Raw genomic sequence first — 115,343 nt, 5'->3', positions numbered from 1 at the left:
CATGCAATGAAGCACCTTCCGCTTCTCGGCTTTGGATAAAAGCATCGATAGTTTCATCTAAACCCGCCATTAACTGTTCACTGATGGCATCTAAATCTTGCTCGCCAGCCGACATCACACCTGGCCAACGTAAAATCTCTAGCGGGTTGATTTCACCTTCGTGGCTGTAATTTTTGACCCAATTTGCTGCGCTAATTAATTGGCGGGCTAATTGTTCATTGAGAATTAATTCGCCCCGGTTTGCACCGTCTAATTCAAAACGCAGGTTACACTCCACTTTTCCGCGCGTTAAGCGTGAACGAAGGCGTTCACGAATAACGGGTTCAAGGCTTCTGAATTGCTCAGGTAAACGGATATACGTTTCTAAATAACGTTGGTTTACGGAACGCAGCTCCCAGGCCGCATTCCCCCATTCACCCTTGATATCACGGCGGGCAAAAGCGGTCATACTACGGATCATAATTCGTTCCTATTATCGATAAGATAATGGGATTATAACGCTATGAGAGATGACAGGATAGGCATTATCGTTTTAAGGACGTATAATGCGTCCCAATTTGAGTTGATAACGGAGATAACACCATGCGCCCAGCAGATAGACAAGCGGACGAAATGCGCCCGATTACCATCACGCGCAATTATACAAAACACGCAGAAGGCTCTGTTCTTATTGAGTTTGGCGACACGAAGGTGTTATGCAATGCAACGGTTGAAGAGGGTGTACCTCGCTTTTTAAAAGGTCAAGGTCAAGGTTGGGTAACTGCTGAGTACGGCATGTTACCTCGTGCAACAAATTCACGTAACCAACGTGAAGCGGCTCGCGGTAAACAAACTGGCCGTACAATGGAAATTCAACGTTTGATTGCCCGTTCATTACGTGCAGCTGTTGATCTGAAAAAATTGGGTGAATTCACCATCACTTTAGATTGTGATGTTATCCAGGCTGACGGCGGTACTCGTACAGCGGCGATTTCAGGTGCATGTGTGGCACTGGTGGATGCACTGAATAATATGGTTGCTCAGGGGAAAATTGCAAAAAGTCCTCTGAAGTCGATGGTTGCTGCAGTTTCGGTCGGAATTGTGAACCAAGAAGCGCTTTGCGACCTTGAGTACGTTGAAGACTCTGCAGCAGAAACGGACATGAATGTTGTGATGATGGATGATGGCCGTATGATTGAAGTGCAAGGCACCGCAGAAGGCGAACCGTTTAGCCATGAAGAATTACTAGCTTTATTAGCACTAGCAAAAACGGGGCTCGACACCATTTTTGAAGCTCAGCGAGAAGCGCTGAAATAAATTAATGTTTAAATAGGCGGCTGAAAAGTCGCCTTTTTTATGTCTGCTAAATGGCCTATAACGCAATTAGCAAAATAACAAATTGAATATACATAATCGTCATCAATGAGGAGAATGACCAATGAAAGCCTATCAGCGCGATTTTATTGAACTTGCCATGAAAAAACAGGTACTGAAATTTGGTGAGTTTACGCTGAAATCAGGTCGAAAAAGCCCTTATTTTTTTAATGCAGGGTTATTTAATACTGGGCGTGATCTGGCACTTGTCGGTCGTTTTTATGCACAAGCGCTACAAGAGAGTGCAATTGAGTGTGATGTGATTTTTGGGCCAGCCTATAAAGGTATTCCCATTGCAACTACAATGGCAGTTGCATTGGCTGAGCATCATGATATCGATATGCCATATTGCTTTAATCGTAAGGAAGCAAAAGATCACGGTGAAGGTGGTGTATTAGTGGGTAGCCCCCTGCAAGGACGTGTTGTTGTGGTTGATGATGTGATCACCGCAGGTACTGCAATTCGTGAATCAATGGAAATTATTAAGCAGCAAAAAGCGACTCTCAATGGTGTTTTGTTGTGTTTAGACCGTCAAGAGAAAGGAAAAGGGGAAATCTCAGCTGTACAAGAAGTTGAGCGTGACTATAACTGCAAGGTTTATTCAATCATTACGATGAGTGATTTGATTACGTATCTTTCTGAACAAGAAGGTATGGAAGCACACTTAGTGGCGATGAAAGCTTATAGAGAACAGTACGGTATTTAAAAAAATCCCCTCGCCCAAAAAACGGGCGGGGTGAGTAGTACTAATAACTGTTATTGTAACTGAGCTAAAATTAAAGGCCAGCGCGCTTCGAACTCGACAGTCGGTCGGTAACGAAATTCTGAACGTACGAAGCGCGATAACATGCCTTCGCAATAAGCAAGTAATTGAGAAGCAAGTAGCGACTCATCATGGATAAAACCATGACCATCACGTATTTTTTTCTCTTTTAACACTTGGCGCAATTGGGACTCTATTCGCTCAAACAATTGGTTAATACGGTCTTGTAGCCTGTCTTGCTCAAACATGAGCGCATGGCCTGTCATTATACGTGTTAAGCCTGGGTTTTTCTCTGAAAACCCTAAAATTAACGCTAACATTAATTTAATTCTAATGATGGTATCTTTTTCATCATTTAAAATCAGATTGATACGCGAGACCAGTGAATCTTCAATAAACCCAATAAGACTATCAAACATTTTCATTTTACTGGGAAAATGACGATATAACGCTGCTTCTGAAACACCAACGGTGGCTGCAAGTTTTGCAGTCGTAATGCGTTGGCTACCATCACTACTTTCTAACATTAACGCAAGAGCCTGTAAGATCTCGTCACGTCTGTTACGTTTTTGTGTTGTCGCTTTTTCTGCCATGTCTAATAAGACCCCTGCTAAAACAGCAAAACAAACTATCCAAAATTTTGCTCTTAGTAAAGAGACTTACAGAGCAAAATAGGTTTAAAAATGTAGAGAGTATAAGTAAATTTTGAACAATTTCCTGTTTAGTAATATGCGACTGATTGTTTTGATTCATAAATATAGAACCTAAAGTAGGCTCTATATAGCATATTAAATATCAGAATATTTTATTTATTGGCGACCTGAGTGACCGAAACCACCTGCACCACGTTCCGTTGCATCAAAGTCATCAACAATATTAAATTCAGCTTGAACCACAGGGACAAAAACCATTTGTGCCATGCGCTCGCCTGGCTCAACAGTAAAGGTTTTATCACCACGATTCCAAACAGAAACCATGAGTTGCCCTTGATAATCGGAGTCAATAAGCCCGACCAGGTTCCCGAGTACAACACCGTGTTTATGGCCCAGCCCTGAACGAGGCAGAATAACTGCAGCGAGACTTTCATCAGCGATATGAATCGCTAAACCTGTTGGAATTAATTCTGTTTGACCTGGCGCCAAATCAATAGGTGCATCAAGACAAGCGCGCAAGTCTAAACCTGCTGAACCTGTTGTTGCATAGGTTGGTAAAGGAAATTCATTACCGATACGGCTATCAAGGATTTTTAGGTCAATTTTTTTCATAACGTTGAAGTATCTCGTCAAGTAAATAGTGGCTTAATTCAAGTTTACTGCTATGTGGCAACCGAGTCTCACCGTTGGCATCAAATAGGTGTAATGCGTTGTTATCGCTATTAAAACCGTTGTCTGCAAGGGAAACATCATTGGCACAAATTAAATCTAATTGTTTTTGTTGTCGTTTTTGGCGAGCATATTCTTCCACATTTTGGGTTTCAGCTGCAAATCCCACAACATAAGGGCGATTTTTTGTAAGAGCCCCAACACTTGCGACAATGTCTGGGTTTTTCACCAGTGTAATCGTGAACTCATCGCCTTGTTTTTTTATTTTATTTTCAGCAACTGTTTTGGCTCGGTAATCCGCAACAGCAGCGCAACCAATAAAAATATCTTGCTCAGCGATAGATTGATGAACCTGCTCATACATATCTAGCCCACTAATAACATTAATTCGATTCACACCCATTGGTGTAGGAAGGTTAACTGGCCCTGAAATTAATGTCACATCAGCCCCTCGTTGGCTTGCCGCTTGCGCGATAGCAAACCCCATTTTTCCTGAGCTGTGATTGCTGATAAAACGCACTGGGTCTAGATCTTCACGGGTTGGGCCCGCAGTGATCATCAGCTTGATGCCTTGTAAATCTAGCTCAGGATTGAAATATTCACCAGCCAAACGAACAATTTCGGATGGGTCAATCATGCGGCCTGGGCCAATATCACCACAAGCTTGACTGCCATCATCCGGCCCCCAAATCATACATTGGCGTTGTTTCAATCTGATTAAATTATCTTGTGTTGCACGGGCTCGATACATTTGTTGATTCATTGCTGGTACAACAGCGATAGGTGCGGCGGAAGCAAGGCAAACTGTGGTGAGTAAATCGTTCGCCATACCTGCATTAAGCCTAGCAATTAAATCAGCAGTTGCTGGGGCTAAAATAATCAAGTCAGCCCATTTTGCTAATTCAATATGACCCATTGCTGCTTCAGCCGCTGGGTCTAATAAATCGTCTGCGACTGGATGGCCAGAGACTGCCTGTAAAGTCAGAGGGGTAATAAAGGCTTTCGCACCTTGAGTCATGACGACACGTACAACCGCGCCTTGGTCACGTAAGCGACGTGTTAGTTCTGGAATTTTATAGGCGGCGATGCCCCCACTGATACCAATAACTATCTGTTTACCCAATAGTGATAGTTGATTCATTATTTTTATCCACTTTGCTCAACATGAACGGCATATTACCACATTGCACGTTTAGGTGGCGCGCTCGATTTTGCATCAACTTATTATTTTTGCGAAGCGCTACGCAAAGCCTTATGAGCGCAATTGAGATTCACTGAAAACTCGATAAAGGTGGTAAGAGAGAATTCAAGGACGAATAATATCATGAATGAACACCAAAATTTACCGCCCAGAGAGAAGCTACTTGCTTATGGCGCAGCGGCGCTCTCGGATGCCGAATTATTAGCGATTTTTTTGCGAACGGGGAGTCAAGGAGAGCCAGTTTTGAAACTTGCTGAGCGGCTAATTAAGGAGTTTGGTTCTTTGTATTTATTAATTCAAGCTGATTATACGAAGCTGACTCAATGTAAAGGCATGGGCAGCTGTAAGTTCACACAGTTACAGGCTGTTAGTGAATTGGCTCGTCGTTTTTTTTCGGAGCAATTTCTTTATGAAGACGTAATGAGTGGGCCTGATCTCTTAAAGTCTAGGTTGCTTGATTTGTTTGCAGGACAAGAACGCGAAGTCTTTATTGTGTTATTTTTAAATACTCAAAATCAAATTATTTGTTATGAAGAAATGTTTAAGGGCACATTAAACCGAGTTGAAGTCCATCCAAGGGAAATTATTCGTTTTGCAATAAAAATGAATGCAAGTTCAATCATTTTAGCGCATAACCACCCATCAGGTAATCCTGAACCCAGCGCCGCAGATAGAGAAGTCACTGAACGGATCCAGAGCGCTTGTTCCATTATGGGGGTGAAATTACTTGACCATTTTGTTGTTGGGCACAAACGATGCGTCTCCTTTGCAGAACGAGGGTGGCTATAAAATCATTTTTTGCCTAAAAAATGACAACTTTTACGTTGTTGGGCTTGAGTGAAAACGATTGAAAGCGTATACTACGCCACCTTTAAGGATCTTGGGTTTGGCGAGAAGGGCCTATCTCAGTAAATTTTTTACTTAGGTATAAACGGTTTTTTCAGTCAATGAAAGTTTGCTGAGATGGGCTCCTAAGCCTGACGAGGCGGCCATACCCAGAACAAAAAAGCTCGAGCTGATTAGATTTTTGGAGAATAGACATGTCACGAGTCTGCCAAGTTACTGGCAAGCGTCCAATGAGCGGTAACAACCGTTCACACGCATTAAACGCGACCAAACGTCGTTTTTTGCCAAACCTGCACTCTCACCGTTTCTGGGTTGAGTCTGAGAAACGTTTCGTAACACTGCGTGTATCTGCTAAAGGTATGCGTGTTATCGATAAAAAGGGTATTGATGCTGTTCTTGCTGAACTGCGTACCCGTGGTGAGAAGTACTAAGGAGCTAAAAAATGGCTAAAGGTATTCGCGAGAAAATCAAGCTGGTTTCTTCTGAAGGTACAGGTCACTTCTATACCACTACGAAGAACAAGCGCACAATGCCAGAAAAACTGGAACTGAAAAAATTTGATCCAGTCGTTCGTAAGCATGTGATCTACAAAGAAGCAAAAATCAAATAATTTTGCTTTCTGCGTTAAAAACTCAGCCTCGGCTGAGTTTTTTTTTGCCTAAATTTTGATTGAGTAGAGATATGCGCACAGGAGGCTATGACCATTATTCTGAAAGTAGTAACATAGCGAATATTGATTGAATTAATAATGATATTTATTGTCGAATATCTATCGTCTTTTACTTTTTATACATAGACCTGACTAAGAGTGCCTGGTGAAAAAACAGTTTAAAAAAATTCTTGTTATCAAGATGCGGTTTCATGGGGACATGTTGCTGACAACGCCAGTTATCAGTTCATTAAAACACCAATATCCTGATGCTGAAATTGATGTTTTGCTTTATCAGGATACGCTCCCTATCCTATCTGAAAACAGCGAAATTAATGCGCTATATGGAATGGCAAATAAAAAAAGTAGCGGGATAAGTAAAGCGTGCAATTTTATTAAATTGCTTTTAGTGCTGCGTAAAAATAAATACGATTTGGTTGTTAATTTAGCAGATCAGTGGATGGTAAGTTTATTAGTGCGTGCAATTCCTGCGGGAACAAAAATTTCGCACCAATTTAGCCATCGTGATTCTAAATATTGGCGTAACAGCTTCACGCATTTAACTATCCCCGAAGGGGAGCATGTTGTTTTAAATAATTTATCTGTGCTTAAACCGTTAGAATTAAAAGAACTTAAAACACATCTAACGATGTCTTACACAGCGGATGATTGGAAAAATATTGACCAAAGGCTATTAGACTTAGGCGTGCATAGCAGCTATGTGGTCATTCAGCCAACAGCACGGCAGATTTTTAAGTGCTGGGATGATGAGAAATTCTCTGCGGTAATTGATGCACTACAACTCCGTGGTTACCAAGTTGTGTTAACGTCGGGGCCGAGTAAGGAAGACCTTGAATGTGTGAATAATATTGCGAATGGTTGCCAAACAAAGCCTGTTGTTGAATTAGCAGGGAAAACGACATTTCCTGAACTTGGCGCATTGATTGCCCATGCTGCATTATTTATTGGCGTTGATTCTGCACCAATGCATATAGCCGCAGCTGTAAATACACCCATTGTGTGTCTTTTTGGCGCAACTAATCACATATTTTGGCGCCCATGGACGGATAATGCAGTACAATTTTGGGCGGGTGATTACGAAACAATGCCACCGAGGGATGAATTGGATAGAAATAAAAAATATCTTTCAATTATTCCTGCCTCAGATGTGATTAAAGCAACGGAAAAATTGTTGCCAATGAATATCCGCTCCATGATGACAAGGTATTAATATGAAATTGGCATTTTGCTTGTATAAATACTTCCCTTTTGGTGGTTTACAGCGTGATTTTTTGCGCATTGCGACAGAATGCCAATCTCGGGGTCATCATATTCGAGTGTATACCCAATCATGGGAAGGCGAAAAACCTGATGGGTTTGAGGTTGTCATTGTCCCTGTGTCTTCAAGCACCAACCATGGTCGAAATGCACAATATTGTGACTGGGTACTCGCAAATATTAAGCAGCACCCTGTTGACCGTATTGTTGGCTTTAATAAGATGCCTGGTTTGGATGTTTATTATGCTGCAGACGTGTGTTATGCACAGAAAGTTGCTGAAGAAAAAGGCTTTTTCTATAAACTGACACCACGTTATAAGCATTATGCGGCATTCGAAAAAGCCGTTTTTGATGTGGACAAACCCACACAACTATTAATGTTAACACCACATCAAATCAAACATTTCAAAAAGCACTACCAAACTGAAGATAGGCGTTTCCATATGTTGCCACCTGGGATTGCTTTGGATCGTAAATACGATAAGCAAATTACCGATGCAAAACGGATTTATCGGCAAAAGAACCAAATCCCAGAATCTGCGTTTTTGCTATTGCAAGTAGGCTCTGACTTTAAGCGTAAAGGTGTTGACCGGACGTTAAGAGCCCTTGCTGCACTACCAGAGAACATCAAGAAAAACACATTGCTGATGGTGGTAGGCCAAGATAAACCGTCAAAATACCAGCAGTTAGCACAATCATTAGGTATTAGCCAACAGGTATCTTTCTTTAGTGGGCGTAATGATATTGCAGAATTAATGGCTACGGCCGATATCTTAATGCACCCTGCGTACCAAGAAGCTGCGGGTATTGTCTTATTAGAAGCGATTACTGCGGGCTTACCTATTATTGTCACTGAAGTGTGTGGTTATGCCTCGTTTATTCAAAAAGCACAATGTGGAGTCGTTATTAACGAACCTTTTGAGCAATCAGAACTCAATTATGCGTTACAAAATGGTTTAGAAGAGACAGAAAAGCGCATGACGTGGGTTAAAAACGCTCAAAATTTTGCAGATACGGAAGACTTATATAGTCTACCGCAAAAGGCAGCTGATATTATTTTAGGATGCCAAAATGATTGAATTAAAATCACCTTTTAATGAGCTTTGGAAAAATAAAGATCCATTTATTGAAGCGGATAAACTGCAAGGTGAGGTTTTTCGTGCATTAGAGACCCGAAAAACGCTACGTTTTGAGGTTGACAGTCGCAGTTATTTTATCAAAATTCATTACGGTACAACCTTAAAAGAAGTCCTGAAAAATCTGCTCTCTTTTCGGCTGCCCGTTTTAGGTGCAGATAGAGAATGGAATGCGATTCATCGGCTTACACAAGTGGGTGTCGATACGATGAATGGACGTGCCTTTGGGCAAAAAGGGATAAATCCGCTGCGTCGCCATTCATTTATTATTACAGAAGATTTAACGCCAACCATTAGCTTGGAAGATTATTGTGCAAATTGGTTAAATGAGCCCCCGTTATTTCGTACGAAACAAATGATTATTCGCCGAGTGGCTGAAATGGTTCGCGGCATGCATAAAGCGGGTATTAATCATCGTGACTGCTATATTTGCCATTTTCTACTCCATTTTCCTTTCACCGAAAATGAAGGTGATTTAAAAATATCCGTGATTGATTTGCACCGCGCACAACTGAGAAAATCAGTCCCAATGCGTTGGCGCGACAAAGATTTAATTGGTCTCTATTATTCTTCGCTAAATATTGGGCTTACCCAACGTGATATTTTTCGTTTCATGAAGATTTATTTTTCCTTACCATTAAAAGAAATTTTGAAGCAAGAGCAAAAATTAGTTCGAGTAGTGGAACAGAGATCAGAAAAAATTCGACAAAGAAGTTTAAAGTATCGCTTATAATTTAGTGTAAGCGGTTATTATTGCATATAAAAGTGTAAACATTGAGCTTTTGAACGGGTAAAAGGTAACGACATGATAAACAATGATATGATTAAGTCATTGATAAAAATTAACGATAATGAAAGTAGCGAAAGTACCTACTTTCATATTGGCTATGGCGTTGATGAAAAGTTTCTATATGGCGTCGGTACCTCAATTGCGTCAGTGATACTCAATAATAAAGATACAAACTTTCACTTTCATATTTTTGTTGATAATTTAGCCGGAGAAGACTTATTCCGTGGGCTAGCTGAAGATACTCAACATAAAATTACGATTTACTTTATTGATAATGAAAAATTTAAACAGCTTCCGCTACCATCAAAAGCTTGGAGCCATGCTATTTATTTTAGACTTTTGATTATTTCTTATTTATCAAATACAGTCGATAATTTGTTATATCTTGATGCCGATATTATTTGTAAGGGTGATTTAAGTGAATTAAAAACCTTAACATTTGATGAAAATACGTTTGTTTATGCAGTTAAGGATAAGTTTTGTAGTGAAAAACAACGTTTATCTATTGATATGAATAAATATTTTAATTCTGGTTTTTTGTATATGTCTCTGAAATATTTGGCAGAGAACAATATCCCGAATAAAGTTATTGAGCTAGTTGAAAAAAATAACTTTACTCATCCAGATCAAGACGCTTTAAATGTATTACTCAACGATAAACTAACGAATATTAGTGAAAACTACAATTATATGTTTTCGTTAGACTGGTATATTACAAGTAAAGGTCATTTGAGTAAAATACCAAAAGAGGTTGTTTTTATTCACTTTGTTGGGTTAACTAAGCCATTTCATGAGTGGGCAAATTTCTATGAAGAGTATCGTTATTTAGAGGTAGCACGTCAAAGCTCACCATGGAAAGATGTTCCTTTATTAAAGCCTGAAGGTTACAAGCAGTTATCACGTAAAAAATCACATTTGAGAAAAAATGGTGATTACCTTGGTTTTGCGCTAACAACAATACAATATTTGATAAAGAAATTGGCTAAATAGTTTAGTTCCAATAGAGATATAAAGCCCTGTATTTATGTTAGTTATACAGGGCTTTTTTTATTTCGAGAGCGCTTTTTTTATGAAAATTGCAGTTAATATATTGTAGAGTATAAATATATCGATAAATATGAACTCAAATAAGCAATATATTAAAAAGTACCCTATGGATGAAACAAAAATCCCTACATTTAGGATGTTTTTCCTTTTCCGGATATCTTTAAATAGATCCTTCATATTAATAAAAAAGGCAGATAAAAATAGGATTAAACCAATAAGGCCAATGTTATAGGTAATGTTCAGGAAAAAAGGCTCATCATTATTATAGTGGTAGGATTTTCTTTTGGCTGAATATCCCATCCCCCCTTGATTTTTTGGGGCATTATGGTCTAGTAAAAACTGATTATAGGCAACGGAACCATACCCTATACCTGTTAATTGAGTTGAAATGTGTTCCATAAAAATAGGAAATCGTGTTTCAATAATTTTATCGCGTTTAGAAGTAATATCCTGTGAGTAAATAGACTGGTTAATTTTAGACTTTACTTGGGGAATGTATAAATAGGATAAGCCAATAATAGTACTCACTATGACGGCTGATATAGCCATGGAAATAATACATTTTTTATAATTTGATGAGAGTATTAGTAAAATAACAGCTATTTCAATAACGACCGCAAGAACGCCACCCCGACTACCCGTATATAGGAGGAATAAAAATGCTAAAATCGAAAGAATAAATATGGCTATTTTAAGTTCTTTATTTTTGGAGAGAAAAATTGTAGCAAATGTGAAAGGGAAGAGTAATGTCATATAGTGGGCAAACCCAAATCTTAATTGTAGATATAAGGGCAAATCACTATTATCCTTTAACTGTTTTAAAATTGGGATTGCAAAAATAATAAATGCTAATGTAAAAATTAGTGCGTAACTGATCGTTTTTTGTGATTTAGTAGAATCGGTTTTAAAAACAATTAAGAATAACGTTATTATTATAATATAACGCCAGTCATTGAAAAATGCTTTTAAGGCTGAAAGAGCGAAACCATTATAGGTGAAAAATGCAACACAAAATAAGCTCCAAATACCAAACAAGAAAAGTATTTTTCTTGCTTTAACTAAAGCAAGAATATCACTCGTGATGCTAATCTTGTTTTTAAAAATACTATATAAGGTATATAACAATAGCAATACTGCAGAAACATTCAGAACACCCTGAGTATCATTGGTAAACATACCTAAAGTGACTAGAAAAAGTAAAGCAAAAGGAATTTTTTTAACAATATTGTTATTAGTTTTCAAAGTATTACCTGTTTTTTCTTGGGAAACGGCTATACAGCTTTAAAAAAAATAGTTGTAGCCTTTCTTTTCGCTTTAAATGTTTTTTAAATATTCTTGCCGCATATTGTATTTGAGAGATCTCATGATGATTGAGAAGTGCACCCGTATTTTTTGAGATGGATTTTTTTAATAAATGGAATGCTTCAGACATCGTTTTACTTAGCATTTTAGTCACATCTTCACCATAAATCAAAGAAATGAATGAAAGCTCAGCCATGACATAAATTAAACTATTAATATCACTTCGTCTGAAGGTTTGGGTGATACTCGTTTCATTTACACGATAATGTATTAACACTTTATTTATACTGTAAATATTTTTACTTTTTAAGTATAACTTAGGCGTTGTTGGCATATCTTCATACAAAACTCTATCAGGGTAATGGATGCCGACAAATTTAAATAAGCTATTTCGATATACCCGTGACCATGCAAACCATTTTTTATTATTGAAAACAGGCTGTAAGTCTTGATAGTTGTTGATTTTTTTTTCACCAATATAGTGGCTAGTCTTTATATTTTTAACTTTATTTCTATCTGAGTCTTCAAATTTTTGAGTGTCAAACTCAATGATATCATATCTTGAAGTGGATAATATCGGCGTTAATTCTGCATAGAAGTTTTCACTTAAAAAATCATCAGCATCTAAAAAAGCGATATACTCACCTGATGAAACAGAAATACCGTGGTTTCTTGCTATAGATAAGCCTCCATTTTCTCGTTCAATACACTGAATATTTTTTTCGGAGTGCTGACTGAGTATATTATTAATTATTTTTTGGCTGTTATCTGTTGAACCATCATTAATAATGATTAATTCAACGTTTTCATCCATAAAAAACAATACAGAGGAAATACATTCTTCAATAAATTTTTCTGAATTATAACAAGGTACTACAATAGATAATCTGATATTTTTCATGGGTGTTATGTTAGCCTAACATGGTAATCCATCACTAATAATCACTAGTTATAATGAGGGAAATATACTTAAATGTAAACACTCCATCTATCACTCTTATTGATGAATAGAGAGGTAATTTCTCTCATTATTCGGGGTATACTAAGCGTAATTTATGGTGTTTTAAGAAAATACAAAGTCGGACAAGAGAATTCTAAGGACATTGAGCCTTTTAGAATACATAGGTACCAAACATGCCAGAACTACCAGAAGTCGAGACCAGCCGTCGTGGCATTGAACCACATTTAGTCGGTAATACAATATCTTATGCAGTTGTAAGAAACAGCCGTTTGCGTTGGCCTGTCAGCGAACAAATAAAAAGTTTATCTGATGAAATTGTTTTAAGTGTACAACGCCGTGCAAAGTATTTGTTGATTGAATTGAAAAAGGGCTGGATTATCGTTCACTTAGGGATGTCAGGCAGTGTGCGTATTTTAACGCAAGAGTTACCTGAAGAAAAACATGACCATGTAGATTTAGTCATGCGTGACGGTAAAGTTTTACGCTATACCGACCCACGGCGTTTTGGCGCTTGGTTGTGGTGTGACGACTTAGAAAATAGTTCGGTACTTGCGCACTTGGGCCCTGAACCTCTATCTGATGCATTTAACCCGCAATATCTTTATGAACTCTCACAAAAAAAGAAAGTGGCGGTCAAGCCTTGGCTGATGGATAACAAAGTCGTGGTTGGCGTTGGCAATATTTATGCAAATGAAGCTTTATTTGCGACAAAAATTTCCCCTGAAAAAATAACCAATACATTAACATTGGCTGAAATCACGGAGTTGGTTAAGCAAATCAAACTCGTGTTAACACGATCGATTGAGCAAGGTGGTACAACGCTGAAGGATTTTTTGCAGTCAGATGGTAAACCTGGTTATTTTGCACAAGAACTGTTTGTGTATGGTAAAAAGGGAGAGCCTTGTTCAATGTGCGGAACACCAATTGAAAGTATTAAACAAGGCCAGCGTAGTACTTTTTTCTGTCCGCAATGCCAAAAGTAATCTGTAATAGCTATTTTTTATTGAGCTTTCTTAGCATCGCATCTGCAACGATAGGGGGCAGAAAAGAGGAAATATCACCATCATGAAGGGCAACATCTTTGATTAAGGATGAAGAAACAAAGGACAAACTTTGTGATGGGAGTAAAAATACGGTTTCTAATTCAGGGACGAAATGGCGGTTCATATTCGCTAATTGCCACTCATATTCAAAATCAGCCACGGAACGGACACCACGAATTAGAATATTCGCTCCTTTTTTTTGTGCAAAGCTCGCCATTAATTCAGAAAAACCCACCACCTCAACATTATCAAGATGAGACGTTACTTCCCTTGCAAGAGAAACGCGCTCATCAAGAGTGAACATGGGGTTCTTGCGTTGGCTATTGGCGATTGCAAGTAGCACATGGTCAAACATTGCCGCTGCACGGGTGACAATATCAACGTGCCCGGATGTGATCGGGTCAAAGGTACCTGGGTAGATGGCTTTATGTTCCATGGCGATAGTATCTCATTGTTTGTTATTGCTTATTCAAAATATTAGCGTAAATAAGCGATGTGAGCGTTTAACCTTATCGGCTATCTCGCATGGTTGCAACAAGAGTTAGCGAGGCTTTGTGAATTTTTAGGTGCATATTCTGCACACTTTTGCAGAAGGTTTATGGTAAGATAGCGCCAATTTTGGTAAGTGAATCAGATCGAATGTTATTGCTGCGGTTATATCAGGTACTTCTTTATCTTATCCAGCCATTTATATGGGTTCGCCTTTTACTGCGTAGCCGAAAAGCGCCTGCGTACCGTAAACGTTGGGGCGAGCGCTATGGTTTTTGTGCGGGTAAAGTTAAACCTCAAGGTATTTTACTGCATTCGGTTTCAGTTGGCGAAACACTCGCTGCTGTCCCTTTAGTCAGGGCACTCCGTCATCATTATCCTTCTTTGCCCATCACTGTTACCACAATGACGCCAACAGGGTCGGAACGTGTACAGTCCGCATTTGGTGATGATGTTAGCCATGTTTACCTACCCTATGATTTACCTGGCTCGATGCGTCGTTTTCTTAAGCAGGTTGATCCTAAGCTTGTGATTATCATGGAAACTGAGCTTTGGCCAAACATGATAAATCAATTGCATAAGCAAAAAATTCCTTTAGTTATCGCCAATGCGCGATTGTCAGAGCGTTCCGCTGCGGGTTATCAAAAATTAGGCAGCTTTGTGAAGCGTATGCTGCGTAATGTCACGATGATTGCAGCACAGCACCAAGAAGATGGTGAGCGTTTTGTACAATTAGGGTTAAGGCGTATGCAGTTAACAGTGACGGGAAGCTTAAAATTTGATATTTCTGTTACCCCTGAATTAGCCGTTCGAGCCATTACACTTCGCAGGCAATGGGCTGCTCATCGCCCTGTCTGGATTGCGACTAGTACTCATGATGGTGAAGAAGCGATTGTCTTAGAAACACACCAAAAGTTATTAAAACGTTTTCCTAATTTATTGCTTATTTTAGTCCCTCGCCATCCTGAACGTTTTACGAAAGCTGAAGAGCTAACTCAAAAAGCGGGCTTAACGTTTATTCGTCGTAGTGCCAATACTATTCCTAGCGTAGATACTCAAGTGGTTATTGGCGATACCATGGGTGAATTGATGCTTCTGTATGGAATTGCAGATATTGCCTTTGTTGGTGGAAGCTTAGTTGAAACGGGAGGGCATAACCCTCTAGAAGCGGCAGCGCATGCATTACCTGTTTTAATGGGACCGCATACCTTTAATTTTAAAGATATTTGTGGAAAGTTAACGCAGGCAGATGGGCTGATTACTGTCACGGATAGTGAATCGATGGCTCAAGCTGTAACGAGCTTGCTTTCTGATGAAGACTATCGTTTATATTATGGTCGCCATGCTGCAGAAGTTTTACATGAAAACCAAGGGGCTCTGCAACGGCTACTCAAATTATTGCAGCCATATTTACCCCCAAAAGAACAATAATAATCAAGTGTGTCTTTTTTAGATAGGCTAACTTGAACATTTCAACAATGAACAGTGAATATTTTCTCCCACACCTTAGTATTATATTTAAACTATAGTAGACTGCACCGTTTGTTATAGGGGTATTCTATTTTGCTTTTTAAATAATGGATAGAATACTTGGTTTTTTCCTTATATTTTAAGACAGTATGCCAGCAATCAATCAACCAAATTCAAATAAATATGTTTATTTATGGATCATAGGCTATGCCGTAGCGTGGATCTTAGCGAGCTTTTATTTTGACCCAACAGTGCCTTATGACACGGTAGAAGCTGTGAATTGGGGAATGAATGGGGAATGGGGCTCACCGAAAAATCCCTGGTTTGTTGGCGTATTGATGTGGCCAGCTATCTATTTAGGAATTTCGTATAGTTTTTATTGGTATTTGATCCATTTTATTGGTATTGCGTTTGGTCTGTTGGGTGTCTGGAAGCTGGCTTATCGTTTAACTGGGCGTCGTGATCTCGCTTGGTTTGCAATGTTGATGCTGAATTTATCAGGTGTCATTAATTTCGATATCATTCCTTATAATGATAACTATATTTTAGTCACTTTGTGGCCTTGGGTGTTGTATTTCTTTTTGCGTGCGGTGGATGATAATCCAGCGTGGTGGTTGCCTTTTGCCTTGGTTGCTGGGCTGGCAACTATGGGTAAATACTCAACATTGGCTTTAGTCGGCTCGGTTTTTTTACTGACTGTTTTTGTTAAGCAAGCTCGTCAAAGCTATCGTTATCCTGTCTTTTATTTGGCTATCGCACTGTGGTTTGCGTTAGTTCTGCCTAATTTCTTTTGGTTGATGGCAACGGATTTCTCTGCTTTCAAATGGGTGGATTCGCAAATTGACCCTGGTTTTAATTTCCATACAACTCAAGCGGCACTTAGTGTTTTTTACCCGTTAGTAATTGCGGCCATTATTGTTTATTGCAGTGGCGGGAAACTTGGGTGGCCTAAAGCCTTGCCTAATCGCATGGCAAATTTCATTATTTTATTCCCTCTAGTTGTTATTTATGGCTGGTTCTCGTTCCATGATGGCGGGCGGATTACAGAATGGTTACAGCCTTTTATGGCGATTATTGCACCTTTGTTTGTTGGCTCAATAACTGTGATGCCAAGAAAACCGTTTAACAAATCACTCATTGGTTTTGCGATTTTTGGGATTTTAGTGGTTATCGGCTATATCACAGTGCAAGCGGCGAATATCCGCGGAGCAGGGCAAAAATTTATTGGTGTCAAAACCTTGATAGCTGAAGGGGAAGAGCGCTGGTATCAACGTTATGGCACACCTGTCAAATATGTTGGCGGAGAAGATAACCAGTATCAGTGGTTTATTATTTATGCAAAAGACCGCCCACATGTGATCCAACCGTGGTCGATGGAAAAACATATGCCACCGAATGTGTACAATCGTGATATTACGGAAGCAGAAATTCGGCAGCATGGCGCTTTGTTGTTAGGTAAAAAATACGATGATTGTGCCCATGAGAATTTTGCCAAAGTACGTAAGTTCTGGCCGCAATTTACCATCGAAAAAGAAGATGTGATATACCGCTCGGAGCCTGATGCCGCGCCTGAAACGATGTGCTTTGGGTTTATTGCACCACAGAAATAGCGAGAGCTTTAAAAATAAATAGAATGAATAAGCTAAGTAAAAAGCTGCTTTTATCTAAGTGGCTTTTTGCTTTTTATGCTAATCTGGGCGAAAAATTAAGAGTAAATACAGAATAAAGATGAATCTATTTATTTGTACCACAATATTGCACATCAAGATTGTGAGTCGATTACTAGATAAAATTGAGACAGATGACCAAGCATTAGTCTTATTTATCGGGGATATAAACAGCGATAAAGTCAGCTACTATCTATCGAATTTAATTGCCCCTAGATGGCAATATATTATGTATGATGATAGGAAAGTGATTATTGAAAAGCCTTTCAAAACAGTCAGGCGCAGTGGGTATGCAAAGAGTATTATAAAGCAGCTACCGACAACGAATTTCCAAAATGTTTATCTTGCTTGTGTTGAGCTGCCTTTGGTTCATCATGTTCTGTCTTGCCTTAAATTTAAGCAGTTAATGACATTTGATGATGGGCTTTATAACCTGTTACCAGAAAAACGACTTAACCAAGCGAATAAAATCAATATGTTTAAGTCTTTTATCCGTGCGCTTTCAGGGCGAAAATATCATACACATAAAGTATTAAGCGAGTCAGTAAAGCATTATACAATATTTCAAAATGTACAAAATATTATCGATAATACTGAATATATTGATGTAGTTTCAGTTCCTGAGCAGAATGGTGGCACTCAAAAGCATATTTCAATCCTTTTAGGATCTGTGTATTCAGAGATATGCGAGGGGCAAGCAGAAAAAGAAAACCTTACATTTTTGTTATCTAGATTAGCGAAAGAAAGGGCTATTGAAGGTTATATTCCGCATCCAAGAGATATCGATACTGAGATTGTAGGCATCAGGACTATTAAGACTGCTTTATCTGCAGAAGATGAAATATCTGCGTTGATAGCTCAAGGCTATTTTGTTGAGATATATGGTTTTTACAGCACTACTCAATTTATTTTAAGTGGTAGTCGTTCAGTTAAGAATTATACACTTCGCTTTTCAGGAATGAATGAAGAATACTCGTCTCAAACCCAAGAATTGGACACAATCCAAAATTCATTGGGTTTTATGACTATAAACCTATCAAATTAATCTCGCTATCTGTTGATATACATCACCTGCTTTGATATCAGCCATAACCTTGTTGGTTGATATCAATTCGTGCTGTTCTTGCCCATACCCCCCAATCAACCCTGGATCCGTAGGGCCAAAGAGGGTGAAATTCGGTTTATCGAGAGCGGCAGTTAGATGGCTTAGCCCAGTATCAACAGAGACAACAGCTTTGGCATTGGCAATTTGCTGTGCCACTTCGGCAAGGGTGAGCTTTGGTAATACTTCCACAAAATCAAAACCTTCTGCTAACCGCTGTGCGCGTTGCTGTTCATGTGGCGCTCCCCACGGTAGCTTTATTTTTATGCCACTTCCTGCCATTAATTCAATTAAACTTCGCCAACTTTCTTCAGGCCAGTGTTTATCATCACGGGTGGTTGAGTGTAGGAAAACCACGTAAGGGCATTCCTGACGAGTTGAAGATTGTCGGAAATGCTGCGCAATAGCGTAATCGCCTTGCTGTACTGGGCAAATATAACCAAGACTTTTTGCAAACAATTGACGGATGCGTTCAACGGCGTGTTGTTGCTTGCTAATAGCATAACGGTGGTCGTAGAAAAAACTGGCAAGGGGTTCACGAATGCTATGGCGGTCATAGCCATGTTTATCGCCATGTGCCAAGCGCGTAACAAGAAATGCGCTTTTTAGTAGGCCTTGAGCATCAATAATTGCATCATACTGTGTTGCTTGCAGTTGCTGACGAAAAGCTGCACGTTCAGCCCTGATCGGCGCAGAAAACCAGTTTTTTCGCCAACGGCGGATAGCGACAGGGATCACTTGGTTGACCGCACTGTGCCATGTTGGAATTTGAGCGAAACCTTCCTCAACGACCCAATCAAATTGAATATTGGGAATAGCTTGCTGAGCATCGGTTAATGCAGGTAAGGAATGTAAAACATCGCCCATTGAGGATGTTTTGACTAATAATACTCGCATTATTCAATACCTATATTTAAACGGGCTAATGCGTCTAAAACCATTTCTGGCTGGATATCGATCAGGCTTTGGTGATAACCGCTTTCGCCATCCCCTTTACGAACTTTATGATACCCCTCGATTAAGCGGATCACTTCTGCTTTATCAGATAAAGGCGGTGTGAAATCTGGGCTGCTTGGGCCATAAAGTGCAACTAAAGGTTTATCTAATGCCGCAGCGACATGCATAAGCCCCGAATCGTTACTGACAACGGCATGGCAGGCATCGATTAAGTTAACAGCTTGTTCTAGCGAGGTTTTCCCTGCAAAATTATAGCAGTACGATTTGGCGTCATCCGTTAGGCTTTGGCGAATATCTTCCCCTGCGGGATGGTCTTTTTGGGAACCGAATAATAAGACTCGGTAGCCTTTTAAACTGATCAGCTCTTGAGCGAGTGTGGCGTAATGATAGTGTGGCCAGCGTTTTGCAGGGCCGAACTCTGCGCCTGGGCAAAAACCAATAATTGGGCGAGAATCATCAATGCCAAAGGTTTGTAGTGTTTCGTTGACTTCTTGTGGAACTGTGACGAGTTTGGGTTTTAATATTGGTGATGGGATATCAGCAGCAGATTGAATAGTTTGCTTATCATAAGCAAGCGCAACGTAGCGTTGTACCATGAGTGGAAACGCTTCTTTATTCAATGGGCGAATATCATTGAGTAACCCATAACGCATCTCTCCGCGCCACCCCGTTCTTTTTGCAATACGAGCAAAGAACGGAACAAGTGCAGATTTTAATGAGTTAGGCAAAACAATTGCTTGGTCGTACCCATTTTCCCGCAAACTGATGCCTAATCGACGACGTTCACCGATTTCAAGCACACCATGGCCTAAAGGCATCGGAATGGCTTGACTAACTTCAGGCATTTTGGCTAATAAAGGACGGCACCATTGTGGTGCCATCACATCAATTTGCGCATGAGGATGAAGCGCCTTTATCGTGCGATAAAGGCTCTGTGACATCATCATATCCCCTACCCACGAAGGGCCGATCACCAATATTTTCATAAATACTAATTACGCGTCTTTATTGAGTAACTGCATGTATTCAGTGACACCTTCGGCAACCGTTTTAAATGGCGCAGTGTAACCAGCAGCACGTAACTTGGTGAGGTCAGCTTGTGTGAAGCTTTGGTAGCGGCCTTTTAATTTTTCTGGGAATTCAATATATTCGACAGCTACATTTTTGTCTTTGTGGAATTCAGTCACGGCATCGGCAACAGCTTGGAAAGACTCTGCGCGCCCTGTTCCGCAGTTAAAAATACCTGAAACGTTATTTTCCCAGAACCATAAATTCACTGCGGCAACATCGCCAACATAGATAAAGTCACGGCGGAATGTTTCGCTACCTTCAAACAATTTCGGGTTTTGCCCTTCATTGATTTGTTTATTTAAATGATAAGCAACGCTCGCCATGCCACCTTTGTGTTCTTCATTTGGGCCATAAACATTGAAATAACGGAAGCCACAAATTTGTGATTCCGCTTCTGGCAGGATTTCACGGACATATTGGTCAAATTGGAATTTAGAGTAACCATAGACATTCAATGGCTTTTCGAACTCACGTTCTTCAATAAAGTTGTCGCTACGGCCACCGTAAGTGGCGGCAGAAGAGGCGTATAAGAAGGGAATTTCGCGTTCTAAGCAGTAATGTAATAACTCTTTAGAATACTGATAGTTATTATCCATCATATACTTGCCATCCCACTCCGTAGTGGATGAGCACGCACCTTCATGGAATACGGCATCAACATCGCCAAAGTCATCACCTGAAAGGATGCTAACAAGAAAATCTTCTTTGTCTGCATAATCCGCAATATCAAGGTCAACAAGGTTGGCAAATTTAGTGCCATCTTTCAGATTATCCACAACTAGGATATCTGTGCGGCCCATTGCGTTTAGGGCTTTAACGATGTTGCTGCCGATAAAACCAGCTCCGCCAGTGACTATGATCATGGGATATACCTCAAATGGGTTAATAAAATAGAGAAATCATTGGTGACTATAATAACATCTCTTTGGCGAGACGGTAGTCTTGATAGCAGAGAATTGAACTAGAGAGTGGAACAAGCCCAAGTCAATTATCGTGATCTTGCCTGCAAACTTAACTTTTTTGTACTGAGAATATCGTCATTTCTAGAGGCTATTATTAAACTCTATGAATGGCCACTTGATAGGAACACAGTATGTCAGAGAGATTTTATCAGCAAATTCGTGAACAGCTCGTACAGATTGAATCTGATGGGTTATTTAAGCACGAACGTATTATCACCACGTCCCAAGATGCAGATATTAAGATAGCAGGTGGCAAGCGAGTAATAAACTTTTGCGCCAATAACTACCTTGGATTGGCAAACCATCCTGCGTTAATTGAAGCGGCAAAACAGGGAATGGACAGCCATGGTTTTGGGATGTCCTCCGTGCGGTTTATTTGTGGAACACAAGATAGCCATAAAGTGTTGGAAAATAAGCTAGCTGAATTTTTAGGAATGGAAGATGCAATCCTGTATTCATCTTGCTTTGATGCTAATGGCGGCCTATTCGAAACCTTGTTAGGACCAGAAGATGCCATTATTTCTGATGCATTAAATCATGCTTCAATTATTGATGGTGTGCGGCTAAGTAAAGCTAAACGCTACCGTTACAGCAATAACAATATGGTTGAGCTAAAAGAACGCCTAGAAGAAGCAAAATCGGCGGGTGCTCGCCATATTTTAATTGCTACTGATGGCGTTTTTTCAATGGATGGTGTGATTGCTGATTTACAATCTATTTGCGACCTTGCTGATGAATACCAAGCATTGGTGATGGTGGATGACTCCCACGCAGTGGGGTTTGTCGGCGAAAATGGTCGGGGTAGCCACGAATACTGTCAGGTAATGGGACGTGTCGATATTATCACTGGCACATTAGGTAAAGCGCTTGGTGGGGCTTCTGGGGGGTATACTGCAGCCAGAAAAGAGGTTGTTGAGTGGTTACGCCAGCGTTCTCGTCCGTATTTATTCTCTAATTCTCTTGCGCCTGCCATTGTCGCGGCTTCCATCAAAGTGATTGATATGATGAGTGAAGGCCAAGCGTTACGTGAAAAGCTATGGCGTAATGCAGTGTTATTTAGAGAGAAAATGACCGCCGCAGGTTTTACGCTGGCAGGTGCTGACCACGCTATCATCCCTGTAATGTTAGGGGATGCAAAGCTTGCTCAAGTTTTTGCGAAAGAGCTGCTTGATGAAGGTATTTATGTCACGGGCTTTTTCTACCCAGTCGTTCCCCAAGATCAGGCGCGTATTCGTACGCAGATGTCTGCCGCACATAGTGAGGAGGATATTTTACACGCTGTTGACGCATTCACCCGCATTGGTAAAAAACTAGGGGTTGTTGATTTTTGATGGTCAATTTTCATTCGAATTGAGCGTCTTTTTAGCAAGGCGAGAGACCCGCTGCCTAGTAATCTAGGCAAGGGGCTTTCAACGCAGAAAAAGACGTTTAATCGAACCCGAAGGGCCATTGTCATTCTTTGAATTAATCTAAGCAGTAAAAATCATCAGTAAAGGTCAACGCCCCTTAAATATAATCAAATAAAAGGTCTTTTATGAAAGCACTGTCCAAACTGAAAGCTGAACCAGGTATATGGATGACAGACGTTCCGAAACCGGAACTCGGGCACAATGATGTGATGATCAAAATTCGCAAAACCGCTATCTGCGGTACAGATGTACATATCTATAACTGGGATGAATGGTCACAAAAAACCATTCCTGTCCCGATGGTGGTCGGTCATGAATATATAGGGGAAATTGTTGCGATTGGGCAGGAAGTCAAAGGCTTTAAAATTGGTGACCGAGTGTCAGGGGAAGGGCATATTACATGTGGTCACTGTCGTAACTGCCGTGGTGGCCGTACCCACCTTTGTCGTAACACAATTGGTGTAGGCGTGAATCGAGAAGGTTGTTTTGCCGAGTATTTGGTGATCCCAGCTTTCAACGCATTTAAAATACCCGACAATATTCCCGATGAAATAGCCGCTATTTTTGACCCATTTGGTAACGCTGTGCACACAGCGCTTTCATTCGATTTAGTGGGTGAGGATGTGCTGGTTTCAGGGGCTGGGCCGATTGGTATCATGGCTGCTGCGGTCTGTCGTCATGTTGGCGCTCGTCATGTAGTTATTACGGATGTGAATGACTATCGCCTTGAATTAGCGAAAAAAATGGGTGTTTCCCGTGCAGTCAATGTGAGTCGCGAAAATCTAAAAGATGTGATGAACGAACTCGGCATGAAAGAAGGGTTTGATGTGGCATTAGAAGTTTCGGGGGCGCCTGCGGCTTTTCAAACTATGTTAGACACCATGAACCATGGTGGACGTATTGCATTATTAGGGATACCTCCAGCCTCAATGGCAACAGATTGGAGCCAAGTAATATTCAAAGGACTGTTTATTAAGGGTATTTATGGCCGAGAGATGTTCGAAACTTGGTATAAAATGGCGACACTGATCCAATCAGGATTAGATTTATCACCCATCATCACTCATCAATTCTCCATTGATGATTTCCAAAAAGGCTTTGACGTTATGCGCTCAGGTCAAGCTGGTAAAGTGATTTTAAACTGGGATTAATTAGCGAGTTATTCCCTTCTGAGGTAATTACCTTCAGAAGGGAATGATGTCTGTGGAAGCTAACCTCTAAGATTCGGTTTTAAAAAGCATGCGTTTTTTCGTTGGCGCATCTTGTGTGAGTAATGGTTGTAATGTTTTGTCTTGATAAATATTTTCGACAATCGACATAATTAAATCGATACCTTGTAATTTCGTTTCAGGTATTGTGACCTCACAAATGCCTAACTCTTCGACAACAAGTCCATCTTCTGGTTTGGTTTCAATCGATTCAGTTGACTCTGGTGCTTTTGGCTGCTCACTGTCAGGCTGTTTCTCTTTAGGTTGCTCAGGTTTTTTCTGTGCTTCTTCAGAGAGCATTCTGAGTGATGTCGCAGGTTGCTTAGCAGTACCTTGAGGGTTAACCAATGCACTTACTGCAACCAGTTCGATATCTGCGGGCAGCTGTGGCAAATATTTTTGCAGTGCACGTACAGTCGAGGGATGCGGGTGACCTATCGCTACAGCACTGCCGTGTTTTCGCGCATAAGCAACGGCTTTATTTAGCTGGGTATGTGTTTCTTCTTCTGATTGGTGGTTATCAATAAAGATGTTACGGCGCAGTGTTGGGACGCCGAATTCTTTTGCGGCATTTCCTGCCTGAGTATTGCCGATAGTTACGCTATCGAGAAAAAATAAATTCGATTGCGAGAGGCTCTGCATCACATTGCGCATACCTGACAGGCTTGATGTCATTTCGCTACCCATATGATTATTCATGCCTTTAGCATGAGGTACACGGGAAATGGCATTTTTAATAATACGGTCAATTTCCGCCGCACTCATTGAGGGGGCAAGAGTGTCTTTTTCTAAGGGTTGTTTACTCAATGGTTTCATGGGCATGTGGATCAGGATGTCCCGCCCTTGCTGATAGGCTTTTTCAGCGACTTCACGGCCATGGGGTGAACTGGGTAAAATTGCAATCGTGACCGCGGGGGAAAGTGCTAAAATTTGGTTATCTTCTTTAGCGCGATAGCCAAAATCATCAATGACTATCGCCAGTTTTGCGGCGCTCACCTGCAGGCTCATCAGTAACAGCGGTAAACTAATGAATAATTTAAAGGGTAAGCGCTTCAACATAATTTCATCCTAATCGTTTGATTTTAAGTTTACTGGTTTATCTTCCTAACCATGGGCGAGGGTTAACAGTTTTACCTTGCCTGCGAATTTCAAAGTACAGGGATGGTCGTTCTTGGCCACCACTGCTACCGACTAGAGCAATTGGCTGGCCAGCACGAACTTCTTGGCCTACATTGACTAAGGCACTCTGGTTATAACCATACAGGCTCATGTCACCTTTACCATGCTCAACGACCACAACAAGGCCATAACCTTGAAGCCAGTCTGCCAGTAAAACTCGGCCATCTGCAATGGCTTTGACTTGTGTGCCTTCATTGGCGGCAATAACCATGCCTTTCCAACGTAGTTCACTGGAAATGACATCACCATAATTGTGAAGCAGGGAGCCACGAACTGGCCATATGGCTTGGCCTGCGGGACGCCCTAAACCTCCTGTACGGGACATAAGTGACCGCTCACTTTCAGAAGGTTTATAAGTCGCTCCTTTCTGTTTTGCTTGGCGTTCCTTTTCTGCCACTTGGGCGCGAATACGTGCCGCTTCTTTGGCTTCTCGTTCAGCTCTGGCTTTGGCTTCGCGTTCTGCACGAGCAATTTTGTCACGCAATCTTGCTTCGTTTTGTTTTAAAACTGCGAGATTTTTTTGATCTTCTTTTAAGGTACTTTCAAGAGCTGTCAGGGTTTTTTGCCGAGAGGCTCGGGCGTTATCTAATTTACGCTTCTCTTGTTGTTGGCGGGTAAGTGTACTTTTTTGTTCCGCTTGTTTTTTCTGTTCTAATTGCTTTTGTTGTTGCAGCTCTTTGGTTGTTTCTTCAAGCGCAACAATGTTGTTTTCACGCGCTTGATTTAAATAACTATAGTACGCCAAAATACGCTCTTCCCGTTGACCCTCTTCCCCTTTAAACATCAGGGTTAGGCCTTGGTGTTTGCCTAAACGAAAAGCGGCATCGAGCTGATCTGCAAGCATTTTTTCTTGTTGTTGTTTCTTGGTTTGTAGCTGTTTGATATTGCTATTTAAGGAGGTGATTTCTTTATCTAGCTGTTTTAATTGGTTTTGTGTTTCATGCAAGCTGCGTCCAGCAGCGGAAATGCTTTGCTCCTGCTGTTTGAGCTGTTCCAGTAAGTTAGAACGCTTAGTTTGCTGTTCTTTAACACTTTTTTCTTTTTCAGCAATACTTTTGAGTAGATCGTGCAATTGCCCTTTATTTTCAGTGATCTGGTTTGCGAAAGCGGTGTGTGTAGGGGCAAGCGCAAAGAGCCCTAAACCAAGTAGGGCGGATGTAATAGCCTGACGAAGAAATGTTGTTTTCATTCGATATTGTGTATTGGCCATTGTGATAGAACACCTCAATTAAATGCAATAACTGATTATTTCATCTGCAAGTGATGGTTTCCAGCACTCTCTAATAAATAGTATTGAAAACACTTATAAATTCGGACTTTTGCCCTGAAATAAAGGATAACTAAGTCAAATAATATAGTTTTATTATCACTGATTTATTTTGTATAGCTAGTTTTGAACGGTTTTTTATTATTGAACGCCTATTTAATCTACAGGTTAGCCCCGTTTAGGCATGTTTATGGTAAAATATTTGCGTACCGCTTCGAGAAAGAAATTCTATTTTTCAGTAAAATGGTATTAATTTTGCGTACATTACCGCAAAAAAAACACAGTAGTTTGCGTGAATTGGCTGTAATTAGCTCAACACACAGGTATACTCTGAACCCTTTGATATTCGATTTTAACTAACGGGAGTGATTGCCCCCCATGATCCAAGAAATCATGCAATTTGTAAGCCGGAACATGTTATTGAGTCTGGTTTGGATAGCGCTATTAGTTGCTGTGGTCGTCATGACCTTTAAAAGCCTCTTTTCTAAAACGAAAGTGATTGCTCGCTCACAAGCGATTACACTGATTAATAAAGAAGAAGCGGTTATTGTGGATTTGCGTTCTCGTGACGATTTCCGTAAAGGCCACATCATTGATTCTATTAATTTAACGCCGTCTGAAATTAAAGATAATAATTTAGGTGAGTTAGACAAACACAAACAGAAACCTGTGATTATTGTTTCTGCAAGTGGCATGGAATCAAACAAACCCGCAGAGCAACTTGTGCAACACGGTTTTGAAAAAGTCTTTGTCCTGAAAGAAGGGATTGCTGGCTGGGCAGGTGAAAACCTTCCACTGGCTCGTGGTAAGAAGTAGTTACCGTTACCTCAAGTTGCTTATATCAATAGGTAACTTGAGTAGCGCAATGCAGCGAACACCCCTGTAGCTCAAAGAATAACAGGGAAAATTCATATGGAAGTTAAAAGGTACTAACTTATGTCAGAACAAAACAACTCAGAAATGGTTTTTCAAATTCAACGTATTTACGCAAAAGACGTTTCTTTTGAAGCACCTAACGCACCACACATCTTCCAACAAGAGTGGCAACCAGAGATCAAATTAGACTTAGACACATCTTCAAGCCAACTATCAGAAGGTGTTTATGAGGTTGTTTTACGTGTGACTACCACGGCAACTTTAGGTGAAGAAACCGCATTCCTGTGTGAAGTTCAACAAGCAGGTGTTTTCTCTATCGAAGGTATCGATGGTACGCAAATGGCGCATTGCTTAGGTGCATACTGCCCGAACATTCTGTTCCCATATGCGCGTGAAGCAATTACTAGCTTAGTGGGCCGTGGTACATTCCCACAATTGAATTTAGCGCCAGTTAACTTTGATGCTCTGTTCATGAATTACTTACAGCAGCAACAAGGAGAACAAGCGCAGAACTCAGAAGCGGAGCAGAACGCTTAATGAATACTGCTTCAATGTCAGTGATCGGTGCCGGTTCATACGGCACCGCTTTAGCTATTACGCTTGCCCGTAATACGCATCAGGTTGTGTTATGGGGCCATGATCCAAAACACATTCATCAATTAGAACAAGACCGAAGCAATCAGGCGTTTTTGCCCGGCGTTTCTTTCCCTGATAGTTTATCTCTCGAAACGGACTTAAAACGTGCCGTTGAGGCGAGTCCCAATATCTTGATAGTTGTACCGAGCCATGTTTTTGGTGATGTACTCAAACAAATCCAACCTTACTTACGTGCTGATTCACGTATTATTTGGGCGACCAAAGGCTTAGAAAGGGATACGGGGCGTTTGTTACAAGAAGTGGCACGTGAGGTATTAGGTAATGAAATTCCTCTGGCGGTGCTATCAGGGCCGACTTTTGCTAAAGAATTAGCCGCGGGCTTACCAACTGCGATTTCAGTTGCGGCAAGTAATAGCCAGTTTGGTGATGATCTGCAAAAGCTGTTTCATTGCGGCAAAAGTTTCCGAGTCTACAAAAACCCTGATATGGTTGGTGTACAACTTGGCGGCGCCGTAAAAAACGTGATTGCGATTGGTGCTGGGATCTCCGATGGGATGGGGTTTGGGGCAAACGCACGTACTGCATTGATTACCCGTGGTTTAGCCGAAATGAGCCGCCTTGGTGCTGCGCTGGGTGCAGATCCTTCAACCTTTATGGGGATGGCAGGGTTGGGTGACTTAGTGTTAACCTGTACCGATAACCAATCCCGTAACCGCCGCTTCGGCATGATGCTAGGTGATGGCGTGACGGTTGAAGAGGCAGAAAAAGAGATTGGTCAAGTGGTTGAAGGGTATAGAAATACCAAAGAAGTCCGTGCACTCGCTGAACGCGCGGGTGTCGAAATGCCAATCACTGAGCAAATTTATCAAATCCTCTATTGTCATAAAAATGTGTTAGAGGCGGCGCAAGCGCTATTAGGCCGTGCGACGAAAGATGAAATTGCAGATATGCCAAAACTGCATGATTAATAAAAATTAGCCTAGTTAAGTTACATAATAAGGTAAATATAAAATAGATAGGTGAGTGATTATGTCGCGTGAAGAATTGGATAGAATTTGGGGTTTCATTAAAGAAGAAGCGAAGTCGCTTGCTGACTGCGAACCACTCCTAGCCAGTTTTTTTAACGCGACATTATTAAAGCATGACAACTTGGGTAGTGCGCTCAGCTATATGCTGGCGAACAAACTTAGCTCACCTATCATGCCTGCGCTTGAAGTTCGTGAAATCGTTGAAGAAGCCTATCGCAACGACGAACAAATGATTTTCTCCGCTGCGATGGATTTATCCGCTGTTCGCCTGCGCGACCCTGCCGTTGATAAATATTCCACGCCGTTACTGTACTTGAAAGGCTTTCATGCGCTGCAAGCTTACCGAATTGGCAATTGGCTGTGGAAAGAAGGCCGCCAAGCACTCGCGGTTTACCTACAAAACCAAATCTCAGTATCTTTCGGTGTGGATATTCACCCTGCTGCACGTATTGGCTGTGGCATCATGCTCGACCATGCGACGGGTATTGTGATTGGTGAAACCGCTATCGTGGAAAATGATGTTTCGATTTTACAGTCGGTTACCCTTGGCGGGACAGGTAAAACCTGTGGCGATCGCCATCCCAAAGTTAGGGAAGGGGTAATGATTGGGGCAGGGGCAAAAATTTTAGGCAATATTGAAATCGGTCGCGGTGCCAAAATTGGCGCAGGCTCGGTTGTTCTTCATCCCGTTCCACCTCACACAACGGTAGCTGGGGTGCCTGCACGTATTGTTGGTAAACCAACCAGCGATAAGCCATCCTTAGAAATGGATCAAAACTTTAATGGCAGTATTTGGGGTTTTGAAAATGGGGATGGGATTTGAGTTGTAGGTAGGCGTAAAAGGTAGTGAGTTGCTCACTATCCTTGCTATTCTTCAATAGTATGTTTTTTAAACACATTTCCCATTTTAAACTGAGTAATCGATTTATTTAAATGTTCGGCATTAGCGGGTGAACGTAACAAATAAGTGGTTTCATCGATATTATCCAGTGGTGTATTAGTGGGTTGCTCAGATTGTTTAATCACTGTCTCTTTCATGAATGTATCTCGCTTATGTTTAGATCTATCCTCTAAATAATTCTAGCGGTATGTAGCTTGGGTATTGGCGTGAAGCCACACTCATACCGCTTGAGGTATATCGAGTAATTCTAGTCTTTTAGTAGAGCCCCTGCATAACCCAATTGCCTCCATGCCTCAAACACGACAACAGCAACCGAGTTCGATAAATTCATACTGCGGCTATCGGCCAACATTGGAATGCGAATTTTTTGCTCTATTGGCATATTGTCGAGTACATAAGGTGGCAGCCCGCGCGTTTCAGGGCCAAACATCAAATAGTCATTTTCTTGGTAGTTAACATTACTGTGGCTTGGCTTACCTTTGGTGGTTAACGCAAAAACGCGAGCACCACTTTCAGACTGATTATTATCAGGATTTAGCCCTTCACTTTTTAAAAAGGCATAATAATCATGGTGATGTTTAATATCGGCAAACTCGCTGTAATCCAGCCCAGCACGGCGCAAGCGTTTATCATCCCACGTAAACCCGAGCGGGTGGATAAGGTGCAAACTAAAGCCCGTGTTGGCACAGAGACGAATAATATTACCGGTGTTTGGTGGTATTTCAGGTTCGAATAAAACAATGTGTGGCATAGCGTTTAACTGATATTGTGATGATAAAAATGATGGGAAGAGTGTACGCGTAAATCGCATTATTTTCATGCGGAACTTTGAGTTGCGCGACAAAAACAAAAAACGCGCCACAGAGGCGCGCCTTTTAAAGTTGCTAATTGAGGTTAGCTTTTATAACCGTTTGGGTTCATGGACTGCCAACGCCAAACGTCATCAGCCATATCTTGAATGGAGTATTTTGCAGTCCAACCTAAATCACGTTGTGCTTTAGCTGGCGTTGACCAATATTCTGCGATGTCACCAGGACGACGTGCTGAAATAGTATAAGGGATGGGTTTACCAACTGCTTTTTCAAAAGCAGCAACGACTTCCAAGACACTTGTCCCAGTCCCTGTTCCTAGATTATAAATATGTAGGCCAGCTTGCTGACTAACTTTATTTAAAGCAGCAATATGGCCATCAGCTAAATCCATCACATGGATATAATCACGCACACCGGTACCATCTTTAGTTGGGTAGTCTCCACCAAACACCGCGAGCTCTTTACGGCGGCCTACCGCTACTTGGGCAATAAACGGGGTAAGGTTATTTGGAATACCATTCGGGTCTTCCCCCATTAGGCCTGAATTGTGAGCGCCAACAGGGTTAAAATAGCGTAATAATGAAATGGACCATGTATTATCGGCAATATTCAAATCAGTCAGAATGCGCTCAACCATATACTTGCTGGTACCGTATGGGCTATTGGTATTCCCCACCGAAGCATCTTCTGTTAATGGAATATGCTCAGGCTCACCATATACAGTAGCAGAAGAGCTAAAAATCAGGCTTTTTACGCCCGCTTTTTTCATGCTTTCTACTAATACCAATGTGCCATTGACGTTAACATCATAGTATTCAATCGGTTTTTCAACTGACTCACCCACGGCTTTAAGGCCTGCAAAGTGGATCACTGAATGAATTTGATGATTGGCAAAAATTGTGTCTAAAATTTGGCTATCACGCACATCCCCTTGGTAAAATACGGGTTTTTTGCCTGTAATCGCTTCAATACGGTTAAGTACTTCAAGGCTAGCATTATGCAGGTTATCTAAAATAATCGGCTGCATACCTTGCTGGATCATCTGCACACAGGTGTGGCTACCAATGTAGCCAAGACCGCCAGTGACGAGAACTTGATTGTTCATCAATATATCCCTGATTCTTAGTATTCGTAGTGATAGTTATAATCGTCAGATCTGGCATCAATACCGTTGAGTATCACACCCGTGATTTCGATATCATTTTGCTTAAAGCGTTTGAGTGATAAATCCACGTCTTTCACGGTATTCACGCCATAGAACGCGATCAGTAACGACGTACCGACATATTTACCGATAATAGCTGAGTCAGTAATCGCTAAGATTGGTGCGGTATCAATCACCACGATATCGTATTGGTTTTTCACTTTATCCAGCAACTGTTTAAAGCGTTCACCCATCAGCAATTCAGAAGAGTGAGTGACGTTTTTACCACGGCAAATCACATCCAGGTTTTCAATTACATTGGTATGAACGGTTGGTGATTCTAGAGTTGATTGTGATAAATATTCAGATAACCCAGTTTTATTGCTCAACCCAAAGGCTTTATGTAAGCGGCCTTTACGTAAGTCGGTATCGATTAATAATACTTTTTTACCTGCGTTAGCCAGTACCACAGCCATATTGGAGGTGACAAAGCTTTTCCCTACCCCAGGGGAGGCACTGGTGACCATCACTAGGTTATTTCCTTGGTTCATAACCGAGAAATAAACGCTGGTGCGCAGTGAACGAATGGCCTCCACGGCAGTATCCGCCGGGTTTTCAATGGCTAATGGGCTCTTATTACCTGCCTCAATCAGTTTTTTCTCATAGGTAGAGAATGGGATAGTGGCATAGACATTGACACCCAATGCATCGATATCTTCCGTGCTTTTAATTTTATTATTAAAGAACTCACGGGCAATTACATAAGCACAACCGACAATAAAGCCAAGGATTGTAGCAAGCACAACAATCAGGGATTTTTTCGGTGCGACGGCGATTGGCTGGGACTCGGCTGAATCGATAATACGCACATCTGCGGTAATACCTGAATTGAGTACACTTAGCTCCTGTTGCTTAGCCACTAATTGAGTGTAAATAGCTTGCTCCGCTTCTACATCACGAGTTAAGCGCACAATTTCTTGCTGGGTATTCGGCAGCTTTTGAATGTTTTTACTGATTTTTTCTTTTTCACGTAACAGCTGTTGGCGTTTATCTAACAAGGACTGATAAGCAGGGTGGTTACGGGTGTATAACTGCTGGATCTCGACTTCTTTAAAGGTCAACTCATTGAGTTTTTCTTCCACTTGCAACGCAGTATCTAATGCGGCTTTAGCTTCTAAAGAAAGGTCTATAGATTCATTCTTCTTACGGAACGCATTAAGTTGGTTTTCGTAGTTATCCAGCTTTGCTTTAATGGTTGGTAAATAATCATTTAAGAAAACCAAGGTATTGTTGGTAACTTCTTTTTTGCGCTCGGTATTTTGGTCAACGTAGTTTTGGATAATACTGTTAAGGATTTTGACATTCTCAACTTTATCAGCGCCTTTGATGGCTAAACTGATAATGCCTGTCCCTTTACCCACTTCCGCAATGGTTAAGGTATTACGTAAATCTTCAATGGAAGAGTAACGGGCATTTTTTACCAGAGTAAATTCGTCGCCCGCTTTAGCGGATGAACTTGCAACCAGTAAACTAACTTCGCCTTGCTTAAGGACTTGGCCAACATTACCGTCAAAAATTTGACCATCAAGATTCAGCGAGTAGGTCTTTTCACTGGTAAACGTCAGGGTTGCGGGCTCCCCTACTAAGTGCTCAGGCAGTTGATACACAGTGATTTCTAAAGGTGCTGTTTCTCCAAAAAATTTACTGGCAAAACCCGTCGGTGCAACCAGTGCATCAAGGTTTAAATCCGTCACGGTTTTACCTAATACCATGCGGGACTTAATCACTTCAATTTCAGAGTCCACTTGGTTATTGCTGTTACCAAATGGCATCACATCACTCATTTGGTCAAGTAATGACACCTGGCCTAACTTATCGTATTGCAGTGTGGCATTGGCTTGGTAAATTGGCGTTGCGAGTAGGCTATAAGCCACTGCAATGGCTGCAAAGATAACGGTAAAAAACCCAATTTTTATCGAGTTGGATTTCAAAACTTTAAACAGGGCGAGCAGATCGATTTCATCTGAGGCTGGGGAGCTATTTTTTGTTGTGTTCATAATAGGTTAAATGTTAAGTCATCCAATAAATAAAATTAAATTTTTCCTTGCCAAGCGATGGCGGCTTTTTCCATTAACTGATAAACATGTTCAAACATTTCATCACTGCGTTTATGGGGGTCAGGGATTTCGGTTTTATTAATCCATTGCCCAAATAACATTACTTTGCCACGGGTTTCAGGAAACTGCTGGTGGATTTTAGCAATATGATCGCTTTCCATCACTAGGATTAAGTCTGCTTTATGGCATATTTCGCTGGTTAATCGGCGTGATTGATGGTTTTCCAAGGAAAGCTGATGCTGCTCGGCAATACGGATGGCGCTGTCATAGGCTGGGAGATCATTTTTGGCGATAATCCCAGCTGAATCGACTTTTTTGGTGGGGAAATATTGTTGTAATAAACGCTCCCCCGTAGGAGAGCGGCAAATATTACCCATACAAACAACAAGTATATGATTAAACATGTCGATTACCAATCGTGAATACGTTTGGTGCCTTCTGTTAACTGGTTATAAGAAGCAATGGTTGGCAGTAACTGAGTAATCAGGCGATTCCAACGCACCACAGGGGCTGCGGTAACATACACTAAGTCATACGGTTGCAGTTTAAATTCAGTCCCCATTACGAGTGATGTTGCATCTGATAAATCTAACTGATAGACCGCTGCCATTTTTTTCGGCAGTAACGCTTCAAGTTCTTTATCTGCGGCAGGCTGGTTTTTAATTGGGCGAATAACAAAGACACCCGTTGCATTAGCCGTATTTTGGTTAAGTCCACTGGCTTTACTCAGTGCTTCAGTGATGCTCATCCCCGCACGGTCAATGGTCAGTGTGGTTGGCTGACCGACTTCACCCATCACAAACACTTTTTGCGAGTCATTACGTGGCACATACAGCACATCACCTGGCAGCATTAAGTAGTTTTGGGTTAAATCCCCATACTGGACTAAATCCTGTAATGACACTTTAATTTCTTTGCCATTGCGGGTGAGAACCACATTATCCCAATCGGCTTTTTCCGTTAAACCACCTGCATTATTAAAGGCTTCTAAAATAGTCAAAGGCACGTTAGTGATTGGCAATGTACCCGGTTTTGCCACTTCACCCGACACATACATTTTCTGTGAACGGAATGCGGCAATACTGACATCCACTTGTGGGGATTCAATATAGGTCGCTAAGCGGTTACTAATCAGTGTACGGATTTCCGTGACCGTTTTACCGATGACTTTGACTTTACCGATATACGGGTAGTAGATTGTGCCATCTGAATGCACCCAGTTACCTGAGTCTTGCGCACTACGATATGAACCCGCAGGGATAGTCAATTCAGGGTGATCCCATACGGTAATGGTTAATACATCACCAGCACCTACACGGTACTCATAGTTAGTCAGTTGCTTTTCTAACTGAGAGTTTGGTTTGGCAATGGTTGGTGCAGTATACATATCATCCAGTAACTTGGGCGATATTGGGTAGATATCAACCAGTTTGGTAATATCACGGTCACCCGTATCAACCACATTTTTGCCAGAGGTTGACATATAGGCACCAGGGGTGACTGTACAGCCTGTTAATGCAGTTAGCATAAGTATGGTAACAGAAAAACGCTTCATAAACGTTCTATTCCTTGAGTTAGTATTTGTTTTATTCTATTAGAAAATTATTTTTGGATTAGTTTTTAACACGATGTTGAAGACAGTTTGTGTTTCAACAAGCCATTTAAACTATAGAAAGAAAAATACCAAAAAGTTTGTAATTTATTAAGTTTTACTACTTCTCTATAAAACTGCCATTGATGTTTAGCAGCGTTAAGTTTGTTTTGGGTCATTCCAGAATCAGTTCTATAATATGCAAGTACTTTTGGGTAACAGTATGCTTTACTTTCAATAGAAAGCAATGTTAACCACAATCCAAAATCTTGCCTTTTTCTAATTAATGGCATGTATTGCTTTCCAAAGCGCTCAGTATCATAAATTACTGTTAGGCAGCCAATAACATTTCCATAAAGTGATTTTTTATAAGTAGTAAACTTAGGTGCTGTAATGATATTACTTAATCCTTTACGATTTATATGCTGGTAATAACTAAAGGTAAAAGAGTAGTTATTTTCTAGCATAAATGTAATTTGTTCGGATAGTTTAGTATCTATCCATATATCATCACTATCTAAAAAGGCAATAAAACGCCCCTTAGCTCTTTCGATCCCTATATTTCTAGAATAACCAGCCCCTCTATTTTTTGGGGATAAAATTAGACTAATTCGCGGGTCATTAATCTCATTTACTATATCAACAGTATCATCTGTTGAGTTATCATCAATTATAATCAACTCTAATGTTTTATAATCTTGATTCAAAACAGAATGAATTGATTCTAGAATGTTTTTCTCTGCATTATAGCAGGGCATAATGACAGAAACTAACGGTCTACCCATATCTATATCCATTTAGTCATTACCAAATAAATCCCGAGTATACACTTTATCGGCCACATCTTCGATTTCAGGCACCATACGGTTGGCTAAAATGATGTCACACTGGGCTTTAAATTCCGCTAAGTCATTGACCACTTTTGAGCGGAAAAACTCGGTTTCTTTCATGACAGGCTCATACACCACCACTTCAATACCTTTGGCTTTGATGCGCTTCATGATGCCCTGTACCGCAGAGGCGCGGAAGTTATCTGAACCCGCTTTCATCACTAAGCGATAAACCCCCACTTTACGTGGCGCTTTAGCAATAATTGCGTCCGAAATGAAATCCTTACGGGTACGGTTGGATTCAACAATCGCATTAATCAGGTTATTCGGGACGTCATCGTAGTTGGCGAGCAATTGTTTGGTATCTTTCGGTAAACAATAACCGCCGTAACCGAATGATGGGTTGTTATAATGGCTGCCAATACGGGGGTCTAAGGAGACTCCCTCAATAATTTGGCGTGCATTTAAACCACGGCTTTCTGCGTAAGTATCCAGCTCATTAAAATACGCGACGCGCATTGCTAAGTAAGTGTTCGCAAACAACTTAATGGCTTCGGCTTCAGTTCCATCCGTGAATAACACGGGAACGTCTTTTTTGATGGCACCTTCCAGCAACAAATCGGCAAAAATTTGCGCGCGTTCAGAGCGCTCACCGACCACAATGCGGGACGGGTGGAGATTATCCCACAATGCACGGCCTTCACGTAGAAATTCGGGGGAGAAAATCACGTTAGTGTAGCCAAATTCTTCTCGTAAACGTGCGGTAAACCCAACAGGAATGGTCGATTTTACGATAATCGTCGCAGTTGGGTTGATTTCATTCACATCGTGAATAACCGATTCCACCGATTTGGTATTGAAATAGTTGGTTTTTGGGTCGTAGTCTGTTGGCGTCGCAACAATCACGTACTGCGCCCCCGTATAAGCGTCCACTTTATCTTCTGTGGCGCGGAAATTCAGTGTTTTTTCCGTTAAAAACTGTTCAATCTCCGTGTCGACAATCGGTGATTGGTGGTTGTTCAACATCGCCACTTTTTCGGGAATGATGTCCACCGCAACCACTTCGTGGTGTTGTGACAGTAACATGGCGTTAGATAGACCGACGTAGCCAGTCCCTGCGATTGCTATTTTCAAAGTTTAGTCCTTATACTTTTTATTATGTTTAATTTTAAACATAATAAAAAGTGCATCATTGAAGTTATTAATAGTTTTAAATTTATTTAGATTTTTTACTAAATAAAGGTAATAAAGGCCGAATCCAAAAAATAACCCAAAAATTCGAGTGAAACATAAATATCTTGAGGCGAAAGCCTCTTTTCTACTAAATGTTTGGCCGCTAGATTCCGCAGGGTGGTAACCAATAATTAAAGGTTTATATATCCCATTTATACTGTTTTTTAATAACTTAGATAAAAAAACAGGTTCGTCACATAAAAAATATGTTGTACCTGCCCCCATATCTTCAGGGAAACATACGTTATTTTTTATAATTGGTTCTCTGCGGACAGTTACTTCTATTGTTCCAACTCTTAAAATTGTTTTTAGGTTATGCTTGAAACTGGAAGAATGAAATTTTTTTGCGGCATTTTGCATGTCGAGTTGATTGCTATAAGCGAAAGTAATGAATCCTATGTCGGGGGTTTTTCTATATTGCTCAATTATTATTTCTTGAATATCTTTTTTATAAGTTACATCGTCATCACAAAATAAAACAATGTCTCCTGTGGCGTTCTTTAGTGCTATATTTCTACTTTTGGTAACACCTTTTGTGAGTGACTTATAATATTTTATATCGTTTCTCGTTTCTAATAACTGTTTTATTATATAGTCATAGTTACTATTTATATTCATTTGATGAACAATTATTATGTTAACAGAGCTATTTGGTAATGGTAGCTTTTCAATCAAGGAGTAAATTCTATCCTCATAAGTGGAATATAACATGTCTAGTTTCATTTTAAACTTCCCGCTTCTCTTCAAAATAATTCATTTTATTAATTAATATATAGGTAAGAGAAAGTAAGAAAATAATTTTCATATAATTAACATTGAAGAATACTATTTCACCTTTATAATGATATATAAAAGATAGAATTATTATCCCCACAAAAAAAGATTTATTTTTACCCTTTATTCTACTGACCGTGTAATATAAAAAGAATATAAAAGCTGTATAAGGTATTAAGCTCCCTAGTACTCCGAAGTAAAGCATAAATCGCATGTAACCAGAGTCAGTATGCATATAGTATGTCCCATCGCTATTTGTATATTTCCCATCGCCAAAAAATATAGTGGTAGCATTATCTGGAAGAAAATACATACTTTGTAGTCTTTCAGTAGAGGATACAGAGAAGCTTCCATACTCGATATAATTAATAATTGGTTGAAATGCGTAGGCAGAGTAACTTTGTATAGTTGAACCAATGGATGGTAGGTTAATTAGAATAAAATATGTAATAATACAAACTAAGGTGCTTAGAATTGAGTATTTAAGATAAATAAGTATTGTTTTTGGTGTGATGGATTGAAAAATTAGTATGCTAATACCTAGAACAAAACCTAAGAAAGAAGTTCTACCAGCAGAAAGGGCAGCGATAAAGCACATGAGAAATATTATTATTTTATAAATGCTCAAAGCTTTAAGAGATTTTAAGTAGAAAACGAATATGTAGCCAAGTAAGCCCATCGTAGCAGCTAAGCCAAAGGCAACTGAGTCAGATAAACCCAATCCTCTGACTCCACCATATATAGCCATTTTTTCGATATCTTCATCAGATCGTATTGCACTTTGAATCATATTTCTAATTTCTGGGGAAACTAACATCAATATTATTATGAAAGATTGAATTAATAAAACAAAGTAGAAACTTCTTTCTATTGTTTTATTTTTAAAGTAAGAATAAAATAAAGCGGAAAAGATAACTGATGATATGAAAGATAACACCCCATTAATTATGGTTTTTTGAATTGTAAAATCATAAATATTATGGAATGTAGTGCTGGATATTGTAGATAGCAAAAATATCAAATATATGATTAATATCATGAATACTACTTTATCTTTCATTAGCTTAATCAAGTTTTTAAAATAGCCAGGGACGATTACTAAAATTAATAATGAAATAGCTGCTGATACATACCCTGATCCGATAAAGGAATAGATAGGAATATTAAATATAAATAAAAATAATAATATGTTATATGTTACGGATTTTATCATTTTGTTTTTTTTCTTATAAGTAATTTTAGTTTGAACATTAGTTGTAATGGAATGTATTTTTTATTTCTTTGTAAAAATAGTATGCTATATAAACTATTGGTATCTTTTATTTCGGTGTTTTTATGTTTATGACCCATTAGGTTTTGTATTTGAGCTTTAACCCTTGTGGTATTTTGAGCTAAACTATTTTGTCTGCTAATAGATGTTTCCAATATTCTATACGATAATAGATATTCGGGTATTGTAGAGAATTTTATATTGTTAATAGCAGCTAGTCGAGTCCATAGCTCATAGTCTTCAGCATGTTTATATTCATTAGAGTAATACAAATTTTCACCAACTACAATTCTATCGAACATGACAGCAGGATGTATAAATGGAGCTCCCAAAAAGCATGTGGCTTTTAGTATGAAATTAAATCTAGCAGGCTTCCTTAATGCGATCCTTGTACCTTCTTTGTTTATTATTTTTACATAAGATCCAACTACACCAGTCTTTTTATGTTTTTTTAAAAAAGATAATTGTTTCTCAATCCGGTTTTTTGCAGATATATCATCCGCATCCATTCGAGCAATATAATTTCCATTAGCTATCTTAAGACCTTCATTTAAAGTATATATTAATCCTTTGTTTTCACGACTAATTACAGTTATTCTATCATCAACAAAACTATTTATGATATTTAATGAGTTATCACTCGAACCATCGTTAATTATTATTATTTGTAAGTTTTTATGAGTCTGATTGACGATGGAGTCAATAGCTTCATAAAGAAATTCTTCAGCATTATATACAGGTAATATAACTGAAACTAGTTCACTTTCATTCATAATTTTACAGCCATTCTAAATTGATTATTTAAATAAATAGTTCTCTATTTTTAAAACATGAAATTGCTCTATATAAGCAGGTAACCACTGAATTTAACACTAGAGCCCAGCAAAGTGTTATAATGTTAAAGTTTTCCATAAGTAATAAAGACAGTATTGCTAATAAATAGAATAAGGCTGAGAAATAAATACTATTATTAAATGCTCTCTTTTTATTAATTAAAATTAAAGCACAGTTTCCAGAAAAATAGGTAACTATATTGGCAATGGGAATGATATAAAGAATCAGTAAATATGGGAATGTCTCACGCATATCACTACCAGCGAATAAAATTATAATGTCTTCACCTAACAAAAAAACCATTGGATATATAGCTATATATATAGCGAGGAGGATAAAAATAACTTTAAATGTTAAATGAAAATTTTTAGTCCTTGCTATATGCGGGTATAGAATTTGATTTAAAATATTCAAAGGCATCAATGCTAAGTTAATAAGTTTTTCTGCTAAATCATAATAGGCAACTTGTGCTAATCCTATATAATTACCAATGAGATAAGTGTTTAATTTTAATATAATAACACCCACGGATCTCGAAAGTAAAAAAGAATATGAATCTACAAGATCTCGTTTCATTCTATTGAATGATACTTTGACAAATTTAACTTTAAGTTTAGTTCTTACAAAATAAATAGAAATAAAACCATTAAATAGAGATGATAGAACTAAAGCTAAAGGAAATGAAAAAAATCCGAGATTTGTATTTGTTCCAATTAAAATTATGATAAGAAGCATAATCCTAGAAAATAAATTTATAATTGCAGCAAATTTTATTTTTTCTAACCCTAAATATAACCACTGGGAAAATAGTGCTTCTCCTAAAACAATTAAAAATAAGAAATTGGATAATAAATAATGTTCACTTAGTTTATCATTAAGTAAGATAAATATCTGATAGATAATTAAGCAAATAAAGAATAAAATGATTTTTATATACGTAATACTACTATATATGATATTTAATCTTGTTTTTTTATCTCGATTCTCTGATGCGCTACGAGTCCCTGAAATATTAAATCCAAAATCAACTATAATAGCTAAAAGCATAATAATACTTTGAATAAAGATGACTAATCCATAATCAGTAATATTGTATTTTCTAATTAAATATGGATAGTATATGAATGGAACTAATAAGGTAATTATTTGGATTAAAGATAAATAAGAAAAACTACTAACGATTTTTTTATTGAACATTATAATTTTCAATATCTATTATTATAATTAATAATTAACTTTACCAACGAAGCCCATTGCAATAGCAGCATTCTCACCCTTCCAGTTTTTTTCTGGAATCATATAATTATTACCGTAATAACTTATAAGGTGTAGGTTAGCATTTTTAGGTATATACCACTGTTTGTTTTCAAATAGTATTTCGTGTACACCATTATATGGGTTTTTAAATAAATAAAGTTCAAATCCCCCTTTTTGTACTAAAGACTCATCCCAAGTCATATTTTTAAAAGGTCGAAATACAGGTGTGTTTACTATGTTATCCTCTATAGAGCAATAAAATAAATCAATTGTTATTCCATTATAATTATATGACTCTTCGTAAATAACTTTATTGACAGCTATTTCTCTAATAAATTGGAAGCCTAATTTTCTTAATTCATTTCGTATTTCAATATCCCACTCAGATTGAAGGAGGCTTAAGTCGACATCATAATCGTATGGAATAATCTTATTATTTCTTACAGCCCCTAATAATGTTCCATATTCTAGCCAGTAAGTTAGTTTTTTTTCATTGAAAAAAAAATGAATTTTATCTAACATCTGTTTTTTTTGTTTATTTAATACTCTTGCTCTTTTGTAAAAATACAAGCTTCTTTTTATTTTTTTTAAATATTGGATAATCACTTGTCTACCTTTAAGGATCGAGTTTTAGTATAGAAATGATATAGGAATTGATATTTCATCAGGATAAGGTTCAATGATGTGTTTGGTGGTTTTATGAGGAAAGACTTTTTTCTGTTTTATATAATCTTGTACTATTTTCTTGTTAATTTCAAAATCATCACGCCAAGATACAACCTTAACTAAGGGAGAATCATAGCTTAGGATAACAGAAGGTATTCGTTTTAAGCCCAAAAGTTTTGCAACTTCAAATCGATGGTGTCCATCCATAATAGCGTATGAATTTTCTTCTAGAAGTAAAGGCACTCTCCAGAGTGCCTCAGTTTTTATTTTTTCTACAAGCCATTCAACACGATCTGGTATATGCTCTTCAGTAATCTGAATTTTTTCAATGTTAACTAATTCTAGACGGTACACTTATGCAACCTTAGACTCTATTTCAAGTAAACTATCGATCAAATATTGATTATCAATGCTATCTCTAACCGCAAGCCTTACATATGACTGGCCATCGAACCCTTTTTTCTCTGAACAATCTTTTGCTAAGATATTGTATTCATTACAAAGTATTTCAATAAGTTCTTTAGATTGAATCAGATTAACGTTACATAGAATATAGTTGGCTTGAGATTTAATAGGAGATAGTAATTTATTTTTTGATAATGCATTAAACAGTGAGTTTCTTTCAGTAATTATCTGACTACAAGCGCTGGCATATGTCTTTTCATATTTCCCAATAATTTGAAAGAAAAACTCACCTAAAGAATTTATATTCCATACTGGAATTGCTTTTTTAATTAATGAAATTAATTCAATGTTTGAGCTTGCTATAACACCTAAACGAATTCCAGGAACTCCATAACTTTTACTGATACTTTTTATGACAATTAATCCCGAGTATAGATTAAGAATTTCTTCTTTCATCAGTGTCGAGTCTAAGCCATTCTCAGCGAAATCCACAAAGCTTTCATCTACAATAAATGTTTTTTTATTTACTTTAAACCAATCAATTAGCTCTAACAAATCTTGATATGGAATAAAATTTCCAGATGGGTTATCAGGATTAATAAGGATAACCCCATCATTTTCTTGAGCTAAATTAATAATGTCGTTTTTATCATAGGAGAAATTTTGTTTATTAAGCTTTTTAAGTGTTACAGATTTAAATCTTGATGAATATTCCTCAAACGTTGGAATAAACAAACCTAGTTTCTCATTTTTATATTGGGCTAATATATCAATTAGTTCTGCTGCTCCATTACCTACAGCGATCTGCTCAGGGTGGCATTTAAACATTTTAGCAGCGAGAAGTGATTGTACGTTAGCTCCTGATGGGTACTCTCTTACTAACGTATCAAATGAATTTTTCATCTCCCCCATAAATGTTTTGTTAGGGAAATAAGGATTTACTAGATAGCAAAAATCAATAATATCACTATAACGCCAATAACCACCATAACGGCGAGTTAGAAGGTTTAATTTTTCGTCTTTTGAGGCAAAAATAACATTTGCATTATCAAGGTCTTGAGCATCATCTATTTCATACCATTTTTCACCTTGTAATGGTAACGCTTTAAGCTCTTGGGTTTCTAGTAGAGTAATAACACGTAATACCTGTTCATAGTACTCGTTTTGACCTAATGCTTTTGAATATGCCTCTAAAAAAGGAACGTATGTATTCTTCAGAAAATTTTTAGAGAATTTATAAATATTGACTGTTTTATAATATGAATCACTTTTACTAAATTCAAAGTCTTTTTTCGGAACAAAGTTGACAATATCAAAATGATTATTAATTTCAACTACTGTACCATCCATCCATGGTTGGTATTTATCAACTACTGCTATATTTGGAAATTGATTTGACACTAGGTTTTCTATGATTTTTTCTTCAAAAATTAGGTCGCTTTCTAATAGAATGGTATCATCTTTTATTAATTCATCTTTAGCTAGATATATTGAGTATATATTATTTGTCTTATCATATATATCATTATCGATGTATACTATCTCTATGCCGTTATAATTATCACCTAAAAGTTTTTTTAATTTGTCCTTGTGATATCCAACTATTAGTATAATTCTTGAAACATCATATTTAGAAAGAGTTGATAAACAACGTTCAATTAGTGTAATACCATGGACCTCGACCATACATTTTGTTTTATCACTGGTGTATTTTCCGAGTCTATTTCCCATTCCTGCAGCAGGTATGACAACTTGCATAATTATGCCTCTTTTTTCATAATTGAATTATACCAACCTAAAACAGTAGGTATAAATTTTAATTTTAGACCAGATTCAATAGCAATATTATCTATGCACTTTAGTCCAATTCCAAAATCTTCAGTAAAATATCTTGATTGTAGGTCAGCAATATAGAGATTTTTATTTTTTTCAATCATTGGTGTTTCTATTTTCTTAAATGCATTAATACTTTTGATTTTATTTGTTAACTCTATTGCTGTGCTTACACCATAATGGCTTAAAATATCTGTATGTAAATTATCTATATTATTAGCTTTATAAATTTCCTTGAGTTCTTTATCCATGTTGATTAATAGGTGTGACGATTGGTCATCCCATTCTTCATAAAATAATATCTTTTCTTTCTTTTCTAATCCATGTTCAAAGATTGAGTATAGTCTTGATGTGTGAAGAAGAGGGTTAGAGTTTGATAGAGTATTTTGTAAATGGGACTCTAAATAGTATGTAGGTGTACCAAAAAGATAAGATAATTTTTCTAATAGTCCATTATTTTTATCTTTAATATACAAATATAAACTCTCTTTATAACCAGTTATTTCAATTTCTTTTCCATATCTTTTGATTCTACAAATATATGGGACTCTCTGAAGTGAGCCGTAGTTAAATTTCTCATAACCACTAATACTGGAGATTAACCCTTCAAAATCACCATAGCCAGGAATAGCTATTATAGTACTACTTTGAATTCGTAATTTTAGTAACTTATTTAATGCATCTTCTCTATATAATAATGGTAATGTTAAGAAGATTATACTTGGATTTATTTCTATTTTTTCATCCCAAGTCAAGATATTAAATGAATGAGATTCGTTTAAATTGAATTTTAACGTTGTATGCCATTCCTTTTTATCGCGAACAAGCAGGCTTATATTAGCTTTATCAGATAAACAATATGCTAGTGAATGACCAACATTACCGCCACCAATAATGAGTATATTTTCTTTTTTCATTTTAGGTTCAATTATTGTTAACAACCCATAGCTACCGCACTGGGTTGTCGGGTCCCAGAGCACCATTGAAATTGTAAATGCATACTTATTAATTGAAAACGTTACATTTTTTGCTATCGCGTTCAATTGATAAGCATGGCTTATTGTTTTTTGCCGCCCAAAGGGTATGCCTCATGGCGAATCGGGTCAAGCAAAAGCGCTTAATAATACCACCAAACCTAGGTAGTGACTATCACTGCAATTGTCTTAGAGAATAGTCCTAATAGGAGTATTAAATGAATAAGTTATTTTAAATTATCAGGTTATAATTCTTATTATACGCGTGTGCCGTGATTAAATATTTTGCTTAAGTTAAGTCTTTTATATCATTAGATTTAATGTGGGTATGTATGACTCAAAAATAAAATACACCTTTTTTTACGCGAATTTAGCGTTGAAATCGATTAATAATATACGTGATTGATAATATTAATTTACGCAATTTTTACGTTTATTTTTTAGCCAGATATGTTTTGCAGCAAAATAGAAACAAATTGGCAAAAAAAGAGATTATGCTTACACATAATCTCTTTTTTATTCCATTGAGTATCGTCTGCGATGGCAGCTACCCTAAAGATGCTTGTTCTCTTTGATGAGTAACTCTGCAAAGCTGAAGTCAAGAGATTGGTCGATATCGACCGAATGTATTTGCTCCATAACAAAAGCATATGATTCATTGGTATAGCGAATTTCGCCATACTCAATTAGCTTTTTTGCATCAAAAATATAGATTGCGCCATTGATGCGGTAGTATGTGCTTAGGTCTTGTGAGCGCTTGAGTGCGTCAGGGCGAATAAAATCACCCATTGAATTGTTCATTGGCAGTGTGTTGGCCCACAATGGGGAGTGGTCACAAGGCGTTACGGAAACGACAGAAAAAGCATTTTTCTCGATGAACATTTCTAACGCTTTATCAATATGTTGTGCATTTCTTAATGGTGATGTTGGTTGTAATAATACAATGATATCAACATCTTTACCGAATTTATCTAAGGTATAAGTCAACACACTATCTGTTGAGGCTTCATCGGTAGCTAAATATGTGGGTCTTAATTCGGGGATGTCTACATTGTAGTCAGCGCTGACTTTTGCAATTTCAGGGTCATCTGTGCTGACAAAGATGTCATCAACATATTGGCTCTTTTGAGCCGCTTCAATTGACCATGAAATTAAAGGTTGCCCTGCTAAAGGTAAAATATTTTTATGGGGTAGGCGCTTGCTTCCCCCTCTGGCAGGAATGAAAGCCATTACTCTTTTATTATTTATCATGATCCTATACCCAAATTATAGATATCAATTTGCGCTTTATTGAAATCATCTAAACGACCAATATCTAGCCAGTATTCATAAATTGGATACATAAGAATTTTTTTCTTATTTTCAATATGTTGGCTCAATAATGTTGGCATGTCGATATAATTGTTTTTTACTACCGATTTAATCACTTGTGGGGATACCACATAAATGCCAGCATTTACATGGTATTGATAGTTTGGTTTTTCTACCATTGATGTAATTTTGTGCCCTTCACTATTCACCACACCATAGGGTATCTGGTATGAATACTCCCGCACACACATAGTGGCATCAGCTTGGTTATCGTTATGAAATTTCAAGAGTTTATGATAATCAATTGTCGTCAATATATCACCATTAATCATAATTAACGGGAGATCTTGTGGGAGATTTTCAGGTAATAGGCCAAGTGCTCCACCAGTACCTAATGGTTTATCTTCATAAACATATTGAATTTTTATACCTAACTTTTCACCATCACCAAAATAATTTTGAATCACTTCAGGCATATAATGTGTTGAAATATAAAAATTAGAAAAGCCCGCTTTGATAAAATGACGAATGATTGTTTCTAACATTGGCTTATTACCAATTTTTAACATTGGTTTAGGGCACGAATTGGTGAGTGGTTTTAATCGAGTCCCAAATCCACCCGCCATGATAAAAACGGGGTTTTGATATTTAGGTTTACTTAATGCATTTTGCAATATTTCTAAACCAACGATTTTTCCGTTTTGAAGTAAAGGAATTGAAAGAATTTCCTTCGTTCTCATTAATTCTGCCAATTCCTCTTTCGATGCGTCGATTTCAGCTGTTATCGGGTTAGTGTTCATGACCTTTGTAACGCAATCGGTGAGGGCAAGGTTACTTAGTAGACCCCTTCGAATATCACCATCAGCGACTACTCCGATTAAGCCATGATTTTCATCGGCTACCAAAGCGATACGTAGACCTTCTCTATTAATAACCTCGAGTGCATCTAAAATTGTTGCAGAAGAGGGGAGTAAAATATTTTTCCATTTAGAACTCATTCTTTTCACCATAAACATATCGTTAGCTGTGATAGTGCAGTCATCTTAGATAGTATAAATACCAAATAACTTATTGATTAACTTTGCTTTAATTTCTATATATTCTATTTTTATGTTTAACTACTTTTATTCATCAGATATTTATTATCGGTTATTGATCAAATTTCTGTATTAACTTACAAAAGTGTTGAATATCTTCAGGGGTATAACGGGCATCTAAAGGTAAAGAAAGTATTTTTGGCGAAACCTCATTTGACGTTTCTTTTATTTCAGGCCAGTGAACAGCTAAGTAAATAGCGTGCTCCATCAAGGCTAATCGGACTTTGTCCCGATTTTTTAATCTTAGAGGTAAAAAGGTTGGGTATTCAGGTGTGATATCAACAAATTGATGCTGACTTAAGCTGCCTTTAGCAGCCGCTAGGTTCTTTTTATGAATGGTTTTTGTATGAGCTAAATTTCGATAGAACTGATTGGCCAAATAAATACTTTTATCATCAGCACTAAATATACCTACTGAATTATCTAATAAGTTCTCTGCGTCTGAAAAGGTTGTCAGGTATTGGCGTTCATTACCTTCCCATGAATGAATAAATTTGGCTTTGGCTTCTTTTGCTTGATATTTTAAATCTGAAAATGCAGGCAACGTGCCTTTTGGTATATCAAGTAAAGGGTTATTTGATACCGTTTGACTAAACGCTGAAACCGCAGATATTTTTCGTAAGCTATTAAAATAGCACCATTTAGTAGCAGATTTGATTTGTGGAACTTCTGTGCCAAATACATCGTCAATAATGATGGGCAATGTTGAATTCGTGAGAATGGACTGGAATGAGGCGGAGTCATGCCCAAAATATCTAATAATATAAATGGCATCGATAGGCCTTGATATAGGAGGCTCAGTGAACTCAAAATTATCGTTTATTTTATAGAAGACGGCTTCTATGTTGTACTCTCTCAGAATATCAATCACTACTTGGCAAATAAAATCAGGAACAAGCACCCTTTTTCCTTGCAATTGCATAGATTCTATTATCCAACGCAATGATGAACGGCCACTATTGGTTACGCCATAAAAGTAGCCATCATTAAGGAATTCTTGTTCACCACCAATAGGTTTATTTTTCACAAAAGGGGATGTCATAAAATGGTTTCGTCTTTAGTGATTTTAAGTCAATTTGTTTTAGTATTTCTACGACTTGTTTAGCACTATTACCTTGTCCGTAAGGATTACAAATATTGTTCAACATAGCGTGAAACTCGGGGGAATAGGCTTTATTTATAGCGAAGAGGAGCTGTTCGGTATCTGGCCTTACATCAATGACGCTTTGTGCCCTGACTCTACCTCTTTGGCGGTTACCTATATTAATTGTTGCTAATTTAAATGAAGGAGCTTCAACGATGCCACTTGATGAATTACCAACAACAGCATCGACATATTGTAGTGCTGATAAGTATCTCAACTGCCCTAATGAGGTGAATGCAATGGCATTATTGGGGTGTTCAGCCACAAACTCATCAATCATTTTATTGATTAGCCTTCCCCCTACATCAGCATTGGCTTTTGTAAAAATAATGAGCGTTTTATCTAACTGACTTAACCCGTTTAAGATTTCAGTAAAATCTCTTTTTGTTTCGGCGATATCTTGCGTTGTTTCTGGGTGGTAAGTAAAAAGAATATTTTTCTCTAGTAATTTGCAGTTAATAGATGACTCAAACTCTACTTGCGACATTAATTTCATGCGTAATAAGTTATCTAAACCTATTTCACCAACCGTAAAGACGCGTTCGGGTTGTTCCCCCATCTGTATGACTCGATGTGTGTATTCTTCCATCGCAGTGAAATGTAACTGAGATAGCTTTGTAATCGAGTGGCGAACTAATTCATCTATCGCACCTTCGGTTATTTCGCCACCACTTAGATGAGCGACAGGAATTTTAGCTATATTTGCTGCGGAGACAATTGGAATTAATTCATATCTATCACCTAGCACGACAACAATATCAGGCTTTAGCTCGTCAAAGGCTTCTGCAAAACTAATGAGTGCAAGCCCCATACTTTTGCTAACACCAACTGCTGAGTCTGATGATAATAAGATCTCAATTTTTTTATTAACGCTAAAGCCATCATCGAGAATCTGTTTGTGAGTGAAATCAAATTCAGGGGATAAGTGTGTGCCGGTCGATATCAGTTGCAATTCTAACTGAGGATCATTTTGTATATCTTCTAATAGACATCGTAATAACCCATATTCGGCTCGTGTTGCAGTCACTACACAGATTTTACGCACTAGATAAGCTCCCCGATTTGGTAATCTTTTTTAGCAATCGAGCCAATAACTTCATCCCATCTTGTCGGCGGAATCCCATTTCCTGGGCGTTTTATTTCAAGCATATCTTCTGTGATGTGAGCACCGAGAGGGATTACTTTTTTAGCGATAATGCTTTTTCTAACAATATCTCTGTTTAGCTTTTCAGTTTCTGTGGGGACTTTCCAACCCGTACCAAGGGCGTGTTCAATATTACGAATAGCTTTAACCATATTTGATAGTTCAATGGGTTCTAAGCTGGCCTTATGATCTGGGCCATCCATATTTTTATCTAAAGTGAAATGTTTCTCGATGACTTTAGCGCCAAGTGCAACAGCAGCAATAGGAATTTCGATACCTAAAGTATGGTCGGAATAGCCGATTGTGATACCTGGAAATGCGTTTTTAATCGTCGTCATGGCGAGTAAATTAACATCTTCCGGAGATGTTGGGTAATCGGTTGTCGCGTGAAGAACGGTGATTTGTTGTAGTGATAACCCAGCATTGAGTAAAGTAAAAATAGCATGCTCGATTTCAGATAAATACCCCATTCCTGTAGATAAAATGACGGGCTTACCAAAATTAGCGATATGGCGCAAAAAAGGTGTATTTGTTAATTCACCTGACCCAATTTTAAAAACATCTTGTAAGCTATTTAGAAAGTTTGCACTTTGTTCTTCATCGGGTGTTGACATAAATATGATGTGTTTTTCGACACAATATTCTTTTAGTTCGATGAAATCGTCGTAACTCAGCTCTAAACGCTTTAGCATTTCAAATTGTGTTTCTTCGACTTTTGTATTTTCTATTTGGTACTCAGCCATTTGAGCATCTTTTGTGACTAAAAGTTCGGTTTTCCACGTTTGAAACTTTACAGCATCAACACCTGCATCAACAGCAGCATCAATCAATTGTTTAGCAAGTTCAAAATTACCATTATGGTTGACACCTGCTTCAGCAATAATAAATACATTGTTTGTCATTTTATTTTAAGCTCGCTCGATATAACTGAAATAATGAGGGGACCTGCGGGTTGTCTTGTTGTTTGTGCCATAAACTATTTAGCCATTTTCTTTTTTCGGGTAAAAAATCAATACCTGCGATATAAAAAGGCTGTGTTAATGGCGAAAATTTTTGCTTAAATTTAAATAAGCTATCATCGGGAGAGGCACTTCTTCCTCCACCTAACATCATATAGCGGCAGCCTTTTGATTTAGCTAGTTCAAAAGCAGCATCTAATAACAGGTAATTACCATTTTCTTTGTGTAAATCCTGATTATTTGCAGATAAATGGTAGTGCGCGAGTTTGTTTCCGAACATAAAAAAGCCAATTGATGCATATTGATCTTCTAATTTAACGCCGATCAAACTGATATTGGTGATTTTGTTTAACTCATTGAAATATTTTTCAGTAAAATAAAAAAAATCACTGGCCTCATTTTTTTTCATTGTTTCATAATATAGCGATATGAAAGCGTGTAATTGAATATTTTCGTATTCAATTGTCAGTTTGTTTGAGGCTTTTTTTATAATATTTCGAGTCGTTTTTGAATACAGACTTCTTCGTTCATCACTGGTTTTTTCAAGATCGACAATCACCACCTGCCTTTCTTGGAAATGCATATCAAATAAGGTCTTACATGAGCTTAGTGAATTGAATGGGTGAAAACGGATGAATTCACAAACAATTTTGTGTTTAACGCAATATTCTCGATAGGCAGAAACGGCGCGTTTTAGAAATTCAGTATCATTTGAATTGGTGATTGGCCCACCATAACCATAAGCTGTTTCTAAATCATACAGTTCTTCAGTAATTTCAATTTGGCCGACAGTTTCAATCTTTTTCTTCAAGGCACTAAACAGCACAAAATATTGTTGTTCAGTATATCGAAATTCAAAATACTCACCACCAGTTTCATACAATGCACTGTATTCTCGTTGATAGTAACTATCTGAAAGCAAGTCTTCTATACTAAAACTCATCATAATGGAGTACTAGGCAAGTTAATCAAGTGCGCTTCGATAAACTCGGATTGTTGCAGGTCACCGCGTAAAGCATCTTTAAACATAGGTAAACGGTGCATCAGTTTCCAAATAGGGCGAGTCATCACTCCTGCTGCATTGGTTTTTTCTAGTAGTTCATCGCGTAATTTGGCATCTGCACAAATTACCGCATTTAACCAATAGTTGGATTGCGCATAAGACGGTTCAACAACAAATTGATAATCACTACCTGCAAAGAAGTTTTGGTATTGGTTCGCTAACTTGCGCTTTTGTTCTAAAAATAAAGGTAAATGCTCCATTTGAGCACAACCTAAAGCTGCGTTTAAATTTGGCAGGCGATAATTAAAGCCTGGTTCATCGTGGAAAAATTCATATGGGTGAGGAATTTTGGCTGTCGTGGTGACGTGTTTTGTATGTTTTCCCGCGTCCTCTGTGGAACAGAGAACCATTCCGCCGCCGCCTGTGGTAATAATTTTATTACCATTAAAGCTCAGTGCGGCAAATTCACCAAGTGTGCCAGTATGTTTGCCTTTATAGAAAGAACCTAAGCTCTCAGCTGCATCTTCTACTAGAGGTAAGCCCCATTTTTTACACACGATAAGTAGTTCATCGAGTTCAGCGGGATGACCAAAAGTATGCATTGGGACGACGGCTTTAATTGCTTGCTTTGTTTGTTTATGAAAGCAGCCATCTTCAGTGAGTTCAGCATGTTTCTCTAGGTATTGTTCTACCGCTTTAGGACATAGGCTTAAACTGATAGGGGATACGTCGACAAAAATAGGTTGGGCACCCATATGATAGAGTGCATTACAAGTGGCAACAAAGGTTAATGCTTGAGTAATCACTAAATCGTTCGCACGAACACCGGCCATATAAAGTGCGGTATGTAATGCTGCGGTTCCATTAACGGTAGCAACTGCACGAGGGGTGCCAGTAAAGGCTTCCATTTTTCTTTCGAATTCGTCGACGAATTTCCCAACGCTAGAGACAAATGTACTGTCGATGGTCTCTACAACATAATTTTTTTCATTACCCGTAAATGTCGGGGCATGAAGGGGGATAAAATCATTAGTTTTGTATGTGTCTCGAATAAATTCTATCAGTGATTGTGGCTTCATTATGTTGTGACCTTACATTTTACTATCGAGGTACTTACCCGTTTCTTGGTGGGCAAAGTCAGGGAGCATTTTGTAAAATAGCTCAACAATCTGTTCTTTTTTCCATGCTTTATTTACTTTCATTTGCCCAATTGTTGTTTCAAACAGATTAAGTAATTCTGTCTGGTAGTCCGCTTCGTTTTTAATAATACCGAGGTTCTCAAAGCGAGCCATGTCGAGTGTTTCTTTATCCGTGAAGAACTCTTCAAAATCTTTTTCGCCAGTGGTGTCACTTGATGTGAAGAGGCATGGCCATTTGCCTTGGGCTGGTAGTGTTTTAGCGAGTTCTCTAGCTTCGTCCTCATCTTTACATAAATGCGGTTCATAGCCACGTTGTTTTAGGTATTTAACTGCAATATCGGCAAAGGTAATAAGGTGAAGGGCTTCGCTCAGTTTGGGGAAAAAGATGTCTCTATTTTCTCCGAAAATACAGGACATTAAGCATAACTCACCCGACTCTTGAGGCGTCACAAAATAACGTTTGATATCATTTGGTGCGACAATGGGTTGTTGCTTACTTAATCGTTGATCAAACCCGTGGAGAAGAGAGCCATCAGAAAATGCGACATTGGCAAAGCGGGCTGTTGAAATATCTATTTCTTCGCTCCGACGCATTAAGAACATTTCCATAATGCGTTTTGATGCACCCATCATATTTACGGGGTTAGCAGCTTTATCTGTGGATACACAAAAGTATTTTTTAACACCTGAATTAATTGATTGTTGGATTGTTTTATCGGTATTAAAAATATTGACGTCAATCATGCGCATTAGGGTAAATGGGTCTTTTTCACTGCGGACATGCTTTAGTGCGGATAAATTAAGCACATAGTCATACTGACCATCAGCCTTAATAAAAGCATCATATTCGATGGAACCAATATCTAAAGCAAATGTTTGGAAATCGCCATTGATATAACCAAATGAGCTGCGAATATCTCTCACTAATTCAACCATGTTGTTTTCGCTAATATCAACAACATGAAGTTTTTTAGGGTTACGTTTAAATATCTCTTTCGTTACTGCCTGACCAATTGAACCAGCCCCACCTAAGACAAGAAACCGAGATTGAGACACAATGTGAGAAAGTTCGGCGTGATTATTATTTATATCTTCGATTAATAACGCTTTATTTCTTCCAATTAATGGAAGTATTTGATTCATAAATTGACTCTCATCTATTTGTTAAAATAATTACGGCTATTTTCATTCTTTTTAAGCAATGCTATGGGTGTTAAGCAGTGCGCAAAGCCAAATAATCACAATGTTATTCTAATATTAGGCGTTGAATAAAGCTACCGCATGACGCTTATTTAAGCACCGCATGTAACGTTTTAGAGCGAGAATGAGTCAGACTCTACATTATTAGTTCTTAATAAATAATATTAGCACTAATAGGTATTGTTGACTATGAGGAGTTATGATGGGGTGTATATTCAATTGTTTGATTTATATCGAAATATTAGATTTGATCTAATGAAATAGAGTTGTAAAAGGTTGTTTTTTGTACTTTTATATGGACGGAAGTTAGAGATAGTCACTATCTCTAACTTCTTATAGAGGTATATAGATACTCTGATTTACTGCTTTTACCACTTAAATGGCACGTTTACCGTCACGGCGGCACCTAAGTCATTGCGTGTTTCATAATCGGTTTTTGAAACCCACACTTTTGCATCGGTGCTGACGTCGTTATCAAAGTTATGCCACCAACCCATATCGACACCTTTAATGGTTTCAGATTTAGGGAATAACTTGTTGCCGTCAAAGTTGGACTTGTTCACTTTTGCATACATTAAGCGTGTGCTAACACGGTTATCGTCATCAAGGGTATATTCCACCTTGGTGGTCAACATACGACCATCACCGCCCATACCGTGACCTAATGATGCACCTTGTTGGTAATAACCATTTTTGTAAATAAAGTGGCGATACATCACGCCGTCTTTATCCCACTCAGTATGAGTATTAGCGCCTTCAATATACCAATTTAGTGGCTGGCCCCATAGGGTGTGATAGCCCTCGATACCACCCATAAAGGCATTTTTCGATGGGAAAAGGTTGGCTTCATCTTCACCGACCATTTGCCCGTATACGCTGACAGGTAAGTCAATTAATGGGTAAAGTTTTAGTTTAAAGTCTAAACCCGCCAGTTGGTTACCCGGATCGTCATTTACATCACCAGTATTATCCCTTCCGCCCATGGCATTCCAGAAAGAATTCCAGTTATTAGGGCGACCATCGCCTCCCCACATGACGACGCGAGAACCGCCCAGTTCGAAGAAGTCGGTTGGGTTCATGGTCATACGTAAGCCGATAAGCTTAGTATTTGGCTGTGAGGAATATTGCTTAATCTGTCCCGCGGTTAGCTGGTATTGCCAAGAGCCAATCCAAGACAGCCATGGGGTTTCAAATGGGCTTTGGTCAGCACGTTGCAGCAAAAAGCCAGTGACAGGGCGGGCGGCATCGGTACGAATTAAGCTGCCGTCGTGGCCAGGGCCCCACCATTGTGGGATCTCACCGAAAGTGACCCATTGGTTCCAAATTTTAACGCCACCGTATGAACCGTTCAGGTTGTAGTCTGAACCGTTTTCAACACGCAGAGCGCGCTCACCATTAGCGGTGAGGTTTAAATCCACATTGTCTGTGCTGTAGTTACCTGAAACAGTGTAACGAATGTCACTTTTTTCGCTTTGGGCAAAGCCTTGTGGCATCGAATTGTGACTAGAGGCAAAGTGTGTTTCCAGTTGAACACTATTCTTTTTACGGTCTAGGTTTTTCTTAATGCGCTGAATAATCGCTTCTTGTTCGCTATTGGTAATATTTGCATTATTCAACGAGCGGGTAATTTCTTCTTGGGAGAGTGGCCAAGTGGATAAGCTAATTTGAATGACGTTACGCTCTGAAAGCCATGCTAAATCACTGCGTAAGTTATCATTGGGTAGAACTAATCCCCCTGCCACACTGTGTGCGCTTATTGCGCCTAATACCGCAAGCATTGCCAGCTTGGTAAGCTTGAATTTTTTCATTGATAAATCCGTTTGAAGTTGAGTTCGCCTAATATTGACAGGTCAATAAGAATCAATAAGTTTCTAAAAATTAAACCAATATAAAGTGTGGTGATATTTGCTTTATTATAAGTATGCTAATTTTAATGGGTAAGCCACCCGTGCTATCTCGGGAAGCGATCATCACAATTAAAATAAGTGAAATAGAATATCAGATTAAACTATTCAGGATAGGAAATAGTAACTTATTAAAATATATAGCAATGTGATATGCATTAGATTTATATATTTATTATTTTAATTTTGTTGATGTTTAATTCTGTTTTATTATTTAAATTTAAAATAAACAGATTAATATTTGCAGGAATGGTTTGGGGTTTATTGCCGTGGGAACTCAATATAAGAATATTCTATATTAGTTACTTATAAATCCATTTGGGGAATAGAAATAAAAAAGCCCTCTATTTTAAATAGAAGGCTTTTGGGTGTCATATTTGAAATGGCTTAACGGCCGTGCTCAGGTAGCCAGATTTGTAACCTTAGCCCGCCCAGAGGGCTGTCATCGGCTTTCACCCAGCCTTTATGCTGTGTAATCGCAGTTTCAACAATGGCTAAGCCTAACCCTGTACCACCCGTTTCGCGGTCTCGCGCTTCATCAGTACGGTAGAATGGGCGGAAGATATGCTCACGGTCTGCAGGGCTAACACCTGGGCCATCATCATCCACAGTAATCAAAATACCGTTGTTTTCTTCTTTAAAATCAACAGCAATATGGGTATGTGAATAACGCAGCGCATTACGGACAATATTTTCAAACGCACTACCCACCGCTGAAGGGTTGCAATACAACGGCCAAGGGCCTGGGTTTGAGGTGATATCGAGCGTTTTGTTCATCTGTTCCGCTTCGAAGCTGGCATCATCTAAAATATCCCCCCAAAGTTCATCGGCTTTGATATTTTCGCGCAGGATTTCATTTTTATGTTGGCTACGTGAGAGCACCAACAAGTCATTGATCATGCTATCTAAACGATGCGTTTCGGTTTCGATGCGCTCCAGCTCTTTACTTTCACCATGGCGACGGCGTAATAGGGCGGTTGCCAGTTGTAAGCGAGTGAGAGGGGTGCGCAGTTCATGTGAAATATCAGAAATTAAGCGCTGTTGCGCACTCACCATGCCATCAAGCGCGCTGATCATCTGGTTGAAACTGTTCCCTGCGGAGAGGAACTCTTGAGGACCAGCTTCCAGTTCAGGATGTGGCCGCAAATTCCCTTTGGCCACATCATCAGCTGCCATTTTGAGTTTTCGAGCGGGTCGAGCTAAGCTCCAAGATAGCCATAATAACAGTGGGGCACTGATTAACATGGTGGCAATTAAGAGCAAGAATGGCCTATCGAACAATAAGTTAATAAAGTCAGATTGTGGGCTGCTGGCTGGGCGCACTAAATAGAGTTGATAGTGGTCTTCGCCATCACGAATAGAGAACGGCCCGAGAATTTCAGCTCGGCCATATTTTTTCTTTTTGGGGTGATCGGCGTTATCGGATTGACCAATAAAGTTACGGATCACCTGCATTTCACTGGGCATCGCACCAATAACGCGGCCTTCACTGGTGACAATAATTAGCCGCTGACCTGGCGGCGCCCATTTTTTGATGGCGTTGGAAATCCGACGCCACCAAAGTAGGTCATTCATAGGAGCTTGTGCGAGTTCGGCTTCAATATGTTGCTCAAGCATCTCCCCTTGGCGCTGTTCACTTTCCATCAGGACGGTGATTTGCCGAGAGTCGAGTTTGGGCACCATCAGCACTAGCATTAACACTAGTGCGAGGGTAAACCAGAAAATCGCAAAAATCCTTGCGGTTAAGCTGTTGATCATGTGGCAGAAACCATCAAGTAACCACGGCCACGTAAGGTTTTAAACCAAGGTTGGCCATCAGTACGTTCGGGTAATTTACGGCGCAAATTCGAAATATGCATATCAATAGCGCGGTCAAACGGGGTTAGGCGTTTACCCAAAACTTCTTGGCTAAGGTGTTCCCGTGAAACTACTTGACCTAAATGTTGCGCTAACAGATATAGCAAGGTGAATTCGGTGCCCGTTAAATCCAGAATTTCATTATCGAAACTGGCTTCTTGGCGACCTGGGTTGAGTTGCAGTTTATCAACTTGCAATACGGGGGTATTGCTGTTGCTGTCCTGTGTTTGTTCACTCCAGTTTGAGCGGCGCAATAACGCACGAATACGTGCCACGAGCTCACGGTCATTAAACGGTTTTGGTAGATAGTCATCCGCACCTAATTCTAAGCCCAGTACTTTATCTAACTCACTACCACGAGCGGTTAACATAATGACAGGGGTCTGATGAATTTGGCGCAATTCTTTGAGTGTCTCAATACCATTTTTTTTCGGCATCATGACATCCAATAAAAGCAGATCAATGGATGAGTCAATCTGTTGCAATGCCTGTTCACCATCATAAGCGATGACGACATTGAAACCTTCCATTTCCAGCAGTTCTTTTAAGAGCGACGTGAGTTCACGGTCGTCATCAACTAATAGGATTTTATGCATTTTTTAAGTCCTCCAACTGCCAAAATACGATAACAATCTGTACGATTCCATGACTTTACGTTCTTTTACATGCTCTGACGCTAGTTTGCAGCCACAGGTGTATATTTATTCACATTGAATCACGAGCACAGTTCGGAGACAAGGTGTCAAATGCGAAGAACAACACATAGCAAAGTACATAATACAGTACATAAAACCGCAATGTTAGTTTTAGCTTCTGCATTTGTGTTCGGGCCAACAATTGCTTTCGCAGAAGTTTCACAGAACGTTGCGAATGATGAAAGCTCAGTGCCATTAATGTTGCAGATGCAGCCTGAGGAAGTACCTTCGACAGCTCACCAAGTTGTTGTGCCATTTCAGTCACATGACATGTTTAGCAGTGAAGAACGCGCCAGCACATTTATGTTTAATGGCATCACATTAAATGAAAAGCAACGCCAGCAGCTACGTGATTTGATGGCAACACAGCGCCATTATCACATTGATAGCACAGCACTAGTGCAAGAACGTGAAGCGTTACATAAATTAATTATAGCGGATAGCTTTGATGATAAAGCGGTTCGCCAGCAACTTGAAAAAAGAATGCAAAAAGAATTGGAACAACGCGTTGAAATGGCAAGAATTCATCATGAATTATACCAATTATTGACGCCAGAGCAGAAAAGTGAGCTTGAACAGATTCACCAACACAAAATGGCTGAATACCAAGCGATGCAGTTCCAATAAATCAGATTTAGAGTACCCGTAGTTGTAGTTGAGTAAGCAAGTTAAGTTCAGATCCTTAATTTTGAAGTAAGTAGTGAAGTAGCAATAAATGAAGTTTTTCCTTGCCATAGACACCATCCCTGTCTTTTATAGCCCCTATTAGGGGCTTTTTTTTTGTTTAAATGGGTTGGGTGTTGACTATAGTTGACAATTTGTTGAGGGCGATTAAGATACAGGTATCAAGACAAGGAGACGTCTTATGATAACAGTATTAACGACAGATCTATTCGACAACTGGATACGTGACCTCAAGGATTTAAGGGCGAAAACCAAGATTCAAGTGAGAATTCGGCGCCTAAAAAATGGAAATTTTGGCGATATTGAGCCGATTGGCGATGGCTTTTCAGAGCTGAGGATACATGAGGGGCAAGGGTATCGTGTTTATTTAAAACAGAAAAATAACGTTATGGTCATTTTGCTCTCAGGTGGGAGTAAAGGAACCCAGCAAAAAGATATCATCAAAGCCAAGCAGGTCTTTAGTCAAATTGAAGGTGAGTTATGACCATTAAATTAAAAGAATATGATATTGCTGAGCATTTAAATAGCGAAGAAGAAATCCAATTGTACCTTAATGAGATCTTAGAGCTGGGTGATCCTGCTTTAGTATTATCAGCACTTGGGGATATAGCAAAAGCTCGAAATATGAGTCAATTAGCTAAAGAGGTAGGGATGAGCCGTGAAGGTTTATATAAAGCATTGTCAGGTCAAGGTAATCCTACATTCACCACAATCATAAAAATAGTTAACTCTCTTGGTTTGAAGCTACAATTTAAAAGTATTTAATACTCTGTTTTTATTAAAATAAAAACTTCTTATCTCATTATCTTGCTATTACCTCTCTACGAAAAAATAGGATAACGTTATGGTTCAGGTGTTAACAGCTCAGGATTATCGCAGTATGCCTTGGAAAAATGGGCAAGGCGTCACGTTGGAAGTGGCGAGAAGCCATGGTGAAGGGCTTGATGATTTTGACTGGCGGGTATCAATTGCGGATGTGAAAGCTGCGGGGCCTTTTTCTCATTTTTTAAATCGCCAACGTATTATTGGTGTGCTGGAAGGGAATGGGGTGACTTTGCTTGTGGATGACCAGAGCCCAGTAACGTTACAGCAAAAAGAATTCTTTGCTTTCAAGGGGGAGAGCAATGTGCATGCTGAATTAGTTAAAGGCGCTATTCGTGATTTTAATCTCATTTATAATCCTGCAAAATATTCAGCACGCCTACAGTGGGTAAATTCAGCATCGGGTAGTTCTTGGATTAGCGATGCAGCCCAAATTCTTATTTTCAGTACTGCGCCAAGTATGAGCTTGGACGTGAACTCGCAATCGTTTGTGTTAAAACATTTTGAAACGTTGTTAGTGAGAAACAATATCCAGCCACTGCAATTTTCAACCCAGCAATCTGCGGGACAGGATTTCTGCATAATAGAGTTGTTTATTAAATAGTTAGGGACTTAATGCTATTTATTTGGATGTTTTTCTAATATTTTTAGCAATAATTATTTTTTAGGGTGGGATATTACTCTGTCGATTAAATTATTTTAGTAAAAATGTTATCAAATTCATAGAACCTGTAATTATGGCTTTATTCCTATTGTTATTTTCCGCAAAATTTATAGTCTTTAGCGTCACTAAAAAAATAAGAATGGTATTTCTTAAAGGAAAAATGATCTATGAAAATGAAAGCGCTTGTCGCCGTTGCTGTCTCTGCAGTGATTTTAACTGGCTGTAAAAATATGGACCAAGGGATGTTGACTAACTCTGGAATGCAATTATTCCAAGCAGCAACACTGAGTGATTCAGATGTTAAGCAATTAAGCGATCAATCTTGTAAAGAGATGGACGCACAGAACAAAATTGCTCCGTCATCAAGCAAATATTCCAAACGTTTAGACAAAATCGCTAAAGCTCTGGGTAACGAAGTTGATGGTACACCAGTTAACTATAAAGTTTACATGACTAACGATGTAAACGCATGGGCGATGGCGAATGGTTGTGTGCGTGTATACAGCGGCCTGATGGATGTCATGAACGACAACGAAGTTGAAGGCGTTCTGGGTCATGAAATGGGTCACGTAGCATTAGGCCATACTCGTAAAGCAATGCAAGTTGCTTATGCAGCAGTTGCAGCGCGTACAGCGGCAGCATCAGCTGGCGGCGTAGTTGAACAACTGAGCGCATCACAAGTTGCTGCATTGGGTGAAAAACTGATCAACTCTCAGTTCTCTCAACACCAAGAAAGCGAAGCGGATAACTTCTCTTATGACTTACTGAAAAAACGTGGTGTGAAAACTGACGGTTTAGTAACTGGCTTTGAGAAATTAGCAAAAATGGGTAGCCAAGAGACCAGTATGTTTGACTCTCACCCACCTTCAAGTGAGCGCGCACAAAATATCCGTGACCGTATCGCTGCTGACAAAAAATAATTTTTAATTATTTTTGATAATAAGGTGCAACAATGTAAACAAGCATTGTTGCATCTATCATTTTTTCTTGCAGATATTCTTATTTCAGAGTTAGAAATCAGAACTTCCCCCGTTGTACTTCCTTAAATCACTTACTATCTTATCCATTAAATAATATTCAGGTTTTTTCATGGTGTTGCAGTTTTACGTTTGCTAAAACGCTAACAAGGAAAAAAGATGGAAAAAGTGCAGAAAATTTCCCTTCTTGCAAAAGGAATGGGAATGCTGTTATCGGGAACTTGCCGTTTATTGACAGGGGTTCGTACTCGCTGGGTTGGCTGCCAGCCTGCCATAACTCCGCGTATTTATTATGCAAATCATTCAAGCCACCTGGATGGGTTAGTTATTTGGTCTGGTTTACCGCCGCTGATGCGCCATTTTGTTCACCCTGTCGCCGCGAAAGATTATTGGGATAAAACACCATTTCGCCGTTATCTAGTGAATAACGTTTTTCGCGCTGTCCTTGTCGATAGAAAAGGGGACAAACCTGCACAAGATAATATCTTGGAGCCTCTAGAGTCCGTTTTGGCAGCAAAACACTCATTGATATTTTTCCCCGAGGGAACTCGTGGTAATGGTGAAGCGCTAGGCCAATTCAAAAGTGGTTTGTACCATTTAGCGAAAAAATATCCCGATGTTCAGGTCGTCCCCATCTACCTTGAAAACCTTAACCGCGTATTACCGAAAGGGTCTAAATTAGTTGTGCCTGTTATTTGCTCTGCGGTAGTCGGTAAGCCTATCTCTCCTTTAACCGAAACTGAAAATAAAACTGAATTTTTGCAACGCGCCAAAGAAGCGCTTGAGGAGTTGATGCCATGAGCGATTGGGACAGCGAATTAGCCTTACTGTTATCGGGTGTGTTTGGAATATTAGTCTTTGCGAGTGTCGTTGGTGGGATCTTGGCTTACCGTTATTCTGGTGATAAAAGTAATCCAACCATTGATAACCTGAATGCTCGTATCCGGGCATGGTGGGTGATGTGTATTATCTGCGTATTGGCGGTAGTACTTGGTAATATTGCGGTCGTTATTTTATTTGCATTGATATCATTCTTTGCGTTGCGCGAGTTTATTACTTTAACGCCAACACGGCGAAGTGATCATGAAGCGTTATTCTGGTGTTTCTTTATTTTCATTCCGTTGCAATACCTTCTGGTCGGTATTGAGTGGTATGGGATGTTTTCAATTTTTGTGCCTGTGTTTGTTTTCCTCTTTTTACCTACACGTATTGCACTCGCAGGGGATACCTTTCATTTTCTTGAGCGCACGGCAAAAATTCAATGGGGGATGTTGGTGACGGTTTTCTGTTTAAGCCACGTTCCCGCGTTGTTGATGCTCAATATTGAGGGTTATGAAGGGGAGGGTGTGAAATTATTGCTCTTCTTAATTATTGTGACGCAAATTTCCGATGTCTTGCAGTATGTATTCGGTAAACTGATGGGTAAACGTCCGATTGTACCTAAATTGAGCCCAAATAAGACGATCGAAGGCTTTGTTGGTGGGATCTTATCCTCTGTACTGATTGGAATTTGCTTATATTGGGTTACGCCATTTAGTTGGTGGGTTGCTGGTTTAATGTCATTGGCGATCACGATTATGGGGTTTGTGGGGGGTTTATGTATGTCAGCCATTAAACGAGACAGCGGAATTAAAGACTTCGGGGCAATTATTGAAGGCCATGGTGGGATGCTAGACCGAATAGATTCACTGTGTTTCGCTGCTCCAATATTTTTCCATTTAACGCGTTATTATTACACATAACGGTGTTTAATTTTCGTTTTTGTTCGTTCACTGAGATAAAGCACCAAATGGTGCTTTTCTTTTGCTTTACGGCTACAGCACGCGATAAATTAAAGTGGTATTATCTGCACTTAATTTGTGTTTCAAACTAAGGCGCCCGTAGTGTATTGTTGCTTTAATTTATTTAGAACCTCTTTTAAGAGGGAAAAGTTTACCTATTGAGGTCATTGACTAGAATTATGTAAACTGGATCACAATAAAACACAAAAGCTTGATGGAAAGCAGATGCATAATCTTAACTTTGCCGTATTATGCCAGCTGTTGAATCAATTCAGCTGTCGGTTTTAAGCGGGTTATTGGGCGATTTAACGGTTTTTCATAGATTTGCAATTTTATATTCATTAATCAGAGGTCATCATGGTCAAGCAGATTAAAAGAATTGGGGTTTTAACGAGTGGTGGCGATGCACCAGGTATGAATGCCGCGATCCGTGGTGTGGTACGTGCTGCTTTAGGTGAAGGCCTAGAAGTGATGGGTATTTTTGATGGGTACCTTGGCCTGTATGAAAACCGCATGAAACAATTAGATAGATACAGCGTATCGGATATGATCAACCGCGGTGGCACCTTTTTAGGCTCAGCTCGTTTCCCACAATTCCGTGATGAAAAAGTACGTGCAATAGCCTTTGAAAATCTGAAGAAAAACCATATTGATGCGCTAGTCGTTATTGGTGGTGACGGTTCCTATTTGGGGGCGAAAGCACTGACCGAAGCTGGTTTCCCGTGCATTGGTCTACCAGGCACAATCGATAATGACGTTGCAGGAACCGATTACACCATTGGTTATTTTACTGCGCTTGAAACCGTTGTTGAAGCCATTGACCGCCTGCGTGATACCTCTACATCTCATAAACGTATCTCTATTGTTGAAGTGATGGGGCGTTACTGTGGTGATTTAACATTATCTGCGGCGATCGCGGGCGGGTGCGAATTCCTCGTATTGCCTGAGCAAGAAATGGCGTTCGATCGCGAAGAATTGTTATCTGAAATCAAACGCGGTATTGAAAAAGGCAAACGCCATGCAATTGTTGCTATCACTGAACACGTTTGTGACGTAGGCGAGTTAGCCAAATATATTGAGCAAGAAACACACCACGAAACTCGCGCAACGGTTCTTGGCCATATTCAACGCGGTGGTTCGCCAGTGGCTTATGACCGTATTTTAGCATCACGCATGGGCGCATACTCCATTCAATTATTACTTGAAGGCTACGGCGGCCGCTGCGTGGGTATCCAAAATGAGAAATTGGTTCACCATGATATCATTGATGCGGTAATGAATATGAAACGCGTCTTTAAGAAGGATTGGTTTGATACAGCTAAGAAGCTCTACTAAAATCTTCGTCATATTTCAAGCTGTAGGGGTGTTGGCTACGCACACTAACCCTAGTCACATACTTATGTATGCTCCTAGGGATTAGCTTTGCTTGCCGCCTACCTACAACTTGAACTATTTAGAAGAGGATCTTCGTCATACTTTGAGCTGTGACGTTGTTGGCTGTTCTCGGCTACTCGGGTCACATACTTATGTATGCTCCCCGAGCTATCCTCGTTTGCCGCCTAGTCACAACTCAAATTATTTAGAAGATGGATCTTCTTTATATTTCAAGCTGTAGGGGTGTTGGCTACGCACACTAACCCTAGTCACATACTTATGTATGCTCCTAGGGATTAACTTTGCTTGCCGCCTACTTACAACTTGAACTATTTAGAAGAGGATCTTCGTCATACTTTGAGCTGTGACGTTGTTGGCTGTTCTCGGCTACTCGGGTCACATACTTATGTATGCTCCCCGAGCTATCCTCGTTTACCGCCTAGTCACAACTCAAATTATTTAGAAGATGGATCTTCTCTATATTTTAAGCTGTAGGAGGTTGGCTACGCTCACTAACCCTAGTCACATATTTATGTATGCTCCCTGAGCTATCCTCGTTTGCCGCCTAGTCACAACTTAAATCTCCCCCTTGCCTGTTCACATATTCCCCACAAGCATAAGTTTTTCTTTTTAATTATTTCCAGTTATTGATTCTATCTGTCAGCCTCGCCTTATCAACAATCTGATGAGGGCTCAAAATGGCACGTTCATGGCAGGTAACAAAATCACAATTAACGACCGCATTGTTATTAATATTGACGACGGGGGCTTGGGCGAAAAATATTCAACTGTTGAATGTGTCTTATGATCCTACGCGTGAGTTCTATCAGCAATATAATCAGGAGTTTAGTGATTATTGGCAAAAGAAAACGGGGGATACTGTTACTGTGCGTCAGTCTCATGGTGGATCTGGTAAACAAGCTATCTCAGTTATTAATGGGTTAGAGGCGGATGTTGTTACGTTAGCCTTAGCCTATGACGTGGATGCTATTGCGCAAAGTGGGCGAATAGATAAAAACTGGATAGAAAAACTCCCCGATAACTCAGCTCCTTATACCTCAACGATTGTCTTTTTGGTCCGTAAAGATAATCCGAAAAACATTCGTGATTGGGATGATTTAGTCCGCAAAGATGTCTCTGTGGTGACGCCAAATCCGAAAACTTCAGGCGGTGCACGATGGAATTATTTAGCGGCTTGGGGTTATGCACTAAATAAAAATCAACAAGATCCTGAAAAAGCGAAGCAATTTGTGAAGCAGCTTTACCAAAACGTGGAAGTATTAGATTCCGGGGCTAGAGGGGCGACAAATAGCTTTGTTGAACGCGGCATTGGTGATGTATTAATTGCCTGGGAAAATGAAGCGTTACTTGCTATTAATGAATTAGGTGAAAATGGCCAGTTTGAAGTGGTTACACCCAGTATTTCCATCTTAGCAGAGCCAACGGTCACAGTTGTTGATAAAACAGTTGATAAGCGTGATCGCAGAGAGGTCGCAGAGGCCTATCTTACACATCTTTATTCACCAGAAGGGCAAGAAATTGCAGCTAAGAATTATTACCGACCACGAGATAGTGAAGTTGCAAAAAAATATCAACAGCAGTTTCCAGAATTGAAGTTGCTAACGGTAGATAAGGATTTCGGCGGCTGGCAGGCAGCGCAAAAAACGCATTTTGCGAATGGGGGGGTGTTTGACGAGATAATCCAACGCTAATACTCGTCATATTTCAATTTGTAGGGGTGTTGGCTTCACTCACTCACCCTAGTCACATACTGGTGTATGCTCCTAGGGATTCGCTTAGCTCGCCGCCTACCTACAATTTGAACTATTTAGAGTATTAATATTCGTCATATTTTGAGCCGCAGCGTTGTTAGCTGCGTGCGCTCACCCTAGTCACATACTGGTGTATGCTTCTAGGGATTCGCTTACTTGCCGCCTAGCTGCAACTCAAACTATTTTGAAAATTGGTATTTTAATATTTTAAACCGAGAGTCACATACTTATGTGTACTAACTAGTACGGTTACCAAAGGTATTTTACGCCAATTTTCCCAAGATAAAGCGTCTGTTTATTATTATTACCTGATGTTGTGCCATCATCTTTTGGATGTTTCCATGTTGAGGGCTCATAGGCGACACCACCCCATAATGTTAAGGATGGAGTGGCTTGATATTCGATATTTGTTCCTAGACGAAAACCGTTGTTAATTTTTTGAACAAGATAGAAATGTTTATCATAAGTATCTTCTTGTATCGCGTAGCGAATATAAGGTGTGATATGCCAATTGGATTTTAAGGTAAAAGGCAAATAAGCACGAATTTGTGATTGCAGGAACCGAGTGCTGAAATTTTTATCCCATGTTTTGTCGTAATAAAACGTAAGCTTTGCTTTTAAATTATCTGAGTGTTGGTAAGTTGCTCCAAATTCTGTTTCTGCTTCATGGCTATTAGAACTGAAATAATTACTGTAATAATAAGAAAGCCAGAAATTAAAAGACCATTTATCATTAAAATGATAGTTACCTGCTGGTGTTAGTGCGTATAAGCTATTTGAAGAGCGTACTTTGGTTCCTGGTGGGGAGTCATTAGATTCTTTTCGATATCGGGCGCCAATTTCAATGTCCGATTGTGGTGTTTTAACAAATTGTTTTGTAATGTCAAGTTGAGTGCGGCTACGAAGATAAGAATCACGGGAAGTACTGAAATTACGCCCATGGTTTCTCAGTGATTCGCGGTGTTCTAAGTCAAAGCGCCATTGAGATGCTGGGTTTGTCAGGGATAATTGGCCTACAGTACTGATTTTATCGTACACTTTATTTTTGAATGCATCGACTTGCCCTTGATATTCTTCTATTTCCATATAAACATTGGTTTTAATTCGCCAAAAATCATTATTTGTTTCTGAAAAGCAAATGGCTGGAAATATAATTATAATATTAAATGCTAAGCTAATTATATATTTCATTTTTATCCTTTAAAGTAAACTTTATAAATTTTTATTTACTAATTTGTTAAGCAGGATAAATTTGAATTAAACTTTCAGTAGTGTCTATTGTTATTATTTGATAGTGGATAAACTAAAGAGATAAATATTATGTTTATGTCTTTGAATTTAATGAGTTTATTCTTTTTTATTTTTTTGTTGGGTAATGAATTTTCTCAAGCGTTTGATTTTGGATTTAATTGTGATTTAAATTATTCTTAACTTTAATAATTAAAAATTGCTACTCGTTAAATAAAAAAACCGCCAATAATGGCGGCTAATCATTAGAAAATAAAATAAATCTATTTTGTTTTTTTCGCTTCAGCGGCTGCTTTGACAATGACAGCAAATGCATCTGCTTTCAGGGATGCGCCACCCACTAATGCGCCATCGATATCTGGCTGAGTAAATAATTCAGCCGCATTGCTTGCATTGACTGAGCCGCCGTATTGGATGATGACTTGTTCAGCAATCGCCGCATCTTTTTTCGCAATATGGGTACGAATGAATTTATGAATAGCTTGTGCTTGTGCTGGCGTTGCGGATTTGCCTGTACCGATAGCCCAAATTGGTTCATATGCGATGACAGCACCTTGGAATGCTTGTGCGCCTAAAGTGTTCAGCACTGCGTCAATTTGACGAGCACAAACTTCTTCAGTTTTACCTGCTTCATTTTCCGCTTCGGTTTCACCAATACACAGAACAGGAATTAAGCCTTGTTCTTTAAGTACTGCGAATTTTTGTGCAACAAACTCATCACTCTCTTTGTGGTAAGTACGGCGCTCAGAGTGGCCAATAATAATATATTTTGCACCTACATCTTTAAGCATTTCAGCCGATGTTTCGCCAGTGAATGCGCCAGACAAGTTGACGTCAACGTTTTGTGCACCTAATGCAATACGGCTGCCCGCTAGAGCATGTTTTGCTTGAGTCAGGTAGATTGCGGGTGGCGCGATAGCTACATCACAGCCATCGACGCTGCTCAGTTCGTTACGCAGACCAGCGATCAGGTCATTGACCATATGGGTGCTGCCGTTTAATTTCCAGTTACCCATTACCAATGGATGTCGCATGTTATTTCCTCCAACCAGAGAGTTTGAATGATTAATCAATAAGTTATTCATTGCGCATTAATGTTGCCAACGCAACGGGACAGTTTTGTCGCCATTCACCTTAAGTATTATAAGAACATTAGGGCATAATAGCTTTGCTTTTCATCATGCTTGTTCTTAGAGCGTGATCACAGTCTGTTTAGGGTGTTTGTTGCTCTAGCTTAATCGGTTCAACAGCAAAAGTAAGCACATTATTGTCACTTTTTACTAAAATATATCGCAGTTCGCCTAACCGAGCTTCTTCTGCACGGATTGGGTTTTGATCAGCCATAAATTTATTTAAGGCAGTGGTTAGCTCTGGGGCTTTATCTAAAGAAACATCTGGGGCAAATTGATGGATGATTGCAAGCGTATAGCGTTCCATTAATTGGCGATTTTCTTGGGCTTCTTGTACGTTATCTGTTGGGAGTAAGGTGATTTGTAAGCTTTTAATTTTTTCACTACCGCGTTCTAACACCGCAGAAGAATAAATTTGTTGATTGATACGGGAAGCGGCACGAATATAAGGAGCAGCGATGTCTTGGCTTGCAATAACTTTATATTCATGAAGATATAAATCTTTATAGGTGCGATTAAATTGATTGCGTAATTCAGGAATGGTGAGGTCAAAAGAAGCCGCATCAGGGGCTAAGTAAGCGACCTCAAAATCAGTATCAGGTAAGGTTGGCACTTTTTGGGCGAATGCCAACGGTGGCGCACTGAGTGTAAAAATGGTTATGATGGCGGATATCGAACGAATTAAGGTTTGAGTCATTTTTTTGCCACTCATTCTTTGGGTTTTCACATTGTATCAGGATTATAAGTAATGACATTACAACAATGGGCTTTTTCCTTCAAAGGTCGAATAGGGCGGCGACCATTTTGGGTCGGTATCGCTGCCAGCTTTATTTTGGTGGCCGTGATTGTCCTGTTACAGAATACGTTTTTATTACCTGAAATGGTTACTCTTTTTCTTTTTGTCCTCTTGCTTTATCCTTTAGCCGCAATTTTTTCAAAGCGCCTACACGATAGAGGAAAATCAGGTGGGTGGTTCGCATTAATTGTATTGGCTTTTGCGCTTTATTCAATGGATGTCAGCCTGTTTGAGCCTATTTGGCAGTGGGGAATTGGGCGATTCTTACCCCTATTTATTGCGATGATTATGCTATTGGATTGTGGTGTGTTTGTCGGAATGGATAGTGCAAATAAATATGGTGAAAAAACTGAGGCTGTGAATTATTTATAACGCATTGACTACCCTGAAATTATTCAGGGTAGTGTTTATCTCTTTTTACCAGTATTGCTCGCTGGAAATATGACCCGGCTTACGGCGTAAGTGCTTAATCATTCCATGGCTATTTTTTAGCGTATCTCGTGTGTCACGTACCATTTCAGGGTTACCACATAACATTACATGGCAAGTTTCAGGCGAAAGGGATAAACCAACCGCATTTTCGAGAGCATGACTTTCAATTAAGGCTGGGACTCGACCATGCAAAGATGTTTGGGTTTGCTCTCGACTGACAACAGTAACAATTTTTAATTTTCCTTGGTACTGTTGCTCAAGTTCCTGCATTAATGGCAGATAGCTCAAGTCTTTTTCATATCGAACAGCGTGCAATAAAACGATTTTTTCAAATCGTTCAAGATCCTTTCCTTCTTGTAAGATTGATAAAAATGGGCCAATAGCTGTCCCAGTTGAAAGCATCCATAAATTTTTACACGCTGGAATTTCATCTAAGACAAAAAAACCCGCCGCTTCATCTGTTATTTGTAGTGTATCGTTAGGTTTTAGCTGTGCTAATTTGGGGCTCAGTTTGCCCTCGGGAACAATCACAAAATAAAACTCAAGTCGGTTATCGCTGGGGGCATTCACATAAGAATAGGCACGTTGAATTCGTTCTCCCTCGATTTCAAGGCCAAGTTTAGCGTATTGTCCTGCAGTAAAAGGTTTAATGGGGGCGTCGATGACAAGGCTAAACAATGTATCCGTCCAAAACTTGGCTTCAATCACTTTCCCAGTTACCCAATTTGCCATAAATCCACCTCTTATTATTTCAAAATCAATCCCGCTAAGTGAGTGATGTTTTACTTTAAGTTAGTCGGGGTATTGCTCATTAGGATTTAATACTAAAACAGTTCACTATTTATGCTTATCGATAACGTGTTCTAGTGATTTATTCTTAATAATAGTTATTTATTAATTTTAATGTACAGTTATGTTGACAGACATGGCGAATATAGCTGCCATTGGTGTATAAACTAAAATGTCGAGCTACTTAGAAAAAATCGTAAATTTTGTTATCTTAATCACATTAGAGCAAAACGTGCTATCTCTTGTTTATCTGGGGTAGTTCTAATGTGTAAAAACAATATTTAAATATTCGTCATTAAATTCCAATATTTGGTTTGTATTATTAACTTTTAATAATACTGGGTTGCTGTGTGTCTGGAATTTTTGCCTGTGTCTGAGAGAAAAATGAGAAAGCTGGAACATTTCAATCTGTTATTAATGCTTATTGCATTGGCGGCTGTTGGCCAAATGACGCAAACTATTTATGTCCCTGTGATTGCTGAAATTGCAGTGTACTTTGACGAACCTTCTGGTGCCGTCCAGAAGGTGATGGCGGCATATTTATTTTCATATGGTTTTTCGCAACTATTATATGGGCCATTATCCGACCAAATTGGTCGTCGTCCTGTTATTTTAGCGGGGCTGACTATTTTCTTATTTTCGACCATTGTGGCGATTTTTGCGCCGACTCTAAATACGCTCACTATCGCAAGCGGCATGCAAGGCCTTGGTACAGGGGTGGCGGGTGTTATGGCGAGAACCATGCCCCGAGATTTATATAAAGGCACGGCATTGCGCTATGCAAATAGTTTATTAAATATGGGTGTCTTGGTAAGTCCATTATTAGCGCCGATGTTTGGTGGAATATTGGCTCACTTTTTTGGTTGGCATGCCTGTTATATTTTCCTATTTATCCTAGGTGCGGGTGTATTATTTAGCATGTATCGGTGGTTACCTGAAACGCGGCCTGTATCCCCAGAAAAACGTAAAATGTTGGCGTCATATTGTGAGTTACTCTCTAATGGGGCATTTTTGTCTTATTTATCGATGTTAATTGGTGCGCTGGCGGGAATTGCCGTTTTTGAAGCGAGTAGCGGTGTTTTAATGGGTGGTGTGTTGGGCCTCAGTAGCATTACCGTCAGTATTTTATTTATATTACCTATCCCCGCCGCCTTTTTTGGTGCGTGGTATGCAGGACGTGAAGGAAAAACGTTCTACAACTTGATGTGGCAATCGGTATTAATTTGTTTGCTGGCAGGTTTACTGATGTGGATACCGAGTTGGTTTGGCGTCATGAATACGTGGACGTTGTTAGTTCCCGCCGCTGTATTTTTCTTTGGTGCAGGCATGTTATTCCCGCTTGCGACCACAGGGGCGATGGAGCCATTCCCCTATTTAGCGGGCGCTGCGGGCGCACTTGTGGGGGGCTTACAAAATGTCGGTTCTGGGGTTGCAACATGGGTTTCTTCATTAATGCCTCAGAATGGGCAATTTAGTCTTGGTTTGCTGATGTTTTTGATGTCGGCTCTTGTACTCTTGTGTTGGTTGCCGCTGGCTCGCCGTATGGGGCATTCGGAAAGAACAGTTTAATATTAAATGGTTAGGCGGGGGCCCCGCCTAATTATTTATTGAGTCGGTATACCCGCTAAATAGAGTTTCGGTGTGGCGATATCGGATGATGAAGTCGCCGTGTATGCCTCCTGTGTTGGAAGCGCCGATATAAGTTCCGCTTGGTTGGCGAGTGCATTAAACACAACTGGGCGGTGATAATCTAAAAATGTTTTATCCTCTGTTAGCGGTAAGTTTTTGTCTTGTACAAGCCAGATTTTCCTCGCGTTGATACTATCTTGTAAATGTGAGTCAATATGAATAATGATATCAGTGCACTCTAAGCCTGGTGTGCTGTCAATGGTTCCTCTTACTGTTAATGTCATCTTTTCATGTGAAAAGTACCAATCCTCTAGTGGCGTCTTTTCTTGTTGTTCACCTTTTTTATCGACCATCTTTAGAGTTACCCAATAACGATACTCACCTTCAGGTAATGATAAGTTCGTTATGTCAATTTCTTGGTGGATATTCATATCAGCAATCAATGATTGTTCAGCGCGGACGGCGATACATATAACTTCCTGTGATGTTTCTATCTGTTTATTGAGGTGGTTTATTGGCGTGAAAGATTGAGAGGTATACAGGTTATCTTTTTGGCCAAATGGGTCAGACAAAGAAAAATATTGTTGATGTAGTTTGCCGCCTACAACCCAGTTTGCTTTTAGTGCACTTAGTGGTGTAATTTTTTCTTTATTTACTTTACCCGTTGAAAAATCAATAGAATCTACATCTGTACTTGCCCAAAAAAGTGTATTTCCTTGCCAATAATTATCTAAAATGAGTCTCTCTGGCAATTCATCAGTGTGGCTATTTGCAAATAGACGATTTGCCAATGACGAAGGGTTGGTATATTGGGCGATCTCTTGCCCCAGCTCTTTTTGGGGATTGAGCTGGTATAACGCGAATTTAACCAGCTCACCTTTGTCTGCAATATTTAAGCTAATATCATTTTCATATATTTTGACTTGTAATTTTTCTGTGATTAAGCCATTCGATGTTGCATAAGTCACCACAATGGCATGACTATGATAGGGGTAATAAGGGCGGCCTTTACCCGTTTCCAGGTTATGATAATCAGCGGGTAGGTTACCGATTGTACGGTCTACCAGTAACGTATTATAAGGATGAGGAATGCCATCTTTGGAGGCGAACTGACCGCGAAGCCAATACACAGGTACATCGCGCTGATGGGGCCATTCATCGATATTTTTGTATGGATAATATTGGGTGAAGTTTTCCTGCGTTAAGGTTTCCCACTGCTTTTTTGAATCATCCCAATGTTGGTAAAAACCATCCCCTGCAAAGTTGTTATCCTCAATATCTTCCCCTTTAGTGTGGTTCGGTTGCCAGCGTGTTTTTTGGCTTAAAAATTGCAAAATGCGTTGGTTAAAATAATCAGAGTGGGGCAAAAATGCATCATATTGTTCGCTAGTAAAATAGGAATGGCTGGCGTACATCGCTGGGTAAAGGGGAATAGTGTTTCCATGTTTATCTTGGTATTGATAAGTGGAATAGTGCTGACGGTGCTGGTTATAGGCAGGCGTTGGGCCGTGAGCTGTTGGGTCATAAGGGTATTTCGTATTTTTAACATTAGTATGAGGTAAGCCTAACCCATGGCCAAAGATTTCATGCCATAAGGTTGTTGGCTTATGTATGCCGCCGCCTACATGTCGCCTTGCCAAGCCGAGAACATGATAACGGAGTGATGCGGTAAAGGGGTGGATCGCCGAATAATGGTAAATTGCATCTGAATGATTTGAATCGTGAAATTGTGAACTATTTAAATATGCCCAGTTGATTTGTGAGTCGAGATGGTTGGGAACTTTTTTGGGGTCATCATATTTAGGGTGAATTAAATTTTCTGCGTCATAAATGAGCTCTTTATAAGGATGCACGCTTGGGTTTCGAGTGGTTACAGGGGAGCTATACAGGGTGAGTTGCTTAACTGGTAATATCGCCACCGCTTCTTGTCCCCAGCTCAGTGGAGAGTAGGCATAAATACCGTGGCCGTGCTGGTATAGAGTATGGTTATCAACATAGGCAGTGATATGACTATCCAATGTCACGTTGGGTGAAATGAGCCCGTATTGGTTTGTTTCTGGGGTAATCAAGGCTTTTCGGTTGGCAACGATAACAATTTGAAAACCAGGTTGTACCCACTCACCTTTTATGGGTGCGGTAAAACTTTGGGCGTGCTGGTGGTAGGCTAAGGGATTCATGGTATTAGGGAGGGGGGTTAATTGAGTTGGTAGGTTGTCAGGCCCCGTCATAGCGACTCGTGCCAATATTTTTTTTTCTTTATTGCTGACAATAGCCACTAAATCAGGGGAATTAGCGGAATAGGGGTGCGTGATATCCACTTTGAGCAGTGCCCAACGGTTAGCGGTTAGGCTAAAATAAGGGTCATTCGGTGACTGTAAGTGAGTTTGCGCCAGTTGAATACCATGAACCTGCATACCTTCTGGTGTGGGGTGATATCGTCGCTTGGGAGCCTGATAAATCGGGTCTGAAAGGGCAAAGGTTCGTTTTCCAGGTATAACGATTTGGGGAGCTTCATCCGTTTGTAAATGAATGGAAATTGGTTCAGATTGGCGACCATCGTGGCGGATTGTCACTAAATCAAATTGATCTGGGTTTGATCTCAATGCAGTTTCATGGGGGGTATAGATCCATTTTCCAGTTTGCGGATCGATAGTCACATCGCCAAACTTAGCCTGCTCAAGAACCTGATATCGCTGAATATTATCATGCTGAGCTAATTGCCCTGTTACCGTGCCAATAATCAGTTGATTGGGAAGTTTATGGGTGTTTTCAGCCACCAAAATCGGTAGTATTTGTTCCCCTCGCTGTTGCTTTAGCTGAAATTGTGAAAAAACAATGTGCTTTCCCGTCATATTCAGCGTGTTATTTTGATATCTCACTGTGATGGGATTTTGCTGTAATGCTACTATCTCTTGATTTACATTGAATTCAATCGCTTGAGCTATAGAATTCCATGATGTGTGGCGTCCAAGGGGGATATCATGCAGCGTAATAAGTGGTTTTCCATCAATATTGTGAATGGCAATCGAAAAATACTGCGCATTTTCCAATAATTCATCGGTTAATTTGAGCGAATTGATTGAGGCAGGGGGAAGCGTAATGGTGTGTTGGTAACCATGGTGTTTCACTCGCGATGGCCAAATTTTATTTTGCTCTACAGGGGATAATTCAGCTATCAATTGCTGGACTGGTTGAGATACTGCTTTTTGGCTATCTCGAATGATTAACAGGCCCCCCCCAGTTAATTCTAGCCAGTGACGAATTAATTCAACTTGTTTATCGTTGGCGCTTTCAGAAAGCACCACGATATCATAATGGCGGTGCCACTGACCGCTGGGTAGCAGTAAATCAGCAATTTGTTCTTGAGCGCGGGGCTCGCCTTCTCGCCATTCGTGGGGTGAATTAAAACTATCAATAAATAGGCCTTGTTGTGAATGAAAGTGAAAACCTGAAAATGCCTCCTCGGGTAGGGTGCTAAGTACAAAGTGATACTTAGTTTCTCCAATCATTCTAGGCTTATCAATTAGCCAGCTGAATAGGCCATGTGATGCTGTTGCTTCCTGAGTGGACACGGGATTTTTTTGTAATGCGGCCAACCATGGTGAATTCGAATCCAGTACTGCGACTCTACCTCTATTTCGATATAACCCTAGCTTTAATACTTTCTGTTGTTTTTGTTGGTCATCCATAACCTTGTACCTTTCATAAAATACGTCATTTTATGTACATATGAAGCAGCGATTTTAAACAAGAAAATAGTGTCTTTCTAATTTATTATTAGTCTGATTATTGCCATTCTATTTATTAGCGAATTGATTTTATAAAAATAAAAAAGGCGGCACCGAAGTACCACCTTTGTGACAACGAGATCAGTTTGAAGTTAATGCCTACGCTTTATCTTCCCACTCTTGTGCACGCGCAACCGCTTTTTTCCAGCCTTCGTATTTGAAATTACGCTCAGTGGTTTCAATGCCTGGTTTAAAGACGCGCTCAATAGTGGCTTTGCTTTGCAGTTCATCAAGGTTATTCCAGAAACCAACTGCTAAACCTGCAAGGTAAGCCGCACCCAGTGCGGTACTTTCACGCACTTCAGGGCGTTCAACAGGCGTGCCTAGGATGTCAGATTGAAACTGCATTAAGAAGTTGTTTGCCACTGCACCGCCATCAACACGCAGTGCTTTTAGGCGTTCGCCAGAATCGGCTTGCATCGCATCGAGCACATCACGGGTTTGGTAAGCGATAGATTCTAACGTTGCGCGGATGATGTGGTTACGGTTCGCACCGCGCGTCAATCCAAAAATCGCGCCACGTGCGTATGGGTCCCAGTAGGGAGCCCCTAAACCAGTGAAAGCAGGCACTACATACACGCCATTACTGTCTTTCACTTTGGTGGCGAAATATTCAGAGTCTGTGGATTCATCAATCAGTTTTAATTCATCACGCAGCCATTGAATGGATGCACCACCAACGAACACCGCGCCTTCGAGAGCATAATTCACTTCCCCTCTTGGCCCGCAAGCAATGGTGGTTAACAGCCCATGGTTAGAACGAACGGCGGTTTCCCCTGTATTTAACAGTAAGAAGCAACCTGTTCCATAGGTGTTTTTGGCCATGCCTGGTTTTACGCACAGCTGACCGTACAGTGCCGCTTGTTGGTCACCTGCCATGCCCGAAATAGGAATACGCGTACCACCTTTACCCCCAATGTTGGTTTGACCATATACTTCAGAAGAAGGGCGAACCTCAGGTAACATGGCACGTGGGATATTCAATGCTTTAAGAATTTTGTCATCCCACTCTAAATTACGAATATTAAACAACATGGTACGAGATGCATTGGTATAATCAGTCACATGTACGCGGCCTTGGGTCATTTTCCAGACCAGCCAGGTATCGACGGTACCAAATAGCAATTCCCCTTTTTCAGCACGTTCGCGAGCACCTTCGACGTTATCTAAAATCCACTTAACTTTTGTTCCTGAAAAATAAGGGTCAACCACAAGGCCTGTATTTTGGCGAATATACTCTTCTAGATCTTTTTCATTTTGCTTGAGATGAGTACAGAAATCAGCGGTACGGCGGCATTGCCACACAATCGCATTATAAATGGGTTTACCTGTCTCTTTTTCCCAGACAATGGTTGTTTCACGTTGGTTGGTGATACCAATCCCTGCGACTTCATCGGTACGAATATCTGCTTTGGCTAATACTTCGACCAGTGTGGAACTTTGTGATGCCCAAATTTCCATTGGGTCGTGCTCTACCCAGCCAGGCTTAGGGTAAACCTGAGTGAATTCACGTTGTGAAATGCTCACAATATTCGCATCGTGGTCGAGTACGACAGCTCGAGAACTGGTTGTGCCTTGATCAAGTGCAACGATATATTTTTTTTCAATGGTGGTTTCAGTTGTCATAATTTAAGCCTGTTCCGAGGATTTTGGGTTTTTGACGGATAATTTTTCTGCTTTGGTCTCTTCTTCACATACCATGCAAGGCAAGTGGCGACCGATTAATTTGCGATAACCGAATGCCCCTAGCAGACCACCGACAATCGGTGCTGTCAATGGGACAAGGAAATAGGGAATGTCTCGACCACCCGTGAAGGCAATGTCACCCCATCCAGCGAGATAAGCGACAACTTTAGGGCCAAAATCACGTGCTGGGTTGAGGGCAAAGCCTGTCAGTGGACCAAATGAACCGCCGATAACCGCAATTAAGATACCAATTAATAGGGGGGCGAGAGGGCCGCGCGGAACACCGTTGCCATCATCAGTTAAGCCTAAGATTAAGCAAACGAGGATGGCAGCGATGACGACTTCAATAAAGAATGCATGGAAGACACTAATTTGCGGAGCGGGATAGGTTGAGAACACCCCGGCAGTAAATAAGCTTTCTTGTGTGCCGCGGATAATATGGTGAACTTGTTCGTAATCGAAAAAAACAGGGGAATACATGGCGTAAACGAGTGCAGCGGCACAAAAGCCACCTAACATTTGCGCAATGATATACGGTACAACTTTGCGCTTATCAAAGCATGCAAACAGCCACAGAGCGAGGGTAACTGCGGGGTTAAGGTGAGCGCCTGAGATACCTGCTGTGAGATAAACGGCTAAAGCGACGCCGAATCCCCAGATAACACTAATTTCCCAGAGGCCAAGTTGCGCCCCTGCGATTCTGACGGCGGCAACACTACCTAAACCAAAGAATACAAGTAGCGCAGTCCCTAAAAACTCCGAGATGCACTGACCAGTGAGTGATGTTGAGGTCATTTGGCTCATATGTTTCTATCCTACGAAAATGAAAATTATTGTAATGTTTTTTTAAGTTAAGATTTTCTAATGGAAAACCCTTATCTGTAAATTTATCGTTAAAGAACATAAACGAGAAATATCGAAATTGAAAAATGTGTGTTACATCACTAAAGCGAACAAAAACAAACAAAAATAGTGACGTAATCGACCTTTGCTATGTGATCAGACCAGTGTTTTTATCATCACAATGTACTGATTCAGATGGAAGGAGCTGGACACAGAGGATCATGCTACTTACAATCGTGTAAAAGCTGATAAGGGAGACCAGAAACATGTCATTTGAAGTATTTGAGAAGCTCGAATCCAAAGTTCAACAAGCGATTGATACAATTACCCTGTTACAAATGGAAATCGACGAATTAAAAGATAAAAACGGTGCATTAAGCCAAGAATTAGAAACTGCAAAATCAGGGACCGATTCACTCGTGCGTGAAAATGAACAATTGAAGCAAGAACAGCAAGCTTGGCAGGAGCGTTTACGGACTCTGTTAGGTAAGATGGAAGAAGTGTAATTTCTCGTCATACTTCGCGTTGTAGGGGTGTTGGCTTCGTCTCTTCGCCCTAGTCACATACTTATGTATGCTCCTAGGGTCTTATCGACTTGCCGCCTACCTACAACACGAATTATTTAGAGAAATGTTTGTTATACCTCACGTTGTAGAGCGCTGGCTTCGTTTGGATACCCGAATCACATACTTGTGTATGCTCATCGGGATATCCTTCACTTGCCGCCTACCTGTTTCCTCGTCATATTTCGGTTCGTAGGGGTGTTGGTTGCACTGTGCTACCCAAGTCACATACTTATGTATGCTCCTTGGGTTAGCGTCGTTTACCGCCTACCTACGAAGCGAACGATTTAGAGGAAATATGGGTTTTTCTCGAACGATAAACACCAAAAGAAAATCCAGTATGCAAATGAGGTCACTTCAGAGGTGGCTTTTTTTTAGATTTATAGCAACTTTCGAATTCAGTCATCGTTGCATTCTCTGTAAAAATAAACGAGCGTCTTTTTACAGGCAAAAAAATAAGGGCGATTGCCCTTATTTATCGAATTTTGTATTTGTGAAGATTATTCGTCGATAACGTCGTTAAATTCATCATCATTACTGGTGCTGAGCGGTTCTTCAGACAAAATCATGCCAGTATTATCCGCATACAGATAATCACCCGAGAAGAACGTAACACCGCCAAAATTAACGCGGATATCGCTTTCGCCGATACCTTCATCAGGGCAGCCCGCAGGCATCGCAGCGATAGCTTGAATCCCAAGGTCAAGTTCCATCAAGGCATCAACTTGTCGCACGGCACCGTAAACCACAATGCCTTCCCAGTGGTTATCAACGGCTAGCCTTGCCACTTCGGCATCGATTAGCGCTTTACGGACAGAACCGCCACCATCAACGAGCAGAATACGGCCAGCGCCTTCTTCTTCCAGCAAATCATACAGGAGGCCGTTATCTTCAAAGCACTTCACTGTAATGATTTGACCGCCAAATGAAGTACGTCCACCAAAGTTGGAGAAAAGAGGTTCTACCACGTTAACGCTTTCTTGGTATATATCGCAGAGTTCGGAAGTATCATATTTCATAGGATTTAGGTCTTTTTTTGCTGCAAGAGAATGCCAGTATATCCCTTTTGATCTGTACTTGGCAAAATTCCCCGCCTAAAAATAGGCGGAAAAAGTCAAAAAACGGTCAAATAACGCAGGTTATTTACTCATTACCACGCCAACCGCGAATAATACGTTCGTCACAAGGGCGGCTTTAACCATGTTCTCAAGAAGCGGGCGCATCCCTTCGGGGGTGGGGTCGGTCAGGACACGGCGAAGGTGATTGAGCAGTATGGGAACTGCGAATAAGAATAACCAACCACTCCAGCCTGATAAGTAAATCAACTTGAACAGCACTAAACACAAAATAGCCACAATAATGATAATGGCATGGTAAATACGTGCACCTTGTGGCCCTAAACGAACCGCTAAGGTATTTTTCCCTGCTTTGATGTCGTTTTCAATATCACGCATATTATTGATATTTAATACGGCGACAGAAAGTAGCCCACATGCGGTAGCAGGTAAGACGGTGATGATGTTGAATGTATTCGCTTGCAAATAGTAGGTGCCAATCACACTTAGCCAACCAAAGAAAATTAAGACAGAGATATCACCTAACCCCAGATAACCATAGGGTTTTTTGCCCACGGTATAGGTAATCGCGGCCACAATCGCCACGAGGCCTAGCGCAAGAAAGCCAAAGGCATCTTCAGGCTTTTCGCAGGCGACGATAATCAGTAATAACCCTGATAGACAGGCTGCGGTAATATTGAGTTTCAGCGCTTTTTTCATATCCGCTTGGGTAATCACCCCTTTTTGCATTCCGCGCAGTGGCCCAATGCGTTCAGCAGTATCTGACCCTTTTACGGCATCGCCGTAATCATTCGCAAGGTTTGATAAAATCTGGAGTAAGCCAGCTGTGATCAGCGCAAGCAAGGCGACTGGCCATTTGAAATTACCTGTCAGATAGGTGAGTGCAGAGCCAGTGACAATGGCGATAACCCCAAGAGGCAGGGTTTTAGGGCGAAGACTTTCAATCCAAGCTTGTTTACGACTTATTGTTGTGGATGTCGGCTGCATGCAGTTACCTATAATTCAAACTCTTTGAGATACGTTCTTAAAAATGTAATAACCCACCGCATGAAGAAATACCTGAGTATATTCAATGCAATGGGCTGAATATTTCATAGAAAAAGTGCAGCGATAAAAGCTGCACTTTAGTCGATGTATATTAAGGATACATGAAAACCTGATAATTAATAAGATTATAAAATAAATCTACTCAAGTCTTCGTCCGCAACCAGCTCATCTAAGTGCTGTTTCACGTATTGCGCATCAATTTGGATAGTTTGGCCATTACGGTCGCTCGCATCAAAAGAGATGTCTTCCATTAAACGTTCAAGCACCGTGTGCAGGCGGCGTGCACCAATGTTTTCGGTAGACTCATTGACCTGCCATGCAGACTCAGCAATCTTACGAATACCGTCAGCAGTGAACTCAATATTTACCCCTTCAGTGGCCATCAGTGCTTTATATTGTTCCGTTAAAGAGGCGTTTGGCTCCGTTAATATCCGCACGAAATCTTCTGTGGTCAGTGCTTGTAATTCAACGCGAATTGGCAAACGGCCTTGTAATTCAGGAATTAAATCTGATGGGCTAGAGACTTGGAAGGCACCTGAGGCGATAAACAGGATATGGTCGGTTTTTACCATACCGTGTTTAGTCGAAATGGTACAACCCTCGATGAGTGGTAGTAAGTCACGTTGTACCCCTTCACGAGAGACATCTGGACCTGAACTTTGCCCACCGCGTTTACAGATTTTGTCAAACTCATCGATAAACACAATACCGTTTTGCTCAACAGCTTCGATGGCTTGTTCTTTTAACTCTTCAGGGTTAACTAACTTAGCGGCTTCTTCTTCCACCAACAACTTGAACGCTTCTTTGATTTTCATCTTGCGCGGTTTTTGTTTCTGCCCTGCGAGATTTTGGAACATCGATTGCAGCTGGTTGGTCATCTCTTCCATACCTGGAGGTGCCATAATCTCAACACCCATCGGTGACGCAGCGACTTCAATCTCAATTTCTTTATCGTCTAACTGGCCTTCACGTAATTTTTTACGGAAAGTTTGGCGTGCTGGCGAATGCTCATCTGCAGGCTCCGCTTGTCCCCAGTTATTTTTCGCTGGTGGGATCAACACATCCAGAATACGTTCTTCTGCCATTTCTTCCGCACGGTAGCGGTTTTTCTCAATAGATTGCAAACGCACCATTTTTACTGCGGAGTCAGTTAAATCACGAATGATTGAGTCGACTTCTTTACCCACATAACCCACTTCAGTAAATTTGGTGGCTTCAACTTTAATAAATGGCGCGTTGGCTAATTTAGCTAGGCGGCGGGCAATTTCAGTTTTACCTACCCCTGTTGGGCCAATCATCAAAATATTTTTAGGCGTGACTTCATGGCGTAACACTTCGTTTAACTGCATACGGCGCCAGCGATTACGCAAGGCAATGGCAACAGAACGTTTGGCTTTATTTTGGCCAATAATATGATTGTCGAGTTCGCTGACAATTTCGCGTGGAGTCATTTCGGACATGCTAACAATCCTTATGATTTTGAAGAAATTTCTTCAAAGTTGACATTATGGTTGGTGTAAATACAGATATCGCCTGCAATGGCGAGTGCTTTTTCAGCAATTTCTTTTGCACTTAAATCTGTATTTTCTAATAGTGCGCGTGCAGCAGATTGCGCATATGGGCCACCAGAGCCGATAGCGATTAAATCATTTTCTGGCTGAACGACATCACCATTACCCGTGATGATGAGGGAGGTATGTTCATCCGCTACGGCAAGCAGTGCTTCTAGTTTGCGCAGCATACGGTCTGTACGCCAATCTTTAGCGAGTTCTACGGCCGCTTTGGTTAAATGGCCTTGGTGCAGTTCGAGTTTGCGTTCGAACAATTCAAAAAGCGTGAATGCGTCTGCGGTGCCACCGGCAAATCCGGCAATGACTTTGTCATTATAGAGACGGCGAACTTTGCGGACATTGCCTTTCATGACGGTATTACCCATCGTCGCCTGTCCATCACCACCAATTACGACCTGGCCATTACGGCGAACACTTACGATTGTTGTCATGAGTTAGCCCCTGGTTTTATTACAAAAAAATGCAGTTGAGTTTTATTTTCAAGAGTTCAAACCCAAGTGATAGTTGTTGATTAGCTATCACTTGGATTAGGTTAAAGATAAAAACAACCGCTCATGAGTGCGTTAAAACAGTAGATGGGGTGGGGGATGGGGTTTTTCAACCCCCTGATGCACGAAGAATACAACCTGAAACGCCAACACCTGCTGCGCGGTCACGCATTTTCTCTGCGGTTGACTTGGAATAAGGGCCCAAAACAATTCGATGCCAGCCACCACCTGCAGTCACGCGGCTTTCAATCCCAGCAAAAGCTAAAGTGGCGCGAACAGACTCCGCTTGGTCAGCGGTGCGGAATGAGCCACATTGTACCAACATGTTTTGCATACTATTTGCGGGCTTTGGCTCCGCAGGTGTTGCAGGTTGTACAGGGGCAATTGGCGCAGTAGGGCGAGTTTCTGGTTTTGGCTCAGTATTCACCACGGGTTTACGTTGAACAGGCTCAATAGGTTGAGCGGGCTCATTGATAATCACTTGAGAACGAGGAACAGGTTTGCCGTTGGACGGCACTTCTTGCAAATTCGTGACAGGTTGGCGTCTATCTGAATCCATTTGCTCTAATAATTGGCGTTGTTCAGGAGTTAAGTCTGAAGGGCGCAGAATATTATTACCCGAGCTAGGTTGCTGGGTATTTGGCAAATCAACGCCACGGCGTTCTAATTCTTTAATATAGCGCCAGCGCTCTTCAGGTTTGGGAGGAAGCGTACTGCCTGCAGGCGCTGAAGGTGTAGCAACTTGCGGCTGCGGTGCATCCTTTTTGTTGTGGGTGATATAAAACAGGCCACCAACAAATAGCACAACAATTGCCACCGCAACAACCAAGGTGGTCATTGGTAGACCTTGTGCTTTTTTTGATTTCCCTTTACCTTTTTTACGGGCGGATGACCGCCCACGAGCTACATAATCTTTTTGTGCCACGCTATTAATTCACTAGTTATCAATCGTTAGTCATCATCTGGATTAACATGTTACTTAACCTGAACAATTTTGACTAGCTTTTAGGCGCTTTTGTGCTCTCTCTGATGATTAAATCAGAATCTAGGAGACGTGAACCTGGTGTAACGTTGTTGCCATGGATTTGTTCAAGTAGCAATTGCATTGCATGATGACCAATTTCCGCGCGAGGTTGGTTAATTGTTGTTAACGCAGGTAAGGTATATTTTGCTTGCTCTAAATTATCAAATCCAACAAAAGATAAATCATCTGGCAGAGTTAACCCCATTTTTTTGGCTTGCCACATTGCGCCAATAGCCATGATGTCACTGTGGCAAAAAATCGCAGTTGGTGGTTCAGGGAGAGATAACAGTGTTTTCACAGCTTCAGCGCCACCCTCATGTGTAAAATCGCCACGAATAATATAGTCATCACGCAATTTTTCCCCTGTTCTCAACATCGCTTTTTTGTAGCCTTCTAAACGATACTGGCTAAGTGGCATATGCGATGGCCCTGCAATACACGCAATCAGCTTGTGGCCTTGTTTTTGAAGGTAATGGGTGGCATTAAATGCTGCTGTTAAGTTGTCAATGTGTACAGTGGGTAGTTTTAATTCAGGGGCGAATTCATTCGCCATCACAATGGGGGGTAAGTTTTTTTGTTCTTCAGTCGAAATATCGAACGGGATATTTGAGCCTAATAACACCATGCCATCGATTTGTTTGGTGATTATTAGATTAATAAAGGCATTTTCCTGTTTTTCTTGGTGTTTGCAGTCACCAATTAGCACAAAATAGCCTTCTTGTGCGGCAATTTCTTCAATGCCGCAGACCACGTCACTAAAAAACGGGTCACGAATATTGGGAACTAACACCAAAATGGTTTTTGATTCATTGCGTTTATAGCTTCTTGCTAAGTTATGAGGATAGTAGCCAACATCCATAACCGCTTGTTCGACTTTTTGGCGGGTCTGTAAGGAGACCTTTTCAGGGTTCATTAATGTTCTGGAGACAGTCGCTGTCGAAACGCCCGCGGCACTAGCAACATCTTTCATTGTTGCTGTGTTATTGTGTTTTTTACTTTCCACAACGCCTTCCTTAGATTGATTTAATCGTTTGCTTTTTTTTGAATGGCGCAAGCACGTCATTATTTATGATTAGAAGTTATTCTAATTGGATTCTCAATAATATCTGTTACCTAGTTTGCATAAAAAGTGTGACATGCGTCATTTTTTAGAGCTGCTTCGCAAATTTCAAAAATAATTTAGGATGCGAAAAGATAGGTGAAATTCAATTTGTTCGAAATTCACACAAAAAATGATATTTATGCAAAAAATGCAGATAGCTCATAATATCAATAAACTGAAGCCAAAAGACGAAAAACGACTGATAGAATAATCAGCGTAAAATAAAGCCCCCTTTAAATTTCGGTCATACTTTAGCCATCTGTTGGGTCGACATCCACATTCCATTTTACTTTGCGACTTTCTGGCTGCTTGAGAATTTCAGGAAGTAACTGCGCCATAAATTGTTGTAAATAAGGGCGAGAAGGGTGCTGTAATAGCAGTTGCCAGCGGAAACGACCGCCACGTTTTGCTTGAATCGATGGAGATGGCCCTAAAATCCATAGCTTGGCATCGCTTTGTGGGTGCTCTGTGATGTACTGACGGACATTCTGTAAGAACTGCCGTGAGTCTTGGTTATTATGATCTTCTGAGCGGATCAAAATATGGTTGGTATAAGGAGGAAGCATTGCTATACGGCGTTCTTCCATTGCTTCTTGCGTAAATGCGTTATAGCCGCTTTCCAATAAGGTTAATAGCAAAGGGTGTTCAGGGTGGTGAGTTTGTAAAAGCACTTCCCCTTGTTTACCCGCACGACCCGCACGACCTGAAACTTGTACATACAGCTGAGCAAAACGCTCTGCGGCGCGAAAATCACTGGAAAAGAGGGCTCCATCGACATCCAGTAATGCGACTAGCGTAACATCGGGAAAATGATGGCCTTTGGCTAACATTTGCGTACCAATTAAAATGCGAGCTCCGCCCTCGTGGACTTGGTTCAAGTGTTGCTCAAGTTCCCCTTTGCGGCTGGTTGTATCGCGGTCAATACGTGTGACAGGGGTGTCAGGGAACAACTCGGATATCCCTTCTTCTAGCTGTTCCGTTCCCATGCCAACGGGAACCAAGTGGGTTGAGCCACATTGTGGGCATTGGCGAGGAACGGGGCGCTGGCTATCACAGTGGTGGCAGCGTAACTGGTGGAAGTTTTGGTGCAACGTATAGTAGTGGTCGCAGCGTTGGCACTCAGCAATCCAACCACATTCATGGCAAATCAGTGCAGGGGAGTAACCACGGCGATTTAAAAACAAAATCACCTGATTATTTTGTGCCAGATGTTCTTTGATGTGCTGAATAAGCAAATGTGAAAGACCAAATTTTAATGGTTGGCCTTTTAAATCAATTAAATGCTGTGTAGCAGGGCGTGCATTTCCTGCGCGGATAGTCAGATTTAGTTGGCGGTATTTTTGTTGCTTCACATTGAGCAAGGTTTCAAGTGAAGGGGTTGCAGTGCCCATCACTATTGGGATGTTATTTTTTTTCGCTCGAAAAACGGCCAAATCCCGTGCGTGATAGCGCCAGCCATCTTGCTGTTTGTACGAACTGTCGTGTTCTTCATCGATAATAATAATGCCAAGCTTGGCAAATGGTGTAAAAAGGGCAGAACGCGTGCCAATGATAATGGCGGTTTGGCCTAATTTAGCGCGTAACCAAACGGCTAAGCGTTCGCTATCATTAAGTGCGGAGTGCAACACATCCACAGGGGCTTTAAACCGTTCACGAAAGCGGTTAATGGTTTGTGGCGTTAAACCAATTTCAGGCACCAGAACGAGCGCCTGTTTTCCTTGTGCCAGCACATTTTCTAGCACGCTTAAATAGACCTCTGTTTTCCCTGAGCCCGTGATCCCCGCCAGTAGCCAAGGTGAAAACTCATCGTCTTGAGCGCGGATCGCCCCAACTGCAGTGGCTTGTTCACTATTAAGACGTAACCTTTCACCGCACACTTCAAAAGTGGGTTGCCATTTTTCGGCGCTCGGTTGTACAGGATGCAGTTCGATATACTCTTTCTTTTTAAGAGATTGCAGTGCGCTCTCACTGATTTCAAGCTCACTGACTTGATGGCGATAAACTGCGCGGCGTTTGAGGAGTGCTAACGCTTGTTGCTGTTTGGGCGATCGCTTAAATTCATTGAGGTCGGCAGAGAGCCCAGCTTCAGTCGCCTGCCATTGCCAGATTGGCGTAAATTCAGCAGCTTTTCCTTGGCGCAGTAAGGTCGGTAAGGCATGAAAGAGCACCTCGCCTATTGGATAGTGGTAATATTGAGAAGACCACAGTAAGAGCTGCCATACATCATCAGGAAACAGTGTTTGTGTGTCGAGAACCAGTTCGATGGTTTTTAGCTGGTCTTCTGTAAACTCGCTTTTATCACTGTGTTTGACCACAATACCAAGGGCTTGGCGCTTACCAAATGGCACCATCACACGACTCCCCACAACAGGAAGTGGCATGTTATCTGGCAATCGATAATCAAAAGTGCGGTTTAAAGGAACAGGTAAAGCCACCTGAACGACGATCATAACTGAGTTTCCGTCTATTTTTTATACGATGATAACAATAAGATTTCACTAGAGTATCACAAAATTTACTCGGTTTTCATTGCGTGATAAACAGAATTTCTGTATGATCCGCCGCCTTTGGTACTTAATTTTACCAATACGTAAATTCAATCAACACGACGTGTGGTGTCCGGCGTTAGGGCTGGAATGGCGACACGGCCTTAATAGAGGTTCTCCCATGAAAAAAGGTATTCACCCTAAATACGAAGAAGTTACTGCAACTTGTTCTTGCGGTAATGTAATGAAAATTAATTCAACTGCTGGTCATTCGCTGAACCTGGACGTTTGTGGTAACTGCCACCCGTTCTATACTGGTAAACAGCGTGATGTTGCGACTGGTGGTCGTGTTGATCGCTTCAACCAACGTTTCAGCATCCCAGGTTCTAAAAAATAATCGAACTTGTGAAATGCGAAAAAAAGGGAAACTCAGTTTCCCTTTTTTAATGCCTAAAATAGGTGTTTCTTGTTTTTAACCGAATAAATTAGAAACGGTAAAGCACGCCGAACATGACATCATTACTACGGACTTTTACTTTAGATTTGAGCGTATCGCCATCATCGTTATAACTAACGTCAGATTTTCCTGCATCTAAGAAGCGATAGCTTAAGTCCAATGAAAGGTTGTCGTTAATCGCATATTGGGAACCTACACCTAAACTCCAAGCAAAATTACTGTTGGTTTTTGATTTCGAGTAGGCATCATATTCGCTGCCTCCCCCTGAATTGACTTCAGAGGAAATAAATTGAGCCTTATGCTTAATGCTTGCTAAACCTAAACCTACAGATACATATGGGGTGAAATTGGTTTGGTTGTTGAAGTCGTAGTAAGCATTAATCATAAAGGTATTTAATGTAATGTCATTTTTACCGTCTTCGCGAGAAGTAAAAGTACTGCCATTACCATTGTCACCCTGTACAGTGCTCAAATTATACTTAGATGAGGCTTTACCACGCAGGGTAATATCTAATTCAGTACGGATAGGCAAAGACGTTGTATCGTACAGGTCATAACCTAATGCGATACCGCCGCCAAATACGCCTTTGGTTTTACTGCCTCCGCCAATGCTGCCATCTTCATCGGACCATTTTTGGTCAGACAGTTTGATGATGGAGGTTCCCATCTTACCAGAAACATAAAAACCACTGCCAGACGCCATCGCCATACTTGGAATTAAACCCAGAAGAGACACGACAATTATTTTTTTCATGGTGAAATACCATCCTGTTGTTTTATTAATAATTGGTATTTATTATATGTTAAAATAAAACTATAGATTAAGGTAAATTATCGATATCTATATAAACGACAGAAGTTGCCAATTCGCATGAAAAAATGTCATGCGTTTAGAATTAAAACATAAGAAAAACTAACAATTGTAAATTTTGTCTGGCAAGTTTATGTGTCATGAAAGGAAAAAGCGCAACTGTGGTATGCGCTTTTTCCTCTTTGGTTATTTACCGCTTACGGCACGGAGCGGGTGCGTATTGCGTATCTGCTGGGAACGGATTGGCTTCACAATCAGGTAATTCTTCACGGACTTCAAAAAGAGCAAAACCAATAACACCAATATTTCGTTCATCGCCTTGGGCATTTTGATTCACATAGGACTCTTGCGGGGCGGCAAAACGGAATGCGGCGACGTGGTCTTGGCTTTTACGGAAGCCTTCAATCGTTACTTCACTTCTAGGGCGAATTAAATATCCACTATTTTGATAAGAACCTGCACGGCCATTTAACACGTCAATGCCATCGACGCTTGTCACCACTTCATAAATCCGATTTCTATCGGTATTTTTGATGGTTAATTGGTAACGTTGGCCTTCTTGAGCAGGCAAAATATATTGCCCTTGGTTATTACGGTACATTGGCATTTTACGGCCACGTTCATCCGTCACCTGAATTTCGACAGGGGATAACGCGATATAGCTCATGGTTTGAATATGGTTCGGAACTCGTTCGCCACGATAATAGATAGCAGCGGTATCAAAAGGCGTGTCTGTTAAGCGTGTGGCATTAACGGTGGTGACCGCAGAATTGACATCTTCCCCCCATTTTGTCCCAAGTTTTTTTGCTGAAGCTTGGGGGGCTGAGACATCTTTATTGTCTTGGAATTCCGCATATGGGCGATTTCCACACCCCGCGGTGACCAGTAATATACCGCTTAGTAGCCCAATTAAAGCCAGATTATATTTATTCATCGCACTATCCTTCGTGATTTTAGCTATTAGCTATGGCTATGGATTAATACTCGAAAGTGTAGAACGTGGGAGTGAATAAAGCCTGAGGGGGATTCTGAATTAAAAATAATTCAGAAGAATCTAGCCATTTTTTATCTAGGAAACGGCACTACGCCACAGAAATAGTGGCGTAGTGCGGGTATTTGGAATGCGTAAGTGCAATTCGTAAGAATTAATATTCCCACGTTTCTGGGTCAATACCCAATTCGCGCATAATTTCTTTTGCGGCTTCTGGGATCTCGTCATTGCGTTCTTTACGCAGATCTTCATCATTTGGCAGTGGTTGTCCAGTGAACGCATGTAAAAATGCTTCACACAGTAATTCACTGTTAGTGGCATGACGTAAGTTGTTAATCTGACGGCGAGTACGTTCGTCAGTTAAAATTTTGAGTACCTTTAACGGAATAGATACTGTAATTTTTTTTACTTGCTCACTCTTTTTGCCATGTTCAGCATACGGACTGACATATTCACCATTCCATTCAGCCATGAGATACCTTGGATATTTTCAGTAATAATAAAAAATAATATGCATATTCTTTTTAATAGAAACTTATTCTAAGCTCTAAATCGAGAATTCCTGCATATATGTTAGGCGCGACTTAATGTAGTTTAACACAAAATATTGCGTAAAATTAACGATCTAAGCCTACTTATGCGATTGACTATCAATTAACACATAATTATTAAGGCTGATTATTCCATTACTTGATATAAACGTAAAGAGGTTTAGACGTCTAGATATGTTGACGTCTAAACATCCAGTGAGTATGATTTGGTCTATCACTGTTCAGGAGAAGCGTTTATGACTTACAAGCCGTCAACCATCGCAATTCATAATGGATTAAATGAAGACCAACAATTTGGTTGCGTAGTGCCTCCCATTTATTTATCCAGTACCTATAATTTTACTGACTTTAATGAGCCTCGGGTTCATGATTATTCACGCCGTGGTAATCCAGGTCGTGATATTGTGCAAAAAACATTAGCGCAACTGGAAGGTGGTAGCGGAGCAGTGATGACAAACAGTGGTATGTCGGCGCTGCACCTAATATGTACTGTACTCTTGCGTCCAGGGGATTTATTAGTCGCTCCCCATGATTGTTACGGCGGCAGTTACCGTTTATTTAACAGTCAGCATGAACGCGGGGCATATCAAGTTCAGTTTGTTGACCAAAGTGATGAAACGGCGTTAAAAGCGGCGTTGGCAAAAAAACCAAAATTAGTCCTTATTGAAACGCCAAGTAACCCGTTATTAAGAATTTTTGATATCCAGCAGATTGCTCAGTTAGCCCATGAAGTTGGCGCATTGGTCGTGGTGGATAACACGTTTTTGAGCCCGATACTTCAGCAACCAATTTCGTTAGGTGCCGATTTTGTGGTGCACTCTTGTACAAAATATCTTAATGGTCACTCAGATATTGTGGCAGGGGTTGTGATTGCAAAAGAAGAGAAATGGGCAATAGAATTAGCATGGTGGGCCAATAATATTGGCGTAACAGGCGGGGCGTTTGATAGTTACTTATTGTTAAGGGGCATTCGAACCTTGTCCCCGCGTATTTTACAGCAACAACAAAATGCGCATGAAATCGTAAAATATCTTAAAGCTCAGCCTTTGGTCAAAAAATTGTATTATCCTGCATTGGAAGATCATCCAGGCCATGAAATTGCACTCAAACAACAAAAAGGGTTTGGGGCGATGTTAAGTTTTGAATTTGCAGGTGATGAGCCACAATTACGCCATTTCTTGCGTGCACTAAAGCTGTTTACATTAGCGGAATCATTAGGCGGGGTCGAAACATTGATTTCACACACAGCCACAATGACCCATGCAGGGATGTCAGCACAGGCGCGCTTTGAGGCAGGTATTACAGACAGTTTATTGCGTATTTCAGTCGGGATTGAAGATGTGCAGGATTTAATTGCAGATTTAGATCAAGCATTTAAGGTTGCGGCACAACGTTAGCGGAGTTTTTTGATGAGTGTACTAACAGCGGTTGAGGTGACTCCTTGTCACCGTCAGTTACATAAGTTTGGTGGAAGTAGTTTAGCGGATGCAAAGTGTTATCAGCGGGTCGCAGCTATTATGGCAAACTATAGCCAACCCGATGATTTAATGGTGGTTTCTGCAGCTGGCAGTACAACTAATCAATTGATTAATTGGTTGAAATTGAGCCAAAGTGACCGTATTTCGGCTCATCAGGTACAGCAGTCTTTACGTCGTTATCAGCTTGAGCTAATTGAAAATCTTTTGCCAGAAAAACAGGCAGAGGCTTTAGGGCGGTTATTTATTCAAGACTTAGAGCGTTTAAGCGCTTTGCTTGATCATCCCGTTAATGATGCGGTTTATGCGGAAGTGGTTGGCCATGGTGAAATTTGGTCGGCACGCTTAATGGCGGAAGTACTCACACAAACTGGCATGCCAAGTGCTTGGTTAGATGCACGTCTATTTTTACGCGCTGAACGTGCTGCACAGCCACAAGTTGATGAAATAAAATCTCGCTATTTATTACAGCAGCAGTTAACGCAATTACCTAATCGCCGTATTGTTGTGACTGGGTTTATCTCGCGTAACCAGCAGGGTGAAACAGTTTTATTGGGGCGCAATGGCAGTGACTATTCGGCGACCCAAGTGGGAGCATTGGCCGATGTGGCAAAAGTCACGATTTGGAGTGATGTTGCAGGGGTGTACAGTGCGGATCCCCGTAAAGTAAAAGATGCCTGTTTACTGCCCTTATTGCGCCTTGATGAAGCAAGTGAATTAGCGCGTTTAGCAGCTCCTGTTTTACATACACGCACTTTACAGCCTGTTTCTGTAAGCAATATTGATTTGCAACTTAGGTGCAGTTACCAGCCAGAGCAGGGCTCTACAAAAATTGAACGTGTCTTAGCCTCTGGTGCAGGGGCAAAAATTGTCACAAGTCATGATGATGTTTGTTTGATTGAGCTGCGAATTGCAGCAGGTCGTGATTTCAAACAAATTTGCAAAGATGTGGATTTACTGCTCAAACGCGTTCAGTTACGTCCACTTGCGCGGGGAGTTCATGATGACCGGGCGTTAATTCAACTGTGTTATACCTCTGAAATTGTCGAAAGTGCGCTAAATATTCTCGAAGAAGCGGCTTTACCAGGGTCGTTATCTTTACGGGAAGGCTTTTCTTTAGTTGCTTTAGTCGGCGCAGGTGTTTGTAAAAAACCACTGCATAGCCACCGTTTCTATGAAGAGCTTAAAGGCCAACCCGTCGAATTTATTTGGCATTCAGAAGATGCTATTAGCCTAGTTGCAGTGCTGCGAACTAATCAAACTGAGCACCTGATCCAAGGTATGCACCAAAGCTTGTTCCGCGCCGAAAAACGTATTGGTTTAGTTCTATTTGGTAAAGGGAATATTGGGGCTCGTTGGTTAGAGCTTTTTGCGGCAGAACAACCGAATATCTCTGCTCGCAGTGATTTCGATTTTGTGTTGGCGGGTGTGGTGGATAGCCGTCGCAGCTTATTGAATTATCAAGGTATCGACCCAAGTCGTGCATTAGCCTTTTTTGATGATGAAGCCATCGAACATGCAGACGACAACTTATTTCTTTGGATGCGTTCCCATCCTTATGATGACTTAGTGGTTTTAGATGTAACAGCCAGTGAGGCATTAGCTGAGAGCTATGTGGATTTTGCTAGTTATGGTTTCCATGTGATCAGCGCCAATAAAATCGCTGGGGCGGCACAAACAGATCAATATCGCCAAATTCGTGACGCATTTTCAAAAACAGGTCGCCACTGGTTGTATAACGCGACTGTAGGTGCAGGATTACCCATCAACTACACAGTGCGTGATTTGAAAGAAAGTGGAGATGGAATACTGGCGATTAGCGGTATTTTCTCGGGGACGTTGTCTTGGTTATTTTTGCAATTTGATGGCTCAGTGCCGTTTAGCGAACTTGTCGAGCAAGCGTGGCAGCAGGGTTTAACTGAACCAGACCCGCGAATTGACCTTTCCGGGCAAGATGTGATGCGTAAGTTGATTATTTTAGCACGTGAGGCAGGTTATGATATTGAACCCGATGAGGTACGTGTTGAATCATTAGTGCCAAAACAAGCACAGACAGGTTCTTTGGATGAGTTTTTTGAAAACAGCGCGGTGATCAACGAGCAAATGCAACAGCGTTTAGAAGCGGCACAAGAACTTGGGTTAGTGCTGCGTTATGTGGCACGGTTTGATGCAGTGAAAGGGAAAGCGAAAGTGGGTGTGGAAGCGGTAAAACCAGACCACCCATTGGCCTCATTACTGCCAGGCGATAATGTATTTGCTATCGAAAGTCGTTGGTACCGTGATAACCCATTAGTCATCCGCGGCCCTGGTGCTGGGCGCGATGTCACGGCTGGGGCAATTCAATCGGATTTAAACCGATTATCTCAATTGCTGTAGTTATTTTTTGTTTGTATTGGTGTTCTTATTTTTATAAAGAGCGCCAATACATCATGAAATTTTTTAATTCTCGCCATTTTTTCCCTTTTTTTATTCTGATGATTTAATTCTTCAACATTATTCATGTCTTAAAAGTGCTGAATCGACGATATATTGCGCTGAAACAATACTTAAATAAGAAAAATTAATAAAAATAAGGCTGTAATTAAATTTCAGAAAAATCCCCCAAAGCCATTTTTTTCTGATATGAATATACACTCAAGGGTAAATTTAGCGGGCTGCATCACAAAACGACAACTCTAACGCAGCCGACTGAAATTTTGTTACAGGAAACAGGTCGCAGTCTGTTAACCGTGCTTAGTGCGGGGATGCATTCTGCCAGAAGCACAAGGTCAGGAGTCTCATGAATCAGCAATATTCCGCAATGCGCAGTAATGTCAGTATGCTGGGTAAGCTACTCGGCGATACCATCAAGGAAGCACTAGGCGAGGACATACTTGATAAAGTTGAATCCATTCGTAAGCTTTCCAAATCCTCCCGTGCAGGTAATGAAGTTCAACGCCAAAAACTGTTGATGACATTACAAAACCTTTCGAATGATGAATTGCTTCCCGTTGCAAGGGCATTTAACCAATTTTTAAACCTGACTAACGTGGCTGAGCAGTACCACAGTATTTCTCCACACGGTGAAGCAGCAAGCAATCCAGTGGCACTGAAAAAATTATTCAGCCGCTTAAAAGACAAAAGTTTTACTGATAACGATATCCAAAAAGCAGTGGAGCAGCTATCCATTGAGCTGGTGTTAACCGCGCACCCAACTGAGATTGCGCGTCGTACTCTGATCCACAAATTGGTCGAGGTAAATAATTGCTTATCGCAACTCGATCATGATGATATTGCCGATTATGAACGCAATAACATCATGCGCCGTCTGCGCCAATTAGTGGCTCAATCCTGGCATACGGACGAAATCCGTAAAATTCGTCCAACGCCAATTGATGAAGCAAAATGGGGATTTGCGGTTGTAGAAAATTCGTTGTGGGAAGGCGTTCCTGCATTTTTACGCGAGTTTAACGAGCAACTGGAAGAGTCTATTGGGGCTGTTCTTCCTGTTGAAGCTAACCCAATCCGTTTTACATCATGGATGGGGGGCGACCGCGATGGTAATCCAAACGTAACAGCAGATGTCACTCGCCACGTTTTGCTATTAAGCCGTTGGAAAGCGGCAGATTTATTCCTCAAAGACATTCAGGTTCTCGTCTCTGAGTTATCAATGACGGAAGCCACACCTGAGCTGCGTGCGTTAGCAGGGGGAGACGATGTTGACGAACCTTATCGTCAGATCGCAAAAAACCTGCGTAGCCAATTATTCTCTACTTTAGAATATTTAGAACGTCGTGTGAAAGGCGAACAAGTTCTGCCACCTGCAGACCTGTTAACGGATAACGCCCAATTATGGGACCCGCTATACGCCTGTTATCAATCATTGATTGCCTGCAATATGAAAATTATTGCCAATGGTCAGTTGTTAGATACCTTACGCCGTATTCGCAGCTTTGGTTTACAATTGGTACGTATCGATGTGCGCCAAGAAAGCACACGTCATACCGATGCAATTGCAGAACTTACCCAGTATTTGGGATTAGGCGATTATGCACAGTGGTCTGAGGAAGAAAAACAGCAATTTTTATTAACAGAATTGCAGTCCCGCCGTCCATTGATCCCACAAGATTGGCAACCAAGTGCTGAAACCCAAGAAGTGTTTGAAACGTGCCGCGTGATTGCGAAAGCGAAGAATGATTCCATCGCAGCCTACGTGATTTCAATGGCAAAAGTCCCTTCAGATGTTTTAGCGGTCAAATTATTGCTTAAAGAGGCGGGCGCTTCGATTCGACTGCCTGTCGCTCCGTTATTTGAAACCCTTGAGGACTTAAATAACGCACAAAGCGTCATGACAAAACTGTTAAGCATTGACTGGTATCGTGAGCTTATCGACGACCGCCAAATGGTGATGATTGGTTACTCAGACTCCGCGAAAGATGCAGGTGTGATGGCCGCATCATGGGCGCAATATCGTGCGCAAGATGCGTTAATTAAACTGTGTGAAAAAGAAGGTGTTACGCTGACGTTATTCCATGGCCGTGGTGGTACCATCGGTCGCGGCGGTGCACCAGCTCATTCTGCATTACTGTCTCAACCACCAGGAAGTCTAAAGGGGGGCTTACGCGTGACTGAACAAGGGGAAATGATCCGCTTTAAATTCGGTCTACCACAAGTCACCATTAGCAGCCTTGCCTTGTATGCAAGTGCGATTTTAGAAGCGAATTTATTGCCACCACCAGAGCCAAAAAACGAGTGGAAATCCGTCATGGATTCGCTGTCTGACGTTTCTTGTACTATGTACCGCGACTATGTGCGTGAGCAGCCAGACTTTGTCCCTTACTTCCGTGCTGCAACCCCCGAGCAAGAACTCGGTAAATTACCATTAGGCTCGCGCCCAGCAAAACGTCGCCCGACGGGTGGTGTGGAAACCTTGCGTGCAATTCCATGGATTTTTGCCTGGACGCAAAACCGCTTAATGCTCCCTGCATGGTTAGGCGCTGGGGCAGCACTGAAACATGTTATTGAGCAAGAGGGCAAGCAATCTGTACTCGATGAAATGTGGCAGCAATGGCCGTTCTTTAATACGCGAATTGCGATGTTAGAGATGGTGTATGCCAAAGCTGACCTGTGGCTGGCGGAATACTATGATCACCGTTTAGTGGAAGAGCGTTTGTGGCCATTGGGGCAAAAATTGCGTGACCAGTTATCGGATGATATTAAGAGTGTGCTGGCGGTATCGAAAGACGAAGCACTTATGGCGGATTTACCGTGGATTGCTGAGTCTATCGCCCTGCGTAACGTATATACTGACCCACTTAACGTGTTGCAGGCAGAATTGCTGCACCGTTCTCGCCAACAAGAACACCCAGATCCACGTGTTGAACAAGCACTGATGGTGACTATTGCGGGTGTGGCGGCAGGGATGCGTAATACGGGTTAGTCATAGAGTATTGTGTTCGTCAATGATAAAAGGTTACTCAAATGGGTAACCTTTTTATTTTTGATTGATCCGCTCGCCACTTTTCCTTTTATCTCTTGGTGTAATGGATTCACGGAATTTATCATTGTTTTTTAAACTCACCACGACAATGAGGGATTAAGGCCTAACCCCTAAAGTATGGCAGATGGCATAGGTGAGCTCAGAGCGGTTCAGTGTGTAAAAATGGAAATCTTTTACACCTTCTCGGCTGAGGATCTTCACCATGTCCATCGCGATGGATGCGCCAACAAGATTACGGCTTTCTGGGTCATCATCTAACCCTTCGTACATTTTACTCATCCAAGCAGGAATGCGCACATTGGTCAGTTTGGCAAAACGTTCTAATTGGCGGAAATTGGACACAGGCAAAATCCCTGGCACTATTTCCACATCAATACCCGTCGCTACGCAGCGGTCACGAAAACGTAAATAGCTTTCGACATCAAAGAAAAATTGGGTGATAGCGCGATTAGCCCCTGCATCAATTTTCTTTTTCAGGTTAATTAAGTCAGCTTGTGCGCTTTTGGCTTCAGGGTGAACTTCAGGGTAAGCCGCGACTGAAATGTCAAAATCGGCCTCGCCTTTCAATAACTCAACCAAATCTGTCGCATACATATCAGGTTTATGGCTGCTATCGGGAAAATCGCCTCGTAAGGCAACAATATGGCGAATACCATTATTCCAATAGTCACGGGCGATAGACCTTAATTCATCTTTGCTTGCGTCAATACAGGTTAAGTGTGGTGCAGCCACTAAGCCAGTTTTGTCTTTGATATCTTTAATGATGCTATGGGTTCTATCCCGTTCGCCTGAATTAGCGCCATAGGTAACAGAAACAAATTTAGGTTTCAAGTTTTTGAGCCGATCGATGGATTTCCAAAGCGTTTGCTCCATCTCTTCACTGCGAGGTGGGAAAAATTCGAATGAAACATTAATTTGGCCATCTAATTCAGCTAAATTTTGATTTAGCGCCTCGCGCTGATTCGCGTGAAAAAAACTCATACCCTGTAACCTCGCAATTAGCAGACTAACTATTATCTTTGTAAATTATTATATCCATGTATGCATCTATACGTTTAGACGTCTAAATAGAAATTACCAGATCGGCATCAATAGTCAATACTTAAATTAAATTATGTCGCTGATGTTTTTTCAGTCAGAACAGGAAAAAAATTCATGATAAAAAAACGCGACTCTTTTCAGCGCCGCGTTTAGTTTATATGAGTGTCTAGTTAGATTTATTCGGTGAAACAGAAATGCTCAATCATTTGGCTAATTAATTGGCGGGTAGGCTCGATAAAGCGCATATCGATAAATTCATCGGGTTGATGGGCTTGTTCAATTGAACCTGGGCCGAGGACTAACGTAGGGCAGAGTTCTTGAATAAATGGCGCTTCGGTACAATAGTTCACGGTGTCGGCTTTTTGGCCCAATAACTGCTCAATCACGGCGACCATTTTGTGGTCTGTCGGACACTCATAACCTGGGATCGGTGGGTGCATTGACTCAATCGCCAAACGACCTGGCCATCTTGCCCGCACAGGTTCGAGGGCATCATTCAATAGCTCATCCAAATCTTGCAATGTTAGCCCTGGTAATGGGCGAATATCCATATGTAATTCACAGCAACCACAAATACGGTTTGCCGCATCACCGCCATGAATATGACCAAAGTTCATGGTGGGATAAGGGATCACGAAAGCCGGGTTATTAAAACGTTCCTTCAATGTGTTACGCAATGTCATCAAATGAGAAATTGACTCATGCATCAGCTCAATTGCATTCACACCGCGTTCAGGGTCACTTGAGTGCCCAGATTGCCCCGTAATACGGATAGCGTTAGATAGATGGCCTTTATGTGCGCGTATCGGTTGTAATGAGGTTGGCTCACCGATAATGGCAAAATCAGGGCGTAGTGCTGTATTCGCTGCAAAGTAACGGGCTCCTGCCATCGAGGTTTCTTCATCGGCAGTCGCAAGGATATGCAGAGGGTGCTTGAGTTTGGCAAGATCCATATCGCGCAATGCATCGACAATAAAAGCAAAAAAGCCTTTCATGTCAGCAGTACCAAGACCGTAAAGCTTACCATCGTGTTCGGTAAGCTCGAAAGGGTTTTTACTCCAACGTCCATCATCAAAAGGCACAGTATCGGTATGCCCACATAGCATCAGGCCGCCATTCCCCTCACCAATGGAAGCCAGCAGGTTATATTTATCACGTGTTTCCGGTACGGGCTGAATATTGACCGAAAACCCCAGCGTCTCTAACCACCCACCAAGGAGTTCCACAAGGGCTTTATTGCTCTGATCCAAATGAGAATCAGTCGCACTAATCGATGGAGTGGCAATTAATTGACGATAAATCTCAATAAATGCAGGTAATTTAATATTCACTGTTGACAGCCTTAATCCATAATAGTATCAATATTCATGCACTTTATTTGAATAAAAATACACATTAAACTGTTTGGGTCACGAGTACAAGGTAGAAAGCACATGTTGAACACACTCATTATCGGGGCCAGTGGCTATACTGGAGCAGAATTAGCCGCTTATTTGCAACGTCATCCTGAAATTAACCTTCAAGGGTTGATGGTATCGAAGCAAAGTGCCGATGCAAATAAATGTTTTTCTGATTTATATCCTCAGTATAAAGGCATTATTGACCTTCCTGTACAGCCATTAACCGATGTGGCTGAGGTGGCAAAAGGTATTGATGTTGTTTTCCTCGCCACGGCGCACGAAGTGAGCCACGACATCGCCCCGCAATTCCTTGAGGCAGGCTGTGTGGTGTTCGATTTGTCGGGTGCTTACCGCGTTCAAGATCCTGCGTTCTACACGCAATACTATGGCTTTGAACATACAAATACCGAATGGTTAATGCAAGCGGTTTACGGTTTAGCAGAATGGCAAGCGGATAAAATTCGCCAAGCTCAATTAGTTGCAGTGCCAGGCTGTTACCCAACCGTTTCACAGCTCGCGTTAAAACCGTTAATTGACGCAAAATTATTAGATAACAGCATGTGGCCTGTTATCAATGCCACCAGCGGTGTGTCAGGAGCAGGACGTAAGGCCTCAATGACAAATAGCTTCTGTGAAGTGAGCTTGCAGCCATACGGTATTTTCACCCATCGTCATCAGCCTGAAATCTCTACGCATTTAGGGCAAGAAGTGATCTTCACGCCCCATCTGGGCAATTTTTCAAGAGGGATCCTTGCCACTATTACATGCAAGGTGAAAGCGGGTGTCACGGCAGAGAAAATTGGCGAAACGTTTAAAGAGGCGTATCAAAACAAACCGTTGGTGCGTTTATATGATAAAGGCGTTCCTGCATTGAAATCGGTGGTTGGTACGCCGTTTTGTGATATCGGTTATGTATTGAAAGGGGAACACCTGATTTTAGTCGGTACAGAAGATAACCTACTAAAAGGGGCCGCTGCACAAGCCGTACAGTGCATGAATATTCGTTTTGGTTTCAATGAAACTCAGTCATTACTTTAATAAGGACAACCCATGCAACCCTTAGTGATTAAATTGGGCGGTGTGTTACTCGATAGTACCGAAGCGTTAGAAAAACTTTTTACTGCCATTCAAATTTATCGCCAAACGCATAAACGCGAGCTGGTAATTGTCCATGGTGGAGGCTGTCTAGTTGATGAATTAATGCAGAAGTTGCAACTTCCTGTGGTGAAAAAGCAAGGGCTGCGTGTCACACCAGCGGATCAAATCGATATTATTACGGGGGCTTTAGCGGGTACGGCAAATAAAACCTTACTGGCATGGAGCACCAAACACCAATTGCCTGCGGTGGGGTTATCACTCGGTGACGGACAAAGTGCGGTTGTCACACAGTTAAATGACGAACTGGGTCATGTTGGGAATGCAAAACCAGGTGACGCCAAACTATTAAAATTGCTGCTTAGCGCGGGTTATTTGCCAATCATCAGTTCTATTGGGATCACTGCACAAGGTGAGCTGATGAATGTGAATGCAGACCAAGCTGCAACTGCTGTAGCCCAAGCACTCAATGCCGATCTGGTTCTATTGTCGGATGTCAGTGGCATTTTAGATGGTAAAGGCCAGAAAATTGATGAGATGACCACGCAAAAAGCGCAGAAACTCATCGACCAAGGAATTATTACAGATGGAATGATTGTGAAGGTGAATGCTGCATTAGACGCAGCTAACGCACTGCAACGCTCCGTCGATATTGCAAGTTGGCGTCATGCAGAACAACTTCCTGAGCTGTTTAATGGTACAGCAATCGGAACTCGGATCTTGGCATCGTAATCGAGCCATACACATAAAAAATTAATTGAGCGGATAGGTACGTTATGAAAAAGGGCATTAAAAAGATTGTATTAGCATACTCTGGTGGTTTAGATACCTCGGCAATTATTCCATGGTTAAAAGAGAACTATGATGATTGTGAAGTGGTCGCATTCGTTGCCGATGTGGGACAAGACAGGGAAGATCTCGTTGGTGTTGAGAAAAAAGCACTGCAGTCAGGCGCATCAGAATGCTACGTCGTGGATTTACGTGAAGAGTTCATCAAAGAATATATCTATCCAGTATTAAAAACGGGTGCGTTATATGAAGGTAGCTATTTATTAGGTACATCAATGGCTCGCCCAATTATTGCGAAAGCACAAGTTGAAATCGCATTAAAAGTGGGTGCGGATGCCGTTGCTCACGGTGCAACGGGTAAAGGAAACGACCAAGTACGTTTCGAAAGCACCTATACGGCGTTAGCACCGCAACTGCAAGTGGTTGCCCCATGGCGTGAGTGGGATTTGCGTTCTCGTGAAGCGCTGCTCGATTACCTCAAAGAGCGTAATATCCCGACAACAGCGAGTCTTGAAAAAATCTATAGCCGTGATGAAAACGCATGGCATATTTCCACAGAAGGTGGTGTGTTAGAAAGCACATGGAATGCAGCCAACCAAGATTGCTGGGTATGGACTGTTGATCCACAAGATGCACCAGATGAAGCAGAGCTGGTGACTGTCGGTGTGAAACAAGGCGAAGTGGTTTCTGTTAACGGTAAGGCATTGTCTCCATTGGGTTGTTTAGAAGCACTCAACACGCTAGGTGCGAAACACGGTGTAGGTCGTATCGACATCGTTGAAAACCGTTTAGTCGGTATGAAATCTCGTGGTTGCTATGAAACCCCAGGAGGCACCATTATGATGGCTGCGCTGCGTGGAATTGAGCAATTAGTGTTAGACCGTGACAGCTACAAATGGCGTGAGCAGCTAGGCTTAGAAATGTCATATGTGGTCTATGATGGCCGTTGGTTCGCGCCATTACGTCATTCATTACAAGCAGCGGCAGAGTCCTTAGCACAAGACGTCACAGGTGAAGTGGTTCTGAAACTGTATAAAGGCCAAGTAACAGCGATTCAGAAAAAAGCGGATAAGAGCTTGTATTCTGAAGAATTTGCGACATTTGGTGAAGATGAAGTTTACGACCACAGCCACGCTGGTGGGTTTATCCGTCTTTATTCTCTGTCCTCACGTATTCGTGCGCTGAAAGAACAAAACAAAGCAAAATAAAGCTAATCGCAGTAACCCGGCAGCTACACAGCTGTCGGGTGTTAAAAACTTATTTTATCAATCAGGTAGGGATCCGTTATGGCACTTTGGGGTGGACGTTTTAGTCAGCAGGCAGATCAGCGGTTTAAACAGTTTAATGATTCATTGCGTTTCGATTATCGCTTGGCGCAACAAGATATTATCGGTTCAGTCGCATGGTCAAAATCATTGGTCACCGTTGGGGTGTTGACAGAGAGCGAACAGCAATCTTTAGAACAAGCGCTAAATGCATTATTAAAAGAAGTTCAAGATAACCCTGACATTATTTTGCAAAGCGATGCGGAAGATATTCACAGCTGGGTTGAAGGCAAACTGATTGATAAAGTTGGTGATTTGGGTAAAAAACTGCATACAGGACGTAGCCGTAATGACCAAGTGGCGACAGATTTAAAACTGTGGTGTAAGGACCAAGTCGCATTATTACTTGAAGCAGTCACTGAGCTACAAAAAGCGTTAGTGATCACTGCAGAAAATAATCAAGATGCGGTGATGCCAGGCTATACCCATTTACAACGAGCGCAACCAGTAACTTTTGCTCATTGGTGTTTAGCCTATGGTGAAATGTTAGCGCGTGATGAAAGCCGCTTAAAAGATACCTTAAAACGTTTGGATGTTAGTCCATTAGGTTGCGGGGCATTAGCGGGCACAGCGTACGATATTGACCGTGAGCAGTTGGCTTCTTGGTTAGGTTTTTCATCGGCAACGCGTAACAGCCTTGATACCGTTTCTGATAGAGACCACGTTCTCGAACTGCTATCTGATGCCAGCATTGGTATGGTGCATTTATCTCGTTTCGCTGAGGATTTAATTTTCTTTAATAGTGGGGAGGCGGGTTTTGTTGAGTTATCTGACAAAGTCACGTCAGGTTCTTCATTAATGCCACAAAAGAAAAACCCTGATGCACTGGAATTGATCCGTGGAAAATGTGGTCGTGTCCAAGGCGCTCTTACTGGCATGATGATGACCTTAAAAGGGTTACCGCTTGCTTATAATAAAGATATGCAAGAAGACAAAGAAGGCCTGTTTGATGCATTAGATACTTGGTTAGATTGTATGCATATGGCCGTGTTAGTCCTTGATGGTATTCAAATTCGTCGCCCACGTTGTGAAGAAGCGGCAAAGCAAGGTTATGCAAATGCAACGGAGCTGGCGGATTATCTAGTGGCAAAAGGTGTTCCATTCCGTGAAGCACACCATATTGTGGGTGAAGCGGTTGTTGCTGCAATTGCACAAGGTAAAGCACTAGAGGAAATGGCGTTAAGCGATCTGCAAAAATTCAGTGATACTATTCAGTTGGATGTGTATGAAATACTTTCGTTGCAATCATGTTTAGATAAACGGCTTGCAAAAGGTGGGGTATCTCAGAAACAAGTGGCGAAAGCGATAGTGGAAGCGAAGAGTCGATTGGGGCTGTGATGGCGAGTTGAGGTTAAAATGGGGGGTAGCATGACTACCCCAATTCCCATAACGCAGTTCTTATTAAATATATTTAATCGTCAGCATTCCCATCTGTTTATCCTCATTTACCCAATTATATGAATACTCACCCCTACCATCATTGATGACTTTCCACCCTTGGATCTTTGTCACATCATTTAAGTCTATTTTATTGGTAATCATATCCGATTGGCTATTTAAGCATTTCATTTTAATATGTTTTTCATTGATTTCATTGAAGCATGATGGAAATACAATGGCACCAGAAAATTGAATAATACCGGTGTGTTCATCATTGCTGGCATTTGCATTCATTGATGTAAAAGCGGTTAAGAGGAATAAGCTGGTTAATGAGTAAACGCATGATTTTTTTAACATTGATAGTGAATTTTTCATAATAGTATCCCGTCATTGATTTTTAGTGAATCAACTTGCTGTATGTTTAAATTGAAGATGTCTTATATAAATTAAAAATAATAATTCGTGACTAATATTCCCTGATGTTTTGAGGAAATGAATTATAATTAAAAAAATGCCAGAAATGTGTAAATCAAAAAAATGAAATGTTTAAAAATATAAATATAATCAATGCTACTATATTGGCTCATTAAATTGATTTCTCAGTTTTTAATGGCATAAAACTCTATTTAATTACTGTTTTTGCATAATTTTGTGGGTTTATGCTTTTTTGATGTGCTTTTAGTTGGTTTGATCTTCTAGTGAACGGAGTAAGGTTATAAGCGTGTAATAACTTTTTGTGGGGATTTAACAGAAAGAAGCTGTGATTTTACATTTATTTTTATATAAAAACTTACAAAGTTTAACGGTGAATGAAAAAAAATATAACAGAATATTTCAACCATGAAAATAAACATAACTTTATCTAGGTAATTTATTAACGCTTAGAGGGATACTAAATATAATAATAAGGTTTATGGTGACCCTCAATCTGAGAAAGGGCTCTTTATCACCAATCAAAAATATGGAATGCATTTGTTTCCAAGTGTTGCGATTCATTTCATTTTATTGCGTAAAATTGTATGTGAAGTGAAGTAAGGCGATATTTATTAATTTATTAATAGATAAAACAGAACAATATCGATATAGTGATTGGTATTATCTATCTTTGGTTTGACAAAGAATTCACGAAAGGAAAAGAAATATGAATATTCGAGATTTAGAGTACCTCGTTGCACTCGCCGAACATAAACACTTTAGACGCGCCGCGGATTCTTGTCATGTCAGCCAACCAACATTAAGTGGTCAAATTCGTAAATTAGAAGAAGAGCTCGGCGTCATGTTATTAGAGAGAACGAGTCGTAAAGTTCTTTTTACCCAGCAAGGTTTATTACTTGTTGAACAGGCTCGAACTATTTTGCGGGAAATAAAAGTGTTGCAAGAAATGGCTGCGCTGCAAGGGGAAAGTATGTCTGGCCCACTGCATATAGGCCTAATACCAACGGTCGCACCCTACTTATTACCTCACATCATCCCACAATTACACCAAGCTCACCCTAAGTTAGAAATTTACTTACATGAAGCACAAACTCAGCAACTATTAGCTCAATTAGATAGCGGTAAATTAGATTGTGCAATTTTGGCAGATGTGAAAGAAACAGCGCCATTTATTGTTGTGCCTTTATTTGAAGAACCAATGAAGCTGGCTATTTATGAAAGCCATCCATGGCATGACCGTGACACCATTGAAATGGGGGAGCTGTCAGGTGAAAAATTATTAATGTTAGAAGATGGGCATTGCTTACGTGACCAAGCAATGGGTTTCTGTTTTCAAGCAGGCGCAAAAGAAGACACACATTTTAGGGCAACCAGTTTAGAGACATTAAGAAATATGGTTGCAGCGGGAAGTGGCATTACACTTTTACCTGATTTGGCGGTGCCAAATGAAGCGTGTCGTGATGGCGTGTGTTACTTAAATTGTATTGAGCCTGAGCCTAAGCGGACAATTGTTCTGGTATATCGCCCTGGTTCACCTTTACGTGGTCGCTATGAACAATTAGCTGAAACTATTTATAACTCAATGGATAATTATTATAAAAATAGAGTGTAGGAATAAAGCGCTGAAATAAATGTTTGTTAGATTGATATGATGGTTGCCAAAAAAGAGGCAACCATCAAGACTGGCAATTAAAATAGTCGATTTAAACCATTTAATGCCGCAACGCGAAAAGCCTCTGCCATCGTTGGGTAATTGAACGTCGTATTCACAAAATATTCGATAGTATTGCCTTCACCTTTTTGTTCCATAATCGCTTGGCCGATATGTATAATTTCAGCCGCTCTTTCACCGAAACAGTGAATCCCTAATATTTGCAACGTTTCACGATGAAATAAGATTTTCAAACTCCCCACATTCATCCCTGCAATTTGCGCACGTGCTAAATGTTTAAATTGCGCACGGCCGACTTCATAAGGCACTTTCATTGCGGTAAGCTCTTGTTCTGTTTTACCCACAGAGCTTATTTCAGGGATGGTATAAATGCCTGTTGGAATATCTTCCACTAAATGCGCATCACCGAGACTACCACCGATTGCACGTGCCGCAATTCGGCCTTGGTCATAAGCCGCAGAAGCGAGACTTGGGTAACCAATCACATCACCGACAGCATAAATATGCTCATTTGTTGTTCGGTAAGCTTTATTTACCTTCACAAGGCCACGGCCATCCGCCTCAATACCAACATTTGCAAGGCCTAAGCCATCTGTGTTACCTGTTCTTCCGTTGGCATATAATAGGCAGTCAGCTTTCACTTTCTTGCCAGATTTCAAGTGAACAATAACACCATCATCGACGCCTTCGATTTTTTCATATTCTTCATTATGGCGAATGACAACGCCACTATTCCAGAAATGGTAAGACAACGCGTCAGACATTTCTTGGTCGAGGAAGGCTAATAAATGATCTCGCGTATTGATTAAGTCGACTTTCACACCTAATCCGCGAAAGATTGAGGCGTATTCACAACCAATAACACCTGCACCATAAATAATGACATGGCGAGGTTCATGGGTAAGGTTGAGGATTGTATCGCTGTTATAAATTCGCGAATGGTTGAAATCGACATCCGAAGGGCAATAAGGGCGTGAACCCGTTGCTATTACTATCTTATCGGCACTTAAAACATCACAGCTGCCATCGGCGTAACGCACACTAACATGTTGATCATCAATAAAAGTGGCTTCACCCGAAAACATCTGGCAACCATTTCGCTCATAAAAACCTTGGCGCATGCGAGTTTGTTGGCTAATGACCGTTTCCGCATGTTGCAGAATTTCAGAAAAAGAGGAGCTTAAGCTACGGGAGTTATCACTATAAAGGGGGTTTTGATTGAATTCGATAATACGACTAACAGCATGACGGAGGGCTTTAGAGGGAATGGTTCCCCAGTGGGTACAGCCTCCGCCGACATTATTATAACGTTCTATAACAGCAACGTTTTTTCCTTGTTTTACTAGCCCCATCGCGGCGCCTTCGCCACCAGGACCAGAACCAATAACTATTGCATCAAAATGGGTAAGTTGCATGAGGTAAGACCTGCTCTAAAACAAAATGACAACAAGATGTTATCATTAGTTGGTTATTTCGCCTAATTTCCCGTTCCCTTTGTCTTGCTAATTAAAATGTTGTGAATCTCTTTCACTGATTTACTTCAATCTGAAATTCGAGAAGAACGCACGTCTGGGAAAAACAAAAATAAAGTGCATTTTTGGTGAATCTATTTTTTAGGGTTCAGGTAGGGTAGAAGGAACAGAGAACATTTCTCTATATAAGAAAGCGGTGTCGGTAATATGCGAAATTCTGAAAATTGCTAATTTGCAGTAAGAGTCGATCTTTCTCTAAACCAGATTAAGAAATTTCAGGTATGCTAGAAGGTGAGCTCTTGCTTATTATTAACCTTCAATAATGCGTTCATTAATATTTAATGACATAGAAATTAGGATCACCGTGAGTAACACTATTGGCGTTAGAGCAAAACAAAAAGAAAAAACTCGGCGTTCACTCGTCGAAGCCGCATTTAGCCAATTAAGCGCTGAACGGAGTTTTACGAGCTTAAGCTTACGTGAAGTTGCTCGAGAAGCAGGCATTGCACCAACGTCATTTTATCGCCATTTCAAAGATGTTGATGAACTCGGTCTAACCATGGTCGATGAAAGTGGCTTGATGTTACGTCAACTGATGCGACAAGCGAGGCAGCGTATCGCAAAAGGCGGGAGTGTGATCCGCACATCAGTCTCAACTTTTATGGAGTTTATTGGTAATAACCCCAATGCCTTTAGGTTATTATTGCGTGAGCGTTCAGGCACATCTGCTGAGTTTCGTGCTGCTGTTGCAAGGGAAATTCAACATTTTATTGCGGAATTAGCTGATTACCTTGAACTTGAAAGTCGGATGCCTCGCCATTTTACTGAGATGCAAGCTGAAGCGATGGTAACGATAGTCTTTAGTGCAGGCGCAGAAGCGCTTGATATTGATGAAGAAAAACGCAGACATCTTGAAGAACGGCTGGTATTACAGTTAAGAATGATTGCTAAAGGCGCCTACTATTGGTACCGCCGTGAACAAGAAAAACAAAATCAATCTGACCCAGACCTTACCAAATAATAAGGAGAATCAATGACGGATCAAAAAAGCTATGAAAGAAGCACATTATTGCTGGCCTTTGTGATTGGCCTTGCAACCCATGGAACCTTTTCAACGTTGTTCAACTCGCTAGTCGATTTTTCATTTTTTCCAATTTTGACCTTAGTATTGGCTGCGTATTGTTTACACCAACGCTACTTACACCAAGCGATGCCAATGGGACTCCCTAAATTTGTTGCAGGCAGCTTTTTTATTGGGATCTTTGGTTATGCCGCGATTTTACGCGTTCAAAACCCTGAAATTGGTTCTAACTTTATTCCTGCGACGTTTATCGTCATTTTAGCATTATGGATGTATGCAAGCTGGAAAGCGCGTAAGAAAGAAAAAGCTGAACTAGCACTTGAACAAGAAGCTGAAAACGAAGTTTAAGAAATGTATTTAGACCAAAGCGCCGCAGGATATTGCGGCGTTCTTGTATTGATTATGAACATATTTAAGGATTAGCGGCGCGTTAATAAAACACCACTTTCCATATGATGGGTATAGGGGAATTGGTCAAACAAGGCTAACTTCTCAATTTTATGCGTTTTTGTCAGCTCAACTAAATTATCGCAAAGGGTTTCTGGGTTACAGGAAATATACAAAATATGGTCGTATCTCTGGACAAGTTCCACGGTTTTATCATCTAAACCGCTACGTGGCGGGTCAACAAAAATCGTATTGCATTGGTAATCCGTTAGTGTAATCCCTTCCAAACGTCTAAATTCACGTGCCCCTTGCACTGCTTGGGTAAAATCCTCAGCAGACATTCGGATAATCTGCACATTATTAATGTTGTTTGCTTCTATATTATATTGGGCAGCAGCAACGGAAGGTTTTGCAATTTCAGTGGCTAATACACGTTCAAAGTTTTGTGCTAATGCCAAGGAAAAGTTTCCATTTCCGCAATACAATTCTAATAAGTCACCCGTTGAATTTCGTGTCGCGGCAATTGCCCACTCCAACATTTTAATATTGACCTGTGCATTCGGTTGCGTGAAGCTATTTTCAACTTGGCGATAAACCATATCCTTACCATTTACAGGTAGCACTTCATCCACATAATCATTATCAAGCATGATTTTGGTTTTTGAGGCACGGCCGATTAACTGTAGGTCAAAGCCTTTTTCCACCAATGTGGCTTTTAGATTTTTCGCCTCAGCAGTCCATTCATCACCTAATTTTTTATGGTAAAGCAGTGAAACAATCAGTTTATTACTCAGTGTCGATAAATAGTCGATTTGGAATAACTTATGGCGTAGTAATTCATTCTGTTTAATTAATGGTAGCAATGCTGCCATTATGTCATTGATTAATTGACTCGCCACAGGGAATTGGTCCACACGAATGCGTTCTTTGGTCTCTTTATCAAACATGATATGAAACAAATCATCATTATCATGCCAAATTCTGAACTCTGCCCGCATCCGGTAATGCGAGGTTGGAGATGAAAAAATTTCAGGTTCAGGTGCGTTAAACGGGGCCATCATAGCCTTTAAACGGTCAGTTTTCTCTGCGAGTTGCAGTTCGTAGTCTTTGGTGTGCAACGTGTTTGGCATACTTGGCCCCATAAAACAGTAAAAAATTCATATCAGGGGCGAAATTGTAGGGAATGCGGCGAAGATGTCCAGTTTTCATTATCGATCCATAGACACTCATAACTATTCAACTTACGATAACAGTGTGTGGTTGAGGGAATTTGGTGTGAATCCAAGACTGACGCGCAACGGTAATTAAGGGTTTATCCGTCATTCTTCAAGCTACATGGGGGTTGGCAGCGTTTAGTTACCCTAGTCACATACTTCAGTATGCCCCTAGGGATATCTTCGCTTGCCACCTACATGTCACTTGGATTGTTTAGGATATATACAAGCATCTGTTCTGTTTTTTTATTATAGAAATAACGCTTTGGAACTTATGAGTCCGATACCTGCCACACTTCTTATCGCTTTGTTGAATATCAGCGCGAACCTTTTATTCAACTTCGCGGAATTTTAATTTAATTGATTTTCCGAGTGTAATCATAATGAATAATAACAAGTTGCTGCCATTATCGGCCGCTGCTGTGGCAGTGTTATGCGGTGTTTCTTCTCTGGCAAGTGCAAATAATAAAACGGATGAAGTTGTCGTATCAGCCAATCGTTTCGAACAACCAATTTCGTCTATATTAGCCCCAGTTACTGTCGTGACCCGTGAAGATATCGATCATTGGCAGTCAAATACCGTGATAGATGTATTAAGGCGTTTACCGGGAGTGGATATTGCGCAAAATGGCGGAATGGGGCAACAAAGTTCTCTCTTTATTAGAGGAACAGAATCTCGCCATGTTTTGGTTTTAATTGATGGTGTCCGTTTAAATCAAGCAGGTATTTCGGGTTCATCAGATATGAGCCAAATTCCAATCTCATTAGTTCAACGTATCGAATATATCCGTGGTGCGCGTTCAGCTGTTTATGGTTCTGATGCTATTGGTGGCGTGGTGAATATTATTACTCGTCGTGATAACGATGGGACAACATTAAATGCAGGTATTGGTTCGCATGGTTATCAAAACTATAACGGCTCGACCCAGCAAAAAATTGGTGAAAATACCACAGTAACCGCGGCGGGCGCTTATACCTATACCAAAGGGTTTGATTTAGCACCGAAAGAGGTTAGCCCAAGGCAATATGATAAAGATGGCTTCCTGAATAAAACACTATGGTTAGGGATTGAACATCAATTTACCTCTGATGTTTCAGCGTACGCTAGAGCCTATGGTTATGATAATCGAACTGATTATGATACGTCTGAATATAATGGTGTGAGTGTCGATACTCGCAAATTATATAGTCGCACTTATGAAACTGGTTTGAAATATCATAATGATAGATATTCGACATCGTTGATGGGCAGTTATAGCCACGTTAAAGATTATAATTATGACCCTAAACAAGGGCAGTATGGTGCAAATGCTAACTTAGATGAATCAAGTCAGTACAACATTCAATGGGGTAATAGTTACCTATTAGATAAAGGTAACATTAGTGCAGGGGTTGACTATCAACGCCAGAGCATTGAGCCTAGCAGTTATACAATAATTAGTGAAAAGCAGACGTTAAATAACACTGGGATATACCTGACAGGGCAATATGCCGTTATTGATTCTGTAACAGCAGAAGCAGCGATACGTTCTGATCACCACTCTGAATTTAACTGGCATACAACGTGGCAGTCAGGGCTAAGCTGGGAGTTCTATGAAGGGTATAAACTGGTTGGTTCATATGCAACAGCCTATAAAGCACCAAATTTAACACAGCTATATGCATATTCTTCATCGGTATACGGAACAACAATAGGTAATCCGAACTTGAAACCAGAGGAAAGTAAACAGTGGGAAGTTGGTGTTGAAGGGACGACAGGGCCACTATTTTGGCAACTTAATGCATACCATAATGATATTGATAATTTGATAGCATCATATAAGCCAGGTAAATCAATTACGTCTTATGAGAATATCGGAGAAGCCGAGATCAAGGGTGTCGAATGGGTTGGTGAGTTCGAAACGGGTATTTTTCAGCATCAAGTTACCTATCAGTATGTTGACCCACGAAATAAAAAAACAGACAATGTTTTGGAACGGCGAGCTAAACAGCAAGTTAAATATCAACTCGATTGGTCTATAGATAAGATAGATATGGGATTAACTTATCAATATATCGGCTCTCGTTACGATAATGACTATAGCCAATGGCCTTATAAACGAGTAAAACTCGGTGGCGTTAGCCTTTGGGATCTCACCGCTGCATATCCAATCACTTCACATCTCACAATTCGTGGTAAAATAGCTAATATGTTCGATAAAGACTATGAGACCGCGTATGGTTATCGCACCGCTGGAAGAGAATATTTCCTTACCGGAAGCTACAACTTCTGATAACAACCTATCTGTTCGCCCGACCATTCTTGTATTTGACTCAGGAGTGGGCGGGTTATCTGTCTATCGCGAAGTTAAAAAACTGATCCCGAATGCGCACTATATATATGCATTCGATAACGAAGCTTTTCCTTACGGTGAAAAAAGTGAAGAGTTTATTATTGATAGGGTCTATCAAATTGTTAATGCGATAGCAGCAAAGCATCCTTTAACAATTGCGATCATTGCATGTAATACTGCAAGTACCGTCAGTTTACCGAATCTAAGAGCCCACTTTACTTTCCCTGTAGTCGGCGTGGTTCCTGCAATCAAGCCTGCTACTAAACTCACGCGTAATGGCGTGGTCGGTTTATTAGCCACGAAAGGTACTGTGAATCGCGAGTACACGAAAGAATTAATTGACCGTTTCGCTACGGACTGCAAAGTGGTTTCGCTGGGCTCTGCCGAATTAGTCCAATTGGCAGAAAGAAAGCTACATGGGGAAACTTTACCGTTAGATGAAGTGGCTCAAACGGTAAGGTCGTGGATCAGAATGCCTGAACCCCCAGACACGGTTATTTTAGGCTGTACCCATTTCCCTCTATTAATAGAAGAACTCGAAAAAGTCTTACCAGATGGAACAAGGTTTATAGATTCAGGTTCTGCTATCGCTAGAAGAGCCGTTTGGCTGATAAACAATCAGGCAGAAATTCATGATTCTAACGAAAAAGACTTCGCTTATTGCCTCTTAATGAATGATGCTGTGCAAGGTTTAAGGCCTGTACTTGAAACAGAAGGGTTTATTTCGCTGGAAAAACTAGCGCTTTAACTTAAATTTGCTGAAAAGCTGAGCGAACGAAAAAAAAATGCAAAAAAGAGGTTGCGAGATTTTTTCGTCTCCCTATAATGCGCATCCGTTGTCACGATAAACCGCTTCGGCGAAAAGGGGAAACCCAGTGATAACGGAGGTGAAGAAAGAAAAAGTTGAAAATAAACACTTGACTTTCTAAAAGAAAAACGTAATATACGTCACCTCGCAGCAACGACCCAGAAGGTCAAATTTCAATATGAAATGCTGCAACGCTCTTTAACAATTTATCAGACAATCTGTGTGGGCACTCACAGGACACTATCAAAAAAATATTTGATTTTAAGTCTTGAAGAGTGACTAACACGTTAATTCATATATATGAAATA

At 40.5% G+C, this 115,343-nt stretch carries 105 protein-coding genes (1 of these 105 running past the window's edge); 44 read left to right on the top strand and 61 right to left on the bottom strand.

Features of this window, described 5'->3' with window-relative positions; genetic code table 11:
* A protein-coding gene (locus tag KDJ85_RS15450) for a YicC/YloC family endoribonuclease (protein ID WP_225820414.1) crosses the window boundary here: on the bottom strand, positions 1-460 show its 5' portion. Its footprint begins 404 nt before the window's first position; the window shows 460 of its 864 coding nt (coding positions 1-460); the start codon lies at positions 458-460; its stop codon lies off the left edge, out of view.
* A 122-nt stretch (positions 461-582) separates the two neighbouring features.
* On the opposite strand from KDJ85_RS15450, the gene rph reads away from it, so the two are divergent.
* Together rph and pyrE are read left to right on the top strand one after the other, a co-directional pair.
* Positions 583-1,296 carry a ribonuclease PH gene (gene rph / locus KDJ85_RS15445; RefSeq protein ID WP_206085691.1) on the top strand — a complete coding sequence of 238 codons (714 nt, stop codon included), beginning with the start codon at positions 583-585 and terminating at the stop codon, positions 1,294-1,296.
* A 121-nt stretch (positions 1,297-1,417) separates the two neighbouring features.
* The gene (gene pyrE / locus KDJ85_RS15440; protein WP_206085693.1) at positions 1,418-2,059 is read left to right on the top strand and encodes an orotate phosphoribosyltransferase; all 642 of its coding nucleotides are present in this window, start codon (positions 1,418-1,420) and stop codon (positions 2,057-2,059) included.
* Positions 2,060-2,109: 50 nt separating this feature from the next.
* Here pyrE and slmA read toward each other — a convergent pair whose 3' ends face one another.
* The 3 genes from slmA to coaBC all read right to left on the bottom strand — a co-directional run bounded on the left by slmA (position 2,110) and on the right by coaBC (position 4,579).
* Positions 2,110-2,709, bottom strand: a complete 600-nt coding sequence (gene slmA, locus KDJ85_RS15435; protein WP_047756772.1) for a nucleoid occlusion factor SlmA — start codon at positions 2,707-2,709, stop codon at positions 2,110-2,112.
* A 216-nt stretch (positions 2,710-2,925) separates the two neighbouring features.
* On the bottom strand, positions 2,926-3,381 hold the full coding sequence (gene dut / locus KDJ85_RS15430) for a dUTP diphosphatase (RefSeq protein ID WP_219245134.1): 456 nt from the start codon (positions 3,379-3,381) through the stop codon (positions 2,926-2,928).
* Entirely contained in the window at positions 3,368-4,579 is a 1,212-nt protein-coding gene (gene coaBC, locus KDJ85_RS15425; protein ID WP_225820413.1) for a bifunctional phosphopantothenoylcysteine decarboxylase/phosphopantothenate--cysteine ligase CoaBC, read from the bottom strand. Before coaBC ends, dut begins: the two co-directional genes overlap by 14 nt.
* Positions 4,580-4,762: 183 nt before the next feature.
* Between coaBC and radC the strand changes: the two genes are divergently transcribed.
* From radC to KDJ85_RS15390, 7 genes are all read left to right on the top strand, one after another.
* Positions 4,763-5,428: a RadC family protein gene (gene radC / locus KDJ85_RS15420; protein WP_225820412.1), complete on the top strand. Its 666-nt coding sequence runs from the start codon at positions 4,763-4,765 to the stop codon at positions 5,426-5,428.
* Between the two features lie 251 nt (positions 5,429-5,679).
* Positions 5,680-5,916, top strand: a complete 237-nt coding sequence (gene rpmB, locus KDJ85_RS15415; protein WP_004265123.1) for a 50S ribosomal protein L28 — start codon at positions 5,680-5,682, stop codon at positions 5,914-5,916.
* An 11-nt stretch (positions 5,917-5,927) separates the two neighbouring features.
* Positions 5,928-6,095 (top strand): 50S ribosomal protein L33, encoded by a 168-nt coding sequence (rpmG, locus tag KDJ85_RS15410; protein WP_004265124.1) that lies wholly within the window; start codon positions 5,928-5,930, stop codon positions 6,093-6,095.
* Positions 6,096-6,300: 205 nt separating this feature from the next.
* Positions 6,301-7,365: a lipopolysaccharide core heptosyltransferase RfaQ gene (gene rfaQ, locus KDJ85_RS15405; protein WP_225820411.1), complete on the top strand. Its 1,065-nt coding sequence runs from the start codon at positions 6,301-6,303 to the stop codon at positions 7,363-7,365.
* Between the two features lies 1 nt (position 7,366).
* Complete coding sequence (locus KDJ85_RS15400) at positions 7,367-8,491, top strand: glycosyltransferase family 4 protein (protein WP_225820410.1); 1,125 nt, start codon at positions 7,367-7,369, stop codon at positions 8,489-8,491.
* Complete coding sequence (gene rfaP, locus KDJ85_RS15395) at positions 8,484-9,281, top strand: lipopolysaccharide core heptose(I) kinase RfaP (protein ID WP_225820409.1); 798 nt, start codon at positions 8,484-8,486, stop codon at positions 9,279-9,281. Before KDJ85_RS15400 ends, rfaP begins: the two co-directional genes overlap by 8 nt.
* A 72-nt stretch (positions 9,282-9,353) precedes the next feature.
* On the top strand, positions 9,354-10,328 hold the full coding sequence (locus tag KDJ85_RS15390) for a glycosyltransferase (protein WP_225820408.1): 975 nt from the start codon (positions 9,354-9,356) through the stop codon (positions 10,326-10,328).
* Positions 10,329-10,385: 57 nt separating this feature from the next.
* Here the strand turns inward: KDJ85_RS15390 and KDJ85_RS15385 are convergent, their stop codons facing one another.
* Together KDJ85_RS15385 and KDJ85_RS15380 are read right to left on the bottom strand one after the other, a co-directional pair.
* Positions 10,386-11,627: an O-antigen ligase family protein gene (locus KDJ85_RS15385; protein ID WP_225820407.1), complete on the bottom strand. Its 1,242-nt coding sequence runs from the start codon at positions 11,625-11,627 to the stop codon at positions 10,386-10,388.
* Between the two features lie 4 nt (positions 11,628-11,631).
* The gene (locus KDJ85_RS15380; protein WP_225820406.1) at positions 11,632-12,588 is read right to left on the bottom strand and encodes a glycosyltransferase family 2 protein; all 957 of its coding nucleotides are present in this window, start codon (positions 12,586-12,588) and stop codon (positions 11,632-11,634) included.
* 233 nt (positions 12,589-12,821) lie between these two features.
* On the opposite strand from KDJ85_RS15380, the gene mutM reads away from it, so the two are divergent.
* Positions 12,822-13,631, top strand: coding sequence for a bifunctional DNA-formamidopyrimidine glycosylase/DNA-(apurinic or apyrimidinic site) lyase (gene mutM, locus KDJ85_RS15375; protein ID WP_206085753.1), 810 nt, complete (start codon positions 12,822-12,824; stop codon positions 13,629-13,631).
* Positions 13,632-13,641: 10 nt separating this feature from the next.
* On the opposite strand, the gene coaD is transcribed toward mutM, so the two are convergent.
* The gene (coaD, locus tag KDJ85_RS15370; protein ID WP_047756775.1) at positions 13,642-14,127 is read right to left on the bottom strand and encodes a pantetheine-phosphate adenylyltransferase; all 486 of its coding nucleotides are present in this window, start codon (positions 14,125-14,127) and stop codon (positions 13,642-13,644) included.
* A gap of 203 nt (positions 14,128-14,330) precedes the next feature.
* Between coaD and waaA the strand changes: the two genes are divergently transcribed.
* The 3 genes from waaA (at position 14,331) to KDJ85_RS15355 (ending at position 18,362) form a co-directional block, all read left to right on the top strand.
* Positions 14,331-15,611, top strand: coding sequence for a lipid IV(A) 3-deoxy-D-manno-octulosonic acid transferase (gene waaA / locus KDJ85_RS15365; RefSeq protein WP_206085995.1), 1,281 nt, complete (start codon positions 14,331-14,333; stop codon positions 15,609-15,611).
* A gap of 188 nt (positions 15,612-15,799) precedes the next feature.
* Complete coding sequence (locus KDJ85_RS15360; RefSeq protein WP_225820405.1) at positions 15,800-17,260, top strand: glycosyltransferase family 39 protein; 1,461 nt, start codon at positions 15,800-15,802, stop codon at positions 17,258-17,260.
* A gap of 118 nt (positions 17,261-17,378) precedes the next feature.
* A complete protein-coding gene (locus tag KDJ85_RS15355) occupies positions 17,379-18,362 on the top strand; it encodes a glycosyltransferase family 52 (RefSeq protein ID WP_225820404.1) in 984 nt (327 codons plus the stop codon).
* Here KDJ85_RS15355 and rfaC read toward each other — a convergent pair.
* Genes rfaC through rfaD form a run of 3 tightly spaced genes read right to left on the bottom strand, consistent with a single transcriptional unit; the run spans position 18,354 to position 21,310 of the window.
* On the bottom strand, positions 18,354-19,316 hold the full coding sequence (rfaC, locus tag KDJ85_RS15350) for a lipopolysaccharide heptosyltransferase RfaC (RefSeq protein WP_225820403.1): 963 nt from the start codon (positions 19,314-19,316) through the stop codon (positions 18,354-18,356). The genes KDJ85_RS15355 and rfaC overlap by 9 nt on opposite strands.
* Positions 19,316-20,362, bottom strand: coding sequence for an ADP-heptose--LPS heptosyltransferase RfaF (rfaF, locus tag KDJ85_RS15345; RefSeq protein WP_225820402.1), 1,047 nt, complete (start codon positions 20,360-20,362; stop codon positions 19,316-19,318). The genes rfaC and rfaF overlap by 1 nt, the downstream gene beginning before the upstream one ends.
* 9 nt (positions 20,363-20,371) lie before the next feature.
* The gene (rfaD, locus tag KDJ85_RS15340) at positions 20,372-21,310 is read right to left on the bottom strand and encodes an ADP-glyceromanno-heptose 6-epimerase (protein ID WP_225820401.1); all 939 of its coding nucleotides are present in this window, start codon (positions 21,308-21,310) and stop codon (positions 20,372-20,374) included.
* Between the two features lie 230 nt (positions 21,311-21,540).
* Here rfaD and KDJ85_RS15335 point away from each other — a divergent pair, with 230 nt between their 5' ends.
* Both KDJ85_RS15335 and tdh read left to right on the top strand, forming a co-directional pair.
* Entirely contained in the window at positions 21,541-22,740 is a 1,200-nt protein-coding gene (locus KDJ85_RS15335) for a glycine C-acetyltransferase (protein WP_225820400.1), read from the top strand.
* 203 nt (positions 22,741-22,943) lie between these two features.
* On the top strand, positions 22,944-23,969 hold the full coding sequence (gene tdh / locus KDJ85_RS15330; RefSeq protein ID WP_206085771.1) for an L-threonine 3-dehydrogenase: 1,026 nt from the start codon (positions 22,944-22,946) through the stop codon (positions 23,967-23,969).
* Positions 23,970-24,035: 66 nt separating this feature from the next.
* On the opposite strand, the gene KDJ85_RS15325 is transcribed toward tdh, so the two are convergent.
* Together KDJ85_RS15325 and envC are read right to left on the bottom strand one after the other, a co-directional pair.
* Positions 24,036-25,085, bottom strand: coding sequence for a divergent polysaccharide deacetylase family protein (locus KDJ85_RS15325; RefSeq protein WP_225820399.1), 1,050 nt, complete (start codon positions 25,083-25,085; stop codon positions 24,036-24,038).
* A 37-nt stretch (positions 25,086-25,122) separates the two neighbouring features.
* Positions 25,123-26,415: a murein hydrolase activator EnvC gene (gene envC, locus KDJ85_RS15320; protein ID WP_225820398.1), complete on the bottom strand. Its 1,293-nt coding sequence runs from the start codon at positions 26,413-26,415 to the stop codon at positions 25,123-25,125.
* A gap of 435 nt (positions 26,416-26,850) precedes the next feature.
* Between envC and KDJ85_RS15315 the strand changes: the two genes are divergently transcribed.
* From KDJ85_RS15315 to cysE, 4 genes are all read left to right on the top strand, one after another.
* Positions 26,851-27,288, top strand: coding sequence for a rhodanese-like domain-containing protein (locus KDJ85_RS15315; protein ID WP_225820397.1), 438 nt, complete (start codon positions 26,851-26,853; stop codon positions 27,286-27,288).
* Positions 27,289-27,408: 120 nt separating this feature from the next.
* Positions 27,409-27,885, top strand: a complete 477-nt coding sequence (secB, locus tag KDJ85_RS15310) for a protein-export chaperone SecB (RefSeq protein WP_225820396.1) — start codon at positions 27,409-27,411, stop codon at positions 27,883-27,885.
* Positions 27,885-28,913, top strand: coding sequence for an NAD(P)H-dependent glycerol-3-phosphate dehydrogenase (gpsA, locus tag KDJ85_RS15305; RefSeq protein ID WP_225820395.1), 1,029 nt, complete (start codon positions 27,885-27,887; stop codon positions 28,911-28,913). The genes secB and gpsA overlap by 1 nt, the downstream gene beginning before the upstream one ends.
* A gap of 61 nt (positions 28,914-28,974) precedes the next feature.
* A complete protein-coding gene (cysE, locus tag KDJ85_RS15300; RefSeq protein ID WP_219245111.1) occupies positions 28,975-29,796 on the top strand; it encodes a serine O-acetyltransferase in 822 nt (273 codons plus the stop codon).
* Between the two features lie 44 nt (positions 29,797-29,840).
* On the opposite strand, the gene KDJ85_RS15295 is transcribed toward cysE, so the two are convergent.
* From KDJ85_RS15295 to cpxR, 27 genes are all read right to left on the bottom strand, one after another.
* Positions 29,841-30,011, bottom strand: coding sequence for a type II toxin-antitoxin system Phd/YefM family antitoxin (locus KDJ85_RS15295; RefSeq protein WP_225820394.1), 171 nt, complete (start codon positions 30,009-30,011; stop codon positions 29,841-29,843).
* 110 nt (positions 30,012-30,121) lie between these two features.
* Positions 30,122-30,625: a tRNA (uridine(34)/cytosine(34)/5-carboxymethylaminomethyluridine(34)-2'-O)-methyltransferase TrmL gene (gene trmL, locus KDJ85_RS15290; protein WP_225820476.1), complete on the bottom strand. Its 504-nt coding sequence runs from the start codon at positions 30,623-30,625 to the stop codon at positions 30,122-30,124.
* 143 nt (positions 30,626-30,768) lie between these two features.
* A complete protein-coding gene (gene galE, locus KDJ85_RS15285; protein WP_225820393.1) occupies positions 30,769-31,791 on the bottom strand; it encodes a UDP-glucose 4-epimerase GalE in 1,023 nt (340 codons plus the stop codon).
* 17 nt (positions 31,792-31,808) lie between these two features.
* Positions 31,809-33,887: a polysaccharide biosynthesis tyrosine autokinase gene (locus KDJ85_RS15280; RefSeq protein ID WP_225820392.1), complete on the bottom strand. Its 2,079-nt coding sequence runs from the start codon at positions 33,885-33,887 to the stop codon at positions 31,809-31,811.
* A gap of 35 nt (positions 33,888-33,922) precedes the next feature.
* Positions 33,923-34,351, bottom strand: a complete 429-nt coding sequence (locus KDJ85_RS15275) for an arsenate reductase/protein-tyrosine-phosphatase family protein (protein ID WP_225820391.1) — start codon at positions 34,349-34,351, stop codon at positions 33,923-33,925.
* 5 nt (positions 34,352-34,356) lie between these two features.
* The gene (locus KDJ85_RS15270) at positions 34,357-35,502 is read right to left on the bottom strand and encodes a polysaccharide export protein (RefSeq protein WP_225820390.1); all 1,146 of its coding nucleotides are present in this window, start codon (positions 35,500-35,502) and stop codon (positions 34,357-34,359) included.
* 65 nt (positions 35,503-35,567) lie between these two features.
* Entirely contained in the window at positions 35,568-36,335 is a 768-nt protein-coding gene (locus KDJ85_RS15265) for a glycosyltransferase family 2 protein (protein WP_225820389.1), read from the bottom strand.
* Positions 36,336-37,502 (bottom strand): nucleotide sugar dehydrogenase, encoded by a 1,167-nt coding sequence (locus KDJ85_RS15260; RefSeq protein WP_225820388.1) that lies wholly within the window; start codon positions 37,500-37,502, stop codon positions 36,336-36,338. It lies immediately after the preceding gene.
* A gap of 3 nt (positions 37,503-37,505) precedes the next feature.
* Positions 37,506-38,324: a glycosyltransferase family A protein gene (locus tag KDJ85_RS15255; protein ID WP_225820387.1), complete on the bottom strand. Its 819-nt coding sequence runs from the start codon at positions 38,322-38,324 to the stop codon at positions 37,506-37,508.
* A gap of 1 nt (position 38,325) precedes the next feature.
* Positions 38,326-39,588 (bottom strand): hypothetical protein, encoded by a 1,263-nt coding sequence (locus KDJ85_RS15250; protein WP_225820386.1) that lies wholly within the window; start codon positions 39,586-39,588, stop codon positions 38,326-38,328.
* Entirely contained in the window at positions 39,585-40,418 is an 834-nt protein-coding gene (locus KDJ85_RS15245) for a glycosyltransferase (protein ID WP_225820385.1), read from the bottom strand. Before KDJ85_RS15245 ends, KDJ85_RS15250 begins: the two co-directional genes overlap by 4 nt.
* A 28-nt stretch (positions 40,419-40,446) precedes the next feature.
* On the bottom strand, positions 40,447-41,676 hold the full coding sequence (locus KDJ85_RS15240; protein ID WP_225820384.1) for an oligosaccharide flippase family protein: 1,230 nt from the start codon (positions 41,674-41,676) through the stop codon (positions 40,447-40,449).
* 27 nt (positions 41,677-41,703) lie between these two features.
* Positions 41,704-42,342 (bottom strand): LicD family protein, encoded by a 639-nt coding sequence (locus tag KDJ85_RS15235; protein WP_225820383.1) that lies wholly within the window; start codon positions 42,340-42,342, stop codon positions 41,704-41,706.
* A 24-nt stretch (positions 42,343-42,366) separates the two neighbouring features.
* On the bottom strand, positions 42,367-42,756 hold the full coding sequence (locus KDJ85_RS15230; RefSeq protein WP_225820382.1) for a ParB N-terminal domain-containing protein: 390 nt from the start codon (positions 42,754-42,756) through the stop codon (positions 42,367-42,369).
* The gene (locus tag KDJ85_RS15225; RefSeq protein WP_225820381.1) at positions 42,757-44,565 is read right to left on the bottom strand and encodes an aminotransferase class I/II-fold pyridoxal phosphate-dependent enzyme; all 1,809 of its coding nucleotides are present in this window, start codon (positions 44,563-44,565) and stop codon (positions 42,757-42,759) included.
* Between the two features lie 2 nt (positions 44,566-44,567).
* Positions 44,568-45,557 carry an NAD/NADP octopine/nopaline dehydrogenase family protein gene (locus KDJ85_RS15220; protein ID WP_225820380.1) on the bottom strand — a complete coding sequence of 330 codons (990 nt, stop codon included), beginning with the start codon at positions 45,555-45,557 and terminating at the stop codon, positions 44,568-44,570.
* A gap of 609 nt (positions 45,558-46,166) precedes the next feature.
* A complete protein-coding gene (locus KDJ85_RS15215; RefSeq protein ID WP_225820379.1) occupies positions 46,167-46,865 on the bottom strand; it encodes an acylneuraminate cytidylyltransferase family protein in 699 nt (232 codons plus the stop codon).
* A complete protein-coding gene (locus KDJ85_RS15210; protein ID WP_225820378.1) occupies positions 46,862-47,923 on the bottom strand; it encodes a nucleotidyltransferase family protein in 1,062 nt (353 codons plus the stop codon). Before KDJ85_RS15210 ends, KDJ85_RS15215 begins: the two co-directional genes overlap by 4 nt.
* A gap of 151 nt (positions 47,924-48,074) precedes the next feature.
* Positions 48,075-49,049: a hypothetical protein gene (locus KDJ85_RS15205; RefSeq protein ID WP_225820377.1), complete on the bottom strand. Its 975-nt coding sequence runs from the start codon at positions 49,047-49,049 to the stop codon at positions 48,075-48,077.
* Positions 49,039-50,211 (bottom strand): UDP-N-acetylglucosamine 2-epimerase, encoded by a 1,173-nt coding sequence (gene neuC / locus KDJ85_RS15200; RefSeq protein WP_225820376.1) that lies wholly within the window; start codon positions 50,209-50,211, stop codon positions 49,039-49,041. Before neuC ends, KDJ85_RS15205 begins: the two co-directional genes overlap by 11 nt.
* A complete protein-coding gene (neuB, locus tag KDJ85_RS15195) occupies positions 50,211-51,212 on the bottom strand; it encodes an N-acetylneuraminate synthase (RefSeq protein ID WP_225820375.1) in 1,002 nt (333 codons plus the stop codon). The genes neuC and neuB overlap by 1 nt, the downstream gene beginning before the upstream one ends.
* Position 51,213: 1 nt before the next feature.
* On the bottom strand, positions 51,214-52,215 hold the full coding sequence (locus KDJ85_RS15190) for a GNAT family N-acetyltransferase (protein WP_225820374.1): 1,002 nt from the start codon (positions 52,213-52,215) through the stop codon (positions 51,214-51,216).
* Positions 52,212-53,351, bottom strand: coding sequence for a LegC family aminotransferase (locus tag KDJ85_RS15185; RefSeq protein WP_225820373.1), 1,140 nt, complete (start codon positions 53,349-53,351; stop codon positions 52,212-52,214). The genes KDJ85_RS15190 and KDJ85_RS15185 overlap by 4 nt, the downstream gene beginning before the upstream one ends.
* Before the next feature lie 12 nt (positions 53,352-53,363).
* Positions 53,364-54,554, bottom strand: coding sequence for a UDP-N-acetylglucosamine 4,6-dehydratase (locus KDJ85_RS15180; RefSeq protein ID WP_225820372.1), 1,191 nt, complete (start codon positions 54,552-54,554; stop codon positions 53,364-53,366).
* Positions 54,555-54,979: 425 nt separating this feature from the next.
* The gene (locus KDJ85_RS15175; RefSeq protein ID WP_225820371.1) at positions 54,980-56,419 is read right to left on the bottom strand and encodes a capsule assembly Wzi family protein; all 1,440 of its coding nucleotides are present in this window, start codon (positions 56,417-56,419) and stop codon (positions 54,980-54,982) included.
* A 483-nt stretch (positions 56,420-56,902) separates the two neighbouring features.
* On the bottom strand, positions 56,903-58,273 hold the full coding sequence (gene cpxA / locus KDJ85_RS15170) for an envelope stress sensor histidine kinase CpxA (RefSeq protein WP_047756819.1): 1,371 nt from the start codon (positions 58,271-58,273) through the stop codon (positions 56,903-56,905).
* Positions 58,270-58,968: an envelope stress response regulator transcription factor CpxR gene (gene cpxR / locus KDJ85_RS15165; RefSeq protein ID WP_206085856.1), complete on the bottom strand. Its 699-nt coding sequence runs from the start codon at positions 58,966-58,968 to the stop codon at positions 58,270-58,272. The genes cpxA and cpxR overlap by 4 nt, the downstream gene beginning before the upstream one ends.
* A 150-nt stretch (positions 58,969-59,118) precedes the next feature.
* On the opposite strand from cpxR, the gene KDJ85_RS15160 reads away from it, so the two are divergent.
* From KDJ85_RS15160 to KDJ85_RS15120, 9 genes are all read left to right on the top strand, one after another.
* On the top strand, positions 59,119-59,694 hold the full coding sequence (locus tag KDJ85_RS15160; protein ID WP_225820370.1) for a Spy/CpxP family protein refolding chaperone: 576 nt from the start codon (positions 59,119-59,121) through the stop codon (positions 59,692-59,694).
* A gap of 238 nt (positions 59,695-59,932) precedes the next feature.
* On the top strand, positions 59,933-60,235 hold the full coding sequence (locus tag KDJ85_RS15155) for a type II toxin-antitoxin system RelE/ParE family toxin (protein ID WP_225820369.1): 303 nt from the start codon (positions 59,933-59,935) through the stop codon (positions 60,233-60,235).
* Positions 60,232-60,516, top strand: coding sequence for an addiction module antidote protein (locus tag KDJ85_RS15150; protein ID WP_225820368.1), 285 nt, complete (start codon positions 60,232-60,234; stop codon positions 60,514-60,516). Before KDJ85_RS15155 ends, KDJ85_RS15150 begins: the two co-directional genes overlap by 4 nt.
* Positions 60,517-60,595: 79 nt before the next feature.
* The gene (locus KDJ85_RS15145) at positions 60,596-61,177 is read left to right on the top strand and encodes a HutD/Ves family protein (RefSeq protein WP_225820367.1); all 582 of its coding nucleotides are present in this window, start codon (positions 60,596-60,598) and stop codon (positions 61,175-61,177) included.
* A 227-nt stretch (positions 61,178-61,404) separates the two neighbouring features.
* The gene (loiP, locus tag KDJ85_RS15140) at positions 61,405-62,157 is read left to right on the top strand and encodes a metalloprotease LoiP (RefSeq protein ID WP_047756827.1); all 753 of its coding nucleotides are present in this window, start codon (positions 61,405-61,407) and stop codon (positions 62,155-62,157) included.
* Positions 62,158-62,373: 216 nt separating this feature from the next.
* A complete protein-coding gene (locus KDJ85_RS15135; RefSeq protein WP_225820366.1) occupies positions 62,374-63,015 on the top strand; it encodes a lysophospholipid acyltransferase family protein in 642 nt (213 codons plus the stop codon).
* Positions 63,012-63,956, top strand: a complete 945-nt coding sequence (locus tag KDJ85_RS15130; protein ID WP_225820365.1) for a phosphatidate cytidylyltransferase — start codon at positions 63,012-63,014, stop codon at positions 63,954-63,956. The genes KDJ85_RS15135 and KDJ85_RS15130 overlap by 4 nt, the downstream gene beginning before the upstream one ends.
* Before the next feature lie 396 nt (positions 63,957-64,352).
* Positions 64,353-65,330 (top strand): 6-phosphofructokinase, encoded by a 978-nt coding sequence (gene pfkA, locus KDJ85_RS15125; RefSeq protein WP_047756829.1) that lies wholly within the window; start codon positions 64,353-64,355, stop codon positions 65,328-65,330.
* 737 nt (positions 65,331-66,067) lie between these two features.
* Entirely contained in the window at positions 66,068-67,081 is a 1,014-nt protein-coding gene (locus KDJ85_RS15120; RefSeq protein WP_225820364.1) for a sulfate ABC transporter substrate-binding protein, read from the top strand.
* A gap of 309 nt (positions 67,082-67,390) precedes the next feature.
* On the opposite strand, the gene KDJ85_RS15115 is transcribed toward KDJ85_RS15120, so the two are convergent.
* From KDJ85_RS15115 to KDJ85_RS15105, 3 genes are all read right to left on the bottom strand, one after another.
* On the bottom strand, positions 67,391-68,332 hold the full coding sequence (locus KDJ85_RS15115) for an autotransporter outer membrane beta-barrel domain-containing protein (RefSeq protein ID WP_225820363.1): 942 nt from the start codon (positions 68,330-68,332) through the stop codon (positions 67,391-67,393).
* A 320-nt stretch (positions 68,333-68,652) separates the two neighbouring features.
* Complete coding sequence (tpiA, locus tag KDJ85_RS15110) at positions 68,653-69,423, bottom strand: triose-phosphate isomerase (protein ID WP_206085953.1); 771 nt, start codon at positions 69,421-69,423, stop codon at positions 68,653-68,655.
* Between the two features lie 178 nt (positions 69,424-69,601).
* Positions 69,602-70,216 carry a DUF1454 family protein gene (locus tag KDJ85_RS15105; protein WP_225820362.1) on the bottom strand — a complete coding sequence of 205 codons (615 nt, stop codon included), beginning with the start codon at positions 70,214-70,216 and terminating at the stop codon, positions 69,602-69,604.
* A 51-nt stretch (positions 70,217-70,267) separates the two neighbouring features.
* Here KDJ85_RS15105 and KDJ85_RS15100 point away from each other — a divergent pair, with 51 nt between their 5' ends.
* Positions 70,268-70,687: a DUF805 domain-containing protein gene (locus KDJ85_RS15100; RefSeq protein WP_225820361.1), complete on the top strand. Its 420-nt coding sequence runs from the start codon at positions 70,268-70,270 to the stop codon at positions 70,685-70,687.
* A gap of 45 nt (positions 70,688-70,732) precedes the next feature.
* On the opposite strand, the gene fpr is transcribed toward KDJ85_RS15100, so the two are convergent.
* Positions 70,733-71,479 (bottom strand): ferredoxin--NADP(+) reductase, encoded by a 747-nt coding sequence (gene fpr, locus KDJ85_RS15095; protein WP_225820360.1) that lies wholly within the window; start codon positions 71,477-71,479, stop codon positions 70,733-70,735.
* Between the two features lie 441 nt (positions 71,480-71,920).
* On the opposite strand from fpr, the gene emrD reads away from it, so the two are divergent.
* A complete protein-coding gene (emrD, locus tag KDJ85_RS15090) occupies positions 71,921-73,105 on the top strand; it encodes a multidrug efflux MFS transporter EmrD (RefSeq protein ID WP_225820359.1) in 1,185 nt (394 codons plus the stop codon).
* A gap of 35 nt (positions 73,106-73,140) precedes the next feature.
* Here the strand turns inward: emrD and KDJ85_RS15085 are convergent, their stop codons facing one another.
* The 3 genes from KDJ85_RS15085 to KDJ85_RS15075 all read right to left on the bottom strand — a co-directional run bounded on the left by KDJ85_RS15085 (position 73,141) and on the right by KDJ85_RS15075 (position 79,443).
* Positions 73,141-76,854, bottom strand: a complete 3,714-nt coding sequence (locus KDJ85_RS15085; protein ID WP_225820358.1) for a hypothetical protein — start codon at positions 76,852-76,854, stop codon at positions 73,141-73,143.
* A gap of 198 nt (positions 76,855-77,052) precedes the next feature.
* Complete coding sequence (gene glpK, locus KDJ85_RS15080) at positions 77,053-78,579, bottom strand: glycerol kinase GlpK (RefSeq protein WP_225820357.1); 1,527 nt, start codon at positions 78,577-78,579, stop codon at positions 77,053-77,055.
* A gap of 3 nt (positions 78,580-78,582) precedes the next feature.
* A complete protein-coding gene (locus KDJ85_RS15075; protein ID WP_225820356.1) occupies positions 78,583-79,443 on the bottom strand; it encodes an MIP/aquaporin family protein in 861 nt (286 codons plus the stop codon).
* 305 nt (positions 79,444-79,748) lie between these two features.
* On the opposite strand from KDJ85_RS15075, the gene zapB reads away from it, so the two are divergent.
* The gene (gene zapB / locus KDJ85_RS15070; RefSeq protein WP_004265299.1) at positions 79,749-79,988 is read left to right on the top strand and encodes a cell division protein ZapB; all 240 of its coding nucleotides are present in this window, start codon (positions 79,749-79,751) and stop codon (positions 79,986-79,988) included.
* A gap of 557 nt (positions 79,989-80,545) precedes the next feature.
* Here the strand turns inward: zapB and rraA are convergent.
* From rraA to priA, 7 genes are all read right to left on the bottom strand, one after another.
* On the bottom strand, positions 80,546-81,064 hold the full coding sequence (gene rraA / locus KDJ85_RS15065; RefSeq protein ID WP_219245038.1) for a ribonuclease E activity regulator RraA: 519 nt from the start codon (positions 81,062-81,064) through the stop codon (positions 80,546-80,548).
* Positions 81,065-81,184: 120 nt separating this feature from the next.
* The gene (locus KDJ85_RS15060) at positions 81,185-82,108 is read right to left on the bottom strand and encodes a 1,4-dihydroxy-2-naphthoate polyprenyltransferase (RefSeq protein WP_225820355.1); all 924 of its coding nucleotides are present in this window, start codon (positions 82,106-82,108) and stop codon (positions 81,185-81,187) included.
* Positions 82,109-82,293: 185 nt separating this feature from the next.
* Entirely contained in the window at positions 82,294-83,628 is a 1,335-nt protein-coding gene (gene hslU, locus KDJ85_RS15055) for an HslU--HslV peptidase ATPase subunit (RefSeq protein ID WP_225820354.1), read from the bottom strand.
* 11 nt (positions 83,629-83,639) lie between these two features.
* Positions 83,640-84,170: an ATP-dependent protease subunit HslV gene (gene hslV / locus KDJ85_RS15050; protein ID WP_004265304.1), complete on the bottom strand. Its 531-nt coding sequence runs from the start codon at positions 84,168-84,170 to the stop codon at positions 83,640-83,642.
* Between the two features lie 166 nt (positions 84,171-84,336).
* Entirely contained in the window at positions 84,337-85,152 is an 816-nt protein-coding gene (gene ftsN / locus KDJ85_RS15045) for a cell division protein FtsN (protein ID WP_225820353.1), read from the bottom strand.
* Positions 85,153-85,225: 73 nt separating this feature from the next.
* A complete protein-coding gene (gene cytR, locus KDJ85_RS15040; RefSeq protein WP_206085974.1) occupies positions 85,226-86,254 on the bottom strand; it encodes a DNA-binding transcriptional regulator CytR in 1,029 nt (342 codons plus the stop codon).
* A gap of 350 nt (positions 86,255-86,604) precedes the next feature.
* Positions 86,605-88,803, bottom strand: a complete 2,199-nt coding sequence (gene priA / locus KDJ85_RS15035; protein WP_225820352.1) for a primosomal protein N' — start codon at positions 88,801-88,803, stop codon at positions 86,605-86,607.
* 217 nt (positions 88,804-89,020) lie between these two features.
* Here priA and rpmE point away from each other — a divergent pair, with 217 nt between their 5' ends.
* Positions 89,021-89,236: a 50S ribosomal protein L31 gene (gene rpmE / locus KDJ85_RS15030; protein WP_004265313.1), complete on the top strand. Its 216-nt coding sequence runs from the start codon at positions 89,021-89,023 to the stop codon at positions 89,234-89,236.
* Positions 89,237-89,324: 88 nt separating this feature from the next.
* On the opposite strand, the gene KDJ85_RS15025 is transcribed toward rpmE, so the two are convergent.
* The 3 genes from KDJ85_RS15025 to metJ form a co-directional block, all read right to left on the bottom strand.
* Complete coding sequence (locus tag KDJ85_RS15025; protein WP_225820351.1) at positions 89,325-90,050, bottom strand: outer membrane protein; 726 nt, start codon at positions 90,048-90,050, stop codon at positions 89,325-89,327.
* 247 nt (positions 90,051-90,297) lie between these two features.
* Positions 90,298-91,041 (bottom strand): hypothetical protein, encoded by a 744-nt coding sequence (locus KDJ85_RS15020; RefSeq protein ID WP_225820350.1) that lies wholly within the window; start codon positions 91,039-91,041, stop codon positions 90,298-90,300.
* 211 nt (positions 91,042-91,252) lie between these two features.
* Positions 91,253-91,570: a met regulon transcriptional regulator MetJ gene (gene metJ, locus KDJ85_RS15015; protein ID WP_004265315.1), complete on the bottom strand. Its 318-nt coding sequence runs from the start codon at positions 91,568-91,570 to the stop codon at positions 91,253-91,255.
* Positions 91,571-91,885: 315 nt separating this feature from the next.
* Between metJ and metB the strand changes: the two genes are divergently transcribed.
* The 3 genes from metB to ppc all read left to right on the top strand — a co-directional run bounded on the left by metB (position 91,886) and on the right by ppc (position 98,543).
* Positions 91,886-93,046, top strand: coding sequence for a cystathionine gamma-synthase (gene metB, locus KDJ85_RS15010; protein WP_225820349.1), 1,161 nt, complete (start codon positions 91,886-91,888; stop codon positions 93,044-93,046).
* A 12-nt stretch (positions 93,047-93,058) separates the two neighbouring features.
* Positions 93,059-95,500, top strand: coding sequence for a bifunctional aspartate kinase/homoserine dehydrogenase II (locus KDJ85_RS15005; RefSeq protein WP_225820348.1), 2,442 nt, complete (start codon positions 93,059-93,061; stop codon positions 95,498-95,500).
* Positions 95,501-95,903: 403 nt separating this feature from the next.
* Positions 95,904-98,543 (top strand): phosphoenolpyruvate carboxylase, encoded by a 2,640-nt coding sequence (gene ppc, locus KDJ85_RS15000; RefSeq protein ID WP_206085979.1) that lies wholly within the window; start codon positions 95,904-95,906, stop codon positions 98,541-98,543.
* A gap of 156 nt (positions 98,544-98,699) precedes the next feature.
* On the opposite strand, the gene metF is transcribed toward ppc, so the two are convergent.
* Positions 98,700-99,584, bottom strand: coding sequence for a methylenetetrahydrofolate reductase (metF, locus tag KDJ85_RS14995; protein WP_225820347.1), 885 nt, complete (start codon positions 99,582-99,584; stop codon positions 98,700-98,702).
* A gap of 236 nt (positions 99,585-99,820) precedes the next feature.
* A complete protein-coding gene (gene argE / locus KDJ85_RS14990; RefSeq protein ID WP_225820346.1) occupies positions 99,821-100,975 on the bottom strand; it encodes an acetylornithine deacetylase in 1,155 nt (384 codons plus the stop codon).
* A 102-nt stretch (positions 100,976-101,077) separates the two neighbouring features.
* Here argE and argC point away from each other — a divergent pair, with 102 nt between their 5' ends.
* The 4 genes from argC to argH all read left to right on the top strand — a co-directional run bounded on the left by argC (position 101,078) and on the right by argH (position 105,591).
* Complete coding sequence (gene argC, locus KDJ85_RS14985; RefSeq protein WP_225820345.1) at positions 101,078-102,082, top strand: N-acetyl-gamma-glutamyl-phosphate reductase; 1,005 nt, start codon at positions 101,078-101,080, stop codon at positions 102,080-102,082.
* Positions 102,083-102,094: 12 nt separating this feature from the next.
* On the top strand, positions 102,095-102,871 hold the full coding sequence (argB, locus tag KDJ85_RS14980; protein ID WP_225820344.1) for an acetylglutamate kinase: 777 nt from the start codon (positions 102,095-102,097) through the stop codon (positions 102,869-102,871).
* Positions 102,872-102,915: 44 nt separating this feature from the next.
* On the top strand, positions 102,916-104,136 hold the full coding sequence (locus tag KDJ85_RS14975; protein WP_225820343.1) for an argininosuccinate synthase: 1,221 nt from the start codon (positions 102,916-102,918) through the stop codon (positions 104,134-104,136).
* Positions 104,137-104,214: 78 nt separating this feature from the next.
* Positions 104,215-105,591: an argininosuccinate lyase gene (gene argH, locus KDJ85_RS14970; protein ID WP_225820342.1), complete on the top strand. Its 1,377-nt coding sequence runs from the start codon at positions 104,215-104,217 to the stop codon at positions 105,589-105,591.
* 63 nt (positions 105,592-105,654) lie between these two features.
* On the opposite strand, the gene KDJ85_RS14965 is transcribed toward argH, so the two are convergent.
* Positions 105,655-106,008, bottom strand: coding sequence for a hypothetical protein (locus tag KDJ85_RS14965; protein WP_225820341.1), 354 nt, complete (start codon positions 106,006-106,008; stop codon positions 105,655-105,657).
* Positions 106,009-106,774: 766 nt separating this feature from the next.
* Here KDJ85_RS14965 and oxyR point away from each other — a divergent pair.
* Positions 106,775-107,680 (top strand): DNA-binding transcriptional regulator OxyR, encoded by a 906-nt coding sequence (oxyR, locus tag KDJ85_RS14960; protein WP_047756880.1) that lies wholly within the window; start codon positions 106,775-106,777, stop codon positions 107,678-107,680.
* A gap of 77 nt (positions 107,681-107,757) precedes the next feature.
* On the opposite strand, the gene sthA is transcribed toward oxyR, so the two are convergent.
* Positions 107,758-109,155 (bottom strand): Si-specific NAD(P)(+) transhydrogenase, encoded by a 1,398-nt coding sequence (gene sthA / locus KDJ85_RS14955; protein WP_225820340.1) that lies wholly within the window; start codon positions 109,153-109,155, stop codon positions 107,758-107,760.
* A 421-nt stretch (positions 109,156-109,576) separates the two neighbouring features.
* On the opposite strand from sthA, the gene fabR reads away from it, so the two are divergent.
* The gene (fabR, locus tag KDJ85_RS14950; protein ID WP_219245015.1) at positions 109,577-110,233 is read left to right on the top strand and encodes an HTH-type transcriptional repressor FabR; all 657 of its coding nucleotides are present in this window, start codon (positions 109,577-109,579) and stop codon (positions 110,231-110,233) included.
* 12 nt (positions 110,234-110,245) lie between these two features.
* On the top strand, positions 110,246-110,641 hold the full coding sequence (locus KDJ85_RS14945; RefSeq protein WP_225820339.1) for a YijD family membrane protein: 396 nt from the start codon (positions 110,246-110,248) through the stop codon (positions 110,639-110,641).
* A 71-nt stretch (positions 110,642-110,712) separates the two neighbouring features.
* Here KDJ85_RS14945 and trmA read toward each other — a convergent pair whose 3' ends face one another.
* Complete coding sequence (gene trmA / locus KDJ85_RS14940; RefSeq protein WP_225820338.1) at positions 110,713-111,810, bottom strand: tRNA (uridine(54)-C5)-methyltransferase TrmA; 1,098 nt, start codon at positions 111,808-111,810, stop codon at positions 110,713-110,715.
* A gap of 467 nt (positions 111,811-112,277) precedes the next feature.
* Between trmA and btuB the strand changes: the two genes are divergently transcribed.
* Both btuB and murI read left to right on the top strand, forming a co-directional pair.
* Positions 112,278-114,167, top strand: coding sequence for a TonB-dependent vitamin B12 receptor BtuB (btuB, locus tag KDJ85_RS14935; RefSeq protein WP_225820337.1), 1,890 nt, complete (start codon positions 112,278-112,280; stop codon positions 114,165-114,167).
* A complete protein-coding gene (murI, locus tag KDJ85_RS14930) occupies positions 114,112-114,975 on the top strand; it encodes a glutamate racemase (RefSeq protein ID WP_225820336.1) in 864 nt (287 codons plus the stop codon). Before btuB ends, murI begins: the two co-directional genes overlap by 56 nt.
* Positions 114,976-115,343 lie beyond the last annotated feature (368 nt).

The organism is Providencia vermicola (genome assembly GCF_020381325.1).
GTDB classification, from domain to species: Bacteria; Pseudomonadota; Gammaproteobacteria; order Enterobacterales; family Enterobacteriaceae; genus Providencia; species Providencia vermicola.
The sequence above is the reverse complement of the archived record's forward strand: the minus strand, read 5'-3'. Positions and strand labels throughout refer to the sequence as shown.

Bases quoted from the DNA above. Each gene is read 5' to 3' on its own strand.
- rph (WP_206085691.1), top strand. From the start codon at position 583: ATGCGCCCAGCAGATAGACAAGCGGACGAAATGCGCCCGATTACCATC.
- pyrE (WP_206085693.1), top strand. From the start codon at position 1,418: ATGAAAGCCTATCAGCGCGATTTTATTGAACTTGCCATGAAAAAACAG.
- slmA (WP_047756772.1), bottom strand. From the start codon at position 2,709: ATGGCAGAAAAAGCGACAACACAAAAACGTAACAGACGTGACGAGATC.
- dut (WP_219245134.1), bottom strand. From the start codon at position 3,381: ATGAAAAAAATTGACCTAAAAATCCTTGATAGCCGTATCGGTAATGAA.
- coaBC (WP_225820413.1), bottom strand. From the start codon at position 4,579: ATGAATCAACTATCACTATTGGGTAAACAGATAGTTATTGGTATCAGT.
- radC (WP_225820412.1), top strand. From the start codon at position 4,763: ATGAATGAACACCAAAATTTACCGCCCAGAGAGAAGCTACTTGCTTAT.
- rpmB (WP_004265123.1), top strand. From the start codon at position 5,680: ATGTCACGAGTCTGCCAAGTTACTGGCAAGCGTCCAATGAGCGGTAAC.
- rpmG (WP_004265124.1), top strand. From the start codon at position 5,928: ATGGCTAAAGGTATTCGCGAGAAAATCAAGCTGGTTTCTTCTGAAGGT.
- KDJ85_RS15400 (WP_225820410.1), top strand. From the start codon at position 7,367: ATGAAATTGGCATTTTGCTTGTATAAATACTTCCCTTTTGGTGGTTTA.
- rfaP (WP_225820409.1), top strand. From the start codon at position 8,484: ATGATTGAATTAAAATCACCTTTTAATGAGCTTTGGAAAAATAAAGAT.
- KDJ85_RS15390 (WP_225820408.1), top strand. From the start codon at position 9,354: ATGATAAACAATGATATGATTAAGTCATTGATAAAAATTAACGATAAT.
- KDJ85_RS15380 (WP_225820406.1), bottom strand. From the start codon at position 12,588: ATGAAAAATATCAGATTATCTATTGTAGTACCTTGTTATAATTCAGAA.
- mutM (WP_206085753.1), top strand. From the start codon at position 12,822: ATGCCAGAACTACCAGAAGTCGAGACCAGCCGTCGTGGCATTGAACCA.
- coaD (WP_047756775.1), bottom strand. From the start codon at position 14,127: ATGGAACATAAAGCCATCTACCCAGGTACCTTTGACCCGATCACATCC.
- waaA (WP_206085995.1), top strand. From the start codon at position 14,331: ATGTTATTGCTGCGGTTATATCAGGTACTTCTTTATCTTATCCAGCCA.
- KDJ85_RS15360 (WP_225820405.1), top strand. From the start codon at position 15,800: ATGCCAGCAATCAATCAACCAAATTCAAATAAATATGTTTATTTATGG.
- KDJ85_RS15355 (WP_225820404.1), top strand. From the start codon at position 17,379: ATGAATCTATTTATTTGTACCACAATATTGCACATCAAGATTGTGAGT.
- rfaC (WP_225820403.1), bottom strand. From the start codon at position 19,316: ATGCGAGTATTATTAGTCAAAACATCCTCAATGGGCGATGTTTTACAT.
- rfaF (WP_225820402.1), bottom strand. From the start codon at position 20,362: ATGAAAATATTGGTGATCGGCCCTTCGTGGGTAGGGGATATGATGATG.
- rfaD (WP_225820401.1), bottom strand. From the start codon at position 21,310: ATGATCATAGTCACTGGCGGAGCTGGTTTTATCGGCAGCAACATCGTT.
- KDJ85_RS15335 (WP_225820400.1), top strand. From the start codon at position 21,541: ATGTCAGAGAGATTTTATCAGCAAATTCGTGAACAGCTCGTACAGATT.
- tdh (WP_206085771.1), top strand. From the start codon at position 22,944: ATGAAAGCACTGTCCAAACTGAAAGCTGAACCAGGTATATGGATGACA.
- KDJ85_RS15325 (WP_225820399.1), bottom strand. From the start codon at position 25,085: ATGTTGAAGCGCTTACCCTTTAAATTATTCATTAGTTTACCGCTGTTA.
- envC (WP_225820398.1), bottom strand. From the start codon at position 26,415: ATGGCCAATACACAATATCGAATGAAAACAACATTTCTTCGTCAGGCT.
- KDJ85_RS15315 (WP_225820397.1), top strand. From the start codon at position 26,851: ATGATCCAAGAAATCATGCAATTTGTAAGCCGGAACATGTTATTGAGT.
- secB (WP_225820396.1), top strand. From the start codon at position 27,409: ATGTCAGAACAAAACAACTCAGAAATGGTTTTTCAAATTCAACGTATT.
- gpsA (WP_225820395.1), top strand. From the start codon at position 27,885: ATGAATACTGCTTCAATGTCAGTGATCGGTGCCGGTTCATACGGCACC.
- cysE (WP_219245111.1), top strand. From the start codon at position 28,975: ATGTCGCGTGAAGAATTGGATAGAATTTGGGGTTTCATTAAAGAAGAA.
- KDJ85_RS15295 (WP_225820394.1), bottom strand. From the start codon at position 30,011: ATGAAAGAGACAGTGATTAAACAATCTGAGCAACCCACTAATACACCA.
- trmL (WP_225820476.1), bottom strand. From the start codon at position 30,625: ATGCCACACATTGTTTTATTCGAACCTGAAATACCACCAAACACCGGT.
- galE (WP_225820393.1), bottom strand. From the start codon at position 31,791: ATGAACAATCAAGTTCTCGTCACTGGCGGTCTTGGCTACATTGGTAGC.
- KDJ85_RS15280 (WP_225820392.1), bottom strand. From the start codon at position 33,887: ATGAACACAACAAAAAATAGCTCCCCAGCCTCAGATGAAATCGATCTG.
- KDJ85_RS15275 (WP_225820391.1), bottom strand. From the start codon at position 34,351: ATGTTTAATCATATACTTGTTGTTTGTATGGGTAATATTTGCCGCTCT.
- KDJ85_RS15270 (WP_225820390.1), bottom strand. From the start codon at position 35,502: ATGAAGCGTTTTTCTGTTACCATACTTATGCTAACTGCATTAACAGGC.
- KDJ85_RS15265 (WP_225820389.1), bottom strand. From the start codon at position 36,335: ATGGATATAGATATGGGTAGACCGTTAGTTTCTGTCATTATGCCCTGC.
- KDJ85_RS15255 (WP_225820387.1), bottom strand. From the start codon at position 38,324: ATGAAACTAGACATGTTATATTCCACTTATGAGGATAGAATTTACTCC.
- KDJ85_RS15250 (WP_225820386.1), bottom strand. From the start codon at position 39,588: ATGATAAAATCCGTAACATATAACATATTATTATTTTTATTTATATTT.
- KDJ85_RS15245 (WP_225820385.1), bottom strand. From the start codon at position 40,418: ATGAATGAAAGTGAACTAGTTTCAGTTATATTACCTGTATATAATGCT.
- KDJ85_RS15240 (WP_225820384.1), bottom strand. From the start codon at position 41,676: ATGTTCAATAAAAAAATCGTTAGTAGTTTTTCTTATTTATCTTTAATC.
- KDJ85_RS15225 (WP_225820381.1), bottom strand. From the start codon at position 44,565: ATGCAAGTTGTCATACCTGCTGCAGGAATGGGAAATAGACTCGGAAAA.
- KDJ85_RS15220 (WP_225820380.1), bottom strand. From the start codon at position 45,557: ATGAAAAAAGAAAATATACTCATTATTGGTGGCGGTAATGTTGGTCAT.
- KDJ85_RS15215 (WP_225820379.1), bottom strand. From the start codon at position 46,865: ATGATAAATAATAAAAGAGTAATGGCTTTCATTCCTGCCAGAGGGGGA.
- KDJ85_RS15210 (WP_225820378.1), bottom strand. From the start codon at position 47,923: ATGAGTTCTAAATGGAAAAATATTTTACTCCCCTCTTCTGCAACAATT.
- neuB (WP_225820375.1), bottom strand. From the start codon at position 51,212: ATGACAAACAATGTATTTATTATTGCTGAAGCAGGTGTCAACCATAAT.
- KDJ85_RS15190 (WP_225820374.1), bottom strand. From the start codon at position 52,215: ATGATGAGTTTTAGTATAGAAGACTTGCTTTCAGATAGTTACTATCAA.
- KDJ85_RS15185 (WP_225820373.1), bottom strand. From the start codon at position 53,351: ATGAAGCCACAATCACTGATAGAATTTATTCGAGACACATACAAAACT.
- KDJ85_RS15180 (WP_225820372.1), bottom strand. From the start codon at position 54,554: ATGAATCAAATACTTCCATTAATTGGAAGAAATAAAGCGTTATTAATC.
- KDJ85_RS15175 (WP_225820371.1), bottom strand. From the start codon at position 56,419: ATGAAAAAATTCAAGCTTACCAAGCTGGCAATGCTTGCGGTATTAGGC.
- cpxA (WP_047756819.1), bottom strand. From the start codon at position 58,273: ATGATCAACAGCTTAACCGCAAGGATTTTTGCGATTTTCTGGTTTACC.
- cpxR (WP_206085856.1), bottom strand. From the start codon at position 58,968: ATGCATAAAATCCTATTAGTTGATGACGACCGTGAACTCACGTCGCTC.
- KDJ85_RS15160 (WP_225820370.1), top strand. From the start codon at position 59,119: ATGCGAAGAACAACACATAGCAAAGTACATAATACAGTACATAAAACC.
- KDJ85_RS15155 (WP_225820369.1), top strand. From the start codon at position 59,933: ATGATAACAGTATTAACGACAGATCTATTCGACAACTGGATACGTGAC.
- KDJ85_RS15150 (WP_225820368.1), top strand. From the start codon at position 60,232: ATGACCATTAAATTAAAAGAATATGATATTGCTGAGCATTTAAATAGC.
- KDJ85_RS15145 (WP_225820367.1), top strand. From the start codon at position 60,596: ATGGTTCAGGTGTTAACAGCTCAGGATTATCGCAGTATGCCTTGGAAA.
- loiP (WP_047756827.1), top strand. From the start codon at position 61,405: ATGAAAATGAAAGCGCTTGTCGCCGTTGCTGTCTCTGCAGTGATTTTA.
- KDJ85_RS15135 (WP_225820366.1), top strand. From the start codon at position 62,374: ATGGAAAAAGTGCAGAAAATTTCCCTTCTTGCAAAAGGAATGGGAATG.
- KDJ85_RS15130 (WP_225820365.1), top strand. From the start codon at position 63,012: ATGAGCGATTGGGACAGCGAATTAGCCTTACTGTTATCGGGTGTGTTT.
- pfkA (WP_047756829.1), top strand. From the start codon at position 64,353: ATGGTCAAGCAGATTAAAAGAATTGGGGTTTTAACGAGTGGTGGCGAT.
- KDJ85_RS15120 (WP_225820364.1), top strand. From the start codon at position 66,068: ATGGCACGTTCATGGCAGGTAACAAAATCACAATTAACGACCGCATTG.
- KDJ85_RS15115 (WP_225820363.1), bottom strand. From the start codon at position 68,332: ATGAAATATATAATTAGCTTAGCATTTAATATTATAATTATATTTCCA.
- tpiA (WP_206085953.1), bottom strand. From the start codon at position 69,423: ATGCGACATCCATTGGTAATGGGTAACTGGAAATTAAACGGCAGCACC.
- KDJ85_RS15105 (WP_225820362.1), bottom strand. From the start codon at position 70,216: ATGACTCAAACCTTAATTCGTTCGATATCCGCCATCATAACCATTTTT.
- KDJ85_RS15100 (WP_225820361.1), top strand. From the start codon at position 70,268: ATGACATTACAACAATGGGCTTTTTCCTTCAAAGGTCGAATAGGGCGG.
- fpr (WP_225820360.1), bottom strand. From the start codon at position 71,479: ATGGCAAATTGGGTAACTGGGAAAGTGATTGAAGCCAAGTTTTGGACG.
- emrD (WP_225820359.1), top strand. From the start codon at position 71,921: ATGAGAAAGCTGGAACATTTCAATCTGTTATTAATGCTTATTGCATTG.
- KDJ85_RS15085 (WP_225820358.1), bottom strand. From the start codon at position 76,854: ATGGATGACCAACAAAAACAACAGAAAGTATTAAAGCTAGGGTTATAT.
- glpK (WP_225820357.1), bottom strand. From the start codon at position 78,579: ATGACAACTGAAACCACCATTGAAAAAAAATATATCGTTGCACTTGAT.
- KDJ85_RS15075 (WP_225820356.1), bottom strand. From the start codon at position 79,443: ATGAGCCAAATGACCTCAACATCACTCACTGGTCAGTGCATCTCGGAG.
- zapB (WP_004265299.1), top strand. From the start codon at position 79,749: ATGTCATTTGAAGTATTTGAGAAGCTCGAATCCAAAGTTCAACAAGCG.
- rraA (WP_219245038.1), bottom strand. From the start codon at position 81,064: ATGAAATATGATACTTCCGAACTCTGCGATATATACCAAGAAAGCGTT.
- KDJ85_RS15060 (WP_225820355.1), bottom strand. From the start codon at position 82,108: ATGCAGCCGACATCCACAACAATAAGTCGTAAACAAGCTTGGATTGAA.
- hslU (WP_225820354.1), bottom strand. From the start codon at position 83,628: ATGTCCGAAATGACTCCACGCGAAATTGTCAGCGAACTCGACAATCAT.
- hslV (WP_004265304.1), bottom strand. From the start codon at position 84,170: ATGACAACAATCGTAAGTGTTCGCCGTAATGGCCAGGTCGTAATTGGT.
- priA (WP_225820352.1), bottom strand. From the start codon at position 88,803: ATGATCGTCGTTCAGGTGGCTTTACCTGTTCCTTTAAACCGCACTTTT.
- rpmE (WP_004265313.1), top strand. From the start codon at position 89,021: ATGAAAAAAGGTATTCACCCTAAATACGAAGAAGTTACTGCAACTTGT.
- KDJ85_RS15025 (WP_225820351.1), bottom strand. From the start codon at position 90,050: ATGAAAAAAATAATTGTCGTGTCTCTTCTGGGTTTAATTCCAAGTATG.
- KDJ85_RS15020 (WP_225820350.1), bottom strand. From the start codon at position 91,041: ATGAATAAATATAATCTGGCTTTAATTGGGCTACTAAGCGGTATATTA.
- metJ (WP_004265315.1), bottom strand. From the start codon at position 91,570: ATGGCTGAATGGAATGGTGAATATGTCAGTCCGTATGCTGAACATGGC.
- metB (WP_225820349.1), top strand. From the start codon at position 91,886: ATGACTTACAAGCCGTCAACCATCGCAATTCATAATGGATTAAATGAA.
- KDJ85_RS15005 (WP_225820348.1), top strand. From the start codon at position 93,059: ATGAGTGTACTAACAGCGGTTGAGGTGACTCCTTGTCACCGTCAGTTA.
- ppc (WP_206085979.1), top strand. From the start codon at position 95,904: ATGAATCAGCAATATTCCGCAATGCGCAGTAATGTCAGTATGCTGGGT.
- metF (WP_225820347.1), bottom strand. From the start codon at position 99,584: ATGAGTTTTTTTCACGCGAATCAGCGCGAGGCGCTAAATCAAAATTTA.
- argC (WP_225820345.1), top strand. From the start codon at position 101,078: ATGTTGAACACACTCATTATCGGGGCCAGTGGCTATACTGGAGCAGAA.
- argB (WP_225820344.1), top strand. From the start codon at position 102,095: ATGCAACCCTTAGTGATTAAATTGGGCGGTGTGTTACTCGATAGTACC.
- KDJ85_RS14975 (WP_225820343.1), top strand. From the start codon at position 102,916: ATGAAAAAGGGCATTAAAAAGATTGTATTAGCATACTCTGGTGGTTTA.
- argH (WP_225820342.1), top strand. From the start codon at position 104,215: ATGGCACTTTGGGGTGGACGTTTTAGTCAGCAGGCAGATCAGCGGTTT.
- KDJ85_RS14965 (WP_225820341.1), bottom strand. From the start codon at position 106,008: ATGAAAAATTCACTATCAATGTTAAAAAAATCATGCGTTTACTCATTA.
- oxyR (WP_047756880.1), top strand. From the start codon at position 106,775: ATGAATATTCGAGATTTAGAGTACCTCGTTGCACTCGCCGAACATAAA.
- sthA (WP_225820340.1), bottom strand. From the start codon at position 109,155: ATGCAACTTACCCATTTTGATGCAATAGTTATTGGTTCTGGTCCTGGT.
- KDJ85_RS14945 (WP_225820339.1), top strand. From the start codon at position 110,246: ATGACGGATCAAAAAAGCTATGAAAGAAGCACATTATTGCTGGCCTTT.
- trmA (WP_225820338.1), bottom strand. From the start codon at position 111,810: ATGCCAAACACGTTGCACACCAAAGACTACGAACTGCAACTCGCAGAG.
- btuB (WP_225820337.1), top strand. From the start codon at position 112,278: ATGAATAATAACAAGTTGCTGCCATTATCGGCCGCTGCTGTGGCAGTG.
- murI (WP_225820336.1), top strand. From the start codon at position 114,112: ATGGTTATCGCACCGCTGGAAGAGAATATTTCCTTACCGGAAGCTACA.